The sequence below is a fragment of the Amycolatopsis sp. NPDC045836 genome, assembly GCF_056431745.1.
The window spans coordinates 110,923-226,265 of record NZ_JBWKKF010000006.1 but is presented as its reverse complement, the minus strand read 5'-3'; the positions used below and the strand labels follow the sequence as shown (position 1 = coordinate 226,265).

The window sequence follows — 115,343 nt, the reverse complement described above, 5'->3', positions numbered from 1 at the left end:
GCGTCCACCAGTTCCTCGAGCCGCTTGCCCCGCGCCCGCCACGACACCCCGGTCGCCGCGTACTCCGAGCGCATCCAGCCGATGCCGAGGCCGACGTCCAGCCGTCCCCGGCTGACCAGGTCGAGCGAGGTCAGCGTCCGCGCCAGCAGGACCGGCGAGTGCAGCGTGCCGATCAGCGCGCTGCTGCCCAGCCGGACCCGCGAGGTCGCGGTCGCCGCCACGGTCAGGGCGACCAGCGGGTCGAAGTACCTGGTGAACTCGGGCGGGTACGGCCGGTCCGGGGTGCCGCTCGGGTAGCGGTCGCTCGGTTCGAGCGGGGTCAGCACCCGGTCGCCGACCCACAGGGAGTCGTAGCCGACCTCCTCCGCGTGGGCGGCGAAGGTGGCGATGCCCACCGGATCGGCGAGGCCGCCGTAGTGCGGCAGGCCGATCCCGAGACGCATCAGCGCGCCTCGGCGAGCAGTCGCGCCACCCGGCTGATGCCCTCGACCAGGTCGTCCTTGGCCAGCGCGTACGAGAACCGGAAGTAACCCGGCGTGCCGAACGCCTCACCGGGGACCGCGGCGACCTCCGCCTCGCGCAGCAGCAGGTCCGCCAGCTGCACCGTGTCGGCCGGCCGCTCGCCGCGGATCTCCTTGCCGAGCAGCGACTTCACCGACGGGTACGCGTAGAACGCGCCCTCCGGCGTCGGGCAGTCGACACCGGGGATGTCCGACAGCATCGCCACGATCGTCCGGCGCCGCTCGTCGAAGGACTCCCGCATCCGCGCCACCGCGTCCAGCGGCCCGGCCACCGCGGCCAGCGCCGCCCGCTGCGAAACGTTGGCCACGTTCCCGCACAGGTGCGACTGGTAGCTCGACGCCGCCTTGATCACGTCCGCCGGTCCGACGATCCAGCCGACCCGCCAGCCGGTCATCGAGTAGGTCTTCGCCACCCCGTTCAGCACCAGCGTGCGGTCGGCCATCTCCGGCACCACCACCGGCAGGGACTCCGCCTTCGCGCCGTCGTAGACCAGGTGCTCGTAGATCTCGTCGGAGACCACCCAGATGCCGTGCTCCAGCGCCCAGCGGCCGATCGCCTCCACCTGCTCCCGCGGGTACACCGCTCCGGTCGGGTTCGACGGCGAGTTGAACAGCAGCACCTTCGTCCGCGGCGTCCGCGCGGCCTCCAACTGCTCCACGCCGACCAGGTAGCCGGTCGATTCGTCCGCGGTGACCTGCACCGGAACACCACCGGCCAGGGTGATCGACTCGGGGTAGGTGGTCCAGTACGGCGCGGGCAGCAGCACCTCGTCGCCGGGGTCGAGCAGGGTGGCGAACGCCGAGTAGACCGCCTGCTTGCCGCCGTTGGTCACCAGCGTCTGCGACGGCTCGACCCGCAGCCCGGAGTCGCGCAGCGTCTTCGCCGCGATCGCCTCCCGCAGCTCGGGCAGGCCCGCCGCCGCGGTGTACCCGTGGTTCGCGCGGTCCCGCACGGCCGCGGCCGCCGCCTCGACCACGTAGTCCGGCGTGGGGAAGTCGGGCTGACCCGCGCCGAAGCCGATGACCGGCCTGCCCTCGGCCTTGAGCGCCTTGGCCTTGGCGTCCACGGCGAGCGTGGCGGACGGGTTGATGCCGGCGATCCTGGCCGAAACGCGGCCGCTGGTGGTCATGGGGCCAGTTTTCCACGAGAGGTGCCCTTCGCCACAAGTTGGTCCGGCCCCGCGACAGGGGTAGCTTGCACATGCCGGTGAGGCGTGCCGTAGACTTCCGAACTTGGAACGCCCGACACTCGTCCCCGCAGGGATGCGGGGAGGGTCGAATGCGTCCAGGAGCGGCGGTTGCGCTCAAAGGGGTGTAGCTCAATTGGCAGAGCAGCGGTCTCCAAAACCGCAGGTTGCAGGTTCAAGTCCTGTCACCCCTGCGTATCAGTCGGTGAAGCGGAGGAGTGGTTCGTGAGCGAGGACGGCGAGAAGGACCAGGAGAAGGAGCCGAAGCGCCCTTCTCGTCCGGTCACCGCCGCGGCTCGGCGTGAGCGTCGCGCCTCCGCCCGGCCAGCCGGCAAGGCAGGTGCGGCCAAGTCCGAAGAGGACGGGGACAAGACCCGCCCGGTCGCCAAGGCGTCCGACGCCAAGGCCAAGCCGACCCCGAAGCGTGATCGCAAGGAGAAGCAGACCTCTCCGATCAAGCGGTTGACCCGCTTCATCCGCGAGGTGTGGTCCGAGCTGCGGAAGGTCATCTGGCCGACCCGCAAGCAGATGGTCACCTACACCGCGGTGGTGCTGGTCTTCCTGGCCTTCATGGTGGCCCTGGTCTTCGGCCTGGACCTCGTGTTCCACGAGGCCATCGGTGTCGTATTCGGCAACTGAGCGCGCCGGCGGCCGCCGCTGAACCCAGCGGTGCCACGGCTACGCCCCGAGTACGACACGTGATCAACTGAGAGGACGGAACGTGACCTCCGACAACGGCACAGGCAGCGGTCAGGAGCTGACCGACCTTTCCGACGCCCAGGTGTTCGAGGCCGTCGACAACGACGACGAGCGCACCGAGCCGGTTGAGGCGGACAGCTCCGACGAGCCGGCCGAAGACGCGGCGGCCACGGAACCGGCTGACGAACCCGAAGCGGCCGAAGCCGACGAGGACGAGGACCCGGTCGCCAAGCTGCGTGCCGAGCTGAAGGCCGCGCCCGGCGAGTGGTACGTCGTGCACTCGTACGCGGGTTACGAGAACAAGGTCAAGACCAATCTCGAGACCCGTACCCAGACGCTGGACGTCGAGGAGTTCATCTTCCAGATCGAGGTGCCGACCGAAGAGGTCACCGAGATCAAGAACGGCCAGCGCAAGCAGGTGCAGCGCAAGGTGCTGCCCGGCTACATCCTGGTCCGGATGGAGCTGAACGACGCTTCCTGGAGCGCCGTGCGCAACACCCCCGGGGTCACCGGTTTTGTCGGGGCCACCTCGCGCCCGTCGCCGCTGACCATCGACGAGGTGCTGAAGTTCCTCGCCCCGCAGGTCGAGAAGGCCGCCCCGGCGAAGGCCAAGGGCGAGACCGCGGCGGTGGAGGCCCCGCTCGGCGGCGGTACCGTGGAGGTGGACTTCGAGGTCGGCGAGTCGGTCACCGTGATGGACGGCCCGTTCGCCACCCTGCCCGCCACGATCAGCGAAGTGAACGCCGACGGGCAGAAGCTGAAGGTCCTGGTGTCGATCTTCGGCCGGGAGACGCCGGTCGAGCTGTCGTTCAACCAGGTCTCCAAGATCTGACGGCTCGGCACCGAGCCGGCAGTCCCCGCGTACTGGCAGGTGTGCGGGGGACTTGATAGTGAGAAGGACACGAAGCAATGCCACCCAAGAAGAAGAAGCTTGCAGCGATCATCAAGCTGCAGATCTCGGCGGGGGCCGCGAACCCGGCTCCGCCGGTCGGCCCCGCGCTGGGTCAGCACGGCGTCAACATCATGGAGTTCTGCAAGGCCTACAACGCGGCGACTGAGTCCCAGCGCGGCAACGTGGTGCCGGTCGAGATCTCCGTGTACGAGGACCGGTCGTTCGACTTCAAGCTGAAGACGCCGCCGGCCGCGAAGCTGCTGCTGAAGGCCGCGGGCGTGGAGAAGGGCTCGGGCGAGCCGCACAAGACCAAGGTTGCCAAGGTCACCTGGGACCAGGTCCGTGAGATCGCCGAGACCAAGAAGAGCGACCTCAACGCCAACGACATCGACCAGGCCGCGAAGATCATCGCCGGCACCGCCCGCTCCATGGGCATCACGGTCGAAGGCTGACCTCAGCTGCTCCCGCGAAATCGCGCTGGTGTCTGGAAGACAGCAGCTCCCAGCGATTTCGCCGTCCCGCCGGAGGCGGGACAAAAAGCACCGTGGGAGAGCCAGGCGCTGGCTCCGACCACAACTGATCCACTGAAACGCTAGTTAAGGACAGAAGCATGACCAAGCGCAGCAAGGCTTATCGCCAGGCCGCCGAGCTGGTCGACCGCGAGCGGCTGTACGCCCCGCTCGAGGCCGCGAAGCTCGCCAAGGAGACGTCCAAGACCAAGATGGACGCCACCGTCGAGGTCGCCATGCGCCTCGGCGTGGACCCCCGCAAGGCCGACCAGATGGTCCGCGGCACCGTGAACCTGCCGCACGGCACCGGTAAGACCGCCCGCGTCATCGTCTTCGCCACCGGCGACAAGGCCGCCGAGGCCGAAGCCGCCGGCGCGGACGCGGTCGGCACCGACGAACTGATCGAGCGCATCCAGGGTGGCTGGCTCGACTTCGACGCCGCGATCGCGACGCCGGACCAGATGGCGAAGGTCGGGCGCATCGCCCGGATCCTCGGCCCGCGTGGCCTGATGCCGAACCCGAAGACCGGCACGGTGACCCCCGCGGTCGCCAAGGCCGTCGCCGACATCAAGGGCGGGAAGATCAACTTCCGCGTCGACAAGCAGGCCAACCTGCACCTGGTGATCGGCAAGGCTTCGTTCGACACCGACAAGCTGGTGGAGAACTACGCCGCCGCGCTGGACGAGATCCTGCGCGCCAAGCCGTCGTCGGCGAAGGGCCGCTACCTGAAGAAGGTCACCTTCACCACGACCATGGGCCCGGGCATCCCGGTGGACCCGGCTCGCACCCGCAACCTCCTCGCCGAGGACGCGAACGCCTGAGCCAGGCCGAAGGCAACAAGAAGGGGCGGTCCCGCGGGACCGCCCCTTCTTCGCGTTCACAGGGTGGCGAGCTCGGCCTCCAGCTGGTCGGCCAGCTTGTTCATGATCTTCGCGTAACTGGCGTAGCTGAGCGGGGCGACGGCGTCCCATTCGACGAAGCGGTCGTTCGCGGCGGCGGGCATCGCGGCGAACACCGGGTTCGCCTTGAGCTGCGCCGGTGGGATGGAAGCCGGGCGGGTGTCCCACATCAGGATGTCGCCCTGGTACTTGTCGGCGCGCTCCCAGGACAGGATTTCGAAGTAACCGCCGCCGTTGGTGTCCGGCGCGTCCGGCGTCCTGATCGGCAGGCCGAGGCCCTCGGTGTAGTAGGCGAGGTCGGGGTTGCGGCCCGGCACCACGACGAAGTACTGGTCGGGCAGGCCACCGATGGCCAGGATGCTGCGGTTCTCCGCCTTCATCCGCGTGCCGATGTCCCGGACCCGCTGGGCGGCCGCCTGGAACGCCTGCTCGTCGGCCTTGACCCGCTCGGAGTCCACGTCACCGCCGAGGCTGCGGGCGAGGTCCTTGTAGCGGGAGATGGTCTTCGGCAGGTCGGCGCCGGACTGCACGATGCCGGCGGTCGGGGTGACCTCCAGCGCGCGCTTCTCCTGGTCCTCCTTCAGGTGCCAGAGGCCGGGGAACTCCGCGTACTTGCCGCTGACCAGCAGTTCCGGCTTCAGCGATGCGAGGCGTTCGAGGTTCAGCTCACCGTAGGCCGGGCCGGTCACGTCGGTGACCTCGGACGGCACCAGGCTGCCCGCTTCCGGCTCGACCGTGCCGTCGGCGCGGACCAGCGGGCCGAAGGTGCCGGTCACCTCCACCCCGAAGTCCTTCAGCGCGGCGGCCGAGGACACCTGGGCGACCACCCGCTGGGGCGTGGCCGCGGCGGTCACCGTGGTGCCGCGGTCGTCGGTGAAGGACCAGCCGCCGGACGCGGGCGCGGCGCCCGGCTCCGCCGAACCGCAGGCCGTCAGGGAAACGAGCGCGACGGCCACCGCCACGAGCGTCTTTCTGCGCACTTCGCACAACCTCCGTAGTTAGGTGAAGCAACCCTAACCACGACGGCTGTCCGATCCGGACGGTTGTGACGAGCGTCAGTTCGACGGCGGCGCGCTCGGCCGGCCCCCGGGGCACGGGTCCGGGCCGGGTTCGTGGCCGGTGATCAGCCACTGCTCGCCCTTGACCGGCGCACCCGAGGCGTCGACCTTCTGCCGTTCGACGGTGAACACGCCCAGCGCGCGCCCGCCGCCCTTGATCTCGTAGTCGCAGGAATCGATCACCAGCACGTCGCCGGGCAGTTCGCCGGACCGGTTGAACGGGATCGACTGCGCGTACTGGGTCTTGTTGGTGACCTCGGTGCTGAGCTGGTTGACCGCCTGCGCGCAGTCGGCGAAACCGAGGTCGGCGGCGAACTTGGCCTGCGCGGGCTTGGCCAGGTTGCCGCAGGCCAGGTCGGGCCGGTTCTGCGCGATCTGCTGGTAGACCAGCTGGACCGCGCGGTACGGGTTGGGCTGGAGCAGTTCGGTGGCGCTGTAGGTGCCGCGACCGGCCTCGGGGGCGGGCAGCTCCTCGTCCCCGCCGGGGAAGAAGTGGTGGTACGCCCAAGTGGCGGCCAGGGCGAGCAGCACGAGCAGGATGACCCAGCCGAGCACCTTCTTGCCGAGCCACACCAGCCAGCGCGGGGCCCGGCGCCGGGGCGGCTCGGGTGGCGGGGGTGCCCACTGCGGCTGGCTGGGCTGGGGCAGCGGGGGCGGCTGCTGGGCCAGCTCACCGCCCTGCTTGCTCTCCTGGTACTTCAGGAACTCCTGGAACTGCTGGAACTGGTGGAACTGACGCAGCTGCTCCGGGTCGACCGGCGGTGGCGGGGCGGGCTCCGCCCGGCGGGCAGGTTCGACCTCGGCCCCTGGCTGCTCTTCTCCGCGCTGGTCCGCCACGTGCTCATGATGCCCGTCTTCCGCGGGCAAAAGCAGGGTGGGTGCGGAACGCCCCGGCCGGGGACGTATAGTTGTCGGCGGTTCTACCGAAGACCGCTGGTCTTCCCCGGGTGCGAGTCCGGGGAACGAAGGTCCCCCAGGTTTGGCGGGCGGCCCGCGCAGGAGGAACGAGGCTCGACCACGTCGTGGTCGTTCGACGCCCCGCGCCTGTCTGCGCCGGGGCGTTTTGTCGTTCACGGGAGTCCTCCACGGCGGTCACCAGCCAAGAGAGGAGGCGACCCATGGCGAAGCCCGACAAGGTGACGGCCGTCGCCGAGATCGCGGACCGGTTCCGCACCAGCTCGGCCACCGTCGTTACCGAGTACACCGGCCTCTCCGTCGCCCAGCTGTCGCAGCTGCGTGTCGCTCTCGGCTCCAGTGCCAAGTACCGCGTCGCGAAGAACACCCTCGTCCAGCGCGCTGCGCAGGAAGCCGGTGTCCAGGGTCTGGATGACCTCTTCGTCGGCCCGACCGCGATCGCCTTCGTCGAAGGTGAAGCGGTCGACGCCGCGAAGGCGCTCCGTGACTTCGCGAAGGACAACAGCGCCCTTGTCATCAAGGGCGGCTACATGGACGGCAAGCCCCTCAGCGTCGCCGAGATCAACCGCCTGGCGGATCTCGAAAGCCGTGAGGTGCTGCTGGCCAAGGCCGCCGGCGCGTTCAAGGCCAAGTTGTCCCAGGCCGCCGCGCTGTTCCAGGCGCCGGCTTCCCAGGTCGCCCGGCTCGCCGCCGCGCTCGAAGAGAAGCGCAAGGGCGAAGAGGGCGGCGCGGGCGAAGCACCTGCCGAAAGCTGAAACAACCCCCCTGAACTCTAGAGTTCACATCCAGAGAGGAACGCCATCATGGCGAAGCTGAGCACCGAAGAACTGCTCGACGCCTTCAAGGAGCTGACGCTGCTTGAGCTGTCCGAGTTCGTGAAGCAGTTCGAGGAGACCTTCGACGTCACCGCGGCCGCCCCGGCCGCCGTGGTCGCCGCCGCCCCGGGTGCCGCGGCTCCGGCCGCCGCCGAGGAGCAGGACGAGTTCGACGTCGTGCTCGAGTCCGCCGGTGACAAGAAGATCCAGGTCATCAAGGTGGTCCGCGAGGTCGTCTCCGGCCTGGGCCTGAAGGAGGCCAAGGAGCTGGTCGAGGGCGCGCCCAAGGCCATCCTGGAGAAGGTCGACAAGGACGCCGCCGAGGCCGCCAAGGAGAAGCTCGAGGGTGCCGGCGCCAAGGTCTCCCTCAAGTGACCCAGCGCTGACCCGCGCGCAAAGGGGCGAGCACCGCGAAGGTGCTCGCCCCTTTCTGCGCTCTGCTGCGGAATGCGCCCGGATGGGCTACGGTGCCGCTACCGCGCCCGATCCGCGCCGGAAAACTCGTGAGTAACCTGTGCCCGCCCGGCTCGTTGCTCAACCAGGGTGGGTACGAGAGCCGACGATGAAGACTGCTCCTGGAGGTGCGATGGGTGCCGAGGTGGTCGTCGAGGGTCTGACGAAGTCCTTCGGGAGGCAGGCCATCTGGCGGGACGTGACGCTGACCCTGCCGCCGGGTGAGGTCTCCGTGCTGCTGGGCCCGTCCGGCACCGGGAAGTCGGTGTTCCTGAAGTCGATGATCGGCCTGCTCAAGCCCGAGCGCGGCAGTTGCACGATCAACGGCGTGGACATCGTCCGCTGCTCGGAGTCGAAGCTGTACGAAACGCGCAAGCTGTTCGGGGTGCTGTTCCAGGACGGCGCGCTCTTCGGCTCGATGAACCTCTACGACAACGTCGCGTTCCCGCTCCGCGAGCACACGAAGAAGTCGGAAACCGAGGTCAAGCGGATCGTACTGGAAAAGCTCGACATGACCGGGCTGGCCGGTGCGGAGAAGAAGCTCCCCGGCGAGATCTCCGGCGGGATGCGCAAGCGCGCCGGGCTGGCCCGCGCGCTGGTGCTGGACCCGGAGATCATCCTGGTCGACGAGCCGGACTCCGGCCTGGACCCGGTGCGCACCACCTACATCAGCCAGCTGTTCATCGACGTGAACACGCAGATCGACGCCACCTTCCTGATCGTCACGCACAACATCAACCTGGCGCGCACGGTGCCGGACAACATCGGCATGCTCTTCCGCAAGGAACTGGTCATGTTCGGCCCGCGCGAGGTGCTGCTGACCAGTGAGGAACCGGTGGTCAAGCAGTTCCTGAACGGCCGGATGGACGGCCCGATCGGGATGAGCGAGGAGAAGGACTCCGCCACGCTGGCCGCGGAGAAGGCCATGTTCGAGGCCGGCCACCACGCCGGTGGGGTGGAGGACGTGCACGGGGTGCCGCCGCAGATGCAGCCCACCCCCGGCCTGCCGGAGCGCCAGGGCGCCCGCCGCCGCCAGGACCGCGTGATGCGCAACCTGCACACGCTGCCGGAGGCCGCGCAGGAGAAGGTCATCGAATCGCTCTCGCCGGAGGAGCAGCGGCACTACGGCGTGCAACCGCACCGGCTGGTCGGTGCCAGACCGCAGCCGCGGTATGCGGGGCAGCCGCCGAACCAGCACAGCGGCCAGCTCCCGGCGGACCAGATCGCCAGCGTGCCGCGCAGCGGGTGGCGCGATCCACGTGATCCCGGGCAGGGCGGTACATGAGTTCGGCCACCACCGCCAAGATCCCCGGGATCGGCATGCTCCGCGAGACCGGGAAGCTCTTCGCGCTCGGCCTCGACGTCATCCGCGGGATCTTCCAGCGCCCGTTCCAGGTGCGCGAGTTCATCCAGCAGTCCTGGTTCATCGCCAGCGTCACCATCCTGCCGACGGCGCTGGTCGCCATTCCGTTCGGCGCGCTGGTCGCGCTGCAGCTCGGCTCGCTGATCACCCAGCTCGGCGCGCAGTCGTTCATCGGCGCGGCGAGCGTGCTGGCGATCATCCAGCAGGCCGCGCCGATCGTCACCGCGCTGCTGGTGGCCGGGGCGGGCGGGTCGGCGATCTGCGCCGACATCGGCGCCCGCACCATCCGCGAGGAGATCGACGCGATGGAGGTGCTCGGCGTCTCCGCGGTGCAGCGGCTGATCGTGCCGCGCGTGCTCGCCTCGATGCTGGTCGCGGTGCTGCTGAACGGCGTGGTCAGCGTGATCGGCGTGCTCGGCGGGTACTTCTTCAACGTGGTGCTGCAGGGCGGTACCCCCGGCGCCTACCTGGCCAGCTTCTCCGCCCTGGCGCAGCTGCCCGACCTGTGGATCAGCGAGCTGAAGGCGTTGATCTTCGGCTTCATCGCCGGGGTGGTGGCCGCCTACCGCGGGCTGAACCCGCCGCCGGGCCCCAAGGGCGTCGGTGACGCGGTGAACCAGGCCGTGGTGATCACCTTCCTGCTGCTGTTCTTCGTCAACTTCATCCTCACCCTGCTCTACCTGCAGGTCGTTCCGGCGAAGGGGAGCTAGAGATGGCCATTCGCCACGCCTTCGGCCAGGGCGCGCGCCGGGTGGTGAACGCCCCGCTCGGGCTGCTCGACCAGCTCGGCGACCAACTGTCGTTCTACCTCCGGGCGCTGGCCTGGATCCCGCAGTCGCTGCGCAAGTACATGCGCGAGACGATGCGGCTGCTCGCCGAGGTCAGCTTCGGCTCCGGGGCGCTGGCGGTGATCGGCGGCACGGTCGGCGTGATGGTCGGCCTGACCGTGTTCACCGGGGTCGTGGTCGGCCTGCAGGGCTTCGCCGCGCTGGACCAGATCGGCACCGCCGCCTTCGCCGGGTTCGCCTCGGCCTACATCAACACCCGCGAGATCGCGCCGCTGGTCGCCGGGCTGGCGCTGTCGGCGACGGTCGGCGCCGGGTTCACCGCCCAGCTGGGCGCGATGCGGATCTCCGAGGAGATCGACGCGCTGGAAGTGATGGGCGTGCCGAGCCTGCCGTACCTGGTCACCACCCGGATCATCGCCGGGTTCATCGCGGTGATCCCGCTGTACATCATCGGCCTGCTGATGTCCTACCTCGGCTCGCGAATAGTCACGGTGTACTTCTACGGGCAGTCGGCGGGCACCTACGACCACTACTTCAACCTGTTCCTGCCACCCGAAGACGTGTTCATCTCCTTCGTCAAGGTGCTCATCTTCGCGGTGATCATCATCCTGTCGCACTGCTACTACGGCTACCGCGCCAGCGGCGGCCCGGCCGGCGTCGGCGTCGCGGTCGGCCGCGCGGTGCGGACCACGATCGTCACCGTGGCGATCGTCAACTTCTTCATCGGGTTCGCCATCTGGGGGACCACCACGACGGTGAGGATCGCCGGATGAGCACCCTTCGCAAGCGGCTGCTCGGGCTCGCGTTCATCGTGGTGATGATCGGCGGGGTCACCCTGAGCATCGCCATGTACAACAAGGCGTTCAGCAGTTTCGTGCACGTCCGGCTGCAGGCCGACAAGGTGGGCAACCAGCTGGCCAGGCAGTCCGACGTCAAGGTGCGCGGGCTGATCGTCGGCGTGGTGGCCGACATCGTGCCCACCCGCGACGGCTCGGAGCTGACCCTGGAGCTGACGCCCGAGTCGGCGCAGCTGATCCCGGCGAACGTCTCCGCGCGCTTCCTGCCGAAGACGTTGTTCGGCGAGCGGTTCGTCTCGCTGGAGATCCCGGAGAACCCGGCGCCGGACAGGATCGCCGACGGTGCCGTGATCCCGCAGGACCGCAGTTCCAGCGCGGTCGAGCTGTCGCAGGCGTTCGAGCACCTGCTGCCGGTGCTGCAGGCGGTCCAGCCGCAGAAGCTGTCGAGCACGCTCTCGGCGATCTCCACCGCGTTGCAGGGCCGGGGTGAACCGCTCGGCGAAACGCTGACCGAACTCGGCCAGTACGTCGGCGACCTCAACCCGCACCTGCCCGAACTCCAGCGCAACCTGGAGGAACTGGCGGAGTTCTCGGACAACTTCGCCGACAGCGCGCCGGACCTGGTGCAGGCGCTGGACAACCTGACCACCACCACGCGCACGGTCGCCGAGCAGAAGCAGAACCTCGACCTGCTGTACGCGAACCTGACCAACGCCTCGGTGGACCTCGGCTCCTTCCTCTCGGCGAACAAGTCGAACCTGATCTCGCTCGCCGAAACCGCCCGGCCCACCGCGGAACTGCTGGCGAAGTACGCGCCGGAGTACCCGTGCGTGATCGGGCAGATGGCCGGCGTGCTGCCCCGGATCGACGAGGCGCTCGGCAAGGGCAGCGGCCGCCCCGGCCTGCACGCCACCATCGAGATCACGGTGAACCGCGGGCCGTACAAGCCGGGCCAGGACGAGCCGGAGTTCAACGACAAGCGCGGGCCGCGGTGCTACGACATGAACCAGTTCCCGCAGCCGTTCCCGCAGCACCCGCCGGAGGGCCCGATCGACGACGGGAGCACGCACCCGCCCGCCGCCCGGTCGCAGAACGACGGCCTGCTGCCGCCGGCCAACGCGGCGAACGCGGTCGGCCTCGGCGGGGGCGCGGCCGGTGGCGACCTCGCCTACAGCCCGGCCGAGCAGCGCTTCCTCAGCGAACTGGTGGGCATGCAGACCGGCGTGGCCGCCGAGCAGGTGCCGGATTGGAGCGGATTGCTGGTGGGACCGCTGTACCGCGGAGCGGAGGTGACGATCAAGTGAAGGTCACCGGACCGCTGGTCAAGCTGAGCATCTTCATCGTGGTCACCGTGTTGTTCACCGCCGTGCTCGGCATCAGCATCGCCAACCTGAACCTGACCGGCACGGCCACCTACACCGCGCGGTTCACCGACGCGACCCTGCTGCTGCCCAACGACGACGTGCGCATCGCCGGTGTCCGCGTCGGCCAGGTGTCCGACGTGCGGATCGTGGACCGGCGCCAGGCCGAGGTGGAGTTCGAGGTGGACGCCGGGCGCAAGCTGCCGGCCGGGGTCACCGCGACGATCAAGTTCCGCAACCTGGTCGGCCAGCGGTACATCGCGCTCGGCCAGGGCACCGGTGCCCCCGGCGACACGCTGCCCGAGGGCGGCACCATCCCGCTGGAGCGCACGAAACCCGCGCTGGACCTGACCGAGTTGTTCAACGGGTTCAAGCCGCTGTTCCGCGCGCTGAACCCCGAAGACGTGAACAAGCTGTCCTACCAGGTGATCCAGGTGCTGCAGGGCGAAGGCGGCACGGTGGAGAGCCTGCTCGCCCACACCGCCTCGCTGACCAGCACGATCGCCGAGAAGGACCAGGTGATCGGCGAGGTGATCACCAATCTGAACGGCGTGCTGGACACGATCAACCAGCGCACCCCGCAGCTGTCCGAGCTGATCGCCACGCTGCAGCGGCTGGTCTCCGGGCTGGCCGAGGACCGCGAGCCGATCGGCGACGCGATCGAATCGCTGGGCGGGCTGGCCGAGACCACCTCCGGCCTGCTCAACGAGGCCCGCGAGCCGCTGAAGAACGACATCGCCGCGCTGGGCGCGCTGACCGAGAACCTGAACGAGAACGAGCCGCTGGTGGAGCACTTCATCCAGTTCCTGCCGCACAAGGTGGCCACGCTGAGCCGGACCGCCGACTACGGCTCCTGGTTCAACTTCTTCCTCTGCGAGGCGCAGGGCAGCGTGGCGCTGCCGCCGCTGATCAGCCAGCCGATCAACGTGCCGATCGCGCCGGTCAACCGGGAGCGGTGCGGCGCATGAAGAGCTTCCAGCAACGCAATCCCGTTCCCATCGCACTGGCCGGCATCGCGGTGATCCTGCTCGGCGTGCTCGCCGCGCTGAACTCCGAGGACCTGCCGGTGATCGGCGGCGGCACCAGCTACACCGCCGAGTTCGGCGAGGCCGCCGGGCTGGTGCCCGACGACGAGGTCCGGATCGCCGGGGTCAAGGTCGGCGCGGTCTCCGACATCGAGCTGGCCGGGGACAGGGTCCGGGTCTCGTTCAAGGTCAAGGACGCCTGGCTCGGCGACAAGACCAGCGCGGCGATCAAGCTGAAGACCCTGCTCGGGCAGAAGTACCTGGCCCTCGACCCGGTCGGCGACCAGGTGCTCGACCCGGACGTGGCCATCCCGCGTGAGCGCACCGCCTCGCCGTACGACGTGCTCGACGCCTTCCGCGGGCTGTCCAACACCGTCGACGAGATCGACACCACCCAGCTGGCCAAGAGCTTCGACGTGCTGTCGGACACCTTCTCCGACACCCCGGACGACGTGAAGGGCGCGCTGTCGGGGCTGTCCGAGCTGTCCGACACCATCGCCAAGCGCGACGACCAGCTCGCCCAGCTGCTGAACAACACCAAGCAGGTCAGCCAGACCCTGGTCGACCGCGACGCCGAGGTGACCAAGCTGATCGCCGACGGCAACAGGCTGCTCGAAGAGGTCGGCAAGCGCAAGGAAGCGATCAGCAAGCTGCTCGAAGGCACCAGAACGCTGTCGGCCGAGCTGCGCGGGCTGATCGAGGACAACGACGCGCAGCTGGACCCGGTGTTCACCCAGCTCGACCAGCTCACCTCGATGCTGCAGCGCAACCAGGACTCCCTGGAGGCGGGCCTGCGCGAGTTCGCGCCGTTCATCCGGGTGTTCACCAACACCATCGGCAACGGCCGCTGGTTCGACAACTACATCTGCGGCCTGCTGCTGCCGTCCGTCGGCCCGATCAACGAAGACGGGTGCAACGCGAAATGACCGATACCCGGTTCGGACTGAACGTCGCCCGCTGGCTGAGCGCGGCGTGCGTGCTGGCGCTGGTGGTGGCGGGCGGCCTGTGGTGGACGCTGAAGGACCCGGGCCGCAAGCACCTGACCGCCTGGTTCCCCACCGCGATCGGCCTCTACGAGGGCAACAGCGTGCGGATGCTCGGCGTGCAGATGGGCACCGTGGAGGAGGTCGAGCCGCAGGGCGACCGGGTGCGGGTGACCATGGAGTACGACCGCGCGGTCGCCGTGCCCGCCGACGCGCAGGCGGTGATCGTGGCGCCGTCGCTGGTCAGCGACCGGTACGTGCAGCTGACCCCGGCGCACACCGGCGGCCCGGTGATCGAGGAGGGCGCCACCATCCCGCTCGAGCGCACCGCGGTGCCGCTGGAGGTGGACGACCTCTACGCCAGCCTGAGCCGGGTCAGCCAGTCGCTCGGGCCGAACGGGGTGAACAAGGACGGCTCGCTGTCGAACCTGCTGACCACGCTGGCCGACAACTTCGACGGCAACGGCCAGGCCCTGCACGACACGATCACCCGGCTCGGCCAGGCGTCGGGCACGCTGGCGGGCAACAAGGACGACCTGTTCGCCACCGTGCGCAACCTCGGTGACTTCTCCACCACGCTGGCCGACAGCGACGGCCAGATCCGCGACTTCGAGCGGCAGCTCGCCGACGTCACCGGCTTCCTCTCCGACGAGCGCGGCAACCTGGCCGAGACGGTCCGGCAGCTGGGCCCGACGCTGGAGCAGGTGCAGGCGTTCGTGGCGAAGAACCGCGACAAGCTCAAGTCCAACGTGGACAAGCTGGCCAGCATCACCAGGACGCTGGTGGACCAGCGCGGTTCGCTGGCCGAGATCCTGGACGTGGCGCCGGTGGGGCTGGGCAACCTGGTCAACACCTACAACGCCTCGTCCGGCACGCTGGACGCCAGGGCCAACCTGAACGAGCTGACCCAGCCGCCGGTGCTGATGGTGTGCAACCTGCTCAAGCAGACGCCGGACCAGCTGGACCTGCTCGGCGACCTGTGCAAGGGCCTGCAGCCGGTGCTCGACGGCGCCCTGCCGCTGCCTTCGGTGGCGCAGGTGGTGGCCGCGGCGAAGAAGGGCGAGGCACCGCCGCTGCCCCTGCCGCTGGTCGACGTGATGTCGGGAGGTGCCCGGTGAAGCGCAGCGCTCTCGCGGCACTGGGTGCCGTCGCCGCGATGACCCTGTCCGGTTGCGGGTTCACCGGCATCTACGACATCCCGCTGCCGGGCGGGGCCGACCTCGGCGACCACCCGTACACGGTGAAGGTGCAGTTCCGCGACGTGCTCGACCTGATCCCGCAGGCCGGGGTGAAGCTCAACGAGGTGCCGGTCGGCCGCGTGGAGGACATCGCGCTGTCGCCGGACGGCTGGACCGCCGAGGTCAGCCTGCTGGTCAACGGCGACGTCGAGCTGCCGTCGAACGCGCTGGCGAACCTGCGCCAGTCGAGCCTGCTCGGCGAGAAGTACGTCGAGCTGAGCCCGCCCGCCGAAGGGCGGGCGCAGGAGCGGCTGGCCGACGGCATGCTCATCCCGATCGAGCGGACCAACCGCAACGTCGAGGTGGAGGAGGTGCTCGGCGCGCTGTCCATGCTGCTCAACGGCGGTGGGGTGGAGCAGCTCAACACCATCACCAAGGAGCTGAACGCGGCCACCGAGGGCCGCGCGCCGGACCTGAAGAACCTGCTGAACAACGCCAACGACCTGGTCACCAGCCTGGACGAGCAGTCGTCGAACATCACCAGGGCGCTCGACGGGCTCGACCGGCTGACCTCCACCCTGAACGGCCAGCGCGACCAGATCGCCGGCGCGCTGGACAACCTCGGGCCGGGGCTGAAGACGCTGGAGTCGCAGCGCGGGCAGCTGGTCACCATGCTGCAGGCGCTCAACGACCTGTCCGCGGTGGCCACCGACACGGTCAACAAGAGCCAGGACGACCTGGTGGCCAACCTCAAGGCGCTGCAGCCGACGCTGCAGAAGCTCGGCGAGGCAGGCAACGACCTGCCGAAGGCGCTGGAGCTGCTGCTGACCTTCCCGTTCAGCGACGCCGCGGTCGACGGGGTGAAGGGCGACTACTTCAACCTCTACGCCAAGATCGACCTGAACCTCAACGAGATCCTGGCCAACCTGGGCCGGAGCAGGCAGAACCCGCTGCAGGACATCCTGCCGGAGGACCTCGGGCTGACCGGCGGGCGGCAGGGCGTCGATCCGAACGCACCGCCGCTGCTGCCGCTGCCGACCTCCACCCCGATCACCGGTGCCCAGCCCGGCGCGCCGACCGGCGGGCAGGCCCAGCCACCGCGGTCGAGCGGCATCGGCGGCATCTTCGACGTGCTCTCCGGAGGTGCCGGCTGATGTTGGTGCGCAAGACGAAACTGCAGCTGGTCGCCTTCGCGGTGATCGCGGTGCTGTCCATCGTGTACGCGTTGTTCCGGTTCACCGACGTGGGCAAGGTGTTCGGCCAGGGCGGCTACACCGTGCACCTGCAGCTCGACGCCAGCGGCGGCATCTTCACCAACGCCGAGGTCACCTACCGCGGGTACAACATCGGCCGGGTCGGCGAGCTGTCGCTGACCGAGCGCGGGTTGCAGGCCGACCTGAACATCGAGCCGGACATGCCGCCGATCCCGGCCGACCTGCAGGCGCTGGTGATCAACCGGTCCGCGGTCGGGGAGCAGTTCGTCGACCTGCGGCCGAAGCACGAGGACGGGCCGTTCCTGGAGCCGGGTTCGGTGATCCCGGCCGATCGCGCGGTCACCCCGGTGCCCACCGACCAGGTGCTCGGCGACCTGGACGGCCTGGCCGCCTCGGTGCCCACCGACGCGCTGCGCACCGTGGTCGACGAGTCCTACGACGCCTTCCGCGGCACCGGCGACGACCTCCAGGTGCTGATGGACACCGCCCGCGACTTCACCAGGGCCGCGCAGGAGAACCTGCCGGAGACGGTCAACCTGCTGGAGCAGGGCGGCAAGGTGCTGGAGACGCAGAACGACCTGTCCGGTTCGTTCGCCGCGTTCAGCGGTGACCTGAACCGGCTGTCGGAGACGCTGAAGAACTCCGACGGGGACCTGCGCCGGCTGATCGGGGTCACCCCGCAGGTGGCGCTGCAGATCGACGAGGTGGTGCGGGAGAGCGGGCCGGGGCTCGGCGCGGTGGTGGCGAACCTGCTCACCACGTCGAACCTGCTGGTCACCCGATTGGATGGACTCGAGCAGGGGCTGGTCACCTATCCGCTGCTCTCGGTCGGCGCGCAGACGGTGGCGCCGGACGACGGCACCGCGCACCTCGGCCTGGCGCTGAACCTGTTCGACCCGCCGTCGTGCACCAAGGGCTACCGCGACGTGGGCGAGTTCCGCACCGGCAACCGGCCGGAGGACCTCACCCCGCGGCGGGCGAAGACCGATGCGTACTGTGCGGAACCCAAGGGCAGCCCGATCAACGTGCGGGGCTCGCAGAACGCGCCGTACAACGGGGTGCCGGTGGTGCCGAGCGACGAGGAGCTGAAGGCCAACGCCAACCGCTCCGAGGAGGAGCTGGCCGCGCTGCGCGGGGTGCCGGGCATCGCCGGCAGCCCCGGGCTGAGCCTGACCAGCATCCCCTCGCTGTTCGGCCTGCCCGGCTGAGCCCGACGTCTGGAGAGCTATGGATTCGGAGCAGGACACCCAGGACACCGGGGTCGTGACGGAACCGGCGCCGCGTGATCGCACGCGCCCGCTGCTGCTGGGCGCGGCCGCACTGGCCACCGCGGCCTTCCTCGCCGCGGCCATCTTCGGCGTCCAGTGGTGGGTCTCGGCCACCGGGGACGACGCCGAACTGGCGCAGGCGCGCGACGAGGTCCTGGTCGCGGGCACGGCGGCGGTGAAGGCGTTCACCGAGTTCGACTACAACAACCTCGACCAGTACTTCCAGAAGCAGCAGGAGCTGTCCACCGGCCCGATCCAGGAGCAGGCCCGCAACTCCGAGGGCACCTTCCGCGAGGCGATCACGCAGGCCAAGACGGTGGTGGTGACCACCGTGCAGGACATCGCGGTGGAGGAGCTGAACGAGCACGAGGGCAAGGCGACCTGCCTGGTGGCGCTGTCCACGGACGTGACGAAGGGCACCGAAAAGGGTGTCAAGTCGCTGCGCGTGGAGATCGAGATGACCAGGGTCGGCGAGGAGTGGAAGCTGTCGAGCATCGGCAACGTTCCCGTCGTCGGCGCTGGACAGCAGTGAGGAGCTTCTTCTGATGGCCAACCGTCGCCAGCCGCCCCGCCCCGGCAGCACCCCGGTGCGGCGGCCCAAGGTGGCCGGCATCCGCAGGCCCGGCGCGGAGTCCGAGACCCGGTCGCTGAACCGGCCCAGCCCGCGGCCCCGGTCGGCCGAGGAGCCGGAGGAGGTGGCCGCCACCACGCCGGAGGCGGCCGAACCCGCCGCTGAGCCGGAGGTGACCGCACCGGCCGGCACCGCGGCCGCTGAGCCGGTCGAGGACGCGCCCGCCGAGCCGGTCGAGGACGTGGCAGCGGCCCCGGTGAAGCCGAGGCCGAGCCCGCGGCCCAAGGCGCGGGACACCGGTGTGCCCAAGCCGTCCTCGGAAGCCGAAGCCGAAGCAGCCGCCGAGCCGTCGACGGCGTCCACCGGGGCCGTTCAGGAGCCCCGCAAGCGGCCGAACCGGTCGGTGGTGCTGCTCCCGGCGCTGCTGGTGGCGGCGCTGGTGTTCGCCGGGCTCGCCGTGTGGTTCAAGATCGAAGAGAGCGAGGTGTCCGCGGCCACGGACAACACCGCGCTGCTCGACGTGGCGAAGACCGCGCAGGTCAAGCAGGCCGTGACCAGTGCGGCCGAGGCGCTGTTCTCCTACGACTTCAACGACATCGCGAAGACCGAGAACGCGGCCAACGACCTGCTGGTCAACGACGAGGTGCGGCAGAAGTACAACGGCTTCATGGGCGAGGTGAAGCGGCTCGCGCCGGAGCAGAAGATGGTGGTGACGATGAAGGTCACCCGGAGCGCGGTGGTGCTCATCGACGGTGATCGGGCCAAGGTGATGGTCTCCGCCGACCAGACCTCCACGCGCACCGCCCAGAACCAGACCTCGGCGGGCGGCGCCCAGATGTGGTTCACCACCGAGCTGCGCGACGGCGAGTGGAAGATCACCGACCTCAACACCTACTCGGGTGGCCAGCCCGCCCAGCCCACCAGTCCGGCCCCGGCCCCGGCGCCGCCGGGCTGACCACCCGGACAGGTGGTTCGGCTCACACCTTCGTGGCGCCTTGACGCGGGTGGTCTTCGGAACACCACCCGCCACACCCGCCCCACCCCCCGGCGCCGCCGCACGCCGATCGGCTTCTGCGGGCAAAAGCCGGTCGAGGCGGGTCGAAGCCGGTTAAAGCCCTGGTGGGAGGGCGCGAACCGGACCCGGTACCCTTGTGACTCTGTGCACAAGGGCGCTGCACGCTCCGCCATCCGGCGGAAAAACCGGCCTTGAACCTGCGGTTTGGCGACCGGGCGGGAGTGGCATCTTGACTCGCGGTCTCCGGCGGGTCACGCTTACTCCCAACGGCCCGCCTCGTGCGGGAGGGCAGGGCCGAGACACCGGGCGACCGGGGTCGTGGAAGGCATGCGGATGAGGCTGGGCCCCCGTCGGGGCGTGCCCCCTCGACAAGCGCGGCCTTCGGGGCTAGACTGCTTCTTTGCGCTGCCCTCTTTCAGGCTGCCCGAAGCAGGCAGCTAGGATGGTCGGCACCACCGCACCCTTGACAGCTCGTGTTACGCCCTGCTAGCGCGTCTGTCAGCCGCTCATTGTCCCTGGAAGGACGCATCTTGGCAGTCTCTCCCGCGAACCAGGCCACTGCTGCGACCACCTCGGCTGTATCTGCTTCGGAGTCTTCAGAGCTGGCGACCATCCCCGGCGCCCCCAAGCGGGTGTCGTTCGCGAAGATTCGCGAGCCGCTGAGCACTCCGAACCTGCTGGACGTGCAGATCCGGTCATTCGAATGGTTCACCGGCGACGAGGCGTGGTTCGAACGCCGCGTCGAGGAAGGCGAAGAGAACCCGGTCGGCGGTCTGGAGGAGGTCCTCAACGAGATCTCCCCGATCGAAGACTTCTCCGGCTCCATGTCCCTCTCCTTCTCCGACCCGCGCTTCGACGAGGTCAAGGCCTCGGTCGAGGAGTGCAAGGACAAGGACATGACGTACGCGGCGCCGCTGTTCGTCACCGCCGAGTTCGTCAACAACAACACCGGCGAAATCAAGAGCCAGACGGTCTTCATGGGTGACTTCCCGGTGATGACCGACAAGGGCACCTTCGTCATCAACGGCACCGAGCGTGTCGTGGTGTCCCAGCTGGTCCGCTCGCCCGGCGTCTACTTCGACTCCAGCGTCGACAAGGCCACCGACAAGGACGTCTTCAGCACCCGCATCATCCCGAGCCGCGGCGCGTGGCTCGAGTTCGACGTGGACAAGCGCGACACCGTCGGCGTCCGCATCGACCGCAAGCGCCGCCAGCCGGTCACCGTGCTGCTGAAGGCGCTCGGCTGGACCACCGAGGCGATCCGCGAGCGCTTCTCCTTCTCCGAGACGCTGATGGCGACGCTCGAGAAGGACCACACCGCCGGCACCGACGAGGCGCTGCTCGACATCTACCGCAAGCTGCGCCCGGGCGAGCCCCCCACCAAGGAGAGCGCGCAGACCCTGCTGGAGAACCTGTTCTTCAAGGACAAGCGCTACGACCTGGCCAAGGTCGGCCGGTACAAGGTCAACAAGAAGCTGGGCCTGACCACCCCGTACGACACCGGGACGCTGACCGAAGAGGACATCGTCTCCACCATCGAGTACCTGGTGCGGCTGCACGCCGGCGAGGACAAGATGACCGTCGGCGACCAGACCATCCCGGTCGAGACCGACGACATCGACCACTTCGGCAACCGCCGCCTGCGCACCGTCGGCGAGCTGATCCAGAACCAGATCCGGGTCGGCCTGTCCCGGATGGAGCGCGTCGTCCGCGAGCGGATGACCACCCAGGACGTCGAGGCGATCACCCCGCAGACCCTGATCAACATCCGCCCGGTGGTGGCGGCGATCAAGGAGTTCTTCGGCACCTCGCAGCTCTCGCAGTTCATGGACCAGAACAACCCGCTGTCCGGGCTGACCCACAAGCGCCGCCTGTCGGCGCTCGGCCCCGGCGGTCTGTCCCGTGAGCGCGCCGGCATGGAGGTCCGCGACGTCCACCCGTCGCACTACGGCCGCATGTGCCCGATCGAGACCCCGGAAGGCCCGAACATCGGCCTGATCGGCTCGCTGTGCTCCTACGCGCGGGTCAACCCGTTCGGCTTCATCGAGACCCCGTACCGCAAGGTGGTCGAGGGCCGGGTCACCGACCAGGTCGACTACCTCACCGCGGACGAGGAGGACCGGTTCGTCAAGGCGCAGGCCAACGCCGCCATCGACACCGACGGCCACTTCGTCGAGGACCGCGTCCTGGTCCGGAAGAAGGGCGGCGAGGTCGAGCTGATCGACCCGATGGACGTGGACTACATGGACGTCTCGCCGCGCCAGATGGTGTCGGTCGCGACGGCGATGATCCCGTTCCTCGAGCACGACGACGCCAACCGCGCGCTGATGGGCGCGAACATGCAGCGCCAGGCGGTGCCCCTGCTGCGCAACTCGGCGCCGCTGGTCGGCACCGGGGTGGAGCTGCGTGCCGCGGTCGACGCCGGTGACGTGCTGGTCGCCGAGCAGGCGGGCGTGGTCGAGGAGCTCTCCGCCGACCTGATCACGATCATGCACGACGACGGCACGCGGAAGAGCTACGGACTGTACAAGTTCCGCCGCTCCAACCACGGCACCTGCTTCAACCACCGCCCGATCGTCAACGAGGGCGACCGGGTCGAGCAGGGCCAGGTCATCGCCGACGGCCCGTCCACCGAGAACGGTGAGATGGCGCTCGGCAAGAACCTGCTGGTCGCGGTCATGCCGTGGGAGGGCCACAACTACGAGGACGCGATCATCCTGTCGCAGCGCCTCGTGCAGGACGACGTGCTCACCTCGATCCACATCGAAGAGCACGAGATCGACGCCCGCGACACCAAGCTCGGCGCCGAGGAGATCACCAGGGACATCCCGAACGTCTCCGAGGAGGTCCTGGCCGACCTCGACGAGCGCGGCATCATCCGGATCGGTGCCGAGGTCCGCGACGGCGACATCCTGGTCGGCAAGGTCACGCCCAAGGGTGAGACCGAGCTGACCCCGGAGGAGCGCCTGCTCCGCGCGATCTTCGGCGAGAAGGCCCGCGAGGTGCGCGACACCTCGCTGAAGGTGCCGCACGGCGAGACCGGCAAGGTCATCGGCATCCGGGTGTTCTCCCGCGAGGACGACGACGAGCTGCCCCCCGGCGTCAACGAGCTGGTCCGCGTCTACGTGGCCCAGAAGCGCAAGATCCAGGACGGCGACAAGCTCGCCGGGCGGCACGGCAACAAGGGTGTCATCGGCAAGATCCTGCCGGTCGAGGACATGCCGTTCATGGAGGACGGCACCCCGGTCGACGTGGTGCTGAACACCCACGGTGTGCCGCGACGGATGAACATCGGCCAGATCCTCGAGCTGCACCTGGGCTGGCTGGCCTCGCAGGGCTGGAAGGTCGAGGGCAACCCCGACTGGGCGAAGAACCTGCCCGAGGAACTGCACGACGTGGACCCGGGCACCAACACCGCCACCCCGGTGTTCGACGGCGCCAAGGAGGAGGAGCTGACGGGTCTGCTGTCGGCCACCAAGCCCAACCGCGACGGCGAGCGCATGGTCCGCCCGGACGGCAAGGCGGTGCTGCTCGACGGCCGCTCCGGTGAGCCGTTCCCGTACCCGGTCTCGGTCGGCTACATGTACATCCTGAAGCTGCACCACCTGGTCGACGACAAGATCCACGCCCGCTCCACCGGCCCGTACTCGATGATCACCCAGCAGCCGCTGGGCGGTAAGGCGCAGTTCGGTGGCCAGCGCTTCGGTGAGATGGAGTGCTGGGCGATGCAGGCCTACGGCGCGGCCTACACGCTGCAGGAGCTGCTGACGATCAAGTCGGACGACGTGATCGGCCGGGTGAAGGTGTACGAAGCCATCGTCAAGGGCGAGAACATCCCGGAGCCGGGCATCCCGGAGTCGTTCAAGGTGCTGTTGAAGGAGCTGCAGTCGCTCTGCCTCAACGTGGAGGTCCTGTCCTCCGACGGTGCGGCGATCGAGATGCGCGACTCCGACGACGAGGACCTCGAGCGCGCCGCGGCGAACCTCGGCATCAACCTGTCCCGCAACGAGTCGCCCTCGGTGGACGACGTCGTTCAATGACCGCGCGCCCGGCTCCGGCGCTCACCTCCCGCGAGCGCCGGAGCCGGGTAGCCACCCCCTCTAGCCGAATCAACCCCAAGGGGATGCAACGACGTGCTGGACGTCAACTTCTTCGATGAGCTCCGGATCGGCCTCGCCACCGCTGACGACATCCGCCAGTGGTCCTTCGGTGAGGTGAAGAAGCCGGAGACCATCAACTACCGCACGCTCAAGCCGGAGAAGGACGGGCTCTTCTGCGAGAAGATCTTCGGGCCGACCCGCGACTGGGAGTGCTACTGCGGCAAGTACAAGCGGGTCCGCTTCAAGGGCATCATCTGTGAGCGCTGCGGCGTCGAGGTGACCCGCGCCAAGGTGCGGCGTGAGCGGATGGGCCACATCGAGCTGGCCGCCCCGGTCACCCACATCTGGTACTTCAAGGGCGTGCCCTCGCGGCTGGGTTACCTGCTCGACCTGGCCCCGAAGGACCTCGAGAAGATCATCTACTTCGCGGCCTACGTGATCACCGGGGTGAACACCGAGCTGCGGCACAACGACCTGCCGACGCTGGAGAACGAGATCGGCGTCGAGCGCAAGAACCTCGAGCTCAAGCGCGACGCCGACATCGAGGCCCGGGCGCAGAAGCTGGAAGCCGACCTGGCCGAGCTGGAGGCCGAGGGCGCCAAGTCCGACGTCCGCCGCAAGGTCAAGGAGGGCGGCGAGCGCGAGATGCGCCAGCTCCGCGACCGCGCCGGTCGTGAGCTGGACCGCCTCGAAGAGGTCTGGACCACCTTCACCAAGCTCGAGCCGCGGCAGCTGATCGCGGACGAGCTGCTCTACCGCGAGCTGATCGACCGCTACGGCGAGTACTTCACCGGTGGCATGGGCGCGGAGGCCATCCAGAAGCTGGCCGCCGAGTTCGACGTGGCCGCCGAGGCGGAGAACCTGCGCGACACCATCCGCAACGGCAAGGGGCAGAAGAAGCTCCGCGCGCTCAAGCGGCTCAAGGTGGTGGCGGCCTTCCAGGTCACCGGCAACGACCCGCGCGGCATGGTGCTCGACGCCGTGCCGGTGATCCCGCCGGACCTGCGCCCGATGGTGCAGCTCGACGGTGGCCGGTTCGCCACCTCGGACCTGAACGACCTGTACCGCCGCGTGATCAACCGGAACAACCGGCTCAAGCGGCTGATCGACCTCGGCGCGCCCGAGATCATCGTGAACAACGAGAAGCGGATGCTGCAGGAGGCCGTCGACGCGCTGTTCGACAACGGCCGCCGCGGCCGTCCGGTCACCGGGCCGGGCAACCGCCCGCTGAAGTCGCTGTCCGACCTGCTCAAGGGCAAGCAGGGCCGGTTCCGCCAGAACCTGCTCGGCAAGCGCGTCGACTACTCCGGCCGTTCGGTGATCATCGTCGGGCCGCAGCTCAAGCTGCACCAGTGCGGTCTGCCGAAGGACATGGCGCTGGAGCTGTTCAAGCCGTTCGTGATGAAGCGGCTGGTCGACCTGAACCACGCGCAGAACATCAAGTCCGCCAAGCGGATGGTGGAGCGGTCGCGCCCGCAGGTGTGGGACGTGCTCGAAGAGGTCATCACCGGCCACCCGGTGATGCTGAACCGCGCACCGACCCTGCACCGCCTCGGCATCCAGGCCTTCGAGCCGCAGCTGGTCGAGGGCAAGGCCATCCAGCTGCACCCGCTGGTCTGCGAGGCGTTCAACGCGGACTTCGACGGTGACCAGATGGCGGTGCACCTGCCGCTGTCGGCCGAGGCGCAGGCCGAGGCCCGCATCCTGATGCTGTCGGCGAACAACATCCTCTCCCCGGCGTCGGGTCGCCCGCTGGCGATGCCGCGTCTGGACATGGTGACCGGGCTGTTCCACCTGACCCGGCTCACCGAGGACGCCCAGGGCGCCGGGCAGGCGTTCTCCTCGCCGGCCGAGGCCATCATGGCCTTCGACCGCAAGGCGATCAGCCTGCACGCGCCGATCAAGATCCGGGTCAAGGACCGCCAGCCCGCCAAGGCCGACGAGGCGCGCCTGGCCGAGAACGGCTGGGAGCCCGGCAAGCCGTGGCTGGCCGAGACCACCCTGGGCCGCGTGCTGTTCAACGAGCTGCTGCCGGCGGACTACCCGTTCGTGAACGAGCCGATGCCGAAGAAGCGGCAGGCGGCGATCGTGAACGACCTCGCCGAGCGGTACTCGATGACCCAGGTCGCGCAGACCCTGGACCGCCTCAAGGACGCCGGTTTCTACTGGGCCACCCGGTCCGGGGTCACCGTCGCCATCTCCGACGTGCTGGTGCCCGAGGAGAAGAAGGGCATCCTCGAGGAGTACGAGGGCAAGGCCGACCAGGTCGAGAAGCGCTACCAGCGCGGTCAGCTCTCGCACGCCGAGCGCAACAACGAGCTGGTGAAGGTGTGGACCCAGGCGACCGAGGACGTCGCCAAGGTGATGGAGGCGCACTTCCCCGACGACAACCCGATCTCGATGATCGTGAAGTCCGGGGCGGCGGGCAACATGACCCAGGTCCGGTCGCTGGCCGGGATGCGTGGTCTGGTGTCGAACCCGAAGGGTGAGTACATCCCGCGCCCGATCAAGGCGAACTTCCGCGAGGGCCTGTCGGTGGCGGAGTACTTCATCGCCACGCACGGTGCCCGGAAGGGTCTGGCCGACACCGCGCTGCGGACCGCCGACTCGGGTTACCTGACCCGTCGTCTGGTGGACGTGTCGCAGGACGTCATCGTCCGCGAGATCGACTGCGGCACCACCCGCGGTATCAACATGGTCATCGGCGAGGACGTCGGCGGCGGCAAGGTGCTGCGCGACCAGCACGTGGAGACCAGCGTCTACGCCAGGACCCTGGCGGCCGACGCGGCCGACGCGAACGGCAACGTGGTGCTCAACGCCGGTGACGACCTCGGCGACCCGGCCATCGAGAAGCTGATCTCCAGCGGCATCTCGAAGGTCAAGGTCCGCAGCGTGCTGACCTGCGAGTCGGCCGTCGGCATCTGCGCCACCTGCTACGGCCGCTCGATGGCCACCGGTCAGCTGGTGGACGTCGGCGAAGCGGTCGGCATCGTGGCGGCGCAGTCCATCGGTGAGCCGGGTACCCAGCTGACCATGCGTACCTTCCACCAGGGTGGCGTCGCCGGTGACGACATCACCACCGGTCTGCCGCGTGTGCAGGAGCTGTTCGAGGCCCGCGTGCCGAAGGGCAAGGCGCCGATCGCCGACGTCGACGGCCGCGTGCGGATCGAGGAGAGCGAGCGGTTCTGGAAGATCACCCTGATCCCGGACGACGGGTCGGAGGAGATCGTGTTCGACAAGCTGTCCAAGCGGCAGCGGCTGGCGAACACCCCGAACGGCCCGCTGGGCGACGGCGACCACGTCAAGGTCGGCCAGCAGCTGCTCGAGGGCACCCCGGACCCGCACGAGGTGCTGCGCGTGATGGGTCCCCGCGAGGCGCAGATGCACCTGGTGGACGAGGTCCAGAAGGTGTACCGGGCGCAGGGTGTGTCGATCCACGACAAGCACATCGAGGTCATCGTGCGGCAGATGCTCCGCCGCGTGACGATCATCGACTCCGGTGCCACGGACTTCCTGCCGGGCGAGCTGCCCGAGCGGACCAAGTTCGAGGCGACGAACCGCGCCGCGGTCGCCGAGGGCGGCGAGCCCGCTTCGGGCCGCCCGGTGCTGATGGGGATCACGAAGGCCTCGCTGACCACGGACTCGTGGCTGTCGGCGGCGTCGTTCCAGGAGACCACCCGCGTGCTGACCGACGCGGCCATCAACGGCCGTTCGGACAAGCTCGTGGGCCTCAAGGAGAACGTGATCATCGGTAAGCTGATCCCGGCCGGTACCGGCATCAACAAGTACCGGAACATCCAGGTCCAGCCGACCGAGGAGGCACGGGTCGCCGCCTACGCGATCCCGTCCTACGACGACGGCTACTACACCCCGGACGTCTTCGGCACCGGCACCGGTGCCGCCGTCCCCCTGGACGACTACGACTTCGGTCGCGACTTCCGGTAAGCACCACCACGCACAAAAGAGAGCCCCCGCCCCCACCAGGGAGCGGGGGCTCTCCGCTTTCGAGCCCGCACAATGCGGCCAAAACCCAAGCCGGGCACCAAAGCAAGGGACCCACCCACACCCCCCGCCCCACCCCGATCCACAGCCGTAGTCACCCTGAAAAAGCGGGGTGGCCCCGCCCGAAGCCCGAACCCCGATCAAGAGCCACCCCGCTGCCGCCGAGCCACGATCACCGCACGAACCACCGCCATGACCACCACCCCACCCGGCAACAGCACCCAAGCCCACACACTGCTCACCCCACCGATGAGCAACACCGCGATCACCAGCACCAACCCGCACAGGTCGATCGCCACTTGCGCCCCCGGCGTCTTCGCCAGTTTCGTCCCCATCAGTACGTGGAAGGTGTTCACGAGCGCGGCTCCCAGCGGAAGAAGCGGCCGATGACCGCGGCGAACAGGACAGCCCACAGCAGGGTCGAACCCAGACCCGTGGTGATCGGGACGACCCCGGTGCCGAACCCCGACCAGCCCTCGGCGAGCAGGTTCGACGGCCCGAGCAGCGGCATCAGCACCCCGGCGGTGGCCACGCCCCCGCTCGACTGGGCGCCCACCATGAACAACCCGGCCAGCGCCCCGACCAGCACCGGGAACGACGTGACGTGCGTGGCTTCGACGCTCTTGCTCAGCGCCGCCGTCGCCATGCCGGCGGCGACGGTCAGCAGCACCCCGGCCGCCATGCCCAGCAGCACCAGCCACGGGTGCTCCGGCAGCGGTGCGCCCAGGACCAGGCAGAACCCGAAGTAGAGCAGCGCCTGGACCACGCCCATCACCACCACCGGCGTGGTGATCGCGCCGATCACCCCGGCGTCGGTCAGCTCGGTGGTCCGCAACCGCTTGAGCACCAGCGACTGCCGCCGCGCGGTGTAGATGGTCATGCTGGTCATGAACACCGACAGCAGCATCAGCATGGTGAACCGGCCGCCCAGCAGCGAGCCCCAGTCCGCCGGTGGCGCGTCCCGCACGGTCAGCCAGGTCATCACGCACAAGCCGACCGGCATCACCGTCGCCGAAACCAGGGTGACCTTCCGCCGGAACAGCAACCGGATCTCGAACCACCCGTGCCGCATCACCATGGTCATCGGTTCGCTCCCACCGTCAGGAAGATCTCGGTCAGGGACGCCTGCGTGGCCGAGAGCCGGTCGAGCTGCACCCCGTACCGGCGCGCCCAGTCCAGCAACAGCCCCAGGTCCTGCTGGAGCGAACCGGTTTCCACCACCAGCCACGCCCCACGCTCGTCCAAAGTGGAATCAAGTGCCCCGTCGAACGACGGCAGCGGGTGGTCCAGCGCCGAGGCGGGCACCAGCGCGGTGATCCGCGACGGGTGCGCGGCGAGCACCTCGGTCAGCGTGCCCGCCACCGAGATCCGCCCCTGGTGCATGATCGCCACCCGGTCGGCCAGCGCCTCGGCTTCTTCGAGGTAGTGCGTGGTGAGCAGGATCGTGCTGCCGTCGTCGCGCATCCGCTCGACGGTCTTCCACAGCCGCTGCCGCGATTCGGGGTCCAGTCCGGTGGTCGGCTCGTCGAGCACCACCAGTTCCGGCTGCCCCCAGGTGGCCAGCGCGAAGTCCAGCCGCCGCTTCTCCCCGCCGGAGAGCTGCTCCACGCGGGTGTCGCGGCGGTGCGCCAGCTCCACCCGGTCCAGGAGTTCGTCGACGTCGTCGGTGCGGCTGCTCAGCGAACCCCACAACCGCAGCGTTTCCGCGGTGGACAGTTCCTCGATCAGCCCGGCCTGCTGCAGCATCACGCCCATCCGCGGCTTCAACCGCGATCTGGCGCGGGCCGGGTCGTGGCCGAACACCCGGATGCTGCCGGACTCCGGTCGCCGGAAGCCCTCGATCAGTTCGAGCGTGGTCGTCTTGCCGGCGCCGTTGGTGCCGAGCAGGGCGAAGATCTCGCCGCCGCGCACGGTGAAGTCCACGCCGTCCACCGCGGTGAAGGTGTCGTAGGAGTACTTCAGCTCGGAAATCTCGATCGCGTTCATGACACCGAACCATGCCGTCGCGGCACACCCGAACCCAGTCGCCGCTGTCACCGGCCGCGGTGACGGTCGTACGCGCGCCACGTGACACCTGTCATCGGTGGTTACTGTGAGCCGGTGCGCGGAATCAGGAAACGGGCCGGGGACCAGAGTGCCCTCGAATCGCTGCGCCGCTACACCCGGTACAACCTGCTCTTCACGGTGGTTTCGGTGTGCGCGCTGCTGGTGCTCGCCGAGGTGGGCGACCGGGGGGACCCGGTGCGCTTCGTGGTGCTGGCGGGTGGGTTGCTGCTGGTCGTGCTCAGCCACTGGCGCTGGACCCTGCGCTCGGTCGACGCGCCGATCGGCCGGATGCCGTGGTGGCAGGCCGGGCTGATCACGCTGGTCTCGGCCGCGGTGGTGGTGGCCGGGTTCGCCACCGACGGCAACGGCGTGGTGTGGGCGCTGCTCCCCGGTCTGTTCGGGCACGACCTGCTGCTCGGCCGGTTCAGCGCGGTGGGCTGGCGGTTCGTCTTGGGCTTCGGCACGCTGATGGCCTGCGCCGCCGCCGGTGGTGCCCTGCTGGCCGGTGAGAGCCCCGCGCCGCTGCAGCTGGCGTGGGTTTTCGTGATCACCTTGCTGATGATCAGCGCCGAGGTGCTCCTGGTCCGCCAGTGGACGCTGGCGCTGGAACTGGAGAAGGCCCGGCTCGACGCGGGGGAACTGGCCACCACCAAGGAACGGCTGCGGCTGGCCGAGGACCTGCACGACATCCTCGGGCACGCGCTCGAAGTCGTCTCGCTCAAGAGCGAACTGGCCAGCAGGCTCAGCGAGGTCGACCCGGAGCGGTCCCGCGCCGAACTCAACGAGGTGCAGCGGCTGGCCAGGGGAGCGGTGCACGACGTGCGGGCGCTGGTGCAGGGCAGGCGGTCGACCGAGCTGGCGATCGAGATGTCCGGGGCACGCGGGTTGCTCGAATCGGCGGGCATCCGGTGGGAGTTCACCGGGGATCCGGCGCGGTTGAGCGAGCAGGCGAGCGAGCTGCTGGGGCGGGTCCTGCGCGAGGCGGTGACCAACCTGCTCCGGCACGCCGACGCCAGCGTGTGCGCGGTCCGGCTGGAGATCCGCGGGGGCCAGGCGACGCTGCACGTGCGCAACGACGGGGTGGCCCCGATGCGGCCCGGCGACGGCGGTGGCTCGGGCCTGCGCGGGCTGAACCGGCGCATCACCGAGGCCGGTGGCACGTTCACCGCCGAGGCCAGGGACAACGCGTTCGAAGTGCGGGCGGAGGTACCCCGATGATCCGCGTCGTGCTCGCCGACGACGAGCAGCTGACCAGGCAGGCCATCGAAGCGCTGCTGAACCTGGAGCCGGACCTGGCCGTGGTGGCCGGGGTGCCCGACGGGGCGGCGGCGCTGGCCGCGGTCGCCGAGCACCGGCCCGACGTGCTGGTGGTGGACCACGAGATGCCGGTGCTCGACGGCCTGGCGGTGCTGGAGCGGCTCGCCACCGCGCACCCCGCCGTCCGCTCGGTGATGCTCACCCGGCACGCCCGCCCCGGCGTGCTGCGGCAGGCGCTTTCCTCCGGGGCCAAGGGTTTCCTGGCGAAGACGGCGCCGGCGTCCCTGCTCGCCGACGTGATCCGCCGGGTCCACTCCGGACTGCGCTACGTCGACCCGGAGTTCGCCGCCGACGCGATCGCCGAGGTCGACTGCCCGCTGACCGAACGCGAACTGGACGTGCTGCGCCTGGTCGACGAAACCAGCACCGCCACCGAGATCGCGCGGGCGATGCACCTGTCGGCGGGCACCGTGCGCAACTACACCTCGTCCGCGATGGCGAAGCTGGGGGCGCGCAGCCGCGGGCAGGCCGCCAGGATCGCCCGCGACCACGGCTGGATCTAGGGCCGGTACACCGACTTCCGCGAAACCGGGAAGTCGAAGTAGGTGTCCGGGTAGGGCTCGTCGTTGAGGGTGAAGTGCCACCACTCCTCGACCAGGTTGCGGAACCCGGCCTCCGCCATGGTCTGCACCAGCAGGTCGCGGCGCGCCCGCGCCTGGCCGGTGATCAGCGGGTTCGCCGTGTGCGAGAGCGTGTCGAAGCAGTCGAACCCGGTGCCCATGTCCACCGAGTTGTCCGGGAAGCGCTGGCCCGCCGGTGCGGTGCACGGTCGCAGCGGCTCACCCGGCACGTACGGGCGCTGCGGTCGCGGCGGCAGCGCCACCACGGTCAGGTCGACCGTGCTCCCCCGGCTGTGCCCCGACTTCTCGGCGATGTAGCCGTCGGCGAACAGCCGGTCCTTGGCCACGTTGGGGTAGAACTCCGGCTTCATCTTCTCGTCTTCGAGGTCCTTCGCCCAGCGCACGAAGTGGTCGACCGCGCGCTGCGGGCGGAAGCAGTCGTAGACCTTGAGCGTGTAACCGCGGCTGAGCAGCTTCCACTGCACGCGGCGCAGCGCTTCGGCGGCGGGCCGGGTGAGGATGCACAGCGGTTCGCGGTAACCGTCGACCGGGGTGCCGACGAAGTTGTGCGGGCCGTGGTAGCGGATGTCGTGCTGGATGGTCGGCGCGAAGTCCCGCAGCACGACGAACGGGCGGGCCGCGGCCTGGGCCGGTGCGGCGAGGACGGTGCCGGACACCAGCACGGCCGCGGCGGCGGTGAACACCTTGCGGAGGATCGACATCCGACCTTCGTAACAGCGGAGTTCCCGGGATTGTATAACGAATGAGTAACGGCGGGTGCGGCGCCCTCGGACGGTGGTCACCGCGGGTGAGCGGTTGGCGAACGGAGTAGTCCGGACTCTGGGAAAAATACGCCCATTCGGCTCAGCGGAAGGGCTGAAGAGGCGGTCACGCTGAGCTGAACAGTGGGAAATGCACTGCGCCGGGTGGCGTCCCACCCCGTGATCACGCGATTGACACCCCCGGGGGGTGCCGCGAACATTCCGGGCATGTCCATTCGAGTCGCATTGGTCGGGCGTCTGCACGTCGACCTGCGCCAGCAAGCCAGCGCGCTCTGTCCGGCTTCCTGATTCCCTTTCCTGCTTTCCGCTGACCCGCGCGCGCCTTTCCCGCGGGTGGTTTTTCGAATGCACCATTCGAAAAGATAGGGGTTGATCCATGCTGTCCAATTCGCCCCGGTGGCGAAAACTCGTGATCGGCGCACTGGCGGGCGTGCTCGCCGTCGGCGCCGTCACCTACCAGGGGTCGAGCACCGAGGCCTACGCCGGCGTGCAGACCGTCACCGATAGCAGAACCGCGTCCGACGGCAAGCAGTACTGGGTGAAGAACCACCTGGTCGGCGGGCAGAAAGCGGCACGCGCCGAAGGCGAGCAGCGCAAGAAGTGGCTGCTGGTCTGGGCGGGCGACGAGAACATCGCCGACACCCTGGTCAAGGACCTGAAGAACCTGCCCGGCTCGCTCACCGGCGGTCTCGGCAAGGTGACCAACGCCCTGCCGGGCCCGGATTTCCTGGCCGTGATCGACGCGACCGAGGGCTCGGACACCTACGGCAAGGTGGTCAACACCGCCACCGTCGGGCCGCTGGTGGAAAACGAGCCGCACCACATGCAATACGTGTGGCACAAGGGCGACACCGTTTACGCGGGTGCGTTGTTCGCCGCGGCGACCTACGCCTTCGACGTCAGCGCGTTGCCGGAACTGAAGCTCAAGGGCATCAGCCTGCCGACGAACACGCTCGGCGGTTCGGTGCCGGACGCGTACTGGACGCTGGAGGACGGCACCGCGTACGGGACCTACATGGGCGGTCCCGTGGTGCCCGGTCCGTACGCCTACGCCAACGGGCAGGTCGCGTTCGGCAACGGGTTCGCCGGCAGCCCCGGCGCGCTGGTCCGGTTCGACCAGACCGGCAAGGTGCTGTCGCAGACCTCGGCGGCCACGCCGCAGGGGGACAACGCCAAGCTGTGCGCCAACCTGCCGCAGCTCGGCAAGCCGACCTGTGCCAACCCGCACGGCATCCAGGCCCGCGAGGACCTGAACACGCTGGTCACCAGCGACTACGCGGAACCGCGCAACATCATCCTCGACCCGGTGAAGCAGCCGTCGCCGTACCTGCGGCGGCCGACCGTGCGGACCTGGGACATCACCGAGCGGGACAACCCGAAGCTGAAGGCGGTGTCCTACCTGCAGGACGGTCCGCGCGCCGATCCGGCGGACCCGCTGCACGCCGAAAGCCGCGCGGTGATGGAAACGACGGTGACCAACCTGCCGGGGCACAAGGGCGCGTTCGCGCAGACCATGCAGGGCGGCGCGGTGCACTACACCCCGGACATCACCGCCGCGGAACCGAAGTGGGTCGAGGTGTTCGACGACGGCGCCGCCAACAAGGCGATCCACGCCGGCAACGACGCCAACGGCGGCGGCTCGAACGGCGGCTGGATCCAGACCAGCCCGGACGACAAGTACCTCTACCGCGCGATCTCCGGGCGGGGCAAGGGCGCGCTGGGGCCGAACGACCCCGGTACCACCGGCGGGGTCTACGTGCTCGACATCCAGAAGCTGCTGGCCGCCGGAACCGACTTCAAGTGCCGGATCGACACGCTGGCCGAGGCGCAGAACGGCGGCGCCGAAAGCGACTGCCCGACCGTGGCCGGAGCCGTGCCGATCAACCCGGGGCAGCCCGCCGCGGGCCCGCACTGGGGTGCCTACGACAACTTCGCCCTCGGCGAGGACGGCTTCTACCACGAAACCCGATCGCCGTCGCGGATCGCGGTGTCGAACTACTTCGTCGCCCGGTCCGGTTTGGACGGTGACCACAAGGTGAACATGCTGCACCTCGGCCCGGACGGCAAGGTCAGCCTGGACACGGACTTCAAGGACGAGTTCTCCGGTCAGGTCGGCATCAACTTCAACCGGAAGGACTGGCCGCACGGCCCGTTCGGCAACGCCAAACCGCACTCGGAGCTGTTCGTGGTCGCCGACGCGGACGTGAAGTAGGCAACCGTGGACCACTCGCACATCGGGGCCACCGGTTCGGCCGGGGCCGACACCGCCGCCCTGCTGCTCCGGCTGGTGCTGCTGCTCGGCACGGCCTTCGTCGCCGGAACCGGGCTGCTGCGCCCGCTGGCCGACCGGATCCCCCGCCGGGTGGGGGTGTTCACCTGGGCGCTGGCTGCCGTTTCCGCCGCACTGGCGGTGGTTTCGGTGCCGGTGCTGGGGGTCGACGTGGTCGGTGCCGCGGTGCACGTGGTCCTGGTTCTCGCGGTGCCGTCGGCACTGGGCCGCCCCGGTCCGGTCCGCTGGCTGTCGGCGGCGCTCGTCCTGTTGCTGGTGCTGGAAACCGCCGTCGGCCGGCCGGGGTGGAATTCGCCGTCGACACCGTCTACGTGGCTGCCGCGGCCGCGTGGTTCGGGGTCGCGGTGCTCACCGTGGCCGTTCCGGCGGAGCAGTTGCGCACGGATTCGCTGCGGCCGGGACCTTTGTCGCTCGCGCTCGGCGGGCTGCTGGTGCTCGCCGGTGGGGTGCGGCTGGCCACCTCCGGCATCGGGTTCGACCGGCGGGTGCACGAAAGCGCGTTCGGGATCGCCCTGCTGGTGGTGGCCGGAGTCCCGGTGCTGGTGACCGGGCTGGCGGTGGTGCTGCGCCCCGGCCGGGTCCACCGCTTCGGCACGGTGGGCGTCGTCGTGGGTTTTGTCGCCTTCGGTGCGCTGGCGGCGATCCCGCGGCCCGCGGAACTGCCGGTGCCCGGGGTGCCGGTGCTCGGGGAGGTGGCGCTGGCCGGGCAGCGGGTGCCGGTGCTGATCAGCCCGCACCGGCCGGGGCGCAACCTGGTGCACTTCCCGGGCAGCGCGGGCGACCAGCTCGACGTCGGGGTGCCCGGCGGTTCGCTGGTCCGGGCCACGCCCCGGGCCGGGGCCGAGGGCACCTGGGCGGAGGTCGACCTGCCTGCTGGGCGCGGTGAGCTGCTGGTGCGCACCGGTTCGGCGGAGACCTCGGTGGACGTGGACGCCGGTGACCAGCCGGGCCCGCTCACCGCGGCCGGCGCCGACGGTCCCGAATGCGCCAGTGCCGCACTCGGCGGCCTGGTCAACGGGCGCCGGGACGTGCTGGGCTCCTGCCCGGCCGATGCACTGTCCACATCGGACGCCGACGCGTTGCGCAAGCTGGTCGTCTTCCTGGGTTCCCGCGGTGCCGGGGGGATCACGCTGAAGGACGACGAGTCCCCGCGCGGCGTGGCGGCGGCCGGGGTGGTCCGGGAGGCGGCGGCCGCGGCGCGCCTGCGGGTCGATGCCGAGCCGCGCCCGGAGAACGCACTGGTGGCGGTGTCGGGCTGGGCCGAGGCCCACCGGGCGCTGACCACCGCCGGCGCGTTGCAGGCGGAGAGCCCGACCTACGCGCACGGGCTGTACCTGGCTCCGTGGCTGCTGAACACCCCGCTGGTGACCTCGGTGACCACCACCTCGGTGCCGCTGCGGTTCGACCCGCGGGAGCAGTTGCCGGTGAGTTACGCCGTCGCCGTCGGCAACGCCTTCGGCGGCGAAAGCCCGACCCCGGCCGGGTTCCGCGCCTGGCTGGGCACGCAGTCCGTCGAGGGTGAGGTGCAGATCTACGCCGCCGCCCAGGTGACGGTGATGCCGATGGGGCCCGGTGAGGTGCACGCGCCGGGCATGCCGATGACCGAAGAGCTGGCCGGGCAGTGGGTGCCGAAGGCGACCGTGGTCCCGGTGAGCCTGCCGTTGCTCGCCTGAGCGCGGTGCTTCTTTTGGGAGGAACGATGAGGAAGTTGATGGGACGGGTGCTGGTCACGGGTGCCGCCGTGGCGGCGTTCTCCGGTGCCGCGGGCGGGGTGGCCTCAGCCGCGGACGGGGTGAGCCCGACCGCCGGGAGCACCCCGATCTGGGTGCTGCCGGGTGTCGACCTCGGCCCGGTGCTCGACCCGGCGATCGGGGTGCCCGGGGCGCTGGCGCCGGTGTTCGACCTGCTGAAGCTGATCGGTGCCTGAAATTTCGATGGAAAGGTAGGAAGAGTCGTGAAGAAGACCCTCGCCCGCGGGGTGGCCGCGGTGGTGCTGTCCGGTATCGCCTTGGTCGGTGTGTCCGCTCCCGCCCTGGCCGATCCGGTGATCGTCGATGAGCCGGACACCAGCGACCTGCACAACATCTGGACCTTCGCACCCCTGGGTATCCCCGTGCTCGGCCTGGTGCAGTCGGTGGTGAAGGCGCCGAACGGCATCATCCCCAACTGACCCTCTTGCAGTGATCACCGCTCCAAACCAAGAGCAGTGCTCTCCAATCCTGAGAGAGCACTGCTCTTGAATTGAAGCGCCGCTCTAATTCGAGAGCGTCCGCTCTTGCTGTGGCACCCCGCTAAGCCCATGCGGATCGGCCTGCTCTCAATCGAGAACGGCCCTGCCAGCCAATGGCACTGCTTCCAATGGCACCGCTCCCAATGGTGCTGCCAGCCAGCCAATGGCACTGCTGGCCCAGCGGCACTGCTGGTCAACGGCACTTGCTGGTCAACGGCACTGCTGGCCCAACGGCACTTGCTGGTCAATGGCACTGCTGGTCAATGGCACTGCTGGTCAATGGTGCAGCCAGCTGAATGGCACTGCCAGTCCGCTGGCACTGTCGGCCCAATGATCCCGCCGAGCGCGGCTGCCGCCCCGTCCCCGAGATCGCAACCGGCGAGGTCGCGTCGGCCGGGATGCCCGTGGCGAGGGCGGCGCTTCCAAGGCAGGGCGCGCCTGTCGTTCAACCTGGTGACTGGCGATTCCTGGTGGTGCAGTGCTCTCTTTTTAGAGCAGTGCTCTCGTCTGGAGCGTGGTCAGGCTCGGTAGCCGATGTGGCCACGTGGCTAGGGATCCGATGTCGGGGTGGCGCCCCTGAACAGGGCATCTCTGGCTTGCTCTGGCAACTGGTGTCACTGGTAGTCCGGGGTGCTCACGTTCCAGTGCAGTGCTCCCACGTGGAACATCTGCTTCCCGACGCGGCCACCGGCGACGTCACACTGGTCAGGTGCTCTGTTTCGAGAGCACTGCTCTCGTAGTAGAGCAGGTGTCTCCCCGGACGTAAGTAAAAGATCAAGCCCTGGCTCGCCGGATGGCGCCGACGACGGCAGCCACAAGGGGCAAGCCGAACAACGCCGCGCCCAGCAGGAAGCTCTGCACAGCGCTGCCGAACGTGGGGAACGGCCCGTACCACTGACTGGTCAGAACCGGCAGCACCTGCGTCTCCCCGCCCGAAAGCACCCGCCCGTCCGCCCCGAAGAAGTAAGCCAGCGAGTTCACAAAAGCGACCACCCCGACCACCAGCAGCGTCGCCACCAGCGGCAGGAACCCCAGCACCAGCAGCACCAGCAGCACCCGCTCACCCGCCCCCGGCCGAATCGCGGCCGAAGCGTCCGGCGCCGGGCCGCTCGGCTGCCGCAGCGGGGGCATGCGCCGGGCCAACTCGACCAGGACGTCCGCGTAACGCAGCACATCCGCATCCAGCTCACCCGGCGATTCACTGCTCAGCACCCCGTCGGCGAGCACGAGCGGCGTCCGCAGTTTCTTGTCCAGCAGCCAGTTCAGCGTCTCCATCGGCAACGCCGACCGCGCGAACTCCTCATCCTCGGCATAGACCTGGTAGCTCTGGTCGAACTCGGCCACACCGGTGATCAGCGGCTGCCCCTCACCCGCCACCGCGTGCCCCTTCGGCACGATCGACAGGCGCGGCGTCTGCTCGGTCGCCAGCTGCACCACCCGGTACGGCTGGCTGTTGCGCACCGCGTCGTCGCCCTGCATCCGGCGCGTGCTGATGGTGTGCCGGAAGGCGAACAACCGCTGCCCCCGGAATTCGAACTCGGCGGCTTCCTCGAACTTCTCCGGCAGCGCACCGAAACTGGGCTGGTCCTCCGCACCCGGGGTGAACCGGCGCGCGGACCGGCCGTGCAGCACGCGCTCGAACTCCCGCCGCCGGCGTGCCTTCACCGCCCGGCCGTACAACGCCGCGGAAACCATGCCGACCACCAGGCCGCCACCGATGCCCGCCGCGAACTGCGTGCTCGAGATGAGAACGTCCGCCATCGTCTCAGATGTCCAACTTGTCGCTGGTCTCCTCGTAGCTCTGCTCGTCGCCGAGCGCCCCGGCGTCACTGGCCTTCTTACCCGATTTGGCCTTGCTCACGCCATTGGCGAACAGGTCGTTGACGATCGCCCCCGGCTTGACGCCCTCGCCGGAGCTGTCGCCGAAGTTGTCCGGGTTGATGCCGACGGTGGCCTTCGGGATCTCCTTCAACCCCGCGATCCCGGCCTCCTTGAGCCCGGTCAGCACGGACTTGCCCAGCGTTTCGCCGTAACCGGCGCCGTCGCCGAGCCCGATCTTCGACACCCGGTCGAAGGCGGCCTTGTTGTCCTTGAGCGATTTGAGGAAACCGTAGTCCTTGGCCTTGACCAGGCTGTCCTTGAGCTTCGCCCAGAACTCCTTGATCTTGTCCAGGAGTTTGCGCAGCATTTGCACGATCTTGTTGCCCTTGGACACGCTCTGCGCGCCCTTGGCGGCGGTGCCCGCGCTCGCGGCGGCGGTGGAAGCACCCGCGGTGGGCACCGCGGCGGCCAGCGCCGGGATCCAGATGGTGATCAGCCAGGTCACCAGCTCGGTGATGATGGCCATGATGACCTGCTTGACGATGGTCATCAGCATGCTCGACAGCTGCAGGATCTCGCTGATGTTGCCGGAGTTCGCGGCGATCCCCTCGATGCCGCTGGCGAACTCGCCCAGCCGCTTCTTCGCGCTTTCGCTGGCTTCCCCGGTCCACTCGGCCAGCGTCTCGTCGGCGTTGCGCACCAGGTCCTGGCTCATCCGGACCATGCTCTCGCCGATGGCCTTGAAGTTGCCCGCGCCCTGCGCCAGCCCCTCCGGGTCCCCGCTGACCAGCTCGATCGCGTCCTCCAGCGGCTGGAACACGTTGACCAGGAAGCTCAGCCCCTGCCCGACCAGCCAGCCGATCGGATCGGTGGCGATCTCCTGCGCGGTGCTGCCGATGGACTGGACGAAGCTGGTGGTGTCGGTGATCACCGTGCCCGCGGCGAGCGCGATGTCACCGGCGTCCTTGCTCTGGAAGGCGCCCTTGACGTCCTTGACCAGCGTGTAACCCGTGCTGATCGGGGCGGGCGTCGCCGCCATGGCCTGGTTGAAGTTGTTCTCACCGGTCTTGATGCTGAGTTTCTTGTCGTACTGACCGGTCGTGGTGGTCTCAGCCATTGCCGCCCCCGGTCGCCGAACCGCCGGTGTTCAGGTCGTTCAGCAGGTCGCTGAAGCCCTTGGCGAAGTCCTGGTCGGTCGACTGGTACGCCACCGAGGCGCGCTCGAACTTCGTCGACAGCGAGAGCACGCCCTCGTTGAGCTGCTGCACCAGGTCGTTCAGCTCGGCCAGCATGGTGGAGTAGTTGTCCTTGGTCATCAGCCCGACCAGTCCCCACGACTTGTCGCTCACGTCGGAGGCGGTGACCATGCCCTTCAGCTCGTTGCCCCAGCCCTCGTACTTGGTCAGGTCGGCGCTGAACTCCTTCAGGCGCTCGTGCTTGGCGTTGAAGCCACTTCCGTCCGGCATCAGCGGTCGTCCTCCTCGAACAGGTTCTTCAGGAACGCGTCGCCCCGGGAACCGCCCCCGGACGGGGGCGGAGCCGGGCGCTGCGGCTCGTCGGTGGAGCTGAGGAACGTCTGGTCCGAGAAGTCCTCTTGGTCGTCGCGGCGTTCCCGAGCCGGAGCGGTCTCTTCCGCCAGCTTGGACCGCAACGCCTCCGGTGTGGTTCCGAAGAGTTCCGCCTGGGTTTCCAGCACGCGTTCGGTGGCGTGCAGGTCCCCGCCCATGTGCGCGTCGACGATGCCCGCCTGCTGCCGCGCGGATTCGGCGACGGCTTCGGTGAGCGTCTGCATCAGCAGTGCGGAAAGGGCCTGCGGGCGCTGGCGCATGGCTTCGTCGGTGAGCCGGATGTCCTTGACCGAACCGCCTGGCCCGGCGACCACGGTCACCGACCGGTCCGGCGAGGTGGCGGTGGCCTCCAGCGCCGCGATTTCCGCCTGCATCTGCCCGATCCCGGCCAGGCGTTCGTCCACGTTCTTCAATCCGGCCTGGAACTGTTCGAACTGCGCGACGAGTTGCTCGAATTCGGCGGACACGCTGGCTCCCAACTGCTGTTTCCCCTCGAACGCGGCTGATTGTCGTACAAATGGAGCAGTGCTGCCCAGCGATCGCCGGAAATGCGTCCGGAGGTTCTAGGCTGCTGCAGTGAGCAGCGGATCCACCAAGGGACAGCCGATGATCGAGACCCGTCATCAGACCGAACTGCTGGCCTTGCTGCGGGACGAGGGCCCGATGTCCCGGGTGGAACTGGGGGAGCGGCTGGAGCTGCCGCGGGCGCGGGTGGCCGCCGAGGTGTCCCGGCTGGGGGAGCTGGGGCTGGTCGAGGTCGCCGGTCCGTCCGCGAGCCGCGGCGGGCGGCGGTCGACGTTGCTGCGGCTGGCCGGAGACCTGCGGATCCTCGGGGTGGACGTCGGCGCGACTTCGGTCGGCGTCGCGGTCACCGATGCGGGTTGCGAGGTGCTCGGCCACACCGTCGAGGACTGCGACATCCGGCAGGGCCCGCACGCGGTGCTCGCGCGCGTGGTCGAACTGGCGGAGAAGGTGCGCAACGAAGCACCCGGGCGGCTGCTCGCGGCCGGCATCGGCCTGCCGGGACCGGTGGCCTTCGCCGAGGGCATGCCGGTGGCGCCGCCGATCATGCCCGGCTGGGACCGGTTCGCCGTGCGGGACCACCTCGGCGGCCTGCTGCACTGCCCGGTCGCGGTGGACAACGACGTGAACGCGATGGCGCTGGGCGAACGGCACTCCGGGGTGGCGCGCTCGCTGGACGACCTGATCTTCGTCAAGGTCGGCACCGGCATCGGCTGCGGCATCGTGCTCGGCGGCAAGGTCTACCGCGGGGTCGCGGGCACCGCGGGGGACATCGGGCACATCCGGCTCGACGACTACGGGCCGACCTGCGCCTGCGGTGAGGTCGGCTGCCTGGAGGCGTACTTCGGCGGCTCGGCGCTCGCGCGGGACGCGCTGACGCTGGCGCGCAGCGGGCGGTCGGCGTTCCTGGCCGGGGTGCTCGCCGAGAACGGCGAGGTGACCGCGCACGACGTGGGCCGCGCGGCGGCCTCGGGCGACTTCGGCGCGGTCAACCTGATCCGCGACGGCGGGCGGCGGCTCGGGCAGGTGGTGGCGTCGCTGGTCAGCTTCATCAACCCGGGCATGGTGGTGATCGGCGGCGGGGTGGCGCAGTTGGGGCACCAGTTGCTGGCGGAGGTGCGGAGCGCGGTCTACCGGCGCTCGCTGCCGCTGGCCACCGGCAACCTGCCGATCGTGCTGTCGGAACTGGGCGACACGGCCGGCGTCATCGGCGCGGCGTGGTCGGCGGCGGACCGCGCCTTCACCCTCTCCTCCTGACCCCACCCCCGACCTGCGGATCCTGCTTTTGCCCGCAAAAGCAGGCGGGCGGGGTTTGTCACGCTTGGTGATTGATTGTGCGCGCGGCGTTCACGGTGGGTTAGTTTCCTGCTTCTTCCCGCAGAAGTGGGAAACGGCAGCAGCGTGCAGTCTTTTGGATGCTGTGAGCGAAAGTTGGTATGCGACCGGATGGTCTAATCGGGTGGATTGACAAAAGATGGCGCACGATTCACCTTGACGAGTGAACTTCGCCACCTTACTTTCGCTGGCGACACTACAAAGTGAGGGCAAGGTGGCCATGGGCGTGAGCGTGCAGGCTGAGCAGATCAGCCAGCGCACGGCGAACCTCGCCGGCCTCCTGCGTGCCCTCCGGCGCGGACCGCGGTCGCGGTCCCAGCTGGCCGCCCAATCCGGTCTCTACAAGGCCACCGTCTCCAGCCTGGTCACCGAACTCGGCGACCGCGGCCTGGTCCGGCCCGCCGGGCTGCGCAACGGCGGCCACGGCAGGCCGAGCCAGCTGGTCCAGCTCCGCGGCGAAGCCGCCTACGGACTCGCCCTGCGGGTGGAGGCCGACGGCTTCTCCGCGATGACCATGGACCTGGCCGGGGTGCCGCTGGCCACCCGCGCGAGCACCGCCGACGTCGCCCAGCTCGGGCTCGAGCGCGGCATGGACGAACTCGCCGCGCTCGCCGAAGCCGTCTGCGCCGACCTCGACGGCCAGCCGATCGGCATCACCGTCTCGGTTCCCGGCCTGGTCGACACCGACTCCCAGGTGCTCCGCTTCGCCCCGGTGCTGCGCTGGCGCGACGCCGGGCTCGCCGACCTCATCGCCGCCCGCCTCGGTGTCGACCTCGCCGGGGTCCTCGTCGAGAACGAGGCCAACCTCGGCGCGTACGCCGAAGTGCTCGAAGGCCCCGGCGTCCGGGAGCTGTGCTACCTCAGCGGCGGCACCGGCGTCGGCGGCGGACTGGTCTCCGGCGGGGTGCTGCTCCGCGGCGCCCGGGGTTTCGCGGGCGAAATCGGGCACCTCACCATCGACCCGCTCGGCGACGCCTGCCCCTGCGGCCGCAACGGCTGCCTGGAGACCAAGGCCGGCTTCCCCGCGCTGGTGCGCGCCGCCGCCACCGCGCCCGACGTGCTGCACGACCCCTCGCTCGGCATCGACGCGCGCGTGACCAAGCTCCGCGACCGGATCCGCGGCGGCGACCGCCGGGCCGCGGCCGCCGTGCACGACCTCGGCGCCGCGTTGTCCACCGCGCTGGCCACCGTGGTCGACCTGGTCGACCCGGAGGTGCTGGTGCTCGGCGGGTACTTCGCCGGACTGGCCGAGTGGCTGGTCGAGCCGATCCGCATCGCGCTCGGCTCACGCACCCACGGCCCCGGCACCCGCTGCCGCGTGGTCGCCTCCGCGCTCGGCACCTCGGCCGCCCTGCTCGGCGCGGCCCACCTGGCCACCGAACGCCTGTTCACCGATCCCACCCTCGCCCCGCTAGCTACGGAGGCCAGCTCATGAACGACTCCCCGCTGCTCGAGGTGCGCGGCGTGGTCAAGGTTTTCCCCGGCGTCCGCGCACTGGACGGCGTCGACCTGGAGGTGGTGCCCGGTGAGGTGCACTGCCTGCTCGGTCAGAACGGGGCGGGCAAGTCCACGCTGATCAAGGTGCTCGCCGCCGCGCACCACCCCGACGAGGGCGAGGTCCGCTGGCGCGGGGAGGCGGTGTCGCCCGCCAACCCGTCGGCCGCGCTGCGCCTCGGCATCGCCACCATGTACCAGGAACTCGACCTGGTGCCGGGGCTTTCGGTGGCGGAGAACATCTTCCTCGGCCACGAGCGCCGCCGCTTCGGCTTCACCAAGGTCGCCGAGCAGCGCGCCGAGGCGCAGCGGCTGATGACCCGCCTCGGCCACCCCGAGATCCACCCCGGCACCGAGGTCGGCAAGCTCTCGGCCGCCGCCCAGCAGCTGGTCTCGATGGCCCGGGCGCTCGCGCACGACGCCCGCCTGCTGGTGATGGACGAGCCGACCGCCGCGCTCGCCGGGGACGAGGTGGACAACCTCTTCCGGATCGTCGAGGAACTCACCGCCGACGGCGTCGCCATCGTCTACATCTCCCACCGCCTCGAAGAACTCCGGCGCATCGGCCACCGCGTGACCGTGCTGAAGGACGGCCGGACCGTGGCGCAGAACCTCGACGCCCGCGACACCCCGACCTCGGAACTGGTCGCCCTGATGGCGGGCCGCCGCGTCGAGACGGTGTTCGGGCCGACCCGCGAACCGCGTCCCGAGGGCACCCCCGAGGTGCTGCGCGTCGAAGGACTCGCCCGGCGCGGCGAATTCGAGCAGATCAGCTTCTCCGTGCACGCCGGCGAAGTGCTCGGCATCGCCGGCCTCGTCGGCGCCGGGCGCAGCGAACTGCTGGAGACCATCGCCGGAGCGCGCAAGGCCGACTCCGGCACCGTCCAGGTCGACGGCAAGGGCGTGCGGAACGGCAGCGTGCACGCCGCGGTCCGGGCGGGCATCGGCCTGGCCCCGGAGGAACGCAAGAGCCAGGGCCTGCTGCTCGACCTGCCGGTGGCGCACAACGTGACCCTGGCCAGCCTGTCCCGCTACGCCAAGCTCGGCTTCACCGACCGCGCCCGCGAACTCCGCGACTCCGGCGACACGCTGAAGCGACTGGACCTGCGGCCCGCCGACCCGCGGCGCATCGTGCGCACGCTGTCCGGCGGCAACCAGCAGAAGGCGGTGCTCGCGCGCTGGCTGGTGCGCGGCTGCCGGGTGCTGCTGCTCGACGAACCAACCCGTGGCGTGGACGTCGGCGCACGCGCCGAGCTGTACCGCCTCATCACCGAACTGGCCGAGACCGGCGTGGCGATCGTGCTGGTCTCGAGCGAGATCCCGGAGGTACTCGGTCTCGCCGACCGGGTCCTCGTCCTCCGTGAAGGCCGGGTGCTGGCCGACCGGCAGGCGAACGAGCTCACCGAGGCCGGGGTGCTCGACCTGATCCTCGAGGGGAGTGCGGCATGACCGAACAGACCGAATCGCGGCCGATCAACACGGAGCCGGACCCGCCACCGGCCCCACCGGCGGCCAAGGCGAAGAACGGCTCCGGGTTCCCACTGGACTTCCGGCTGCTCGGCCTCACCGCCGTGCTGGTGGTGCTGTGCCTGGTCGGCTACTTCACCCGGCCCGAGGTGTTCTTCACCGAAGGCAACATCTCCACCATCCTGCGGCTGGCCGCGGCGATCGGCGTGGTCAGCGTCGGCATGACCTTCGTCATCATCAGCGGCGGCATCGACCTGTCCGTCGGCTCGATCGTGGCGCTGTCCAGCGTCTGGCTGACCACGCTGGCCACCCAGTCCTACGGCCCGTTCGTGATGGTGCTCTGCGGCCTGGCGGTCGGGCTCGGCTGCGGGCTGATCAACGGGGTGCTGGTCTCCTACGGGAAGGTCGTGCCGTTCATCGCCACCCTGGCGATGTACGCCTCGGCCCGCGGGCTCGCCGAGCGGCTCAGCGGCCGCAAGACCCAGGTGGTCGGCGAAACCGCGTTCCTCGACTTCTTCCGCGGCGACCTGCTCGGCATCCCGGTGCTGATCTGGATGTTCGCGCTGGTGTTCGGCGTGGGCTGGGTGGTGCTCAACCGCACCACCTTCGGCCGCCGCACCTACGCCGTCGGCGGCAACGCCGAGGCCGCGCGGCTGGCGGGCATCAACGTCAAGCGGCACACCGCGCTGGTCTACGCCGTGGCCGGGCTGTGCTGCGGGGTCGCGGCGCTGATGGTGGTCGCGCGGACCACCGCCGGTGCCTCCACCAACGGCATGTTCTGGGAACTGGACGCGATCGCCGCGGTGGTCATCGGCGGCACGCTGCTCACCGGCGGCAAGGGCTCGCTGATCGGCACCCTGGTCGGCGTCCTGATCTTCACCGTGCTGTCCAACATCTTCACGCTCAACAACCTCGACACCGACATCCAGAACATCGCCAAGGGCGTGATCATCGTGCTGGCCGTGCTGCTGCGATTCCGCGGTCGCGGGGAACGAAGCACCACCTAAGAAACAACTGGAGGAGCAATGACGCAGTCCTTCCTGGCCCGCCGCGGGTTCCTGCTCGGGGCAGGCGCGGTCGGTGCCGGTGTGGTGCTGGCAGGCTGTACCTCGAACGAGCAGCCCCAGGCGCAGAACGGCACGCAGCCGGTGGCGCAGGGCGCCGGGGACAACGCCCAGCCCGGCAAGATGGTCACCGTCGGGTTCTCCGCGCCCGCCGCCGACCACGGCTGGATGGCCGCGATGACCATCAACGCCCGCGCGCAGGCGGAGAAGTTCTCCGACGTCACGTTCAAGCCCACCGAAGGCACGAACGACGTCAACCAGCAGATCGCCCAGGTGGAAACCCTGATCAACGCCAAGGTGGACGTGCTGGTCATCCTGCCGTTCGACGGCAAGGCGCTGACCGGGGTCGGCCAGCAGGCGATGGACGCGGGCATCCCGGTGATCAACGTGGACCGGGTGTTCGACACCCCCCTCGCCTTCCGCACCTGGATCGGCGGCGACAACTACCGCATGGGGGTCAACGCGGGCAACTACATCGCCCAGCAGATGAAGGCCAAGGGCATCACCGCACCGGTGATCGGCGAGGTGGCGGGCATCGACTCGCTGCCGCTGACCCAGGAACGCAGCCAGGGCTTCAAGGACGCGCTGACCCGCGCCGGGTTCGCCGTGGGGCCGCGGGTTTCCGCGCAGTTCACCCCGGAGTCCGGTGAGTCGCAGACCTCGAACCTGCTGCAGTCGGCCGCCAAGCTGGACGCGCTGTGGAACCACGACGACGACCAGGGCGTCGGTGTGCTCGCAGCGATCGAGAACGCCAACCGCAGCGAGTTCATCATGGTCGGCGGCGCCGGCTCGAAGAACATGATGAACCACATCAAGTCCGACGCGAACCCGGTCAAGGCGACGGTGCTCTACAGCCCGTCGATGGCCTCCTCGGCGATCGCGCTGGCTCGGCTGCTCGGGCAGGCGAAGGGGGTCGGCGACCTGGCCGAGCACGAGATCCCCTCGGAGATCACCACCTATTCGGCCGTGGTCACCAAGGAGAACGTCGACCAGTACATGGACGTCGGCTTCGACTCCTGACCACGGGATCGGTTGTCACAGCGCGAAGAACGGGGAAAACAGCAATGAGTTCGGCAGGCGGGGAGCGCATCGGGGTCGGCTTGGTCGGGCACGCGTTCATGGGTGCGGTGCATTCGCACGCGTGGCGCAACGTGCACCGGATCTTCGACACCCCACTGACCCCGGTGCTCGCCGCCTTGGGCGGACGGGACGAAGCGAAGACGAAGGCCGCCGCGGCGAAGTACGGCTTCGCCGCGGTGGAAACGGACTGGCGCGCGCTGGTCGCCCGTGACGACGTCGGCCTGGTCGACGTGTGCACCCCCGGCGACTCGCACGCGGCGATCGCGATCGCCGCGCTCGAAGCCGGGAAGCACGTGCTGTGCGAGAAACCGCTCGCCAACACCGTCGAAGAAGCCGAGCAGATGGCCGCCGCGGCTCGGGCGGCGGCCACCCGCGGGGTCCGCTCGATGGTGGCCTTCAACTACCGCCGGGTGCCCGCGCTCGCGCACGCCCGCAAGCTCGTCGGCGACGGCGCGCTGGGCGAGATCCGGCACGTGCGCGCGACCTACCTGCAGGACTGGCTTTCCGACGCGCAGGCGCCGATGACCTGGCGGCTGCGCAAGGACAAGGCCGGTTCCGGGGCGCTCGGCGATCTCGGCGCGCACATCGTGGACGCGGCGCAGTTCGTCACCGGCGAACTGATCACCGGCGTGTCCGCGCTGACCAACACCTTCGTCAAGCAGCGCCCGGACGGCGACGGCTCGACCGGTGAGGTGACCGTGGACGACACCGCCTTGTTCCTCGCGCGCCTGTCCGGCGGTGCGGTCGCCAGCTTCGAAGCCACCCGGTACGCCCTCGGCCGCAAGAACGCGATGCGCCTGGAGATCAACGGCACCAAGGCCAGCATGGCGTTCGACTTCGAGGCGATGAACGAACTGTGGTGGCACGACGGGTCCACCCCGGACACCGAGGCCGGGTTCCGCCGGATCCTGGTCACCGAACCGGGCCACCGCTACCTCGATGGCTGGTGGCCGCCCGGCCACGGCCTCGGCTACGACCACACCTTCACCCACGAGGTGGCGGACTTCCTGACCGCCATCGGCGAGGGCACCGACCCCGCCCCCAGTTTCGAAGACGGCCTGTGCGTCCAGCAGGTCCTGCACGCGGTCGAGACCAGCGCCGCCGACGAGGCGCGCTGGACTCCGGTGGCCGGCACCACCGTCCGCACCGCCACGGCCGGGGGGAGGTGAGCCAAGCCCCTTTTCGTTCGGTCTCCCGCTCGTACCCGCCGCCACAAGGAAGTGTGTGTATTCGTCATGCGCGGATTGAGAAAGCTCCGATCGGAAAGTCCACCGGAATCGAGCCGGACCGCCATCCGGCTCGGCGTGCTGGCCATTTCGGCGATCACCGCGTTCAGCGGTGGTTCCTTCGCCGCCGCGGCCCAGCCCGACGAGGTGGGTGCCCAGCACGAGGAAACCAGCGTACTGGTCTTCTCCAAGACCGCCGGCTTCCGGCACGATTCGATCCCCGCCGGGATCGCCGCCATCCAGCAGCTCGGCACCGACAACCACTTCTCCGTCGAAGCCACCGAAGACGCCGGTGCCTTCACCGACACCAACCTCGCCCGTTTCGACGCCGTCATCTGGTTGTCCACCACCGGTGACGTGCTCAACGCCGAGCAGCAGGGCGCCTTCGAGCGCTACATCAAGGCGGGCGGCGGCTACGCCGGCGTGCACGCCGCTTCCGACACCGAATACGACTGGCCGTTCTACGGCGACCTGGTCGGGGCGTACTTCAACTCGCACCCGCAGATCCAGCAGGCCACGGTCAACGTCGAGGACCGCCAGCACCCGTCCACCTCGGGGCTGCCGTACCAGTGGCCGCGGACCGACGAGTGGTACAACTACCGCGAAAACCCGCGCCAGGACGTGCACGTGCTCGCCTCGCTCGACGAGAAGAGCTACAACCCCGGCAACGGCGCCATGGGCGACCACCCGATCGCCTGGTGCCACACCAACTCCGGTGGCCGCAGCTGGTACACCGGCGGCGGGCACACCATCGAGTCCTACAGCGAGCCGGAGTTCCTCGACCACCTCAAGGGCGGCATCCTCTACGCCGCCGGCGCGGTCGAGGGCGACTGCTCCACCGGGGACCCGGGCACCGGCGAGCCGGGTGACGCCGACTTCGACCAGATCACCCTGGCCAAGGGCGAGGAGAAGACCGGCGAGCCGATCGCGCTGGCCGTGCTGCCCAACCGCGACGTGCTGCACACCTCGCGCGACGGCCGCGTCTGGTACACCACCGCGGGCGCGACCACCTCGCTGGCCGCGCAGGTCCCCGTCTACAACCACGACGAGGACGGCCTGCAGGGCGTGGCGATCGACCCCGACTTCGCCACCAACCGCTGGGTGTACCTCTACTACGCGCCCGTGCTGAACACCCCGGCCGGTGACGCGCCGGAGAACGGCACGGCCGCCGACTTCGAGCCGTTCAAGGGCTACAACCAGCTGTCGCGGTTCAAGCTGAGCGAGGACAACACGCTCGACCTGGGCAGCGAGCAGCAGATCCTGCAGGTCCCGGCCGAACGCGGCATCTGCTGCCACGCCGGTGGCGAGATCGACTTCGACGCCGCGGGCAACCTGCTGCTGTCCACCGGCGACGACTCGAACCCGTTCGCCTCGGACGGCTACACCCCGATCGACGAGCGCGAGACGCGCAACCCGGTCTTCGACGCGCAGCGGACCTCCGGCAACACCAACGACCTGCGGGGCAAGCTCCTGCGGATCAAGGTCGGGGAAGACGGCGGGTACACCGTGCCGGAGGGCAACCTGTTCGCGCCCGGCACGGAGAAGACCAGGCCCGAGATCTACGCCATGGGCTTCCGCAACCCGTTCCGCTTCGCCGTGGACAAGGAAACCGGCTGGATCCACCTCGGTGACTACGGCCCGGACGCCGGTGCGGCCAACCCCGCCCGCGGTCCCGGCGGCACCGTGGAGTTCAACCTGGTCAAGGGGCCGGGCAACTTCGGCTGGCCGTACTGCGTCGGTGACAACCAGCCGTTCGTCGACTACGACTTCGCCACCTCGCAGTCGGGTCAGCCGTTCGACTGCGCGGCGCCGAAGAACAACAGCCCGCACAACACCGGCCTGGTCGACCTGCCCCCGGTGCAGCCGGCCTGGATCCCCTACGACGGCGGTTCGGTGCCCGAGTTCGGCACCGGCGGCGAGTCGCCGATGGGCGGCCCGACCTACCGGTTCGACCCGGCGCTCGACTCCCCGACGAAGTTCCCCGAGTACTACGACGGCAAGAACTTCCTCTACGAGTGGGACCGCGGCTGGATCAAGGAGATCACCGTCGGCGCCAACGGCGAACGCGGTGAGATCAAGCCGTTCTTCGACTCGATGGAACTGGTCCGGCCGATGAACATCGAGTTCGGCCCGGACGGCTCGCTGTACGTGCTGGACTACGGCACCGGCTACTTCGGCGGTTCCGCCGAGTCGGCGGTCTACCGGATCGACTACACCAAGGGCAACCGCACCCCCGAGGTGAAGGTGAGCGCGGACCGGACCTCCGGGCCCGCGCCGCTCACGGTGAACTTCGACCCGGCGGGCACCACCGACCCGGACGGCGGCGAGCTGACCTACGCCTGGGACTTCGACGGGGACGGCACCACCGACTCCACCGAAGCGGGCCCGGTCTCGCACACCTACAGCACCGCGGGGCAGTACACCGCCAAGCTGTCGGTGACCGACTCCACCGGGCTGACCGGCGCGGCCAGCGTGGTGGTCACCGCGGGCAACACCGCGCCGGTGGTCACCCTGGACGCACCGGTCGACGGCGGTTTCTTCGGCTTCGGCGACAAGGTGCCGTTCAAGGTCACCGTCACCGACCCGGAGGACGGGGCGGTCGACTGCTCGAAGGTCAAGGTCGAGTACATCCTCGGCCACGACAACCACGGGCACCCGCTGAGCCAGGCCCAGGGCTGTGAAGGGGTCATCGAGACCCCGGCCGACGAGGGCCACGGGCTCGACGCCGACATCTTCGGCGTGATCAACGCCAGCTACACCGACGGCGGTTCGGCCGGGGTGCCGCCGCTCACCGGTTCGGCGGAGAACGTGCTGCAGCCCAAGCTGAAGCAGGCCGAGTTCTTCACCGAGACCAACGGCACCCAGGTGGTCGCGGCCGCGGGCGCCAGCGGTGGCAAGCGGGTCGGCTACATCGACGCGGGCGACTGGATCCAGTTCACCCCGGTGAACCTGACCGGCGTCACCGGCATCGGCTACCGGGTCAGCTCCGGGGGCGCGGGCGGCACCATCGAGCTGCGCTCGGGTGCGGCCGACGGCCCGCTGGTGCAGACCGTGCAGGTGCCCAACACCGGTGGCTTCGACACCTACGTCGACCTGCCGCCGGCACCGATCACCGACCCGGGTGGCACCAAACCGCTGTTCCTGGTGTTCAGCGGGACCGGCACCGGTGGCCTGTTCGACGTGGACGCGATCAACGTCCAGGGGCCCGGGGTGGCCGAGCCGGTGGTCACCGCCTGCGAGCCGACCACGCCGGAAGCCGGGTACACCACCCTGCTCGACGGCACCGAGGCGAGCATGGCGAACTGGAAGATGGCCGGCCCCGGCTCCTTCGAGCTGCAGGCCGACTGCAGCTGGAAGACCGTCGGCGGCATGGGGCTGCTCTGGCACGAGGAGGAGTTCAACGCCTACAGCCTCAAGCTGGACTGGAAGCTGGCCGGTGACGACAACTCCGGTGTCTTCGTCGGCTTCCCCGACCCCGGCAACGACCCGTGGGTCGCGGTCAACCAGGGCCAGGAGATCCAGATCGACGCCACCGACGCCCCCGACCGCACCACCGGTGCGATCTACGGGTTCAAGGGCGCCGACATCGCCAAGCGGGACGCGGCGCTCAAGCCGCCGGGCGAGTGGAACTCCTACGAGCTGGTGCTGACCGGCCAGACGATCAAGGTCGTGCTGAACGGTGTGGTGATCAACGAGTACACCGAGACCGACCCGGCCCGTGACCTCTCGCAGGGCTTCATCGGCCTGCAGAACCACGGCGGCGAGGACGACGTCTTCTTCCGGAACGTGCAGATCAAGGAACTGGACGTCACCGCGCCGACGGTGGCCATCGGCGGGGCGGCGCAGGGCGGGGTCTACGGCGACGCCGCCGACCTGGTGCTGGAGCTGGACGCGCAGGACGAGGGCGGGGTCACCGAGGTGACCGCGACCCTGGACGGCGCGCCGGTGCGCGACGGTGAGCTGGTCGCGCTGTACCGCCTGCCGCTGGGCTTCCACGACCTGGTGGTGTCCGCTGTGGACGCCGCGGGGAACCGGACCACGCAGAAGGTGCAGTTCGTCACCATCACCTCGGGCCGGGACGTGCAGCAGCTGCTCGACCGGTTCCGGGCGACCAGCAGGCTGTCGCTCAACGCCTACAACGAGCTGGGCAAGCAGCTCAAGAAGGCCAGGCAGGCCGAGGCGAAGAGCAACGACACCAAGGCCATCGCCGAGTACAAGAAGTTCGCCGAGCTGGCGGGCAACCCGGCGCTGGTGAAGGACGCCGAGGTGCGGGGCGTTTTGGTTAGGGACGGTAACGAGTTGGCCCAGCGAATCGAATGGTCTATCGCGATCGCGCCTTCGGGTGGTTCCATCCGAAAGGTTTGACCACTCAGGGCTGACCCTGATCAGGCTGGTGTGGGTGGCGATCACGATCGGTCGTCACCCACACCGGGCCGCCGTTTTCACGTGGAGAGGTGTTCTGTGATGTCCGAGCGAGCTATGCGCACCGGCCTGTGGCTGGTGGGGGCCAGGGGATCGGTAGCGACCACGGCTGCGGTCGGGTTGCTGGCGCTGCGGGCCGGTGTCGCCGGACCGACCGGGTGCGTCAGCGAGCTGCCCGCGTTCGCCCCGGTGCCGCTGCCCGCCTGGGACGACCTCGTGCTCGGGGGCCACGACATCGTGCACACCCCGCTGGAGAAGCGGGCCGAGCAGCTGGCCGACGCCGGCGTGTTCAGCCACGCCGTGCTCTCCGCCGTCCGCCCCGGCCTGACCGCCGTCGACGCCGAAATCCGCGACGGCTACCACCCCGCCACCCACACCGGCCCGCAGGCTTCTGCGGGGAAAAGACTGTCCGAAGACATTCGATCGTTCGCGACCAGGCACAACCTGGACCGCGTGGTCGTGGTGAACGTGTCCTCGACCGAGGCGCCGACCCCCGAACTGCCCGAGCACACCGACCTCGCCCGGCTCGAAGCCGCGCTCGAGGACCCGGCCCGGGCGGTCCTGCCGCCCAGCTCGCTGATGGCCTACGCCGCCCTGCGCGCCGGCAGCCCCTACGTCGAGTTCACGCCTTCTGCGGGCATAAGCCTGCCCGCCCTCCGGCAGCTGGCCGCTGACCTGGGACTCCCGTACGCCGGCAGCGACGGCAAGACCGGCGAGACGCTGCTGCGGACCGTGCTCGCCCCGATGTTCACCGCGCGTGCGCTGCGCGTCCGCTCCTGGTCGGGCACCAACCTGCTCGGCGGCGGCGACGGCGAGACCCTCGGCGACCCGACCAAGGTGAACAGCAAGCTGGAGTCGAAGGCCCGCGGCCTGGCCGCGCTGCTCGGCGAGCAGGTCACCGCGCCGCTGCACATCGACAACGTGCCCGACCTGGGCGAGACCAAGACCGCGTGGGACAACGTGTCGTTCGAGGGCTTCCTCGGCGCGCGGATGAGCCTGCAGTTCACCTGGACGGGTTACGACTCGGCGCTGGCCGCCCCGCTCGTGCTCGACCTGGCCCGGTTCACCGCGGCCGCGCACGCCGCCGGGCAGTCGGGTGCGCTGTCCGGGCTGGCCTTCTTCTTCAAGGACCCGCTCGGCGGCGACGAGCACCGCTTCGCCGAGCAGACCCGCCTCCTCCAGGACTGGGCGGCCACCCTGTGAGCCGCCTGCGCACCGTCGCCGAACTGGTCCGCGCCCCCGCCGCCCTCACCGTCCTCGGCGACACGGTGGCCGGAGCTTCTGCGGGCAAAAGCCGGTTGCGGGGTCGGAGGTTGTTGCTGCCCTTGGCCTCTGCCTCGTTCTACTGGGCGGGGATGGCGCTGAACGACTGGGCGGACCGCGACCTCGACGCCGTCGAGCGACCCGAGCGCCCCATCCCGTCCGGCCGCATCTCCGCGGACGAGGCACTGGCCACCGGCGGCGCGCTGACGCTGGCCGGGCTGGGCCTCGCCGCGCTCGGCGGCGGCAAGCAGGCGCTCAAGGTCGCCGTGCCGCTGGCCGCCGCGGTCTGGGCCTACGACACCGTGCTCAAACCCACCCCAGCGGGCCCGCTGGGCATGGCCGTGTGCCGTGCCCTCGACGTGCTGCTCGGCGCCGGCGGCAACACCCGCGCCGCCGCCCCGGCCGCCGCGGCCATCGGCGTGCACACGCTCGGCGTCACCGCGCTGTCCACCGGTGAGGTCCACGGCACCTCGCCGAACACCGCGAAAGCGGCGTTGGTCACCAGCAGCGCGGCCACCGCGCTCGCGGTCAGCGGGGCCGCGCACACCGGCTGGCACCGGCTCGCCTCGCTCACCGCGGGCTCCGGGTACGCCGGGTTCGTCGGCCGCGCGCAGGCCGCCGCGGTCACCGACCCGTCGGCGAAAAGTGTGCGCAACGCCACCAAAACCGGCATCCACGGCATGGTCCCGCTGCAGGCCGCCATCGCCGCGCGCGGCTCGATCATGGGGGCCGCGCTGGTCGCCACGGCCCTGCCGATCGCGCGCAAGCTGTCGCGGAAGGTGAGCCCCACATGACCTTCTCCCTCGGCTACGGCACCAACGGCTTCGCCAACCACCGGCTGCACGACGCGCTGGCCGTGATCGCCGACCTCGGCTACACCGGCGTCGCGCTCACGCTGGACCACGACCACCTCAACCCGTACGCCGACGACCTGCCCAAGCAGATCGAGCGCGTCGCGGCCCGGCTGTCCTCGCTCGGGCTGACCAAGGTGGTCATCGAGACCGGCGCGCGGTACCTGCTCGACCCGTGGCGCAAGCACCACCCGACGCTGCTCTCGGAGGACTCGGCGCCCCGGCTCGGTTTCCTGGAGAAGGCCATGCGGATCGCCGCCGAGCTGAACGCCGACTGCGTCTCCTTCTGGTCAGGCGTCAAACCAAATGAGCTCGACGACCAGAAAGCCCAGTCCCGCCTGCGAGAGGGCATCGCGAACCTGCTTCTGCCCGCAGAAGCTTTGGGCGTGCGGTTGGGGATGGAGCCGGAGCCCGGGCACTTCGTGCAGCACCTGGAGCAGGTGCTGGAGCTGCGCAAACAGCTCGGCGACCACGAGCTGTTCGGGGTGACGCTCGACGTCGGCCACTGCGTGGCGGTCGAGCCGGTCGACGCCGCCGAGTGCGTGCGCCGGGCCGGGCCGCTGCTGTTCAACGTCCAGCTCGACGACATGCTCCCGAAGGTCCACGAGCACCTCGAGTTCGGCGACGGCCAGCTCGACCTGCCCGCGACGCTCGCCGCGCTCACCGAGATCGGCTACACCGGTCTCGCCGCGGTCGAGCTGCCCCGGCACAGCCACGCCGCCCCCGACGTCGCCGCGCGTGCCTTCCGCGCGCTGACCGAGGCGATGCCCGCGAAAGCCGAGCACCCCTGGGTCGCCGACGCGCTCGCCAAGATCCGCGAGAAGCCCGCCGCGATCGGCACGCTGTTCCCGGCCGCCGGTCGCGGGGTCGGCCGCGCCCCGGTCGCCCCGGACACCGATCCGCAGGGCCTCATCCACGGCACCCTCGACGACCAGGCCAGGGAACGCCTGGTCAGCGAGCTGCACCTGCTTTTGCCCGCAGAAGCCATCGCGGGTGAGTTGTCCGAGTTGTACCGGTATGGCGACGACGCCGAACGCCGTGGTGTGCTCCGCGGCCTCAACGCCATCGACACCACCGATGACAACGTCGTCGCCGCCGGTCGCCAGCTGGTCGCCGACGCCCTGCGCGCCAACGACACCCGGCTGGTCGCCGCCGCGATGGGCGCGTTCGCCGGACACCACCTCGACGCCCATTCGTGGCGCCACGGGGTGCTGAAGTGCCTGTTCACCGGGGTTCCCCTGGCGGCGGTCGCGGAACTGGACCGCCGGGTCGACGATGAGCTGCGCCGCATGGTCTCCGACTACGCGGCGGAGCGGAGCGCGGCGGGCCGCGAAGTGCCGTCCGACGCGCTCGCCATCTTGGAAAGGGGAGAGCACTGATGCGGATCTTCGACCCGCACATCCACATGACCTCGCGCACCACCGACGACTACGAGGCGATGTACGCCGCCGGGGTGCGCGCACTGGTCGAACCGGCGTTCTGGCTCGGCCAGCCGCGCACCAGCGTCGGCTCGTTCACCGACTACTTCGACTCGCTGATCGGCTGGGAACGGTTCCGCGCCGCGCAGTTCGGCATCCGCCACCACTGCACCATCGCGCTGAACCCCAAGGAGGCCAACGACCCCCGCTGCCGCGAGGTGCTCGACGTGCTGCCGCGCTACCTGGCCAAGGACGGCGTGGTCGCGGTCGGCGAGGTCGGCTACGACTCGATGACCCCGGAAGAGGACGACGTGTTCGCCCGCCAGCTCGAGCTGGCCAAGGAGCACGAGCTGCCGGTGATGGTGCACACCCCGCACCGCGACAAGCTCGAAGGCACCAAGCGCACCCTCGACGTGGTCCGCGAGTCCGGCATCCCGATGGAGCACGTGCTGGTCGACCACCTCAACGAGGTCACCGTGGGCATCGTGGCCGAGTCCGGCGCTTGGATGGGCTTCTCCATCTACCCCGACACCAAGATGGACGAGCACCGGATGGTGGCGATCCTGCGGGAGTACGGCCTGGAACGCAAGATCGTCAACTCGGCCGCCGACTGGGGCCGCTCGGACCCGCTGAAGACGCTCAAGACCGGCCAGGCGATGCTCGCCGACGGTTACGACGAGTCCCACGTGGACACCGTGCTGTGGCAGAACCCGGTGGACTTCTACGCCCAGAGCGGCAGGCTGACCCTCGACCCGCTGCCCGGCTTCACCGGCGAGGCGAGCGAGTTCCAGGGCAACTCCGTGCTCCGGGGTGGCCGCAAGTGATCTCCTACTGCACCAACGTGCACCCCGCCGAGGACCTCGGCGGGATCCTGGCCCAGCTGGACCGGTACGCCGTACCCGTCCGGGAGCAGTACGGAGGGGACCGGCTCGGCGTCGGCCTGTGGCTGGCCGCGCCGGTCGCGCGCGGCCTCGCCGAGGACCCCGCCGCACTGGCGAAGTTCCGCGGCGAGCTGGACGCGCGCGGCCTCGGTGTCTGCACGCTCAACGCCTTCCCGTACGGCGGCTTCCACGACGAGGTGGTCAAGCAGGCCGTCTACCACCCGAAGTGGACCGAACCCGCGCGCCTGCGGTACACGCTCGACTGCGTCACCGTCCTCGGCGAACTGCTCGCCGAGGACGCCGCCTACGGCAGCATCTCCACCCTGCCGCTGGCCTGGCGCGAGCCGTGGACCCCGGTGGACGACGCCGCGGCCACCAGCGCGCTCGGCGAGCTGACCGAGGTGCTGGAGCGGGGTGAACGCCCGATCCGGCTGGCCGTCGAACCCGAACCGGGCTGCGTCCTGGACACCGTCGCCGACGCGCTCGGCTGGCTGTCCGGCCGCGTCGACCCCGCCCACATCGGGCTCTGCCTGGACACCTGCCACCTCGCGGTCTCGTTCGCCGACCCGGCGGACACCCTGCGGCAGATCGCCGAAGCCGGGCTCGACGTGGTGAAGGTGCAGGCATCGGCCGCGCTGCACGTCGCCGACCCGGCCGCGGACGACGCGAAAGCCGCACTGGCCGCCTTCGCCGAACCGCGTTACCTGCACCAGGTCCGCGAACTCGCCGAAGACGGCACCGTGCTGGCCGCCGACGACCTGCCGCAGGCGTCGGCCGAACTGCCCGCGCACGGACCGTGGCGCGTCCACTTCCACATGCCGTTGCACGCCGCCCCGCCGGCCCCGCTGACCAGCACCACCGACGTGCTGACCGCGGTGTTCGCCGAACTGGCCGGCGAGCCGCACGTCGAGGTCGAGACCTACACCTGGAGCGTGCTCCCGGGTGGCGGGGACGACCTCGCCGGTGGCATCGCCGCCGAACTGCGCTGGGCCCGCGACACTCGAAAGGCTGTTTCATGAAACCCCTCGTGGTGCTCGACGTCGTCGGGCTCACCCCCAAGGCGCTGCGGCACATGCCGAAGCTGTCCGCGCTGGCCACCACCGGCTGGCAGGCCGAACTGGGCACGGTGCTGCCCGCGGTCACCTGCAGCGCCCAGTCCACCTTCCTCACCGGCCTGACCCCGGCCCAGCACGGCATCGTCGGCAACGGCTGGTACTTCCGCGACCTCGGCGAAATCCACCTCTGGCGCCAGCACAACCGCCTGGTCCAGGGCGAAAAGCTGTGGGAGACCGCGCGGGCCGCGCACCCCGGCTACACCTCGGCCAACGTGTGCTGGTGGTACGCGATGGGCATGACCACCGACGTCACGGTGACGCCACGGCCGATCTACCACGCCGACGGCCGCAAGTCGCCGGACGCCTACGTCCGCCCGGTCGAGCTGCACGACCAGCTGACCGGCGAACTCGGCGAGTTCCCGCTGTTCCAGTACTGGGGCCCGACGGCGTCGCTGACCTCGAGCAACTGGGTCATCGGCGCCACCCGCAAGCTTCTGCGGGAAAAAGCACCGGACCTGCTCCTGGCCTACGTGCCGCACCTGGACTACGACCACCAGCGCTTCGGCCCCGACCACCCGCAGGCCGCCGTCGCCGCCCGTGAACTGGACAACGCGCTCGCCCCGCTGCTCGACGACGCCCGCAACCGCGGCGCCACCGTCGTCGCGCTCAGCGAGTACGGCATCACCAACGTCAGCCGCCCGGTCGACATCAACCGCGCACTCCGCCGCGAGGGCCTGCTCGAGGTCTACACGCAGGCGGGCATGGAGTACCTCGACCCGTGGACCTCGCGGGCGTTCGCCGTCGCCGACCACCAGGTCGCGCACGTCTACGTCCAGGACCCGGCCGACCTCGAGCGCGTGCGGTCCGTCGTCGCCGGGCTGACCGGCGTGGACGAGGTGCTCGACCGCGAGGCGCAGGCCCGCTACGGCCTCGACCACGAGCGGGCGGGCGAACTGGTCGCGGTGGCCGACCCCGACTCCTGGTTCACCTACTACTACTGGCTCGACGACCACCGCGCCCCGGACTTCGCCCGCGGCGTGGAGATCCACCGCAAGCCGGGTTACGACCCGGCCGAGCTGTTCTTCGACCCGGCCGACCGGCTGGCCAAGGCCAAGGCGGGGTTGAACCTGGCGAAGAAGTTCGCCGGGCTGCGGTACGCGATGAACGTGGTGCCGACCGATCCGCGCTGGGTGCGCGGCTCGCACGGCAGGCTGCCCGACTCCGCCGAGGACGGCCCGGTGCTGCTCTGCTCCGAGCCCGGCTTCGAACCGGCCGGGAAGCTGTCCGCCACCGACGTGCACCCGCTGCTGCTGTCGCTGCAAGGACTCAAATAAGAAGGAGTAGCTCGCCATGAGTCGTCCGATCACGCTGTTCACCGGTCAGTGGGCGGACCTGCCGTTCACCGAGGTCTGCAAGCTCGCCGCCGAGTGGGGTTACGACGGGCTGGAGATCGCGTGCTCGGGCGACCACTTCGAGGTCGACCGCGCGCTGGCCGAAGAGGACTACGTGCCGCAGCGGCTGGAACTGCTGGAGCAGCACGGCCTCAAGGTCTGGACCATCTCGAACCACCTGGTCGGCCAGGCCGTCTGCGACGACCCGATCGACGAGCGGCACCAGGCCATCGTGCCCAGCCGGATCTGGGGCGACGGCGAGCCGGAGGGCGTGCGGCAGCGCGCGGCCGCCGAACTGGCCGACACCGCCCGTGCCGCGGCGAAGCTCGGCGTGGACACCGTCGTCGGCTTCACCGGCTCGAAGATCTGGAAGTACGTGGCGATGTTCCCGCCGGTCTCGCAGGCCGTGATCGACGACGGCTACGAGGACTTCGCGAACCGCTGGAACCCGATCCTCGACGTGTTCGACGAGGTCGGCGTCCGGTTCGCGCACGAGGTGCACCCCTCGGAGATCGCCTACGACTTCTGGACCACGAAGCGGGCGCTGGAAGCGGTGGGCAACCGCCCGGCCTTCGGGCTGAACTGGGACCCCTCGCACTTCGTCTGGCAGGACCTCGACCCGGTCGGCTTCATCCTCGACTTCGCCGACCGGATCTACCACGTGGACTGCAAGGACACCCGGAAGCGGTTCGACGGGCGGAACGGGCGGCTCGGCTCGCACCTGGCCTGGGCGGACCCGCGGCGCGGCTGGGACTTCGTCTCCACCGGGCACGGCGACGTGCCCTGGGAGGACTGCTTCCGCGCGCTGAACTCGATCGGCTACTCCGGGCCGATCTCGGTGGAGTGGGAGGACGCCGGCATGGACCGGCTGCGCGGGGCGGCCGAGGCCGTGACCTTCCTGCGCGGCCTGCTGTTCGACAAGCCCGCGGCGGCGTTCGACGCCGCGTTCAGCAACCAGAAGTGAGGGTCATCTGATGGTCGACAGAAACCTTTCCCGCCGTTCCATGCTGCGCGGTGCGGCCGGTGCCGCGGTGGCGGGCGGCGCGCTGCTGGCCCTGCCCGGCGTCGCTTCCGCGGGCCACGGCCACGGTCACGGCAAGGGCAGCATCCCGCTGCACCGCATCAGCGTGCAGCTCTACACCCTGCGGTCACTGCTGGAGAACGACCTCGAGGGCACCCTGTCGGCGCTGTCCGACATCGGTTACCGCAACGTGGAGATGGCCGGGACCTACGGCCGCAGCGCCACGGAGTTCCGCAAGATCCTGGACAAGCACCGCCTGCGCGCCACCTCCAGCCACATCGGCATCGACGGCGACGTGGACAAGCTGATCGTGGACGCCAAGATCCTCGGGCACCGCTACTCGGCCGTGCCGTGGGCGAAGTACGAGACGGCCGCCGAGTGGGAGGCGTTCGCCGGGCGGCTGGACAAGGCGGCCAAGGCGTTCGCCAAGGCGGGCATCCAGTTCGGCTACCACAACCACGACCACGAGTTCGCCCTGGTCGAGGGCAAGCGGCCGTTCGACATCCTGGCCAAGGGCACGAACCGGCACTACTGCCACTTCGAGGTGGACCTGTACTGGGCCGTGGTGGCCGGGGTGGACCCGGTGAAGCTGTTCTGGGACCAGCGCGGGCGCGTGCTGCAGTACCACGTCAAGGACCGCGGCGCGGACGGCGGCTGGGCCGACGTGGGCACCGGCGACATCGACTTCCGCAGGATCTTCGACGGCACCCCGGGCATCCGGGAGTACATCGTGGAACACGACAATCCGGCCGATCCGCTCAAAACCGCTCAGGTCGGCTTCGAATACCTCCGGAAAGTCCGGTTCTGACGGCCACCGGTTCCAGGTGTGTCAGAACGGTGTGAACGGCGGGCGTAGCGTGACGCGGGTTGCAGCAGGCGACACGAGGAGGGCGCTGTGAACACCGAGCAGAACGAGTGGACCGAACCGGTGCCGGAACCCACCGGCCGCCGGGCGGCCCCGGAGGGTGCCCCGCGGCACCCGCTGATCGACCTGAGCCGGGACCCGAACCCCGGCAGGCCCGATCACGCCAAACCGGAGGACTGAAGTCCACCCCGGACGTGGGGGGGGGGGGGGGGGGGGGGGGGGGGGGGGGGGGGGGGGGGGCGGGGGGGGGAGGGGGGGGGGGGGGAGGGGGGAGGGGGGGGGGGGGGGGGGGGGGGGGGGGGGGGGGGGGGGGGGGGGGGGTAGAAGGGGTGGTCTTCCCTGTGTGAGCGGTGGGGGGGGGGGGAGGAAAAGAACGGGGGGGGGGGGCGGGGGGGGGGCGTTCAACGGGGGGGAACCCCCCCACGCCTGCGGTTACTTCGCGGCGACCCTGGCGGGTTCGCCGGGGTCACCCGGTTCGGCGGTCCGCGCGTCCGTGGACAGCGAGTCGACCAGCCGGTCGCGGTCCGGCGTGCGCTGCGAGAACACCAGCCCGAGCACCAGGAACAGCACCAGCGAGGTGAGCAGCGGATAGGCCACCAGCGCCTCCTTCGGCACCTTCACCCCGTTCTGCTGCGAGATGTACAGGCTCGCCCAGACCACCAGCCCGCCCAGCGTGCTGGACAGCGCGGCCACCGGCCCCATCCGCCGGAACCACGGCAGCAGGCCCAGCATCAGCGGCACCGCGATCGGGCCCATCGTCGCGGCCACCAGGTCGACCACCACCTTGAGCACCCCGCCGTTGGTGTCCAGTGACAACGCGATCGCCATGCTCAGCCCGATGAACAGGAACGTGGTGACCCGCGCGAGTTTCAGCTGCGCGTCCTGGCTCAGCCGGTTCGCGCCCCGCCACAACCGGGGCAGCATGTCCCTGGTGATCACCGCCGAGATCACGTTGGCGTCCGAGGACACCATCGCCATGGTGTGCGAGAAGAAACCGGCCAGCACCAGCCCGACCATGCCCACCGGCAGCATGATCTTGCCCAGTTCGACGTAGGCGTCGTTGGCCACCGCCAGGTCCGGCACGATCAGCGGCGCGGCCCACATCGGGAAGAACAGCACCAGCGGCCAGACCAGCCACAGGAAGCTGGAGAGCATGGCCGACTTGCGTGCCGCCGCCCCGTCCGGCGCGGCCATGTAGCGCTGCGCCAGGTTCCACATGCCGCCGTTGTACTCCAGCGTCTTGATCACGAACAGCGCCATGAAGAAGGTGGAGGTGTACTCGCCGTTGAGCGGCCGGCTCCGGTCGGCGGGCAGCTGGTCCCAGATCTCCCACATGAACTGGATGCCGCCGAAGTGCGCGGCCACCGCCACGAACATCACGATGCCGGCCGCGGCCTGGATGATGAACTGGCCGAAGTCGGTGAGCGCGTCGGCCCACAGCCCGCCCATCACCGAGTAGATCATCGTGACCACGCCGACCAGCAGGATGCCGACCTCGATCGGCACCCCGGCGAACCCGCGCAGTAGGATGGCCACCGCCGACCACTTGGCGGCGATGTCGACCACCTTGAGCACCGCGCCGGACCAGGCCATCACCTGCTGGGTCGGCACGTTGTAGCGCCGCGCCAGGTACTCCAGCGGCGAGGCGACGCCGTGCTTGGCGCGCAGCCGGTTCCACCTCGCGGCGAACAACCAGCTGCCGATGCCGACGCCGACGCCGATGGTCAGCGCCCACCAGACGTAGACGGTCAGGCCCAGCCGGTACGCCTCACCGGCGAAGGCCACGAACATGACCGCGCTGTAGCCCGACATGTGGTGCGAGATCCCGGACAGCCACCACGGCATCCGGCCGCCGGCGGTGAAGAAGTCGACCACGTTCTGGATGCGGTTCTTCGACCACAGGCCGATCGCCACCATCACGAAGAAGTAAGCGCCGACCACTATCCAGTCCAGCGTCTCCATCGCACCTCCCTGAGTTTCACCCGCGCGAGTTGTGTGACGTACGTCTTACGAGTGGATTTCGGTCGTTGGAAGTCTCGGCTGGGAAGTGAATCACACTTGTGACTTACTTTCACATACGTGAACAGTTTCAAGGCGACCGAAAGCCCAGGTGGGGGAAGCGCAGGCGGAATTCACCCGATCGGCGGCAGCCCGATCAGGGGTGGGAGCCGGACCTAGAAAACCCAGAACGCCTAGGGCCTGTCCTCAAAGCTGGTGCAGTGATCTGCTTTGATCTTCGGTCGTGGTGCGTAGGCATGAGCTGACTGATGAGCAGTGGCAGGTCATCGAGCCGTTGCTGCCCGTTTCGGGTGCGAAGGGGCGTCCGCGGGTGGATGACCGTCGGGTGATCAACGGGATGCTGTTCAAGGCCAAGACCGGGGTGGCCTGGCGTGACTTGCCGGAACGGTATGGACCGTGGAAGACGGTCTACAACCGTTTCTGGCGCTGGTCACGCACCGGCACCCTCTCCGCGCTGGTGGCGAAGGTCCGGGTGATCGCCGAGGCGATCGACGAACTCGACCGCGAGGTGTCGGTCGATTCCAGCATCGTGCGGGCGCATCAGCACGCCGCCGGCGCCCGCCGCACGACCGCGTCCTGCACAGGGGGAAGCGCACTCGTGCGGCGGGCAGAGCGAGCCAGGTGATCATGCCATCGGCCGGTCCCGCGGCGGACCCACGACCAAGATCCACCTGGCCTGCGACGGCCATGGGCGGCCTCTGTCGGTGGTCTTGACCGGCGGCAACGTCAACGACTGCACCATGTTCACCCAGGTCATGGCAGGCATCGAGTTCCGCAGGCCAGGTCCCGGCCGTCCGCCGACCCGGCCGAGCCGGGTCCTGGCGGACAAGGGCTACTCCAGCCGAGCCATCCGTTCCTACCTACGCCGACGGCACATCCCGGCGACCATCCCCGAACGCCGGGACCAGCAAGCCAACCGGCTGCTCCGCGGCCGGGCCGGTGGCCGCCCACCGGCCTTCGACCGGGTCGCCTACCGGCGCCGCAACATCGTCGAACGCTGCTTCAACCGCCTCAAACAGTTCCGCGCCATCGCCACCCGCTTCGACAAGACCGCCACCTCCTACCGGAGCATGATCGACCTAGCCACCCTGCTCCTCTGGCTTTGAGGACAGGCCCTAGAAGGCCTAGAAGGCCTAGAAGGTCTAGAAGGTCTAGAAGGCCATTGCCTGGGCGCGGCGCTTGACCTCGGTGCCGTGGCTGGTGCGCAGCGCGTTGATCGGCGTGGCGCCGGGCAGCGTGTCGTCCTCGGCGAACAGCCAGCGGAGCATCTCGGTGCGGCCGAAACCGGCGTCCGCGAGCACGGTGATGGTGCCGCCGAGACCCTTGACGATGGCGTTGCCGATCAGGAAGTCGGCCGGGACGACCAGGTCGCCGTCGCGGCGGACGGCGATGAGCTGACCGTCGCGGAGCAGTTGCCGGACCTTGTTGGCCGACTGCCCGAGCGCGGTGGCCACTTCCCCGAGCGGAAGCACGGCCACGTCGGCGTCGAGGACGTCATCGGCGACTGGAATCGCACTCACACCGACACTGTGCCACAACCCGCGCCCCGGCACCGAAGGCGTAACGAAACTTCAACGAGCTCAACCATCACCCGGCAGGGCACGTCCCAAGGAGCATGGTCCCAGCCGTACGATCGTCAACCGTGACACGCACGGAAGCCAGCCTGGTCGGCGCCCTGCTCGACCGGCGGTACCGGGTCGACCGGCTGCTCGCCCGCGGTGGCATGTCCTCGGTGTACCGCGGCGTGGACACCCGGCTCGACCGCCCGGTCGCGATCAAGGTGATGGATCCGCGGTTCGCCGACGACCGGTCCTTCGTCGACCGCTTCGAGCGCGAAGCCCGGTCCGCGGCCAAGCTGCACCACCAGCACGTGGTCGCCGTGCACGACCAGGGCCTGGACACCTCGGGCGACACCGGCCGCGCCTTCCTGGTGATGGAGCTGGTCGACGGGGGCACGCTGCGCGAGGTGCTCACCGAGCGGGGCCCGCTGGACATCGCGCTGGCGCTGTCGGTGGCCGAGCCGGTGCTCTCGGCGCTCGCCGCCGCCCACCGCGCCGGACTGGTGCACCGCGACGTCAAACCGGAGAACGTGCTCATCGGCCGCGGCGGACAGCTCGGCGCCGGGGTGGTCAAGGTGGGTGACTTCGGCCTGGTCCGGGCGGTCGCCAGCGCGGGGACCACCAGCTCCAGCGTCATCCTCGGCACCGTCGCCTACCTCTCCCCCGAGCAGGTCACGCTCGGCGCGGCCAGCGTCCGCGGCGACGTCTACTCCGCCGGGATCCTGCTCTACGAAATGCTCACCGGCCGGACGCCGTACACCGGCGACACCGCGATCTCGGTGGCGTACCGGCACGTGAACGACGACGTGCCCGCGCCGAGCCGGCTGCGCCCCGGCATCCCGCCCGCGCTCGACCAGCTGGTGCTGCGGGCCACCCGCCGCGACCCCGAGGCCCGGCCCGCCGACGCGGGTGCCTTCCTCGACGAACTGCTCCGCGTGCGGGCCGAGCTCGGCATCCAGCCGGTACCGGTGCCGGTGCCGCCGCCCCCGGACGTCGACCGCGAATCCGACGTGGAGAAGACCACCCCGCACCTGGCGGCGATCGCCGCGGCGCCGACCGCCCCGGCGGTGCCCGCCGTGCAGCCGGCGGCCGGGCCGCGGGCCACCAAGATGTACGACCGGCCGATGCCGCCGCCCATGGCGGCCCCGCCGCCGCGGCCTCCGGTGCCGCAGCCACCGCCGTCGCCACCGGCGGGTGTGCCGGCGACGAGCTACGAGGAGCCGCCGCCACCGCGGTCCCGCAAGCGGTTGTACGTCCTGCTGGCGGTGGTCGTGGTGCTGCTCGGCGGCACGATCGGCGCGGCCTCCTGGTGGTACTCCGGCGGCCGGTACGCCGAGGTGCCGAAGCTGGCGGGCATGTCGCAGGCCGAAGCCGGGGACGCGTTGCGGGCCGCGCAGCTGAACCCGGCCTACACCAAGGAACTGCACAACACCGTGCCGGCGGGCACGGTGATCCGGACCGATCCCGAAGCCGGTGCCGAGGTGCTGCTCGACGAGCAGGTGTCGGTGGTCGTCTCCGAAGGCCAGCCGGTGGTGCCCGACATCAAGCCGGGCGCGGACCCGGCCACCGCCGAGCAGGCCATCCGGCTGGTCAAGCTGGAACCGAAGCTGGACGCCAAGCTCGACGACTACAGCCCGACCGTGCCCAAGGGCGCGGTGGTCAAGGTGGACCCCGCTCCGGGCAGCCGGGCCAACCTCGGCGACCCGGTGTCGATCGGGTTGTCCAAGGGCCCGCCGCCGCTGCCGGTGCCGGACGTGACCGGCCGGAGCAAGGAGGAGGCGTTCAAGGCGCTGACCGACGCCGGGTTCCAGCCGTTCGAGGCCGGGCAGGAGTTCGTGCAGAACGTGCCGGCCGGCCGGGTGACCAGGACCAGCCCGGCCGGGGGCACCACGGTGACCGGCGGGGACAAGCGCGTCGGCGTGTTCGTCTCCAACGCGGTGCAGGTGCCCGACGTGGTCGGCCGCTCGCCCAAGGACGCGGCGAAGATCCTGCGCGAGGCCGGGCTCGACCCGGACTTCAAGCGCGGCAAGGAGGACGAGAAGCACGACTTCAACCTGGTGGTGGAGACCAATCCGCCGGCGGGCACACCGGTCGGCAAGGGCACCAAGGTGCAGTGCCGGACGTTCTTGTGATCGGCAGTCGCGGCCGGGTCACCGGCACCATCGGACCCGGCCTGATCGGCGAGGTGCTGCTCAGCGTCCGCGGTGGCACGGAAGCGTTCTACGCCTACCCGGCCGACGGTCAGGAACGATTCGAAAACGGTACGCAGGTTCTGGTGGTGGATTTCGAAGCACCGCGTACGGTCTACGTCCAGCGCTGGCAGCCACTGGTCTGACCGGCGAACACCACTCTGGGGGGAGACTGACGTGGATCCGCTGATCCTCGCCGGCGTCGTCGTCGGCGCCATCATCGTGCTGTTCATCCTGCTCCGCATGCTCTACAAGGTCGCGGAGCCCAACGAGGCCCTGATCATCTCCGGCTGGGGCGTGCGCGTGCAGCGCTCCGAGACCGCGGACAGCCTCGGGTTCAAGATCATCACCGGCAAGGGTGTGCTGGTGATCCCCGGTTTCCAGACCGCCAGGCGGCTCTCGCTGGACACCAGGGGTGCCAACCTGCAGGTCTCCTGCGTGACCAAGCAGGGCCTGCCGGTGACCGTGCGCGCGGTGGTGATCTACAAGGTCGGCGACGACTTCGCCTCGATCGCCAACGCCGCCCGCCGATTCCTCGACCAGCAGGACGGCATGAACAACACCATCCACGAGCTGTTCTCCGGCCACCTGCGCTCGATCGTGGGCGGGCTGACCATCGAGGAGATGATCCACAACCGGGACGCGCTCACCGGGGAGATCCGCAGCTCGTCGGCGAACGAGATGATCAAGCTCGGGCTGGTCGTCGACTCGCTGCAGATCCAGGAGATCGACGACGAGTCGGGCTACATCCTGAACCTGGGCAAGCCGCACGCCGCCGCGGTGGCCGCGTCGGCGCGCATCGCCGAGGCGCAGCGCGACCAGGAGGCCACCGAGGCCGAGCAGGTCGCCGCCGCGCAGAAGGCGGGCGCGATCCGGGAGAGCGAGATCAAGCAGGCCGGGTTCCAGGCCGAAGTGGACCAGGCGCGGGCGAAGGCCGGGCAGTCCGGGCCGCTGGCCGAGGCGACGGCCCGCCAGGAGGTCGTGGTCCAGGAGACCAGGGCGGCGGAGCTGGAAGCCGCGCTGGCCGAGCAGAAGCTCCAGTCGCAGGTGCGCAAGCCCGCCGACGCGCGGGCGTACGACACCCGCACCTCCGCCGACGCCGAGCGCGACGCGGCGATCGCCAAGGCGCAGGCCGAGGCGAAGGAGACCGAGCTGCGGGCCGCGGCCGACGCGACCAAGGTGAAGACCGCCGCCGAGGCCGAAGCGCAGGCCACCAAGGCCCGCGGTGAAGCCAGTGCGGCCGCCACCAAGGCCACCGGTGACGCGCAGGCGCACGCCGCGAAGGCGCAGGGCCTGGCCGAAGCGGAGGCCGCCAGGGCGAAGGGGCTCGCCGAAGCCGAGGCGGCCAAGGCGAAGGGCCTGGCCGAGGCGGACGCGATCAAGGCGCGGGCCGCGGCGCTGGCGGAGAACCAGGAGGCCGTGGTGGCGCAGCAGCTGGCCGAGCGATGGCCGGAGATCGTCGAAGCCGGGGCCAAGGCGTTCGGCAGCGTGGACAACATGGTGGTGCTCAACGGCGCCGACGGGGTGTCCGAGATGTTCGCCAAGGCGCTTTCGCTCGGCGGCACCGGCCTCGGCCTGGCCCGCCAGCTGATGGAGGCGATGGGCCAGGCGAGCAAGCCCGAGCCGGAGACCAACGGCAGCGTCGTGCCGACGACGACCGACCTGCGGTGAACCGGCGCTGAACCGCTCGACCCCGGGGCACGTGTTCCCGGGAGACCGATGAGTTCGCCGTCCCGTTCCGGTCGGTACCGGTGACGGGACGGCGATCGGCAGGGCGGAGGAAGGTCGTGGAAACGATGACGGAGACGGTGCGCACCGGGGTGGACGGTGACTTCCTGAGCCAGGCCGACCCGTACCGGCGCGAGCTGATGGCCCACTGCTACCGGATGCTCGGTTCGGTGCACGACGCCGAGGACCTGGTGCAGGAGACCTACCTCCGGGCCTGGCGGGCCTACGACCGGTTCGAGGGCCGGTCGTCGCTGCGCACCTGGCTCTACCGCATCGCCACCAGCGCCTGCCTGACCGCGCTGGAGAGCCGCGGCAGGCGCCCGATGCCCACCGGCCTCGGCGCGCCGGGCTGCGAGCCGGAGGACGACCTGCAGGAGCGGCACGAGGTGCCGTGGCTGGAACCGGTGCCCGACGCGCTCACCGGGGCCGACGGCGCCGACCCGGCCGCCATCGTCACCTCCCGCGAGAGCATCCGGCTGGCCCTGGTCGCCGCGTTGCAGCACCTGCCCCCGCGTCAGCGGGCGGTGCTGATCCTGCGTGACGTGCTGAAGTGGCGGGCGGCCGAGGTCGCCGAACTGCTGGGCGTCTCCACCGCCGCGGTGAACAGCGTGCTGCAGCGCGCCCGCGCGCAGCTGGAGAAGGTGGCGCCGACCGAGAACCAGGTGACCGAGCCGCCCGAGGCCGAGCAGCGCGCCCTGCTCGACCGCTACGTCACCGCCTTCGAGGCCAAGGACATCCCGGCGATCATCGAACTGTTCACCAGGGACGCGGTCTGGGAGATGCCGCCGTTCGCCGGCTGGTACCTCGGCCCCGGCCGGATCGCCCGGCACCTGGCCGGCCGGTGCCCCTGCCGCCCCGGGCACACCCGGCTGGTGGCCACCTCGGCCAACGGGCAGCCCGCCTACGGCACCTACCTGCGTGACGCCGGCGGCGAGCGGTTCCGCGCGTTCAACCTGCAGGTGCTCACCCTCGGCGCGGACGGGATCAGCCACGTGGCGAACTTCGTCGACGCGAGCCTGTTCGCCGTGTTCGGCCTGCCGGAGACGCTGCCGGCGGACTACCCCGCCGCCACCGCCTGAGCCAGGGGGCCGGGCCGTGATGCCGACGCCACCCCGAGCGCTCACCGGCGGGACCGCCCTGCTGGAACGGGCGATCAGCTACACGCTGGGCTGCCTCCGGCTGGTCACCGACGGGGCGATGACGCAGCCGACCCCGTGTCGCGACTGGGATCTGCGCGCCCTGCTGGCGCACCTGGACGACGCGCTCACCGCGCTGGCCGAAGCCGCCGAGTCCGGCCGCGTCGGGCTCGCCCCGGCGGCACCGGGTGGCCCGGCGATCGCCGGGCCGGGTGATCCGGCGGCGGCCGTGCGGGCGCGGGCGGGTGCCCTGCTCGGGGCCTGGGCCGGACCGCCGCGGCCGGATCCGGTGTCGGTGGCCGGGGCGCCGGTGACCGCGGGCGTCATCGCCGGGGCCGGGGCGCTGGAGGTGGCGGTGCACGGCTGGGACGTGGCCAGGGCCTGCGGGCACGACCGTCCACTCCCACCGGCACTGGCCGGGGAAATGCTCGAGCTTTCCGCGCTGTTCGTCACCGGCGCCGACCGCCCGGCGCGATTCGCCGCACCGGTCGAAGTGGATCCGGCGGCCCCGGCCGGGGACCGCCTGCTCGCCTTTCTCGGCCGCAGAGCCTGATCACACCCGCGCGGTCTGGTCAGCCGAGATTAGTTACCTGGCAACGGTTTCATCGCGTTTAGGGCAAAAGGTGGCTGCTTTCGACCGGGCAACGGCGGGAAACTACACGCCGAGGTGGAAACGGAAGATCCAATTTCCTCCTTTCGAGTGAAGGAAGGGATGCGTTAGCCGCGGGGAAACACCCCGACCATTCACCTGACACGTGGTGCTGGTGCACTGGCAGTTCGGAAACCCACCGCCATCCCGGGAGGTCTGATCGATGCTCGGCGACCAGCTCAGCGGACTCGACGTGGCTTTTCTCTGCCTGGAGGGCGAAGGCACCCCGATGCACCTGGGGGCGGTGGTCACCTTCGAGCCGCCGGATCCGGTGGACACCGGGCGCCTGGCGCTGTTGCTGGCCGCACGCGCGACGCGCATTCCCAAGCTGCGCAAGCACATTCGCGCCACGCTGCTGCCGCCGGGCGGTGCGGCGTGGGCCGAGGACCCCGGTTTCGACCCGGCGCGGCACATCCACGTGCACCACGTCTCCTCGTTGTACGAACCGGAACCGCTCGCCGCCTTCGCCGGGCTGTGGATGGCCGAACCGCTCGACATGGACCGTCCCTTGTGGGAGCTGTGCCTGGTGGACGGCCTGCCCGGCGGCCGGTTCGCCGTGCTGCTCAAGCTGCACCACGCGCTCGCCGACGGCGAAGGCGCGTTCGCCATCGGCTCCGGCCTGCTCGACGAACTGCCCGGCGTCCGCGCGTTCCGCGCCGCCAGCGCCCAGCCCGCCGAACCCCGGTCCGCACGCGGCCTGCTGGAACTGCTCAAGGACGGTGTCTCGTCGGCGTTCGCCCAGGCCGCGGAAGGCGCGTCGATCGCGTCGTCGGTGCTGCGGGCCGCGCGGCCGTACCCGGTCTCGCCGATCTCGGCGCCGAACGCGGACGAACGCCGCATCGGTTTCGTCCGGCTGGACCTCGCCGACCTCCGGCGGGTGCGCCGGGCACACGGCGGCACCACGAACGACGTGGTGCTGGCCATCGTCGCCGGGGCGCTGCGCGACTGGCTGATCAACCGCGCCAGGCGGGCGGACGGGCGCACCCTGCGGGCGCTGATCCCGGTGAGCGTGCGCGCCCGGCAGCCCGGCAGCACCGACGGCAACCAGCTCTCGGGGCACCTGTGCGACCTGCCGATCGGCCTGGACGACCCGGTGGCGCGGCTGCGCGCGGTGCGCCGGTCGATGGACCACGCCAAGGCCAAGGGCACCACCACCGGCCCCGGTGCCTTCCCGCTCCTGGCCAACCGGCTGCCCGCGCCGGTGCACCGGCTGGCCACCAGGGCGGCCGGGCGGGCGGCGCCGCTGCTGTTCGACACGGTGGTGACCAACGTGCCGGTGCCGGGCCTGCCGCTGACCCTGGACGGCGCGCCGCTGCGGGAGCTCTACCCGGTGGTGCCGCTGCCGCCGAACCAGGCGCTGGGCATCGCGGTGTCGCTCTACCGCGATTCGGTGCACATCGGCCTGCAGGCCAACGGCGAAGCCGTCGCCGACCTGGGCGCCCTGCGAGACGCCTTCGCCAAGTCCACCGCGAAACTGGTCAGCACGTGCCCGTGATCCGGCCCCGCCTCCGGCGGGACGGCGAGATCGCTTTTGAGCCGCTGACTGGAGCGGACTCTGGCCACGGCCTTGGGGTCGAGTCCAGAGCCCGCTCCAGTCACCGGCGCGACCTCACGGGTGACTTCACGACCGCAGCATCTCCGCGACCAGGAAGGCCAGTTCCAGTGACTGCTGCGTGTTCAGCCGCGGGTCGCAGGCGGTTTCGTAGCGGCCCGCCAGGTCCACGTCCGAGATCTCCTGCGCGCCGCCGAGGCATTCGGTGACGTCCTCACCGGTCAGCTCGATGTGGATGCCGCCGGGGTAGCTGCCGAGCTTGCGGTGCACCTCGAAGAAGCCCTGCACCTCGTCCACGATCCGGTCGAAGTGCCGCGTCTTGTACCCGGTGGAGGACTCGTGGGTGTTGCCGTGCATCGGGTCGCACTGCCAGATGACCTTGTGCCCGGACGCCTCGACCTTCTCCACGATGCCGGGCAGCACCTCGCGCACCTTGCCGTTGCCCATGCGGGCGATCAGCGTGAGCCTGCCCGGCTCGTTGCGCGGGTCGAGCCGGCGCACGTACTCCACCGCCTGCTCCGGCGTGGTGGTCGGGCCGATCTTCAACCCGATCGGGTTGTGCAGCAGCTCGGCGAAGGCGATGTGCGCGCCGTCCAGCTGCCGCGTGCGCTCGCCGATCCACAGGAAGTGCGAGGACAGGTTGTACAGCTTGGGGTTGTCCGCGTCGGCCTTGTCCAGCCGCAGCAGCGCGCGCTCGTAGTCCAGCAGCAGCGCCTCGTGGCTGGCGAAGATCTCGGTGGTGTGCAGCGAGGTGTCGGTGACCCCGCAGGCCGACATGAACCGCAGGCCGCGGTCGATCTCGTTGGCCAGCGCCTCGTACCGCTCACCGGCGGGCGAGGTGCGCACGAAGTCGCGGTTCCAGTCGTGCAGCTGCCCCAGGTCGGCCATGCCCGCCGCGGTCAGCGCGCGCACCAGGTTCATCGCCGCGCCCGCGTTGGCGTAGGCGCGGATCATCCGGCCGGGGTCGGGCACCCGCAGCTCCGGCTTGGCCACCAGCGAGTTGACGATGTCACCCCGGTAGACCGGCAGGCCGAGCGAGTCGGTGGAGGCCGAGCGCGGCTTGGCGTACTGACCGGCGATCCGGCCCACCTTGACCACCGGCAGGCTGGCGCCGTAGGTGAGCACCACGGCCATCTGCAGCAGCGTGCGCAGGTTGGCGCGGATGTGCGGTTCGGTGTTGGACTCGAAGGTCTCCGCGCAGTCGCCGCCCTGGAGCAGGAACGCCTCGCCGTTGGCGACCATGGCCAGGCGCTGGTGCAGCCGGTCGATCTCGGCGGGCACGGTGATCGGCGGCACGCTTTCCAGCACGCCGCGCACCCGGCCGGTGAGCGCGGGGTCCGGCCAGTCGGGCTGCTGCGCCGCGGGGCGGGACAGCGCCTGGTCGAGGCGGTCCCGCAACTCCGGCGGCAGCGGGGGGAGTTCAGGGAGCGTGTCTACGGGAACGTCCACTGTCCAGTTCACGGGTCAAGAATATGCGGTGACACCCGTCTCCCGGACGGCGGGACGGAATTCCCATGCATTGAACACCCAGGGTCGGTTCGTCCTTCACCCGGCGGTCATGCGGCCTGCGCATCGTTGTAGAGCGCCTGCGCCTCCGCGCCGAAGTACGGGCCGAACATGCACCCGGGCAGGAACACGTAGCCGAAGCTGTTCACCGACGCCTGCACCCCGCGCCCGGTCGCCTCGTCGAACCGCAGGAACCACGGTCCCCCGCTGGACCCACCGGTCATGCCGCAGCTCATCCCGTGGTCCCGGGTGAGCAGGAAGTCGGTGAACGTGCTGCCGCTGCAGTGGATCAGCGTGGTGCCGTCGTACGGGTCCGCGGCGGGGTACCCGAAGGTGTACACGTTCTGGTTGCGCGGCTGGTTGAACGCGATGCCCTGGGAGCCGACCACGTCGGTCAGCGACTGCCCGCCGACCTGCGCCACCACCGCGGCACCGACGTCGTAGTCGATGTCCTCACCGGCTTCCCACTGCGGGGTGGTCAGCGTTTCGGTGGCCGGCCATTCGCCGAAGGGCGCGTTCCCGTCGTCGTAGGCGGGGACGAAGATCCGGTTGGTGTGGAAGGCGCCCTGGTACTTCACGCAGTGCCCGGCGGTGATCACCGTGCTCCTGTTGGCGCTGGTCACCGCGTTCCCGCTGCACGAGGCGTGCCGGCCGCCCATGGTGAAGAACACCCGGCCGGCGGTGTGCACCACGTCCCCGCCGCCGGTCCACGGCGCGCCGGTGGTGGGGAAGGCGGCCGGGATGAGCTCGGGGGCGCCCGCGCGCACCTCGCCCGCGACCGGTGGCGGGGCGGTGAGCAGCCGTTCGACCGGCACCGCCGCCCGCATCTTCTCCGGCGTCCAGTAGTCGGTGGCGTCCTGCGCCGCCTGTCCGGTGGCCGGCGCGGTCAGCAGCGCGCCGATGGCCAGGCCGATCGCGGTCAGCACCGATGCTCGCTTCATCGGAATCAATTGACGGTAATCAGCCGACTACGCTCCGGCAATAGACCATTCGCCGGGTGCCGACGAAAGTGGTGGGCCGAATGCCGGAATCGGCGGCCGAATGGCGCACCGATTCCGGCGGGGTGGCTCAGCAGCCGCCGCAGTTGTAGTACGTGACGTCCCAGTGGTTCGATTCGAGGTAGTAGATGTTGCCCGAGCCGGCCTTCCACTTGTTGCCGCCGATGGAGCTGAAGTTGCCCTTGATGTAGTTGGTCAGGCAGCTGCTCAGCGAGAAGTCGAGCTTGTAGCCGTTCCAGTGGCTGTAGGTGCCGCTGGCGTGCCCGGTCTCGGTGCCGCCGGTGACGTTCAGCGCGCAGCCCGAAGCCGACTTCAGCGTCTGGGCGCCCTGGATGGTGGCCAGGTTGACCTGGTCGAACGAGGTGCAGTTCGGCCGGTTGCGGTCACTGCAGCCACCGCTGGACGACCAGGTGATGTTCGACGAGCTGAGCCGCGAGGTGGCCTGCGAATGGGTCAGCTTGGTGACCAGCGCCCCCAGGTCGGGCACCGCACCCGCGGCGGGCTGGTCGAAGACCGGGTCAGCAACAGCGGCGGTGGCGTCGGCCGAGGCCAGGCCGGTGCCCGCCAGCAGGCCGAGGGACGCGACCGCTCCCGCCACGAGCGATCTCATCAGGAATTTGCGCATTGCTCCTCCAGTGCAGGGTTTCGATTTGTTGCCGCAGGGTCGAACCGCACGGGAGCGTAATAATCCCTGACGGGAAGGTACAGGCCGAAGGTGGAAATTTTCTCAGAACGACTAGAACTCGGCTTCGGTGAGCAAATCGGCGAAAGCCGCGGAAACCGGGTCCGGGGTGCCGCGGGTGTAGACGGTCAACTCCCGGCGGACCGGCGGATCGGGACGGCGCACCCCGGCCAAACCCCCGGGCAGCAGGTTCGCCGGGACCAGCGCCGGGCCCAGTCCGGCGGCGGCGAGCAGGGGCGCCGCCGCGGTCTGGGCGGCACGGATCGCCGCACGCGGCCGGAAACCCGCCGCCGCGCAGGCCTGGTCGAGCACCTCGGCGAGCCCGTTCTCCGGCGCGTAGTGCACCCAGCCGCGCTCGGTGAAGTCGGCGAGGCGCACCGGTTCCCCCGTGGCCGCCGGGTCATCGGTGACGAGCACGAACTCCTCCTCCCCCAGTGAGCGCACCGGGCCGTCCCAGCCGTCCGGTCGCGGGCCGACCGCCAGATCGGCCTGCCCGCCCAGCATCGCCTCGCGCAGTTCGCCGGTGTGCCGGTGCTCGAACAGCGTGATCGCCACGCCGGGGTGCCGGCGGCTCCACTCCCGCAGCACCGGCGGCAGCACCCCGAGGCTGACCGAGTACACCGTGGCCACGCGCAGGTCCGCCGCCTCCAGCCCACCCGCCTGCCTGGCTGCGCAGACGGCCCGTTCGGCGTCGGCCAGCGCGGCCTTGGCGTGCGGCAGCATGGCGCGGCCCATCGCGGTCAGCCGGACCGGCTGCCGTTCCAGCAGTGCGCCGCCCGCATCCCGTTCCAGCGCGCGGATCTGGTGCGACAACGCGGGCTGGGTCACGTGCAGCCGGGCCGCGGCGCGGGTGAACGAGCCCTCGTCGACCACGGCGACCAGGTACTCGAAGCGGCGCAGCGTGCTCATGAATGGATCTTATCGAGCTGATGAGAAACGAGACTTGGACTTATGTTCCATGCTCGTCGAACATCGGAGGCATGAGCAACAAGGTCGCCCTGGTCGTGGGCGCACACGGAGTCATCGGCAGCAACCTGGTGGAGCACCTCACCGCCCTGGGCGACTGGACGGTCATCGGCCTGTCCCGGCGCGGTGGTGCCCCGTCGCCGAAGGTGCGGCACGTGGCCGTCGACCTGCTCGACGCCGCCGACTGCCGCGAGAAGCTCGGCGGGCTGACCGAGGTGACGCACGTGTTCTACGCCGCCTACCAGGACCGCCCGACCTGGGCCGAGCTCGTGCCGCCTAACCTGGCGATGCTGGTCAACGTGGTCGACGCGATCGAGCCGGTCGCCCCCGGCCTGCGGCACGTCAGCCTGATGCAGGGGTACAAGGTCTACGGGGCGCACCTCGGCCCGTTCAAGACACCCGCCCGCGAGGACGACGCCGGGCACATGCCGCCGGAGTTCAACGTGGACCAGCAGGAGTTCCTGGACCGGCGGCAGCGGGGGAAGTCCTGGACCTGGTCGGCGATCCGCCCGGCCGTGGTCGGCGGCACCGCGCTGGGGAACCCGATGAACCTGGTCGTGTCGATCGCGGTCTACGCGACCGTGTCCAAGGAACTGGGGTTGCCGCTGCGCTTCCCCGGGAAGCCCGGCGCCTACGACAAACTGCTCGAAATGACCGACGCCGGACTGCTCGCCCGCGCCACCGTCTGGGCGGCCACCGACGAACGCTGCGCGAACCAGGCGTTCAACATCAACAACGGGGACCTGTTCCGGTGGAACGACCTCTGGCCGAAGATCGCGCGGTACTTCGGGATGGAGGCCGCTCCCCCGCTGCCGATGTCGCTGGAGGTGGTGATGGCGGACAAGGAGCCGTTGTGGGAGCGGATCGTCGCCGAGCACGGGCTGGCAGCGACGCCGTACCAGGAGGTTTCGGCGTGGCCGTTCGTGGATTTCGTGCTGTCCTGGGACTACGACATGTTCGCTGACGGTTCGAAGGCTCGGCGGTTCGGGTTCGGTGAATTCGTTGACACTGAAGAGATGTTGTGGCGGTTGTTCGACGAGCTGCGGGAGCGGCGGATCATTCCGTGAGGCTCACTCGTACCAGTCCCACAGGTTGATGTGCGCGCCGGTCTCCCCGTCGACCCGGCACCAGCCCTGCACCACCTGCGCGGCGTTGCCGCAGTCGGCCCAGCCCTGCGGGTTCAGCGGATAGGTGGCGACCACGTAGGGGAAGGCTGCGGGTTCGGCCGCAGCGGCCGGGGCCACGAGCCCGCCGAACGCGGCACCGCCGAGCAGTGCGGCCGCGGCGATCCTCCGGAAGACCATCGATTCCTCCTCGGGTGAACGGACAACACCGGGACTCTAACTCCTGGGCCGGTGTCCCGGTGTGCCTTTCACGAGCGGGCGAAATCGATCGGACCCGACTACCGGCGAACGCTGTGTCGTTTGCCGGAGCCACCCCGGTTTTTCAGTGTGACTACGGCGAAGACCCCGATGTCAAGGCGGGAAAGATGCCTTGACATCGGGGTCTTCGCCGTGTTCTTGGCTGTGGACCGGGATGGGGCGGGGGGTGTGGGTGAGCCCCGCCTTGTGTGCCCGGGTTCGCTTTTGCTTGCTTTGCCCGCCGGTGTTCCCCTGGGTTTCTTAGACCACTGCCAGTGGCAGGGCGGTGGGGTGCACGGGGGCCGGTAGGTCTGAGGCGCCGGTCAGGTAGGCGTCCACGGCGTTCGCCACCGAGCGGCCTTCGGCGATGGCCCACACCACCAGTGAGGCGCCGCGGTGGGCGTCGCCGCAGACGAAGACGCCGGGGGCGGAGGTCTGCCAGTCGGCGCCGCAGGAGAGGGTGCCGCGCTTGGTCAGGGAGAGGCCGAGGCCGTCGAGCAGGGCCATGTGCTCCACGCCTTCGAAACCGATCGCCAGCAGCACCAGGTCGGCGGGCAGTTCCTGCACCTCGTCGCTGGTCGGCACCACCTGTCGCCTGCCGGTTTCCGGGTCCTTGGTGACCTTCACCTGCTGCAGCTCGATCGCCCGCACGTTGCCGTCGTCGTCGCCGACGAAGCGCTTCACCGCGACGGCGAACTTCCGCTCCCCCGCCTCCTCGTGCGCCGGGTAGGTGCGCAGGATGTAGGGCCAGGACGGCCACGGCGACCGCTCGTCGTCCCTTGTGGACGGTGGTTGCGGGTACTGGTCCAGCTGGGTCACCGAAAGCGCGCCCTGCCGGGTCGCGGTGCCGTAGCAGTCGGCGCCGGTGTCACCGCCGCCGATGATCACCACGTGCTTGCCGCGCGCGTCGATCTCCGGTGGGCCGTCGCCCTCGACGTACCGGTTGGCGGGCACCAGGTGCTCCATCGCCAGGTGCACCCCGCCCAGCTCGCGGCCCGGCGTTTCCCGGTCGTCGCGGCCACGCAGCGCGCCGACGGCGAGCACCACCGCGTCGAAGCGCTCGTTCAGCTCCGCCACGGTCAGGTCCACGCCGACCTCGCAGCCGGTGACGAACTTCGTGCCCTCCTTGCGGAGCTGCGCGAGCCGCCGGTCCAGCACCTTCTTCTCCATCTTGAACTCGGGGATGCCGTACCGCAGCAGCCCGCCGAGCCGGTCGTCCCGCTCGAACACGGTGACCTCGTGCCCGGCCCGCGTCAGCTGCTGCGCGGCGGCGAGCCCGGCCGGGCCGGAACCGACCACGGCCACCCGCTGCCCCGAGGACACCGCGGACACCTGCGGCTGCACGTAACCGGCTTCCCAGGACTGGTCGGCGATGGTCTGCTCGACCCGCTTGATCGTCACCGGGCCACCGGAGAACGGCGAGATCGAGAGCACGCAACCGGCTTCGCAGGGCGCCGGGCACAGCTTGCCGGTGAACTCGGGGAAGTTGTTGGTGGCGTGCAGGCGATCGCTGGCCGCCGCCCAGTCACCGCGGCGCACCAGGTCGTTCCACTCCGGGATCAGGTTGCCCAGCGGGCAGCCCGCGGTCCCGGAGTGGCAGAACGGGATGCCGCAGTCCATGCAGCGCGTGGCCTGGGTGCGCACCTGCTCGTTGCGCTCGGCCGGGGTGATCGCTTCGTAGACCTCGGCCCAGTCGCCCAGCCGTTCGTCGACCGGGCGCTTCTTCGCCTCGGCCCGCTCGTACTTCAGAAAACCGTTCGGGTCAGCCACGAGCTGCCTCCCTGTCTTGCGGGACACCCGCACCCGGTCGGCACCCGTGGTGCGCTTCGCGATTGTCAGCCACGAGCTGCCTCCATGATGGCCTCGTCAACGTCGCGGCCGGCGGCCTTCGCCGCCTTCGCCGCGTCCAGCACCCGCTTGTAGTCCCGTGGCATCACCTTGGTGAACGCGGCCGAGCGGCGGGTCCAGTCGCCCAGCAGGGACGCGGCCACCACCGACCGGGTCAGGTCGTGGTGCCGCTGCACGATCTGCTTGAGCCAGGCCAGGTCCTCCCCGGCCGGTGCGCTCAGCTCCACCATCGCCTCGTTGACCTGACCGCGGTCGAGGTCGAGCACGTAGGCCACCCCGCCGGACATGCCGGCCGCCAGGTTCCGCCCGGTCGGGCCGAGCACCACCGCGCGGCCGCCGGTCATGTACTCGAAGGCGTGGTCACCGACGCCCTCCGAAACCACCAGCGCCCCGGAGTTCCGCACGCAGAACCGCTCACCGACCTGCCCGCGCAGGAAGATCTCCCCGCTGGTGGCGCCGTAGCCGATGGTGTTGCCGGCGATCACCTGCCGCTCGGCGGCGAAGGTGGCCGACGGATCGGGGCGCACCACGATCCGCCCGCCGGACAGGCCCTTGCCCACGTAGTCGTTCGCGTCGCCGACCATGTCGAGCGTGATGCCCGCGGGCAGGAAGGCGCCGAGCGACTGCCCGGCCGAACCGGTCAGCGTCACGTGGATGGTGTCGTCCGGCAGGCCCTGGCCGCCGTAGCGCCGGGTGATCTCCGAGCCGAGCAGCGTACCGACGGTCCGGTTCACGTTGCGCACCGGCAGCTCGATGTTGACCTGGTGCGCGTCCTCCAGCGCCGCCTCGGCGAGCTGGATCAGCGTGCGGTCCAGTGCGTACTGCAGCCCGTGGTCCTGCTCCCGCACCTTGCGCTTGGCACCGCCGTACGGGGTGTGCGACGGCATTTCGAACACCGGTCCGAGGTCGAGCCCCTGTGCCTTCCAGTGCTCCAGCGCCTCGTCGGTGTCCAGCACGTCGGTCCGCCCGATCGCTTCGTCCAGCGTGCGGAAGCCCAGCTCCGCCAGGATCTCCCGCACCTCCTGGGCGACGAACCGGAAGTAGTTCACCACGTGCTCGGCCTGGCCGGTGTAGCGCTTGCGCAGGTCGGGGTTCTGCGTGGCCACACCCACCGGGCAGGTGTCGAGGTGGCACACGCGCATCATCACGCAGCCGGCCACGATCAGCGGCGCGGTGGCGAAACCGTACTCCTCGGCACCGAGCAGCGCCGCGACCACGACGTCCCGGCCGGTCTTCATGGCGCCGTCCACCTGCACGGTGATCCGGTCGCGCAAACCGTTGAGCAGCAACGTCTGCTGGGTCTCGGCGAGACCGATCTCCCACGGCGTGCCCGCGTGCTTGAGCGAGTTCATCGGCGAGGCACCGGTGCCGCCGTCGTGCCCGGAGATCAGCACCACGTCGGCGTGCGCCTTCGACACCCCGGCCGCGACCGTGCCGACCCCCAGCGAACTGACCAGCTTCACGTGGATGCGGGCCTGCTCGTTGGCGTTCTTCAGGTCGTGGATCAGCTGCGCCAGGTCCTCGATGGAGTAGATGTCGTGGTGCGGCGGCGGCGAGATCAGCCCGACGCCCGGCGTGGAGTGCCGGGTGCGCGCGATCCACGGGTACACCTTGTTCGGCGGCAGCTGCCCGCCCTCACCCGGCTTCGCGCCCTGCGCCATCTTGATCTGGATGTCGTCGGCGTTGACCAGGTACTCGCTGGTCACGCCGAACCGTCCACTCGCGACCTGCTTGATCGCGCTGCGGCGTTCCGGGTCGTAGAGCCGTTCCGGGTCCTCGCCGCCCTCACCGGTGTTGGACCGGCCGCCGATCCGGTTCATCGCGATGGCCAGCGTCTGGTGCGCCTCCATCGAGATCGAGCCGTAGGACATGGCACCGGTGTTGAACCGCTTGCAGATCGACTCGACCGACTCGACCTCGTCGATCGGCACCGGCTGCCGGTCCCCCGGCTGGAAGGCGAACATGCCGCGCAGCGCACCGCCCTCGCGGTTGAGCCGCTCGACCTCGGCGGTGTACTTGCGGTACACCTCCTCGCGCCCGGTCTTGCTGGCGTGCTGGAGCAGGAACACCGTTTCCGGGGTGAACAGGTGCAGCTCGCCCTCGCGGCGGTAGGCGTACTCGCCACCGGTGTCCAGGCGGCGGTGCACCCGGTCGGTCGGGTTGTCCGGGTAGGCGCGGCGGTGGCGCATGGCCACCTCCTCGGCCAGCACGTCCAGGCCGACCCCGCCGAGCTTCGAGCTGGTGCCGGTGAAGTACTCGTCGAGCAGGTCCTGCGCCAGGCCGAAGGACTCGAAGACCTGGGCCGCGGTGTAGGCGCCCACGGTGGAGATGCCCATCTTGGACATGATCTTCAGCACGCCCTTGACCAGCGCCTGCACGTAGTTGCGGATGGCCTTGGCCGGTTCGATGCCGGTGATCGCGCCCTGGCCGATCAGGTCCTCGATGGTCTCGAAGGCCAGGTACGGGTTGACCGCCGCGGCACCGTAGCCGAGCAGCAGCGCGACGTGGTGCACCTCGCGCGCGTCCCCGCTCTCCACCACCAGCGCCACACGCAGGCGTTCCTTGGTGCGCACCAGGTGGTGGTGCACCGCGGAGACCAGCAGCAGCGACGGGATCGGCGCCATCCGGTGGTCGGAGTCGCGGTCGGAGAGCACCAGCGTGCGGGCCCCGGCGGCGATCGCCTCGGAGGCCTCGCGGCGCACCCGCTCCACCGCCTCGGCCAGCGCCGCCGCCCCGCCGTCCACTTCGTACAGTCCGGACAGGACGGTGCAGGCGAAGCCGGGCAGGTCGCCGTCGTCGTTGATGTGGATGAGCTTGGCCAGCTCGTCGTTGTCGATCACCGGGTACGGCAGCTGCACGTGCCGGCAGGAGGCCGGGCCGGGTTCGAGCAGGTTCTGCTCCGGGCCCATGATCCGCGCCATCGAGGTGACCAGTTCCTCGCGGATGGCGTCCAGCGGCGGATTGGTCACCTGCGCGAAGTTCTGCTTGAAGTAGTCGTAGAGCAGCCGCGACCGCTTCGACAGCACCGCGGGCGGGGTGTCGGTGCCCATCGAGCCGATCGGCTCGGCGCCGTTGAGCCCCATCGGGGTGAGCAGGATCTTCAGCTCCTCCTCGGTGTAGCCGAAGGAGAGCTGGCGCCGCTGCACCGAGTCGTGGCTCTGCACGATGTGGTCGCGGTCGGGCAGGTCGGCGATCTGCAGCAGGCCGGCGTGCAGCCAGTCCTCGTACGGCAGCTGCTCGGCCAGCGCGGTCTTGACCTCGCGGTCGTCGACGATCCGGCCGGCCCCGGTGTCCACCAGGAACATCCGGCCCGGCTTCAGCCTGCCCTTGGCCACCACCTGGTCCGGCGGCACGTCCAGCACCCCGGCCTCGCTGGCCAGCACGACCCGGTCGTCGGCGGTGCGCCACCAGCGCGCCGGGCGCAGGCCGTTGCGGTCGAGCACCGCGCCGACCAGGGTGCCGTCGGTGAAGGTGACGCAGGCGGGGCCGTCCCACGGCTCCATCAGGCTGGCGTGGAACTGGTAGAAGGCCCGGCGCCGGGCGTCCATCGTGGTGTGGTTCTCCCACGCCTCCGGGATCATCATCAGCACCGCGTGCGGCAGGCTGCGCCCGCCCAGGTGCAGCAGCTCCAGCACCTCGTCGAAGGAGGCGGAGTCCGAGGCGTCCGGCGAGCAGATCGGGTACAGCCTGGTCAGGTCACCGGGCAGCAGGTCCGACTCCAGCAGCGCCTCCCTGGCGCGCATGCGGTTGCGGTTGCCGCGGATGGTGTTGATCTCGCCGTTGTGCGCGACGAACCGGAACGGGTGCGCCAGCGGCCACGACGGGAAGGTGTTGGTGGAGAACCGGCTGTGCACCACGGCGATCGCGCTGGCCAGCCGCTCGTCGGTGAGGTCGCCGAAGAACGCGGGCAGCTGCTCGGTGGTGAGCATTCCCTTGTAGACCAGCGTGCGCGAGGACAGCGACGGGAAGTAGGTGCCGCAGCCGGCCACCTCGGTCTCGTGCTCGGCGCGCTTGCGCAGGCAGAAGGCCAGCCGGTCGAGTTCGACCCCGCTGGGCAGGTGCCCGTCGGCGGCGGGCTTGCCCGCCACCAGCAGCATGGCGAAGTGCGGCATCACCGACCGCGCGGTGGGGCCGACCTCGGCGGTGTCCGGGGTCACCGGCACCTCGCGCCAGCCGAGCACCACCAGGCTCTCCTCGTCGGCGATGCGCTCGACCAGTTCGACCGCCTTGGCCCGGCGGTCCTCTTCGACCGGCAGGAAGGCGATGCCCGCGGCGTAGGCGTGCCCGTGCTCACCCGGTTCCGGCAGCTCGAAGTCCACTTCGGCCCGGAGCAGCTCGTCGGGGAGCTGCAGCAGGATGCCCGCGCCGTCCCCGCTGGTCGGCTCGGCGCCGGCGGCACCGCGGTGCTCCAGGTTGGCCAGTGCGGTCAGGCCGTCGGTGACGATGCCGTGCGAGCGGCGGCCGCGGACGTCGGCCACCATGGCGACCCCGCAGGAATCCTGCTCGGTGGTGGGGTCGTACAGACCACTGGGACCGGGATTGGCGGAGAAGATCATCAAGGGACCTCCCTCGTCGTTTCGTGCTCAGTTCGGGAAAAACCCCTGGTTGTCGCTGCGCACGGGACGACGATGGCCCGTTCGTTGACGCGACCTTAACATCCCGGAAACCCCTGGGCACCCGTCGAAGGCGTGTTTCCGGTCATTCGACCGTAACGATCCGGGAGGCCAGAACGACATCGTTCCTGATGGGATGCGGTTACTTCGGCCCGCTAACTACAGTCCGGCGCAGGGCACCCATCTTAGCCCGCGCGGGCGCCCGGACCAGGTCCGAACGCCCGCGTTTTTTGTCACCTACGCCCTGACCTGGGCGTTCAGTCCTTCTTGTCCGGCTTCTCGGCCGGTTGTTCGTCCACCCGGTCGGCCTCGGTGGCGCCGTTGCCGTTCGGCACGACGGCGTTCTCGCCGTCCAATCCGCCGTCCAGTTCCTCGTCCGGCTGGTCGCCGTCCTTGCCCTTGAGCTCCTCCGGCGCTTCCCGCTCGCCCCGGCTCTTCGCGGCGACGAAGTAGACCAGCGCGCCGGCGAACACCAGGATCGAAACCCAGACGTTGACCCGGACCCCGAACACCAGGGTGGCGGCGTCGGTCCGCATCAGCTCGATCCAGGTCCGGCCGAGGGTGTAACCGGCCACGTAGAGCGCGAACGCGCGGCCGTGGCCCAGGCGCAGCTTCTTGTCCGCCCAGATGACCAGCAGCGCGACCCCGAGGTTCCACAGCAGTTCGTAGAGGAAGGTCGGGTGCACGGTGTCGATCGGGATGTTGTTCAGCGCGACGCCGTTGAGCGTGTCCTCGATGCGCGGGTCGTCGGGGCTGACCCTGGAGTAGATCTCCAGCGCCCACGGCAGGTCGGTGTGCCCGCCGTAGAGCTCCTGGTTGAAGTAGTTGCCGAGGCGGCCGACGCCCTGCGCGATCACGATGCCCGGCGCGACGGCGTCCGCCACGGCGGGCAGCGGGATGCCCTTGCGGCGGCAGCCGATCCACGCGCCGACGCCGCCGAGCGCGATGGCCCCCCAGATGCCGAGGCCGCCGTTGACGATGTTCAGCGCCTGGATCGGGTCCTTGCCCTCACCGAAGTACCGGTGCCAGTCGGTGATCACGTGGTAGAGCCGCCCGCCGACCAGGCCGAACGGCACCGCGTACACCGCGATGTCGAGGATCGTGCCCTTGGCGCCGCCGCGTGCGACCCACCGGCGTTCGCCCAGCCAGATGGCCGCGACGATGCCGGCGATGATGCACAGCGCATAGGCGCGGATCGGGATGGGCCCGATGTGCCACACCCCGCGATCGGGGCTGGGGATACTGGCCAGGAACGACGCCGCGGCGGTATTCACCGGGCCACCGTAGCCAACTCAGCTCCCGGCGTCTGCCCTGCCCCCGATGAGCACCGCGATTCCGTCGAGGATGCGCGCCAGGCCGAACTCGAAGGCGTGCTCCGGGCTGTAGGACGCGTGGTGCGCGGCACCGGCCGCGGCCCCGACCCTGGCAGCCACCGGGAAGCGGCTGTAGTCGATCACCTGGTCGAGCAGCGGCGCGTTCCGGGTCCACCACTCCTCCTCGGTGAGCCCGGAGGCGCGTTCCACCTCGGTGATCTCCGCCCGGCCGCGCGCGGACACCTGCGCGTGGCCGATCAGCAGCGTGAGCACCGAGTCCATCTCGATCTCGGTGAGCCCGATGCCCTCCAGCGCGCGGAGTTCGTACTCGTACTTCTCGATCACCCTGGGGCCGAGCACGGACCGGTGCGACGCCCGCAGCAGCCACGGGTGCCGCCGGTAGAGCCCCAGGTTCTCCCGCGCGATCAGCTCCAGCTTGGCCCGCCAGCCGCCGTCCACCCGGTCCGGGCGCGCGGTCTCGTCCTGCACCAGGTCGACCATCACGTCCATCAGCTCGGCCTTGCCGGGCACGTAGGTGTAGAGCGACATGGTGCCGACGCCGAGCTTCTCGGCCACCTTGCGCATGGACAGCGAATCGAAGCCGTCGGCGTCGGCCAGCTCGATGGCGGCCCGCGCGATGCGGTCCACGCCCAGTTCGGGCTTGCCCTTGCGGCTGGCCACTTCGCGGGTGCGCCACAGCAGCGCCAAGCTGCGGGCGGGGTCGGGGGTGGTGTCGGTCGCCATGATGCGGGCCATCCTAGACAAGGTCGTAACGTATGATGTACGGTACATCATACCGATCAATTGGAGGTTCGCTTGCCCACTGCCAAGGTCACGCCCCCGCGCTGGCTCAAGCCGATGAACCGGGTGTTCGTCGGGCTCCAGCGGACCGGGTTCAAGCTCGGCGGGATGCACCTGCTGACCGTGCCCGGCCGCAAGACCGGGAAGCCCCGCACCACACCCATCTCCCTGATGGAGCACGAAGGCGAGCGGTACGTCGTCGGCGGTTTCCCCGGGGCCGACTGGGTGCGCAACGCCAGCGCCGCCGGTGCGGGCACCCTGTCGTGCGGCCGCAGGCACGAGGCCGTGCGGCTGGTCGAGCTGCCCGCCGAGCAGGCCCGCCCGGTGCTGCGGGCGTTCCCGGCGAAGGTGCCGTCCGGGGTGTCGATGATGACCAGCGCGGGCATCGTCGGCTCCGATTCGCCGGACGAGTTCGAGGCGCTCGCCGGGCGCTGCGCGGTGTTCCGGATCGACTCAGCCTAAGCCGGGTTCCGGCGGGTGCACCGCGTGCGCCGGCAGCCGGGCGGCCAGCCCGTTCAGGCCGAACACCGCCAGCACCGCGCAGACCGCGACCACCAGCCACGGCAGCCAGATGGCCACCGCGAACAGGGCCACCACGGCCGGGGCGAGCACCTGCGCCGCGGTGAAGGCGTACTGGAAGGCGGCGAGGTAGCGGCCCCGGGCGGCACGCGGGGCCGCCGCCTCGGCCAGTGCGTTGGCCCGCGGGCCGAAGACCAGGTTCGCGGTGGCGATGACCAGCGTGACGGCGAGCAGGTACCCCGGCTGCGCGGGCGGGGGCACCAGCACCGCGCCGAGGCAGCCCAGCCACCACACGGCGTAGAGCAGGGAGCCGAAGCGCATCGCGTCGATCCGGCTGAGGCGGTGGGTCAGCCGCAGCGCCAGCGTGCCGCCGACGCTGGTGCACAGGGTGAGCAGCGCGGTGATCGCGCCGGGCAGCCACGACGGCCCGCGCAACTGCTCCAGCACGAACACCGGGACACCGATCAGGAAGACGTCCAGCGACAGGCCGAACAGGCCGCTGATCAGGATGAGCGCGACGTACGGCCGGTCGCGCAGCGGTCCCGCGGTCAGCCGTGGCGAAACCGGCCGGAACGGGGCGGACGGCCCGCGCAGGCAGAGCGCCAGCACCAGCGCGGCGAGCAGGTAGGTCAGCGCGTTCGTGCCGATGGCCAGCCGGAAACCGGTGGTGCCGAACCCGGTCAGCAGCACCGCCGCGACCAGCCCGCCCGCCCCGAACGAAGCCGCGCGGACCATGCCGGCCACCGCGAACGGCCGGTCCTTCGGCCCGTCCCCGGCGACGTCGGCGACCAGTGCGTGGAGCGCGCAGTAGAACAGCTGCTGCCCCGCCGCCACGAGCACCGCGGCCACCACCACCGTGCCAACCGACCCGGCGAGCAGGTAGGTGAACACCCCCGCGGCCTGCACGAGCTGCGCGGTGATCACCACCACCCTGGCACCGGCGCGGTCGACCAGCCGCCCGGCCAGCGGCGGCACCAGCAGCCCGGCCACCGTGCCCAGCGGGACCACGGTGCCGGCCAGCGCCAGCGGCAGGCCGACCACCCTGGTGAGGTAGACCAGGGTCAGCGGCAGGAAGAGCCCGGTGCCGAAGTTGTCGACCGCCAGCGCCACCAGCAACGCGGCCCGGGCCCGCTTCACCGCACGGACCGGCTCATGTGCCCTCCACGCGGCGAATTGTGCCCAGCTACCACCGGGTCACCAAGCCCGCTTCGCCCGGCCGGCGCAGCGAGATCACCCACCGAGCCGCACCTGGACGGGGAACGGCTGCCGCAGCTCGAGCACGCCCGCCTCACGCTTGGCGGCCGGGTGGTGATCGCCGTCGCGCCACTCGTGCAGCACCGCTTCACCCCCGTCCACGACGAGGTGGAACGGGATCCGGGCCGGGGCGTGGAGCTCGCCGACCAGGAGCACCTGATCGGCCCGCAGGTACAGCCCCTCGGCACCGGGGGCGTCACTGATCACCAGATCGGGGTTGAGCACGCGGCCGCCACCGAACGCCGGTCCTCCAGCCGTGGCCCGGGGCTCGCCGACAGCGCCCCGCCGCCGGTTCGATGCGCTGCCCGGACATGGCACCTCCCGCTGCTGAACACCACCTCCCCATTGTGGCATATGCCACTGGTGACCTTGCTGACCACCGGTCCCCGCGTGGGCGAACGCGCGAGCCGGGACTACGGCCGGGCTGGGCGGACGAACAGGGCGGCGACCAGCGCGAGCAGGGTGAGGGCACCGAACGCGACAGCGGTGCCGGGATATCCGGCGAGGCCGAGACCCAGCCCGCCGACCGCGGCGCCGGTGAAGGTCCCCAGGCTCATCCCGGCCGCGTTCACGCCGAGGGCCGAGCCCCGCAGCGGGCCGCAGCGGCGGACGAGCAGGGTGATCACGCAGGCGGCGACGGTGGCGTGGGCGGCGCCGAGCAGCGCGGTCAGCAGCAGGGCCACCACCAGGTGGGTGGCGAAGTAGAACCCGGCCACCGCCCCCAGCGCCACCAGCAGGCTCGCGGTCAGCACGCGCTCCGGCCGGATCCACGGGTGCGCCGCGCTGGTGTACCGGCCCGCCAGCAGGTTGCCGACGAAAAAAGCCGCGCCGCTGAGCGTCCAGACCAGGGCGAACAGTTCCGGGTCCAGCTGGAACCGCGAGTCGTAGAACGCCGCCAGGTAGGACAGGTAGCCCATGAACGCCGCCGTCCGCAGCGACGCCACCAGCAGCAGCGGCACCGCACCCGGTACCCCCGCCAGCGCCCGGAACGAAGCCAGGTAACCCAGCCGCGGTACCTCCTCCGCGGCCGGCACCGGCGTCGGGCGCTGCCGGAAGAAGACCGCCGACAGGGCCACCGAGATGACCGCCACCGCCAGCAGGTTCCCGCGCCAACCCCACAGCAGCGCGGGCAGGGCCACCAGCGGGGCGGCCAGCATCGCGGTCAGCGACTGGGTGGCGGTGACCAGGGTGGCCGCCCGGCCCGCCGCCGCGCCCGAGCCGAACCGGTCGGCCGCGGCCGCGGCCAGCGCCGGGTTCAGCACCGAGGTCGCCGCGCCGACCAGCAGGCAGAAGGCGGCCATGGCGAGGAACTGACCGGCCGCGCCGAGCACCGCCGACAGGCCGAGCAGCACCAGCCCGCCACCGGCGGTGTACTGCTTCGGCACCCGGTCCAGCAGCGGCGCCACCGCCGCGCCGACGCCCAGCGCCGCCAGGCCGCCGAGGCCGCGCAGCCCGCCCATGGCGGCCACGCTGGTCCCGGCGTCGGCCGAGATCGGCACCAGGAAGGTGCTGAACACGGTGAACGGCAGCAGGCTCACCGCCGAGGCCAGCAACACCGGCCCCAGCACCCTGGCCATGCGCAGGTCGCTGGGCACCGGCTCCACCACCGGCTTCACGGTTTCCGCACTCACTGATCGCACTCTTTCCACTGTTCCGCCCCAGCGGGGCCCAATTTAACCGGCACGCCCGAACGACGTGCGATAGCGGTACACCGTGCTCGGTTCCGCGCTGAATTGCGAGAACGGGAACGGCTCCGCCGAAACGGCGGTGACCCCGTGGCCGAGGAAGGCCCGTGCCACCGCGCTGCCCGTCTGCGCGTAGACCACCAGTGGCAGACCGCCCTCTCGGCAGTGCGCCAGCAACCGGTCGAAGCTGCCGTTGCCCAGCGTCATCCCGGTCGCCACCACGGCGTCGGCCGCGGCGAGCACCTCGTCCATCTCGCGGCTGACCGGTTGCCCCCACTGGGTGGTGCGCAGGTTCAGGTCGCACGGCAGGCATTCGCCACCGCGTTCGGTGATCGCCGCGACCAGCGGGTTCACCACGCCGATCAACGCGACGCGGGCACCCGGCCGGATGTCGAGCAGTCCGGCGATGGCGTCGTCGCGGGCCCGCGCCCGGACCTCCGGGGTGCCGATCGGCAGCACCACCGGCTCGGCACCGGCTTCGCGGTGCGGCCGCGCGTCGGCCAGGTAGGCGTCGAGCGCGGCGATCCGCACCGGCAACCGGTCGTCGCTGAGCAAAGTGGACAGTGGTTCCCCGGACGCGGTGGCGCAGAAATCGGCGGCCAGTTCCCCTTCTTCGAACGAGCAGGCCCCGAACGCGCTGCCGACCCGCAGCAGCAGGTAGTGGTTGCGGTAGGTGACCCCGCCCCCGGCCAGCCGGGTGGTGTGGTGCAACCAGAACGCGCTCGTCACGGCGCGGTCACCGGGCGGTGGCCCCAGTTCCCCGGCCAGCACGGCTTCGGTCAGCGCGGCGACACTCTCCATTTTCGCCTTCCCTTTCACGGCAGGTCGGCCAGCATTTCCTGGCGGTAGGGCAGTTCGGCCAGCGGTCGCCGCCCGGCGGGCTGGAAGCAGAACAGCAGGGTGCGGCGGTCGCGGTCGCTGCGGTTGGGCAGCGAGCGGTGCACCAGCGTGCTGGGGAACACCAGTGCCGAGCCGGCCCGCAGCTCGATCGTGCGCTCCCGGCCGGCGTCCACTTCGGCCGCGTCCAGCAGCAGACCGGTCGGCTCGGCCCGGTCGCGTGGCACCGGGCCGTCGCGGTGGCTGCCGGGGACCACGCCGAGCGCGCCGTTGCCCGCGCCGGCGTCGTCGAGGTAGATCAACGCGGTGGCGATGTCCGCCGCGTCCTTGCCCGCGCAGCAGTACCAGAAGGTGAAGTCCTGGTGCCAGGCGAACTCCGAGCCGACCCCGGCCCGCTTGAAGTTCAGTTTGGACACGAAGGGGCCGATCTCCCGCGCCCCCAGCAGTTCCGCCACCGGCTCGACGAGCCGCGCATCCGTCCACAGCGCCTCGAACTCCGGGTGCAGGTGCGCGACCGGCGAAAGGCTGCGGACGGCCCGCGCGCCGGGTTCCCAGTGCACGGTCGTGCCGTCGACGCGTTCGAGCCGGTGACCGTCCGGCCAGACCTCCACCGAGGTCTGACCGGACGCCGCCTTCGCCAGCACGTCCCGGTGCACGGCTTCGGCGGCTTCCCCCAGCCGCGCCAGGTGCGCGCCGTCGAACAGTCCGGGGAGGACCCGGTACCCGGGATCGTTCACGCCACGCCCAGCACGTCGTGGGTGCGGGCGCACGCGGGCCGCCGCGCCCAGTCCATCGCCGACCACGGGCAGGCCAGTTCGCTGAGCACCCCGACCTCACGCGGGCGCATGCGGTCGAGGTCGAACGCCTCGCGATGCCTGCTGTAGGCCGATTCGGCGTACCGGTGCCCGGTGTCCGCGGCCAGGAACACGTGCCGCCGCCCGGGTGCCCGCTCGCGCTCCCAGTGCGCCGCCAGGTACGCCGCGCCCGCCGACAACCCGGCGAACACCCCGCTGGAGCGCAGCAGGTCGACCGCGGCGGACATCGCGTATTCGAAGGAGATCCAGTGAATCCGGTCGTACAGCTCGTGCCGCACGTTCTCGAACTCGATCGAGCTGCCGATGCCCGCGATGATCATCTCCGGATCGGCCACGTGCTCGGCGCCGAAGGTGACGCTGCCGAACGGCTGCACCCCGATCAGCGTCACGTCCCGGCCGAGTTCGGTGAGGTACGAGGCGATGGCACCGGTGGACGCCCCGGTGCCGACCCCGCCGGACAGGCTGAGCGGCCCCGGCGGCACCGCCCGGTCGAGCTGTTCGGCCACCTCGCGGTAACCCAGGTAGTGGATCTCGTCGTGGTACTGCCGCATCCAGTGGTACGACGGGTTCTCCCGCAGGATTTCGGTGATCCGCCGCACCCGCAGGCTCTGGTCGAGCTTGAGGCTGCGCGAGGGCTGCACCTGTTCCAGGGTCGCGCCGAGGATCTCCAGCTGCACCTTGAGCGTGGCGTCGATGGTGGTGGACCCGACGATGTGGCAGTGCAGGCCGTACCGGTTGCAGGCCAGCGCCAGCGCGTGCGCGTAGATGCCGCTGGAGCTGTCGATCAGGGTGTCCCCCGGCCGCACGGCGCCGGTGTCGAGCAGCCGCCGCACCGCCCCGAGGGCCGAGTAGATCTTCATCGTCTCGAAGCGCACGCAGACCAGGTCGTCGCGGACCCGGACCAGGTCGGGCTCCTTGACCGCCTCGGCGAAGTGGTCGTGCATCAAGCCGCTTCTCCCTTGGCACGCAGGCAGAACAGGTAGGTCTGCACGTCGTCGTCCGGCCAGGTCCGGCGTTCGCGCACCTCGGGCACGAAGCCGCTTCCGATGGCGTGCGCGATGATCCCGCGCAGGTCCGCCGTGTTGGACACGATGAGGTGGATCTCGCCGCCCGGGGCCAGCAGGTCCCCGGCGAGCACCTGGTCGAAGAACCGCGCGGTGATCTCCGCGCCGACGCAGACGTTGCGCACCACGTCCGGGTCCTCGCTGGTCTGCCACGCGACCGCGGGCGGGTTGAAGGTGATCACGTCGGCCTGCGCCTTCTCCGGGAACGCGCTGAACAGGTCGGAGACCAGGGCGTGCAGCGGCGGGGTGTCCCCGACGAACCGGCGGTAGTGCGCTTCGGTCGCGGCCACGCTGGCCGGGTGCACGTCGAGCGCGTAGATCCGGGCGGCGCCAGCGATCCCGGCGACCACCGCTTCCACGCCCAGCCCGGACCCCATGGCCACGTACGTCCGGTCCGCCACTGGGATCCGCCCGTCGAAGATGCGGTCGTGGATCATCCGGCTGGTCTCGCCCGGCCGGAAGACGCCGGGTGGCAGCTCGAACTCCCAGTCCCGGTAGGTGTGCGAGCGGACCGTGTGCAGGTCGTTCCTCGGCGGGTTCACCTCGAGGATCTCGGCCGTGGACAACGTGGGCGGCAGACTCGCGTGCAGCGCCCAGGATTCTTCGCTCATACCGATTCCTTCCTGTCGAGCACCGGGGCGGGGCGGGGCCGCCCCAGTCCGGTGGCCACCCCGTCGGCGAGGACCAGCACCTCGCTGGTCACCGCGGCGATGAGGCCGAGGTCGTGGCTGATCCACAGCAGGGCGGTGCCCCGCTCCTCGTTGAGGCGCGCGAGCAGGGTGGTCACCTTCCGCGCGGTCGCGGGGTCCAGTGCGGTGGTGATCTCGTCGCACACCAGCACGTCCGGCTCGGCGAGCAGGGCCCGCACGAGCGCGGCCCGCTGCAGTTCGCCGCCGGAAAGGCCGTCCGGGTGCCGGGCCGCGGTTTCCCCGGTCACCCCCAGCTCGGCCAGCAGCCGCACGGCTTCGTCGCGGGCGGCGGCGGTGTCCAGGCCCCGCAGGCGGACCGCCGTGCGGGCCACCTGGTCGAGCACCGGGCGGCGGTCGTCGAACGAGCCGCGGACCTCCTGCCAGACGTACTGCACGCGCCGCCGCAGCTCGGGACCGCGTTTGCGGAGCACCGGCAGCGGGCGCCCGTCCAGCAGCAGGTCACCGGTGCGGCGCTCGTGCAGTCCGGCGATGCACCGGGCGAGCGTGGTCTTCCCGCTGCCCGACGGCCCGACCACGCCGATCCGGCCACCCGGCGGCAGCGCGAGGTCGATGCCGTGCAGGATCGGCTGCCGTCCACGCGGGCGCAGGGACGCCGACAGCCCGCGCAGTTCCAGCAGGGCCTCCCCCGGACCGGGCTGGGCCCAGTCGCTCGTCGGCGGGGTCGCCTCGCCCAGCACCTCGTCCGGGGTCCCGGCGCCGGCGACCCGGCCGTGGTCGAGCAGCACCACGTGGTCCGCCAGCGCCCGCACCAGGTCCTGCTGGTGGCTCAGCAGCAGGATGGCGGGGCCGGTCGCGGCGAGTTCGGCCAGTTCACCGGCCAGCCGCTGCCGGGTGGCCGGGTCGAGCCCGGTGCTCGGCTCGTCGAGCACCAGCACCCGCGGGCCGCACACCAGCGCCTGCGCGAGCGCGACGCGCTGCCGCTGCCCGCCGGAGAACTGGTGCGGGAACCGGCGCAGCAGCTTGCGGTCCCCTGGCAGCTGCGCCGCCCGCAGCGCCTCGGCCACCACGTCCTCCGTGGGCTCGTTGGGCCGGTGCAACCGGGCCAGCTCACGCAGGGTGGTCCCGATCCGCCGAGCCGGGTTGAGCACGCTGCCCGGGTGCTGCGGCAGGTAGGAGACCACGCCCCCGCGCAGCCCGCGCGGCAGTTCGCCGTCGAGCACCGAGGCCCCGGCGACGGTCACCGAACCGGTCAACCGCACGCCCGGCGCGGCCTCGCCGAGCAACGACAGCGCCGCCGTGGTCTTCCCGCTGCCCGACGGCCCGGCCAGCGCGGTCACCTGGCCCGGCCACAACCGGAAACCGACGTCCCGCAACAACACCGCGTCCCCGGCCCGGGCGGTCAGACCGGCCACTTCGACCAGTGCGCTCATCCCGCGACCACCTCCCGGCGACGCCCGAGCAGGCGGTCCGCCAGCAGGTTGAGCCCGAGGGTGAAGGCGACGATCAGCAATGCGGGCGCCAGCACCGACCAGGGTTGCAGCAGCAGGCCCTCCCGGTTCCGCGACACGGTGACCGCCCAGTCCGGCGAAGTCGGGTTCAGCCCGAGGCCGAGGAAGTTCGCCGAGGCCACGATGAACACCGCGAGCGTGATGCGGGTGCCGATGTCGGCCAGCACCGGCGGCAGGGCGGCCCGCGCGATGAAGCCGAACTGGATGCGCGCCCACGACTCGCCCTGCACGCGCAACGCCTCCACGGCCGGTCCGCTGGCCGCGTCCAGCGCCGCCGCACGCACCAGCCGGGCCACCGTCGGCACGTTCACCGCCCCCACCACCAGCGCGATCGCCAGCGGGTCCCCGCGCCAGCCGACCGCGACCACGCTGATCACCAGCAGCGACGGCAACGGCAGCAGCACGTCCAGCGGCCGGATCAGCGCCTCGTCCAGCACCCGGCGCCGGGTGGACGCGGCCACCAGGCCGATCGTCCCGCCCACCAGGTAGGCGAAGACCACGGCGAGCAACGCGACACCGAGCGTGGTGCGACCGCCGACGAGCAGCGTGCCCAGCACGTCCCGCCCGAGCCCGTCGGTGCCGAGCAGGCCGCCGTCGCCGTACGGCAGCCCCGGCGGGCGCGTGACGGCACCCGCCAGCAGCGGGCCGAACAGGGCGATCAGCACCGGGACCGCCAGCAGCACCACGGAGATCCCGGTCAGCAGGCGGTTCACCGCAGCACCTCCGTCCGCGGCACCAGCCGGTTGCAGACCAGGTCGGCGCCGAGGTTCACCAGCAGCGCGGCGACCGCCAGCACCAGCGTCAGCCCCTGCACCACCGGCACATCGCGGGACTCGACGCCGTCGATCAACGCGGTGGCGAAGCCGGGGATGGCGAAGATCGCCTCCACCACCAGCACCCCGCCGAGCAGGTTGTCGCCGACGCGGGCCAGCTCCTGCACGCCGGGTACCGCCGCGTTCGGCAGCACGTGCCGCAGCAGCAGGGATTTCCGCGGCACGCCGAGCCGTCGCGCCTGCACCGCGTAACCGGCGTGCAGCGAGGTGATCGTGCCCGCCCGGACCTGCCGCGACAGCGTGCAGACGGTGCGCAGGAACAACACCAGCACCGGCAGCACCAGCAGTTCGGGAGCGGCCAGCAGGTCGTCGCCGGCGGCGCCGACCCAGGTGGCCGGCAGCCAGCCGAGTTGCAGCGACAGCACCGAGATCAGCAGCAGCGCCAGCACGAAGTCCGGGATCGCGGTGAGCACCAGGGTGACCGAGCTGATCGACCGGTCCAGCCTGCCGCCCTCGAACACCCCGGCGAGCACGCCGAGCAGGGCGGCCAGCGGCACCACCACGGCCAGCGTGACCACGGCGAGCACCAGCGTGGCCCCCACCGAGCCGCCGATGATCTCGGTGACCGGCTGCCGGTTCACCAGCGAGTGGCCCAGGTCGCCGGTGAGCACGCCGCCGGCCCAGTCGAGGAAGCGCTCCACGGCGGATCGGTCCAGCCCCAGTTCGGCGCGCAGCGCGGCGACCTGCTCGGGGGTCGCGCTTTCGTCGAACCGCACGTCGGCGGCGTCCCCCGGCAGCAACGCGGTCAACGAGAAGACCAGCACCGAGAGCACCACCAGTTGCACCACGGCCAGGCCCAGCCGTTGTCCGGCGTATCCGCGCACCGGCTCAGCCCAGCCACACCCGGTCGAACCGGGCCCAGTCCACCGTGTTCGGCGGCACGGGCCGGACCCCGTGCACGTTCGCGGCCACCGCGTTGATCCAGTCGGGGTGGCCCCAGGCCAGCAGGCCGCCGCGGGCGTGCAGGTCGCGCTGCAGCTCGTGGTAGAGCCGGGTCCGCTCACTTTCGTCCACAGTGGACTGCGCGGTGGCGAAGGCGGCGTCGAACTCGGGGCGCTTCCACGCGGTGGCGTTGAACGGGGAGGTGGAGAGCAGGCGCGAGTTGATGTAGTCCGGGATCGGGGCGGCTCCGGCCCGGTGGCTGCCGAGCACCCCGGTGGTCAGCTGGTCCTTGAAGTAGGTCTCCGCGGCCCCGGTGACCACCTCCACCCGGATTCCGGCTTCACCGGCCTGTTCGGCGAAAAGCGTTGCGGCGTCGACAAAACCGGCGGAGACGGTGGAGGTGAAGAACTGGATGGTCTGGTTCAGCACCCCGGCCCTGGTCAGCAGCGAGCGCGCTTCGGCGACATCGCGCGGGCGCTGCGGCAGGGTGTCGTTGTAGTAGCGGTAACCCTTGCCGAACAGGTCGTTGCCGGGCGTGCCGCGACCGCCGAGCACCACCTCGACCAGCCGCGGCCGGTCGGCCAGCAGCTTGAACGCCAGCGCCACGTCGGGGTTGTCGAACGGCGGCCGATCGGTTTTCAGCACGAACGCCTGCGTGGTGCACCCCGGTGCGGCGACGATCTTCACCGTGCGACCGGCTTCGGCCGTCCGGGCGAAGGTCGGTGACATCTCGTGCGCGTACTCGGCCTGCCCGCCCTGCAGCGCGTTCGCCCTGGCGTCCGCGTCGGCCGAGAGGATGTGCAGTTCGTCCAGGTGGGGGGCGCCTTCCCAGTGTTCGTCGAAGCGCTGGGCGACCATCGACCGGCCGGGGTCGAACGAGGTGAACCGGAACGGCCCGGTACCCACCGGTTTCGCCGGATCGGCGTAACCGGCCCGCACGATCGCCGCACCGGTGGTGGCCAGCAGCGCGGGCAGCTCCGCCGACGGGGTGCGCACCGCCAGTTCCACCGTGCGCGGATCGGCCACCCGGCTGCGGCCGAGGTCGATCGCCGAGAGCGACTGCCTGGCCAGCCGGTCCCCGGCCGCCGGGTCCAGGATCCTGGCCAGGCTGAACAGCACGTCCTCGCCGGTCAGCGGCTGCCCGTCGTGGAAGCTCGCCCGCCGGAGGGTGAACCGCCACAGCGTGGCGTCCGCATTGGACTCCCAGCGCTCGGCCAGCCGGGGGACCGGGGCCAGGTCGTCGCCGAGTTCGGTGAGCTTGTCGAAGATCGCCTTGTGCCGCGCCTGGTCGATGAACAGGTTCTGCGCGTGCGGGTCGAGGGTCTCCTTGGTGCCACCACCGGTGAACACCGCCCGCAACCGCCCGCCCCGTTCGGGCTCCCCCGCCACCTGCTCGCCGCTGCCGCCCCCGCAGCCACCGAGCGCCAGTGCCGCCCCCGCCGAAAACCCGAGAAAACCCCGCCGCGTCAGGGCGATCGGCATGACGGCTCCTCCATTTCCCGCGGCGGGCGCCGCGCCTTGGAAAGAATCGTCGGCGAGAAAGCTGAGCGAAGAAAACCCGCCGAACGAATTAACGCGCGCACCGATCAGGTGAGATCACCCCCAACTGCGGTGATCCTGACAGATAATGGAAATCATTGTCAAGTGCGCAGGCTCTTATATGCACGTCCGCGCACATGGCAAAAAAGGGGCGTGCGTGCTATGGGTTGATCGGCAACCGATAGCGGGCACGACCCTTTTGGGAGCCGCTGATCGCCTTTTTTGGGGCGTGATCAGCGTCGATTCACGAGCACGCGGGCGCATCAGCCGCCGCAAGAACCGAGGATAAGCCGGTAAGTGGTTGAGCTGGATCTCTGGTACTGGTGTCCGGTGGTCGGGCGTGGTGAGTTGACGGACGAGGCGTGGGCGGTGATCGAGCCGTTGCTGCCGCCGCAGCAAAGCGGTGGCGGAATCACCGCCAGGTGGGCAACGCGATCCTGTGGAAGCTGCGCCCCGGCGCCTGGGACAGGATCCTCGACCGGGTGATCGTCAAAAGACGACGCCGTCGGCGACCTCGAATGGATCATCTCGGTCGACGCGAGCGTGGTTCAGGCGCACCAGCATGCCGCGGGCGCCCGGAAAAAAGGGGCCGTCGATGGTCGCGGCCTGCCGATGCGGTTCCTGCTCACCCCAGGCCAGCTCCTAGGCGGGAGTGGGCGCTTTCCGGACGCCGGCGGCCAGTTCGCCGGAGAGTTCGCGGACCGCGTCCATGCCCTCGCCCGCGGCGGCGACCAGTGCGGAACCGACGATCACCGCGTCGGCGAACCCGGCCACTTCGGCGGCCTGCGCACCCGAGCGCACGCCGAGGCCGACGCCGATCGGCAGGTCCGTGTGCGCCCTGGCCCGCTCGACCAGCTTCCCCGCGGCGGAATCCACGGTTTCACGCACGCCGGTGACGCCCATCAACGCGGTGGCGTAGACGAAACCGGTGCTGGCCTGCACCGTGCGGTGCACGCGCTCCTCGGTGGACGAGGGCGCGATCAGGAAGATGCGGTCCAGCCCGTGTGCCTCGGAGGCGGCGAACCAGTCGTCCGCCTCGTCGGGGATCAGGTCGGGGGTGATCAGGCCCAGCCCGCCCGCCGCGGCCAGGTCACGGGCGAACGCGTCCACCCCGTAGCGGTGCACCGGGTTCCAGTAGGTCATCACCACGGCCCTGCCGCCCCTGGCGGAGACCGACTCGACCACCTCGAACAGGTTCTTCAGCCGGAAGCCACCGGCCAGCGCGGCGTCCGCGGCGGCCTGGATGGTCGGGCCGTCCATCACCGGGTCGGAGTAGGGCACGCCCACCTCGACCAGGTCGGCACCACCGTCGATGACCGCCGAGAGCAGATCCTTCGACCCGTCCACGGTGGGGTAACCCGCGGGCAGGTAGCCGATCAGCGCCGCCCGGTTCTCCGCCTTGGTGCGGCGGAAGACCTCGTCCAGCTCGCTCACGACAGCTCCTCCTCGGGCACCAGGCCGAAGAACTTCGCCGCGGTGTCCATGTCCTTGTCACCGCGACCGGAGAGGTTGACCACGATCAGCCCCTCCTCGCCCAGCTCCCGGCCCAGCTCGATCGCCCCGGCCAGGGCGTGCGCGGACTCCACGGCCGGGATGATGCCCTCGGTCCGCGACAGCAGCCGCATCGCCTCCATGGCCTCGGCGTCGGTCACCGCGCGGTACTCGGCCCGTCCGGTGTCCTTGAGCCAAGCGTGCTCCGGGCCGACGCCGGGGTAGTCCAGGCCCGCCGAGATCGAGTACGCCTCGGTGGTCTGGCCGTCCTCGTCCTGCAGCAGGTAGGACAGCGCGCCGTGCAGCATGCCGGGGCTGCCCTGGGTCAGCGTGGCCCCGTGCTCCCCGCTGTCCAGGCCCTTGCCCGCCGGCTCCAGGCCGACCAGCCGGACCCCCGGGTCGTCGATGAAGCCGTGGAAGATGCCGATGGCGTTCGAGCCGCCGCCGACGCACGCCGCCACCGCGTCCGGCAGGCGGCCGGCCAGGTCCAGCACCTGGCGGCGGGCCTCCTCACCGATGATCTTGTGGAAGTTGCGCACCATCAGCGGGAACGGGTGCCCGCCGGCGGCCGTGCCGAGCAGGTAGTGCGTGGTGTCGACGTTGGCCACCCAGTCGCGCAGCGCCTCGTTGATGGCGTCCTTCAGCGTGCGCGAGCCGGTCTTGACCGGGATCACCTCGGCGCCGAGCAGCTTCATCCTGGCCACGTTCAGCGCCTGGCGCTGGGTGTCCACCTCGCCCATGTAGACCACGCAGTCGAGGTCCAGCAGCGCGCAGGCGGTGGCCGTGGCCACCCCGTGCTGACCGGCCCCGGTCTCCGCGATCACCCGCTTCTTGCCCATGCGCCGGGTGAGCAGCGCCTGGCCCAGCACGTTGTTGATCTTGTGCGAACCGGTGTGGTTGAGGTCCTCGCGCTTGAGGAAGATCCGCGCCCCGCCGGCGTGCCCGGCGAACCGCGGCGCCTCGGTGAGCAGCGACGGGCGGCCGGCGTAGTCCCGCAGCAGGCGGGCGAACTCGCCGGTGAACTCCGGGTCGAGCCGGGCCTTGTCGTACTCGGCGGACAGCTCGTCCATCGCCGCGATCAGCGCCTCCGGCATGAACCGGCCGCCGTACGGGCCGAAGTGGCCCCTGGCGTCCGGGTCGTGCCCGGTCCGCTCGTGCTGCCGGGTTTCCGGTTCTTCGCTCATCGGCTCGGCCTCGGGCACGCCGGGTGCGAACCGGCGGTGACCAGCTTCACCAGCGCCGCCTTCGGGTCGTCGGAGGCCACCAGGCCCTCGCCGACCAGCACCGCGTCGGCGCCCTGGCCCGCGTACGACATCAGGTCGCCGGGACCGCGCACGCCGGATTCGGCGACCTTGTAGACGTCCATCGGCAGGCCCGGCGCGAGCCTGCTGAACACGTCGCGGTCCACCTCGAGGGTGTGCAGGTTGCGCGCGTTCACGCCGATCACCGACGCACCGGCTTCCAGCGCGCGGTCGGCCTCCTCGGCGTTGTGGATCTCCACCAGCGCCGTCATGCCCAGCGACTCGACCCGGTCCAGCAGCGCCACCAGTGCGTTCTGCTCCAGCGCGGCCACGATCAGCAGCACCATGTCGGCGCCGTGCAGGCGCGCCTCGTGCACCTGGTACGGGCTGACCACGAAGTCCTTGCGCAGGATCGGGACGTCCACCGCGGCGCGCACCGCGTCGAGGTCGGCGAGCGAGCCGCCGAAGCGGCGCTGCTCGGTCAGCACGCTGATCACCCGCGCCCCGGCCTCGGCGTAGTCCTTGGCCAGCGCCGCGGGGTCCGCGATCGAGGCCAGTTCGCCCTTGGACGGGCTGCGCCGCTTCACCTCGGCGATCACGCCGATGCCCGATTCCCGCAGGGCGGCCATCACGTCGCGCGGCGGCGCGACCTTGGCGGCCCGGCGCTTCAGCTCCTCGAAGGGGAGCTCCGCCTCGCGGGTGGCGAGGTCGGCGCGGACGCCTTCGACGATGTCTTCGAGAACAGTCACCGGACGGCCCCGCCCACCGGTTCGTGCACCGCTGTCTTGGGTAGACCAAGCCTCGCAAGCTCGCTCACAAAAACCTTCCCCTTCCCGCCGGAAAGATGCTAACCCGCGCGGTTCGACCGGCCGGTCCCGGGTCCATCGTGGTTTTGTCAACCCTCATCGACCGGTCGTGGGATCCCGGCCGTCGGACAGCGCGTCCCAGAGCTCTGTATCGGCGTCGCGGGCGGGGCGTTTCCCGCCCGGCGCGGAGTACTTGGCACCCAGTCGCGGCAGCCGTCCCGCCTCGCGCACGCCCAGCCCGCCACCGGCCAGCACCAGCAGCCCGCCGAGCACGGCGAGGCCCCAGCCGGTCAAGCGCATGCCACCGGTCAGGTTCAGCAGCACCACCAGGCAGGCGGCCAGCCCGGTGGCGGCCAGCACCAGCGCCACCACCCGCCGGGCCCAGCCCGCGGTGGCCACCAGCCCGGCCACCCCGGCGGCCACCAGCACCGCCAGCGGCACCAGCGCGGGCAGGTGGTCGGCCCCGGTGACCACCTGGGGCGGCACCCCCGGCAGGTCCGAACGCGGCCGTTCGGCCCAGGTCAGCATCGAGGCGCCCCACAGCGCCAGCGCGCCGAGCAGGAGCAGTCCCACGATCGTCCACAACGGACGCCTGTGTGCCGGGTCAGACACCAGCGGGGTCACCAGCTTCCTCGATCGCCCCGGCCGGGGCCAGGGTCTGCGCGGCGGCCACCGCCGAGAGCACGGTCCGGGCCTTGTTCAGCGACTCGTTGTCCTCGTAGCCGGGGTCCGAGTCCGCCACCACGCCACCACCGGCCTGCACGTACGCCACCCCGTCGCGCACCAGCGCGGTGCGGATGGCGATGGCGGTGTCGGCGTCCCCGGCGAAGTCCAGGTAACCGACCACCCCCCCGTACAACGCCCGGCGGGTGGGTTCCAATTCCTCGATCAGCTCCATCGCCCTGACCTTGGGCGCCCCGGACAGCGTGCCCGCCGGGAAGCAGGCGGTCACCGCGTCGAAGGCGGTCTTGCCCTCGGCCAGCTCACCGGTGACGGTGGAGACGATGTGCATCACGTGGCTGTAGCGCTCGATGGTGAAGAAGTCGACCACGCGCACGGTGCCCGCCTTGCACACCTTGCCGAGGTCGTTGCGGCCGAGGTCGACCAGCATCAGGTGCTCGGCCCGCTCCTTCTCGTCGGCCAGCAGGTCCTTGGCCAGCTGCGCGTCCTCCTCCGGGTCGGCGCCGCGCCAGCGGGTGCCCGCGATCGGGTGCGTGGTGGCCCGGCCGTCGCGCACGGTCACCAGCGATTCCGGGCTGGAGCCGACGATGTCGAAGCCCTCCATCCGCAGCAGGTACATGTACGGACTGGGGTTGGAGGTGCGCAGCACGCGGTAGATGTCGAGCGCGTCGGCGCCGGTCTCGATCTCGAACCGCTGCGAGGGCACCACCTGGAACGCCTCGCCCGCCTTGATCGCCTCGACCGCCTTCCGCACCGCCTCGTGGAACTCGGCTTCGCTGCGGCGGCGGGTGAACTCCGGGGCCGGGCGGTCGAACACCGCGTTGGTGGCCGGGGCGTGCACGGCCAGCTGGTCGGTCATCCGCTGCAGCCGGGCCAGCGCGTCGTCGTAGGCGGCGTCCACCCGTTCCGGCGAGTCGTCCCAGTTCACCGCGTTCGCGATCAGCGTGACCGTGCCCTCGTGGTGGTCGAGCGCGGCGAGGTCGGTGGCCAGCAGCATGGTCAGCTCGGGGATCTTCAGGTCGTCCTCGGCCAGTTCCGGCAGCCTCTCCAGCCAGCGGACGGCGTCGTAGCCGATGTAGCCGACCAGGCCGCCGGTCAGCGGGGGCAGGCCGGGCAGCGGCTCGGTGTGCAGCGCCTCGAGGGTGGCCCGCAGCACGGCCAGCGGGTCGCCCTCGGACGGCAGGCCGACCGGCGGCGTGCCGGTCCACACCGCTTCGCCGTCGCGCACGGTCAGCGCGGCCGGGCTGTTCACCCCGACGAACGACCAGCGGGACCAGGAGGCGCCGTTCTCCGCCGACTCGAACAGGAAGGTGCCCGGCCGGTCGGCGGCGAGCTTGCGGTAGACCCCGACCGGGGTCTCGCCGTCGGCGAGCAGGCGGCGGACCACCGGGATGACCCGGCGCGACTCGGCGAGCGCGCGGAACTCCTCCCGGGTGGGGCTGACCGTGCCGAGGCCGGTGGCGGCCGCGGGCGGAGCGGTGACGGTGCGGGTGCTGACCATGGGCCTCATTGTGCCGTCGCGGCCCGCCGAGCGCGTGTACCCCCGGGAGTACTATTCATTGAGCGTTGAACTACTGTCCGGTGGAAGGGCATGATGGTGGCATGACCACCCCGAAGCAGTCGACCGCCAAGCGCCGAGGCCGCCGTCCGGCGGGCGAGGACACCCGTGCGGCGATGCTCACCGCGGCCCGCGAGGTCTTCGGTGAGCTGGGTTACGAGCGGGCGACCGTGCGGGCCATCGCCCAGCGCGCCGGGGTGGACGCGGCCATGGTCAACCACTGGTTCGGCGGCAAGCAGGGCCTGTTCGCCAAGGCCGTGCTCCAGCTGCCGTTCGACCCGGTCCAGCTGTTCGCCAAGGTCTTCGAGGACGGCCCGGTGGAGGAGCTGGGCGCACGCATCGTGCGGACCTTCCTCCGGCAGTGGGACGAGAGCGGCGGCGGCACGTTCGCCGCGCTGGTCCGGAGCGTGGCGGGCCACGAGCAGGTCGCCGCCGCGTTGCGGCACCTGTTCCTGGAGAACATCTTCGCCAAGCTGGCCGACCGGGTCAGCACCGACCGGTTGCAGTTCCGGGCGTCGCTGTGCGCCTCGCAGGTGGTCGGCATGGGCCTGGTCCGGTACGTGGCGAAGTTCGAGCCGCTGGCCTCGGCGGGCCACGAGGAGATCGTCGCGGCGGTCGCCCCGACGCTGCAGCGGTACCTGACCGGCGAACTGGACTAGAGGAGCCGGCGTTCGCCGGTGTCGAAGCAGCTGCGGGTGCCGGTGTGGCAGGCCGGGCCCTCCTGGACCACCCGCACCAGCAGGGTGTCGGCGTCGCAGTCGTGCCGGACCTCCTGGACGTGCTGCACGTGCCCGGAGGTCTCGCCCTTGACCCACAGCCGCCCGCGGCTGCGCGAGAAGTAGGTGCCCCGGCGGGTGGTCAGCGTCAGCGCCAGCGCCTCGGCGTTCATCCAGGCCACCATCAGCACGTCGCCGCTCTCGTGGTCGACCACCACCGCGCAGGCGAGCCCGTCGGCGTTGAACGCGACCCGGCCGACGGCTTCGGTGACTTCGGCGGTGTTCACGCCTTCACACTCCCCACGTGCCGCAGCACCGGGCGGCTGCTGAGCAGCACCCCGGCGTAGATGTAGCCCGCCGCGGCGAGCCCGAAGAAGATCCGCAGCCACCACAGCGTGCCCGCCAGCATGCCGAACGCGTGCTGCAGCGCCATGATCGCGATCACCGCGTACCCGATGTACCGCGAGAACCGGGACAACCGCGGGAACCGGCCGGGCACGGCGAGCCCGCCCGCCACGATCGCGCCGAGCAGCAGGGCGGTCACCGGCACGAACAGCACCCGCACCGTCGAACCGGGCGCGGACAGCAGCACCAGCGAGATCAGCACGTGCACCACGGCGATGCCGAGCAGCAGCCCGGTGATCACCTTGACCTCGAGCGGGGCCGTCCAGCGGTTCACCGGACCACCACCTCACCCGCGCGCAGGGCGGTCTTCACCGCACCGATGGTCAACTGTCCGAAGTGGAACACGCTGGCGGCGAGCACCGCGTCCGCCCCGTGCCGGACCGCGGGCAGGAAGTGCTCCAGCGCCCCGGCCCCGCCGCTGGCGATCACCGGCACCCGGACCTGGGCGCGCACCAGCGAGATCAGCTCCAGGTCGAACCCGGCCTTGGTGCCGTCGGCGTCCATCGAGTTCAGCAGGATCTCCCCGACCCCGAGTTCCTCACCCCTGGCCGCCCACTCCACCGCGTCGATCCCGGTGCCCCGGCGACCGCCGTGCGTGGTCACCTCGAAGCCGGAGGCCGTGTCCGGCGTGCGGCGGGCGTCGACCGAGAGCACCACGCACTGCGAGCCGAACCGGCGGGACGCCTCGTGCAGGAACTCGGGCCGCGCGATGGCCGCGGTGTTGATGCTCACCTTGTCCGCGCCGGAGCGCAGCAGCTTGTTCACGTCGTCGTTGGTGCGCACGCCACCGCCGACGGTGAGCGGGATGAACACCTGCTCGGCGGTCCGGCGGACCACGTCGAAGGTGGTCTCGCGGTCACCGGAGGAGGCGGTCACGTCGAGGAAGGTCAGTTCGTCCGCGCCCTCGGCGTCGTACCGGCGCGCCAGTTCGACCGGATCCCCGGCGTCACGCAGATCCGCGAAGTTGACGCCCTTGACCACCCGCCCCGCGTCCACGTCGAGACACGGGATCACCCTCACCGCTACGGACATGCCGCCCAGGGTACGGGGCCCGCTCCGGCGTTCACCCGACGGCAACCTCGCGGGCCTACCGTCCCGCAGTGCGCATCACACCGCTCGTCCTCATCGTCCCCCTCCTGCTCTCCGCCACCCCGGCGCAGGCGGCCCCGGTGCCCCGCCCGGTGCTGCAGACCAGGGCCTTCGTCGACGACCCCGCCGCCACCCCGGCCAACGCCGACGCCGACGACCCGGCGATCTGGGTCGACCGCGCGAACCCGGCGCGCAGCATCGTGCTCGGCACGCTGAAGGAAGGCGGGCTCGCGGCCTTCGACCTGCGCGGGCGTGAACTGCTGACCGTGCCGGCCCCGGCCCCGCCCACCCCGGGCGCCGCACCCGGCCGGTTCAACAACGTCGACGTGGTCGGCGACCTGGCCGTCGTCAGCGACCGCGGGCGCGACCGGATCCGCGTCTACCGGATCGCCGACCAGCGGCTCACCGACGTGACCGATCCCGCCGCACCGCCGGCCTTCTCCACCAACGAGTCCGAAGTAGACGGACAACGCACGGCGTACGGCCTGGCCGCGGCGGAGGTCGGCGGCAGGCGGGTGCTGGCGGTGAGCAGGCGGCACGAGACCCGCATCGCCCTGCTGGAGCTGGCCGACCTGCCCGGCGGCCGGATCGGCACCACGCCGCTGACCACAGTGGACCTCCCGGCGAGCTTCCCGCTGCCGGACGGCACCACCTGGACGCCCTGCGCCGAGCCGGGTGAGCGCCCGCAGGTCGAGGGCATGGTGCTGGACGCCGCGCACCGCGTGCTCTACGCCGCCCAGGAGGACGTCGGGATCTGGCGGATCCCGCTCGGTGGCGCACCGGAACTCGTCGACCGGGTGCGCTCGTTCGGTGCCCCCGCGCGCTACGACGAGGAGACCGAGGAGTGCGTGCCCGACGGCCCGGATCCCGGCTTCGGCGGCACCCGGCTGACCGCCGACGCCGAGGGCCTGACCATCGCCGAAGGCCCGCACGGCACCGGCCAGTTGTACGCCTCCAGCCAGGGCGACTCGCGGTTTGTCGGCTACGACCGCACCGGCGGCAACAAGGCGCTGTTCGACTTCACCGTCGGCGCGACCGCGCGCACCGACTCCGTCGAGCACTCCGACGGCGCCGCGATCACCACCACCCCGCTGGGCCCGGACTTCCCGCGTGGCCTGCTCGTGGTCCACGACGGTGAGCGCCGCCCGGAACGGGGCGGGCCGACCACGGGATTCGTCTACCTGCGGCGGTAGGGCGGGTACGGTGACCACCATGGCAACCGAGCTGGAACGGCTGGCCGCAGAGAAGTACGTGGTGGTCACCACGTTCCGCAAGAACGGCACCCCGGTGCCGACCCCGGTGTGGATCGCCCGCGAAGGCGGCGAACTGGTGCTGTGGAGCGAGCGGCAGGCGGGCAAGGTCAAGCGGCTGCGCAACGACCCGAGGGTGGCCGTGCAGGCCAGCGACTTCGGCGGCAAGAAGACCCACGGCGACAAGGTTTCCGGCCGGGCCCGGCTGCTCGACGACGCCGAGACCGAGCGCGTGCGCAGCGCGATCGCCCGTGCGTACGGGATCGTGGGTCAGGTCACCATGTTCTTCAGCCGGCTGCGCGGACGGCAGCGCACCATCGGCATCGCCATCACGCTCGACGGGTGAGGTTTCAGGAACGGACCGCGGCCAGCGCGTCCGGCAGGGTGAACGCCCCGGCGTAGAGCGCCTTGCCGACGATCGCGCCCTCGACGCCGTCCCGCTCCAGCGTGGCCAGCGCCCGCAGGTCGTCCAGACTGGACACCCCGCCGGAAGCGATCACGGCGGCGTCGGTGCGGGCGGTGACCTCGCGCAGCAGTTCGAGGTTCGGCCCCTGCAGCGTGCCGTCCTTGCTCACGTCGGTGACCACGTAGCGCTGGGCGCCGTCGCGGTCGAGGCGCTCCAGCACCTCCCAGAAGTCGCCGCCGTCCTTGGTCCAGCCGCGGGCGGCGAGCCGGTGCCCGGCCTCGGTGATCCGCACGTCCAGGCCGATCGCCACGCGGTCGCCGTGGGTGGCCACCACCTTGGCCGTCCACTCCGGATCCTCCAGCGCCGCGGTGCCGAGGTTGACCCGGCGGCAACCGGTGGCCAGCGCCGCTTCCAGCGACTCGTCGTCGCGGATGCCGCCGGACAGTTCCACCTGGACGTCCAGCTCGCCGACCACGCGGGCGAGCAGTTCGCGGTTGGAGCCCTTGCCGAAGGCGGCGTCGAGGTCGACCAGGTGCACCCACTGCGCCCCGTCCCGCTGCCAGGCCAGCGCGGCCTCCAGCGGGTCGCCGTAGGAGGTTTCGGTACCGGCCTCGCCCTGGACCAGGCGCACGGCCTGGCCATCGGCGACGTCAACGGCGGGAAGCAGCTGGAAGGTCACGCGGGCAACTATAGAACCGCGTCCGCGACCGGGTTCAGAGGGTGCGGAGCCAGTTCTCCAGCAGCGTGGCCCCGGCGTCCCCGGACTTCTCCGGGTGGAACTGGGTGGCCGAGAGGGCCCCGTTCTCCACCGCGGCGACGAAGTCCTCGCCGTGGTGGGCCCAGGTGACCAGCGGCTGCTGCCCGGCGAGGCCGGAGTCCAGCTCCCAGCGGCGCGCGGCGTAGGAGTGCACGAAGTAGAAGCGCGTGTCCGCGTCCAGCCCGGCGAACAACCGCGATTCCGCGGGGGCGCGCACGGTGTTCCAGCCCATGTGCGGCAGCACCGGGGCGTGCAGCCGGTCGACCGCGCCGGGCCACTCGCCGGCGCCCTCGGTCTCCTCGCCGTGCTCGACCCCGCGTTCGAACAGGATCTGCATGCCGACGCAGATGCCGAGCACCGGGCGGCCACCGGCGAGGCGCTTGCCGATGATCCGCTCGCCATGGACCTCGCGCAGCCCCGCCATGCACGCGGAGAAGGCACCGACGCCGGGCACCACCAGGCCGTCGGCGGCGAGGGCCGCTTCGGCGTCGGCGGTCACTTCGACTTCGGCTCCGACGCGCCGCACGGCGCGTTCGGCGGACCGGAGGTTGCCCGAACCGTAGTCCAGGATCACGACACGAGGCACGCTCCCAGGCTAACCCCTCACCCCGGCGGCGCGGCCGATGGGCCACAGGACCAGCGCGAACCCGGCCAGCACGCCGAACGCGCCGACCGGGGTCAGCCCGGCGAGCAGCGCGCCGACCAGCACCGCGCCCGCGCCCTGCCCGGCGTCGAAGGCGAGGTTCCAGACCACCCCGGCCGGCCCCGGCGGCACCCGGGCGAACATCACCACCAGCGCGTCGTTCTGCACCACGCCGAACCCGGCGCCGAAGACCGCCCCACCGGCGATCGCCGCGGTCAGCGCCCACGCGCCGCCGATCGGCCCGGTCACCGCGAACACCGCCAGGCCCAGCCCGGACACCGCGGTGGCCGCGCCGAGCATCCGCCCGGAGCCGGCCAGCCGGTGCGCGAACAGCCCCGCCGACCACCGGCCGAGCAGGGCGGCCCCGGTCACCACGAACAACGTCGCCGAGACCACCGCCGCGGGACCGTTCAGCACGAGCGCCACGAAGGTGGCCATCGCCCCGAAGCCGACCGCGCCGCCGAACATCACCAGCCCCGGCCGCCAGGTCCGCGCGGTGACCTGCGGCCAGCGCACCGGCGGACCGCTGTGACCGGGCAGCAACCGGGGCAGCAGCAGCACCGGCAGCACCCCCGCCGGCGGCAGCACCGCGGCCAGCCAGAACACCGGGGCGAACCCCCAGGTCCCGGCCGCCCAGGTGCCGGTGGCCAGCCCGAGCAGCTGCGGCAACCCGGTGGCCAGGCCGTACCAGCCGGACCCGCGCGCCGCCGACGACGGGGGCAGCAGCTCGCCGATGAGCGCGCTGCCGCAGACCGAGACCAGCCCGAAGCCGAGCCCCCGCACCAGGCAGACGCCGAGGATGCCCGGCCAGTCCGCGGTCAGCAACAGCAGCGGTGCCGGGACGCCGAGCAGCAGCCCGCCCACCGCGGTCACCAGCCGGTAGCCGAACCGGGCGGCCAGCGCCGGCACCGCGCACTGGGCGGCGACCGTGGCGCCCATGAACACCCCGGTCGCCGCGCCCGCGGCGAACTCACCCGATCCCCGGTGCACCACCCACAGCGGCACCACCGGGAGCAGCAGGGCGTACCCGGTGAACAGCAGCGTGGTGCTCAGCAGCACCAGGCGGAAATCGCGGTGGCGGAGCGGACTCAGAGAGTTTCCCGCGACCGCGTGTCCGCGAGCTGTTCGGCCGCGTCGGCCTCGGCCAGGTCCGCGGCCGCCAGTTCCTCGGCGGCGGGGGCGGAGCCGGGCTGACCGCCGTGCAGCAGCCGGGCCACCTCACCGCGCAGCGAGACGAACTCCTTCGACTCGCGCGTGGTGATCTGGTCGCGTTCGCCGGGCAGGCCCACTTCGAGGTCGGCGACGATGCGCGCGGGCGACTTCGACAGCACCAGCACGCGGTCGCTGAGGTAGACGCTCTCGTCGATGTCGTGGGTGACCAGCAGCACCGTGCTGCCGCGTTCGCGCTGCACCCGCCGCAGCAGGTCCTCCAGCTCGAACCGGGTCTGCGCGTCCACCGAGGCGAACGGCTCGTCCATCAGCAGCAGCGCCGGCTCCGAGGCCAGCGCCCTGGCGATGGACACGCGCTGCTGCATGCCGCCGGACAGCTGCGACGGGAACTTGCCGCCGACGTCGGGCAGGTTGACCGAGGCCAGCGCCTCGTCGGCCCGCCGGTGCCGCTCGGCCTTGCTCAGCCCGCGCCAGCGCAGCGGGAACTCCACGTTCGCGCGCACCGACAGCCACGGGAACAGCGAGCGGCTGTAGTCCTGGAACACCACGGCCAGGTCGTCCGGCACGCCGTCGATCAGGTCGCCGTGCAGCCGGACCTCGCCCGCCGACGGCTTGATCAGCCCGGCCACGCAGCGCAGCAGGGTGGACTTGCCGCAGCCGGACGGGCCGACGATGCAGGCCAGCTCCCCCGCCGAAACGGTGAAGCGCAGGTCGTCGACGACGGTGTGGGGCCGGTCCCCGCCCCCGTATCGGTGGGTGAGGCCGGAGACGTCGAGCATGGTGGGCACAGGACTCATCCTCCGATAGTGGCTTGCTGGGCCCGGGACGGCTGCCAGCGCAGCACCCGGCGTTCCACGGCGAGCAGGGCGGTGTTGAACCCGTAGCCGAGGATGCCGAGCAGGACGATCCACGCCCACATCCCGGCGAAGTCGAAGATCTGACGCGAGGAGTTCAGCGCGTAACCGATGCCGTCGAAGGCCCCGATCAGCTCCGAGACCACCATCAGGATCATCGAGATGGACAGGCTCAGCCGCAGCCCGGCGAAGATCTTCGGCGAGGCCGCGGGCAGCACCACCAGCAGCAGCCAGTAGCGCCGCGGGCTGCGGAACGACCGCGCGGTGTCCACCTTGACCGCGTCCACCGAGCGGACCCCGTCCACCGTGTTCAGCAGGATCGGGAACAGCGCGCCGAAGATGATGGTGGCCAGCTGCATGCCCGGCCCGATGCCGAAGAGCACCAGGAACACCGGGGCCAGCGTGGGCGGCGGGATGGACCGGCCGAAGGAGAACAGCGGACCGGCGTAGTCCATGCCGGTGCGGGTGCGGCCCAGCGCCACGCCGAGGCCGACGCCGAGCACCACGGCGATCAGCCAGCCGCCGAGCATGCGGCCGACGCTGGGCAGGATGTGGTCGAAGAAGTTCTCGCTGAACCACAGCTGCCCCGCCGAGGCGATGATCTCCGTGGGCGGCGGGAAGAAGCGGTCCTGGGCCAGCCTGGTGACCAGCTCCCAGAGCACCACCAGGCCGATGAACAGCAGCCAGTTGCGCAGGAAGCCGGACACCCCGGCCCTGGTCCGGCCGCGCAGGCCCGGCCGGGCCGGGCGCTCGGGCAGGGTCGCGGTCACCTGGCCACCTCCGTGCGGACCTCGCTCCAGGCGAACAGGCGGCGCCCGGTCCGCTCGAGGCCCTCGTTGATCAGGTACCCGATGATGCCCGCCACCACGGTGCCGGCCAGCACCAGGTCGCGGCGGCCACCGCCCTCGCTGGCTTCGAGCACGAAGTTGCCGATGCCGCGGCTGGCCCCGGCGACGAACTCGGTGCTGACGATGACGATCAGCGCGATCGCCGCGGACATCCGGATGCCGGTGAAGACGAACGGCGCCGCGTGCGGCAGCGCCACCGAGGTGAGCATGCGCGACTTCGAGGTGCCGAAGGAGCGCGCGGTCTCGGTGAGCACCGGGTCGATCTCCGCCATCGCGTAGACGGTGTTGAACAGGATCGGCCACACCGAGGCGTACACCGCGAGGCTGATCTTGGCCTCCGGGCCGCCGCCGACGATCAGGATCACCAGCGGGATCAGCGCCACCGGCGGGATCGGGCGGAGGAACTCCACGATCGCGCGGGTGGCCACCTGCAGCGGCGGGATGCTGCCGAGCAGCAGTCCGGCCGGGATCGCCACCACCACCGCGATGCCGAGCGCGATCAGCCAGGCGAGCATGGTCGCGATCACGTCGCGCAGGAAGGACACGTCGCCGAGCAGGCCGGCGAGACTGTACAGGACGACCGATGGCGGCGGGATGAACTCCCGCCGCACCAGTCCGGTCTGGACGGCTCCCTCCCAGAGCAGGAAGAAGCCGGCCAGACCGATCAGGTTCCGCAGCAGACGAGGCACGTGGACGGATCAGTCCTGCGGCTGCTTGGCGATCATGCTCGCCGCGTCGACCTTCTGCGTGATGATGCCGAACTCCAGCATCAGGTCGGGCACCCGCTGCAGCCGCGCCGGGTCCAGTTTGGACTCGAACTTGGTCAGCGAGGCCAGCGCCGCGGTGTCGGCGTCGATCTTGGCGAACTCGACCAGCAGCGGCTCGACGACCTTGCGGTCGGCCTCGGCCTCCTTGGTGGCCCTGGCCATCGCCCGCTGGAAGGCCTCCACGGTCTTCGGGTTCTCGTTGACGAACTTCGCGGTGGCGCCGTAGGCCGAGATCGGGAAGTCCTGCGTCGGGCCGGAGGAGGCGTCGACCACCGGCACGGTGCCCACGCTCTTGCTGGCCTGGGTGATGAACGGCTCGACCAGGAAGCCCGCGTCCACGTCCTTGCGGGCGATCGCGCCGGCGATCTCCGGGAACGGCAGGGTCACCCAGGTGACCTTGCTGAAGTCGACGTTGTTCGCCTTCATCACCGACTTGGTCAGGGTGTCGGAGACACCCTTCTCGCCGTTGATGGCGATCTTCTTGCCCGCCAGGTCCTGCACGTTCTTCACCGGCGACTCGGGCACGGTGAGGATCATCATCGTGTTCGGCTTGCCGGAGGAGGACTCGGCGACGAACTTGATGTCCGCGCTGCCGGTGGCGTTGGCCATCACGAACGGGATGTCACCGCCGTAGCTGATGTCGACGTCGCCGGCGATCAGCTTGGTCAGCCCGGCCTGCCCGCTGGGCGAGTTGACCGTCTCGACCTCCAGGCCCTCTTCCTTGAAGTAACCCTTCTTGTTCGCGAGGTGGAAGGGCGCGACGTCGATCAGCGGCATCACCGACACCTTGATCTTCGCCTTCTCCACCTGCGCGTTGCCCTCGGCGCTCTCGGTGCCCCCGTCGCCGCCGAGCAGCCCGCAGCCGCTGGTCGAGGCGAGCAGGACGAGGCTGCTGAACAGCACGCCCACGCGGGTGAGGCGGCGGTTCGGCCGCCGGAAACTGTTGCCAGTACGTAGCAAGGCCAACTCCTGGTGTGCAGAGTAGGTACGCCTGGGGTGCGACCAGGCGAATAACGCGAACCGCGGCCCGCCCCGAGACCGTGATGTGTTCGCACGGGACACTGTAAGAGATCACTCGATGTCGTCACAATCGGTGCCGGTATCACCACCTGCACGCGGGCTGGCTCACCTGACCAGGCGACGGATCTCCCGCATAGGGGATACTCAGACGAGTCGCCCGAATACGGCATGACATAGTTGTCCTCGCCGAGGACGCCCCCGGAAGGGTTACATCTTCGCAGCGTATTCGCTACCTTCTGCATCGCAGTGCAGCAGTGCCAGCCACTGTCGACCGGTGTCGGCCACTGCTGGTCACGCCGACCCCCGAATCACGTGAGGAGCGAGCGACCGGATGGCCGTGCGGACGGAAGTCCACCCGCAGCCTTTCCACGGGGCGCCGCGGAACGCGGGACCACGGGTGCCGCGGCCGGGAGACGCGGAAGACGCGAAAGACGCGAAAGACGCGAAAGACAATGTCCGTTCGAGCTGGACTCCGCGAAGCGAGCTGCTGGCTCAAGTACAAGGGATGTGCTCGTAGTGCGGGTCCAAGACCCTGGGGCCTCAGACGGCCGGGGAAACATCAGTGGCGGGTCGGTGCCGGGAGAGCGGGCCCCGCTGCCCGATCCGGTGGAACCGACCACGGCGGACGCCCTCGACACCACACCGGTGGAGCGCGGCAGGCCCAGCCGGTGGTCGCTGCGCAACTGGCGGCTGCGGAGCAAGCTGGCCGCGGTGATGATCGTGCCCACCGCCACCGCGCTCGCCCTCGGTGGCCTGCTGGCCGCCCAGGAACTGGGGCGCGCCAACGAGTACCAGCAGACGGTGGACCAGCTCGACCTGGCCGCGAAGAGCGCCACCGTGGTGCACGAGCTGCAGAACGAGCGCACGCTGGCGGTGGCGAAGATCGCCTCGGACCGCGCCCCGGACGAGGGCGCGCTGGACGCGCAGATCATCAAGACCGACCGCGCCATCAGCGACCTGCAGTCCTTCGCCGGCACGCTGGAGAGCGACGTGGTCGCCGAGGGCAGCCAGATGCGGCGCACGCTGGACCGGATCGGCGCGCTGGGCCCGCTGCGCGTCGCGGTGCGGAACACCGCCTACGCCGACCTGTCGGCGTTGTCGGCCTACACCTCGCTGATGGACCAGCTGATCCAGGGCGGCCGCGAGGTCAACACCGGGATCACCGACCGTGACCTGCTCCGCCGCGGCACCACCGCGCAGGCGCTGAGCGAGGCCAAGGAGTACGTCTCCCGCGAGAACGCCGCGCTGCAGATCGCCGGCCGCCGCGACGGCTTCCCGGCCGAGCTGCTCAGCCAGACCCGTGCCTACCAGGCCAGTGCCCGCGCGGCGCTGGACACCTTCCGGGCGAACGCCGACCCCGACCAGGTGCAGCTCTACAACGACAACGTCTCCGGCGCCGAGGTCGACGACCGCGAGCGCATCAAGGCCTCCGCCTTCGTCTTCGCCGACGCCCGCAGCAGGCCGGCCATCGACGTCAACGCGCTGACCAACGACGGCGCCTTCGTCGTCGACCGGATGAACAAGGTGGAGGGTCAGCTGCTCAGCGACCTCCG

General features: G+C 70.7%; 103 protein-coding genes and 1 tRNA gene (2 of these 104 only partly in view). 55 read left to right on the top strand and 49 right to left on the bottom strand.

Annotated features, from left to right (window positions below):
* A protein-coding gene (locus AC07EG_RS13155) for a TIGR03619 family F420-dependent LLM class oxidoreductase (RefSeq protein ID WP_478253298.1) crosses the window boundary here: on the bottom strand, positions 1 to 443 show its 5' portion. Its footprint begins 445 nt before the window's first position; only the first 443 of its 888 coding nucleotides appear in the window; the start codon lies at positions 441 to 443; its stop codon lies beyond the left edge, outside the window.
* Positions 443 to 1,651 carry a pyridoxal phosphate-dependent aminotransferase gene (locus AC07EG_RS13150; RefSeq protein ID WP_478253297.1) on the bottom strand — a complete coding sequence of 403 codons (1,209 nt, stop codon included), beginning with the start codon at positions 1,649 to 1,651 and terminating at the stop codon, positions 443 to 445. Before AC07EG_RS13150 ends, AC07EG_RS13155 begins: the two co-directional genes overlap by 1 nt.
* A 178-nt stretch (positions 1,652 to 1,829) precedes the next feature.
* Between AC07EG_RS13150 and AC07EG_RS13145 the strand changes: the two genes are divergently transcribed.
* From AC07EG_RS13145 to rplA, 5 genes are all read left to right on the top strand, one after another.
* Positions 1,830 to 1,902 (top strand) — tRNA-Trp (locus AC07EG_RS13145).
* A gap of 31 nt (positions 1,903 to 1,933) precedes the next feature.
* Positions 1,934 to 2,347, top strand: a complete 414-nt coding sequence (gene secE, locus AC07EG_RS13140) for a preprotein translocase subunit SecE (RefSeq protein ID WP_478253296.1) — start codon at positions 1,934 to 1,936, stop codon at positions 2,345 to 2,347.
* An 82-nt stretch (positions 2,348 to 2,429) separates the two neighbouring features.
* Positions 2,430 to 3,239, top strand: coding sequence for a transcription termination/antitermination protein NusG (nusG, locus tag AC07EG_RS13135; protein ID WP_478253295.1), 810 nt, complete (start codon positions 2,430 to 2,432; stop codon positions 3,237 to 3,239).
* Between the two features lie 77 nt (positions 3,240 to 3,316).
* Positions 3,317 to 3,751, top strand: coding sequence for a 50S ribosomal protein L11 (gene rplK, locus AC07EG_RS13130; protein WP_113695832.1), 435 nt, complete (start codon positions 3,317 to 3,319; stop codon positions 3,749 to 3,751).
* A gap of 158 nt (positions 3,752 to 3,909) precedes the next feature.
* Positions 3,910 to 4,629, top strand: a complete 720-nt coding sequence (gene rplA, locus AC07EG_RS13125) for a 50S ribosomal protein L1 (protein ID WP_478253294.1) — start codon at positions 3,910 to 3,912, stop codon at positions 4,627 to 4,629.
* A 56-nt stretch (positions 4,630 to 4,685) separates the two neighbouring features.
* On the opposite strand, the gene AC07EG_RS13120 is transcribed toward rplA, so the two are convergent.
* Both AC07EG_RS13120 and AC07EG_RS13115 read right to left on the bottom strand, forming a co-directional pair.
* A complete protein-coding gene (locus AC07EG_RS13120) occupies positions 4,686 to 5,687 on the bottom strand; it encodes an ABC transporter substrate-binding protein (protein ID WP_478253293.1) in 1,002 nt (333 codons plus the stop codon).
* A gap of 75 nt (positions 5,688 to 5,762) precedes the next feature.
* Positions 5,763 to 6,602 (bottom strand): hypothetical protein, encoded by an 840-nt coding sequence (locus AC07EG_RS13115; protein WP_478253292.1) that lies wholly within the window; start codon positions 6,600 to 6,602, stop codon positions 5,763 to 5,765.
* A gap of 281 nt (positions 6,603 to 6,883) precedes the next feature.
* Between AC07EG_RS13115 and rplJ the strand changes: the two genes are divergently transcribed.
* The 15 genes from rplJ (at position 6,884) to AC07EG_RS13040 (ending at position 27,556) form a co-directional block, all read left to right on the top strand.
* Positions 6,884 to 7,435: a 50S ribosomal protein L10 gene (gene rplJ, locus AC07EG_RS13110; protein ID WP_478253291.1), complete on the top strand. Its 552-nt coding sequence runs from the start codon at positions 6,884 to 6,886 to the stop codon at positions 7,433 to 7,435.
* A 48-nt stretch (positions 7,436 to 7,483) separates the two neighbouring features.
* Positions 7,484 to 7,870, top strand: coding sequence for a 50S ribosomal protein L7/L12 (gene rplL, locus AC07EG_RS13105; protein WP_478253290.1), 387 nt, complete (start codon positions 7,484 to 7,486; stop codon positions 7,868 to 7,870).
* Between the two features lie 211 nt (positions 7,871 to 8,081).
* Positions 8,082 to 9,233, top strand: coding sequence for an ABC transporter ATP-binding protein (locus AC07EG_RS13100; RefSeq protein WP_478253289.1), 1,152 nt, complete (start codon positions 8,082 to 8,084; stop codon positions 9,231 to 9,233).
* Positions 9,230 to 10,021: an MlaE family ABC transporter permease gene (locus tag AC07EG_RS13095; RefSeq protein ID WP_478253288.1), complete on the top strand. Its 792-nt coding sequence runs from the start codon at positions 9,230 to 9,232 to the stop codon at positions 10,019 to 10,021. The genes AC07EG_RS13100 and AC07EG_RS13095 overlap by 4 nt, the downstream gene beginning before the upstream one ends.
* A gap of 2 nt (positions 10,022 to 10,023) precedes the next feature.
* Positions 10,024 to 10,872 (top strand): MlaE family ABC transporter permease, encoded by an 849-nt coding sequence (locus AC07EG_RS13090; protein ID WP_478253287.1) that lies wholly within the window; start codon positions 10,024 to 10,026, stop codon positions 10,870 to 10,872.
* Positions 10,869 to 12,200, top strand: a complete 1,332-nt coding sequence (locus AC07EG_RS13085; protein ID WP_478253286.1) for an MCE family protein — start codon at positions 10,869 to 10,871, stop codon at positions 12,198 to 12,200. The genes AC07EG_RS13090 and AC07EG_RS13085 overlap by 4 nt, the downstream gene beginning before the upstream one ends.
* Complete coding sequence (locus AC07EG_RS13080; RefSeq protein WP_478253285.1) at positions 12,197 to 13,225, top strand: MCE family protein; 1,029 nt, start codon at positions 12,197 to 12,199, stop codon at positions 13,223 to 13,225. The genes AC07EG_RS13085 and AC07EG_RS13080 overlap by 4 nt, the downstream gene beginning before the upstream one ends.
* Positions 13,222 to 14,208: an MCE family protein gene (locus AC07EG_RS13075; protein ID WP_478253284.1), complete on the top strand. Its 987-nt coding sequence runs from the start codon at positions 13,222 to 13,224 to the stop codon at positions 14,206 to 14,208. The genes AC07EG_RS13080 and AC07EG_RS13075 overlap by 4 nt, the downstream gene beginning before the upstream one ends.
* A complete protein-coding gene (locus AC07EG_RS13070; protein ID WP_478253283.1) occupies positions 14,205 to 15,383 on the top strand; it encodes an MCE family protein in 1,179 nt (392 codons plus the stop codon). Before AC07EG_RS13075 ends, AC07EG_RS13070 begins: the two co-directional genes overlap by 4 nt.
* Positions 15,380 to 16,597 carry an MCE family protein gene (locus AC07EG_RS13065; RefSeq protein ID WP_478253282.1) on the top strand — a complete coding sequence of 406 codons (1,218 nt, stop codon included), beginning with the start codon at positions 15,380 to 15,382 and terminating at the stop codon, positions 16,595 to 16,597. Before AC07EG_RS13070 ends, AC07EG_RS13065 begins: the two co-directional genes overlap by 4 nt.
* The gene (locus AC07EG_RS13060) at positions 16,597 to 17,865 is read left to right on the top strand and encodes an MCE family protein (protein WP_478253281.1); all 1,269 of its coding nucleotides are present in this window, start codon (positions 16,597 to 16,599) and stop codon (positions 17,863 to 17,865) included. The genes AC07EG_RS13065 and AC07EG_RS13060 overlap by 1 nt, the downstream gene beginning before the upstream one ends.
* Before the next feature lie 19 nt (positions 17,866 to 17,884).
* The gene (locus AC07EG_RS13055) at positions 17,885 to 18,457 is read left to right on the top strand and encodes a hypothetical protein (RefSeq protein WP_478253280.1); all 573 of its coding nucleotides are present in this window, start codon (positions 17,885 to 17,887) and stop codon (positions 18,455 to 18,457) included.
* A gap of 13 nt (positions 18,458 to 18,470) precedes the next feature.
* Positions 18,471 to 19,451 carry a hypothetical protein gene (locus AC07EG_RS13050; protein ID WP_478253279.1) on the top strand — a complete coding sequence of 327 codons (981 nt, stop codon included), beginning with the start codon at positions 18,471 to 18,473 and terminating at the stop codon, positions 19,449 to 19,451.
* Between the two features lie 590 nt (positions 19,452 to 20,041).
* Positions 20,042 to 23,551: a DNA-directed RNA polymerase subunit beta gene (gene rpoB / locus AC07EG_RS13045; RefSeq protein WP_478253278.1), complete on the top strand. Its 3,510-nt coding sequence runs from the start codon at positions 20,042 to 20,044 to the stop codon at positions 23,549 to 23,551.
* Positions 23,552 to 23,644: 93 nt separating this feature from the next.
* Positions 23,645 to 27,556: a DNA-directed RNA polymerase subunit beta' gene (locus AC07EG_RS13040; RefSeq protein WP_478253277.1), complete on the top strand. Its 3,912-nt coding sequence runs from the start codon at positions 23,645 to 23,647 to the stop codon at positions 27,554 to 27,556.
* Between the two features lie 197 nt (positions 27,557 to 27,753).
* On the opposite strand, the gene AC07EG_RS13035 is transcribed toward AC07EG_RS13040, so the two are convergent.
* Genes AC07EG_RS13035 through AC07EG_RS13025 form a run of 3 tightly spaced genes read right to left on the bottom strand, consistent with a single transcriptional unit; the run spans position 27,754 to position 29,599 of the window.
* Positions 27,754 to 27,969: a hypothetical protein gene (locus AC07EG_RS13035; RefSeq protein WP_478253276.1), complete on the bottom strand. Its 216-nt coding sequence runs from the start codon at positions 27,967 to 27,969 to the stop codon at positions 27,754 to 27,756.
* Positions 27,966 to 28,697, bottom strand: coding sequence for an ABC transporter permease (locus AC07EG_RS13030; protein ID WP_478253275.1), 732 nt, complete (start codon positions 28,695 to 28,697; stop codon positions 27,966 to 27,968). Before AC07EG_RS13030 ends, AC07EG_RS13035 begins: the two co-directional genes overlap by 4 nt.
* The gene (locus AC07EG_RS13025; RefSeq protein WP_478253274.1) at positions 28,694 to 29,599 is read right to left on the bottom strand and encodes an ABC transporter ATP-binding protein; all 906 of its coding nucleotides are present in this window, start codon (positions 29,597 to 29,599) and stop codon (positions 28,694 to 28,696) included. The genes AC07EG_RS13030 and AC07EG_RS13025 overlap by 4 nt, the downstream gene beginning before the upstream one ends.
* Positions 29,600 to 29,713: 114 nt before the next feature.
* On the opposite strand from AC07EG_RS13025, the gene AC07EG_RS13020 reads away from it, so the two are divergent.
* Both AC07EG_RS13020 and AC07EG_RS13015 read left to right on the top strand, forming a co-directional pair.
* Entirely contained in the window at positions 29,714 to 30,877 is a 1,164-nt protein-coding gene (locus AC07EG_RS13020) for a sensor histidine kinase (RefSeq protein ID WP_478253273.1), read from the top strand.
* Positions 30,874 to 31,479, top strand: coding sequence for a response regulator transcription factor (locus AC07EG_RS13015; RefSeq protein ID WP_478253272.1), 606 nt, complete (start codon positions 30,874 to 30,876; stop codon positions 31,477 to 31,479). The genes AC07EG_RS13020 and AC07EG_RS13015 overlap by 4 nt, the downstream gene beginning before the upstream one ends.
* Here AC07EG_RS13015 and AC07EG_RS13010 read toward each other — a convergent pair.
* Positions 31,476 to 32,258 (bottom strand): M15 family metallopeptidase, encoded by a 783-nt coding sequence (locus AC07EG_RS13010; RefSeq protein WP_478253271.1) that lies wholly within the window; start codon positions 32,256 to 32,258, stop codon positions 31,476 to 31,478. The genes AC07EG_RS13015 and AC07EG_RS13010 overlap by 4 nt on opposite strands.
* Before the next feature lie 436 nt (positions 32,259 to 32,694).
* On the opposite strand from AC07EG_RS13010, the gene AC07EG_RS13005 reads away from it, so the two are divergent.
* The 4 genes from AC07EG_RS13005 (at position 32,695) to AC07EG_RS12990 (ending at position 36,778) form a co-directional block, all read left to right on the top strand.
* Positions 32,695 to 34,530, top strand: coding sequence for a hypothetical protein (locus AC07EG_RS13005; RefSeq protein ID WP_478253270.1), 1,836 nt, complete (start codon positions 32,695 to 32,697; stop codon positions 34,528 to 34,530).
* A gap of 362 nt (positions 34,531 to 34,892) precedes the next feature.
* Complete coding sequence (locus AC07EG_RS13000; RefSeq protein WP_478253269.1) at positions 34,893 to 36,281, top strand: hypothetical protein; 1,389 nt, start codon at positions 34,893 to 34,895, stop codon at positions 36,279 to 36,281.
* 26 nt (positions 36,282 to 36,307) lie between these two features.
* Positions 36,308 to 36,535 carry a hypothetical protein gene (locus AC07EG_RS12995; RefSeq protein ID WP_478253268.1) on the top strand — a complete coding sequence of 76 codons (228 nt, stop codon included), beginning with the start codon at positions 36,308 to 36,310 and terminating at the stop codon, positions 36,533 to 36,535.
* Between the two features lie 27 nt (positions 36,536 to 36,562).
* Positions 36,563 to 36,778 (top strand): hypothetical protein, encoded by a 216-nt coding sequence (locus AC07EG_RS12990; RefSeq protein WP_478253267.1) that lies wholly within the window; start codon positions 36,563 to 36,565, stop codon positions 36,776 to 36,778.
* 834 nt (positions 36,779 to 37,612) lie between these two features.
* On the opposite strand, the gene AC07EG_RS12985 is transcribed toward AC07EG_RS12990, so the two are convergent.
* The 4 genes from AC07EG_RS12985 to AC07EG_RS12970 are packed head-to-tail and all read right to left on the bottom strand — an operon-like array spanning position 37,613 to position 40,694.
* Positions 37,613 to 38,599, bottom strand: a complete 987-nt coding sequence (locus AC07EG_RS12985) for a hypothetical protein (protein WP_478253266.1) — start codon at positions 38,597 to 38,599, stop codon at positions 37,613 to 37,615.
* Between the two features lie 4 nt (positions 38,600 to 38,603).
* Positions 38,604 to 39,776 carry a WXG100 family type VII secretion target gene (locus AC07EG_RS12980; RefSeq protein WP_478253265.1) on the bottom strand — a complete coding sequence of 391 codons (1,173 nt, stop codon included), beginning with the start codon at positions 39,774 to 39,776 and terminating at the stop codon, positions 38,604 to 38,606.
* The gene (locus AC07EG_RS12975; protein ID WP_478253264.1) at positions 39,769 to 40,125 is read right to left on the bottom strand and encodes an ESX-1 secretion-associated protein; all 357 of its coding nucleotides are present in this window, start codon (positions 40,123 to 40,125) and stop codon (positions 39,769 to 39,771) included. The genes AC07EG_RS12980 and AC07EG_RS12975 overlap by 8 nt, the downstream gene beginning before the upstream one ends.
* A complete protein-coding gene (locus AC07EG_RS12970) occupies positions 40,125 to 40,694 on the bottom strand; it encodes a YbaB/EbfC family nucleoid-associated protein (protein ID WP_478253263.1) in 570 nt (189 codons plus the stop codon). Before AC07EG_RS12970 ends, AC07EG_RS12975 begins: the two co-directional genes overlap by 1 nt.
* Before the next feature lie 139 nt (positions 40,695 to 40,833).
* Between AC07EG_RS12970 and AC07EG_RS12965 the strand changes: the two genes are divergently transcribed.
* The 16 genes from AC07EG_RS12965 (at position 40,834) to AC07EG_RS12890 (ending at position 61,762) form a co-directional block, all read left to right on the top strand.
* The gene (locus tag AC07EG_RS12965) at positions 40,834 to 42,006 is read left to right on the top strand and encodes an ROK family transcriptional regulator (protein ID WP_478253520.1); all 1,173 of its coding nucleotides are present in this window, start codon (positions 40,834 to 40,836) and stop codon (positions 42,004 to 42,006) included.
* A gap of 298 nt (positions 42,007 to 42,304) precedes the next feature.
* Positions 42,305 to 43,519: an ROK family protein gene (locus AC07EG_RS12960; RefSeq protein ID WP_478253262.1), complete on the top strand. Its 1,215-nt coding sequence runs from the start codon at positions 42,305 to 42,307 to the stop codon at positions 43,517 to 43,519.
* Entirely contained in the window at positions 43,516 to 45,027 is a 1,512-nt protein-coding gene (locus AC07EG_RS12955) for a sugar ABC transporter ATP-binding protein (RefSeq protein ID WP_478253261.1), read from the top strand. The genes AC07EG_RS12960 and AC07EG_RS12955 overlap by 4 nt, the downstream gene beginning before the upstream one ends.
* Positions 45,024 to 46,052 (top strand): ABC transporter permease, encoded by a 1,029-nt coding sequence (locus tag AC07EG_RS12950; RefSeq protein WP_478253260.1) that lies wholly within the window; start codon positions 45,024 to 45,026, stop codon positions 46,050 to 46,052. Before AC07EG_RS12955 ends, AC07EG_RS12950 begins: the two co-directional genes overlap by 4 nt.
* 18 nt (positions 46,053 to 46,070) lie before the next feature.
* Entirely contained in the window at positions 46,071 to 47,129 is a 1,059-nt protein-coding gene (locus tag AC07EG_RS12945; protein ID WP_478253259.1) for a substrate-binding domain-containing protein, read from the top strand.
* A 44-nt stretch (positions 47,130 to 47,173) separates the two neighbouring features.
* Positions 47,174 to 48,358, top strand: coding sequence for a Gfo/Idh/MocA family protein (locus tag AC07EG_RS12940; RefSeq protein WP_478253258.1), 1,185 nt, complete (start codon positions 47,174 to 47,176; stop codon positions 48,356 to 48,358).
* A gap of 66 nt (positions 48,359 to 48,424) precedes the next feature.
* Positions 48,425 to 52,780 (top strand): ThuA domain-containing protein, encoded by a 4,356-nt coding sequence (locus AC07EG_RS12935; RefSeq protein WP_478253257.1) that lies wholly within the window; start codon positions 48,425 to 48,427, stop codon positions 52,778 to 52,780.
* Positions 52,781 to 52,879: 99 nt separating this feature from the next.
* Complete coding sequence (locus AC07EG_RS12930) at positions 52,880 to 54,040, top strand: inositol-3-phosphate synthase (protein ID WP_478253256.1); 1,161 nt, start codon at positions 52,880 to 52,882, stop codon at positions 54,038 to 54,040.
* A 5-nt stretch (positions 54,041 to 54,045) separates the two neighbouring features.
* Positions 54,046 to 54,894, top strand: coding sequence for an SCO3242 family prenyltransferase (locus tag AC07EG_RS12925; RefSeq protein WP_478253519.1), 849 nt, complete (start codon positions 54,046 to 54,048; stop codon positions 54,892 to 54,894).
* The gene (locus tag AC07EG_RS12920; RefSeq protein ID WP_478253255.1) at positions 54,891 to 56,330 is read left to right on the top strand and encodes an EboA domain-containing protein; all 1,440 of its coding nucleotides are present in this window, start codon (positions 54,891 to 54,893) and stop codon (positions 56,328 to 56,330) included. The genes AC07EG_RS12925 and AC07EG_RS12920 overlap by 4 nt, the downstream gene beginning before the upstream one ends.
* The gene (locus AC07EG_RS12915) at positions 56,330 to 57,193 is read left to right on the top strand and encodes a TatD family hydrolase (protein WP_478253254.1); all 864 of its coding nucleotides are present in this window, start codon (positions 56,330 to 56,332) and stop codon (positions 57,191 to 57,193) included. The genes AC07EG_RS12920 and AC07EG_RS12915 overlap by 1 nt, the downstream gene beginning before the upstream one ends.
* On the top strand, positions 57,190 to 58,269 hold the full coding sequence (gene eboE / locus AC07EG_RS12910; RefSeq protein ID WP_478253253.1) for a metabolite traffic protein EboE: 1,080 nt from the start codon (positions 57,190 to 57,192) through the stop codon (positions 58,267 to 58,269). Before AC07EG_RS12915 ends, eboE begins: the two co-directional genes overlap by 4 nt.
* The gene (locus AC07EG_RS12905; RefSeq protein ID WP_478253252.1) at positions 58,266 to 59,639 is read left to right on the top strand and encodes an alkaline phosphatase family protein; all 1,374 of its coding nucleotides are present in this window, start codon (positions 58,266 to 58,268) and stop codon (positions 59,637 to 59,639) included. Before eboE ends, AC07EG_RS12905 begins: the two co-directional genes overlap by 4 nt.
* A gap of 16 nt (positions 59,640 to 59,655) precedes the next feature.
* On the top strand, positions 59,656 to 60,660 hold the full coding sequence (locus AC07EG_RS12900) for a sugar phosphate isomerase/epimerase family protein (protein WP_478253251.1): 1,005 nt from the start codon (positions 59,656 to 59,658) through the stop codon (positions 60,658 to 60,660).
* 10 nt (positions 60,661 to 60,670) lie between these two features.
* A complete protein-coding gene (locus AC07EG_RS12895; protein WP_478253250.1) occupies positions 60,671 to 61,525 on the top strand; it encodes a sugar phosphate isomerase/epimerase family protein in 855 nt (284 codons plus the stop codon).
* Positions 61,526 to 61,612: 87 nt separating this feature from the next.
* Positions 61,613 to 61,762 (top strand): hypothetical protein, encoded by a 150-nt coding sequence (locus AC07EG_RS12890; protein ID WP_478253249.1) that lies wholly within the window; start codon positions 61,613 to 61,615, stop codon positions 61,760 to 61,762.
* A gap of 252 nt (positions 61,763 to 62,014) precedes the next feature.
* Here the strand turns inward: AC07EG_RS12890 and AC07EG_RS12885 are convergent, their stop codons facing one another.
* Positions 62,015 to 63,544: a sodium:solute symporter family protein gene (locus tag AC07EG_RS12885; RefSeq protein ID WP_478253248.1), complete on the bottom strand. Its 1,530-nt coding sequence runs from the start codon at positions 63,542 to 63,544 to the stop codon at positions 62,015 to 62,017.
* A gap of 283 nt (positions 63,545 to 63,827) precedes the next feature.
* On the opposite strand from AC07EG_RS12885, the gene AC07EG_RS12880 reads away from it, so the two are divergent.
* A protein-coding gene (locus AC07EG_RS12880; RefSeq protein ID WP_478253247.1) for an IS5 family transposase occupies positions 63,828 to 64,707 on the top strand; the annotation gives its coding sequence in 2 pieces (ribosomal slippage) (positions 63,828 to 64,168 and positions 64,167 to 64,707; 882 coding nt in all).
* A 45-nt stretch (positions 64,708 to 64,752) separates the two neighbouring features.
* On the opposite strand, the gene AC07EG_RS12875 is transcribed toward AC07EG_RS12880, so the two are convergent.
* Entirely contained in the window at positions 64,753 to 65,121 is a 369-nt protein-coding gene (locus AC07EG_RS12875) for an Rv2175c family DNA-binding protein (protein WP_478253246.1), read from the bottom strand.
* A 122-nt stretch (positions 65,122 to 65,243) separates the two neighbouring features.
* Between AC07EG_RS12875 and AC07EG_RS12870 the strand changes: the two genes are divergently transcribed.
* From AC07EG_RS12870 to AC07EG_RS12845, 6 genes are all read left to right on the top strand, one after another.
* Positions 65,244 to 67,292, top strand: coding sequence for a Stk1 family PASTA domain-containing Ser/Thr kinase (locus tag AC07EG_RS12870; RefSeq protein ID WP_478253245.1), 2,049 nt, complete (start codon positions 65,244 to 65,246; stop codon positions 67,290 to 67,292).
* The gene (locus tag AC07EG_RS12865) at positions 67,274 to 67,495 is read left to right on the top strand and encodes a hypothetical protein (RefSeq protein WP_478253244.1); all 222 of its coding nucleotides are present in this window, start codon (positions 67,274 to 67,276) and stop codon (positions 67,493 to 67,495) included. The genes AC07EG_RS12870 and AC07EG_RS12865 overlap by 19 nt, the downstream gene beginning before the upstream one ends.
* Before the next feature lie 31 nt (positions 67,496 to 67,526).
* A complete protein-coding gene (locus AC07EG_RS12860; RefSeq protein WP_478253243.1) occupies positions 67,527 to 69,020 on the top strand; it encodes an SPFH domain-containing protein in 1,494 nt (497 codons plus the stop codon).
* A gap of 125 nt (positions 69,021 to 69,145) precedes the next feature.
* On the top strand, positions 69,146 to 70,156 hold the full coding sequence (locus AC07EG_RS12855; RefSeq protein WP_478253242.1) for a sigma-70 family RNA polymerase sigma factor: 1,011 nt from the start codon (positions 69,146 to 69,148) through the stop codon (positions 70,154 to 70,156).
* Between the two features lie 19 nt (positions 70,157 to 70,175).
* Entirely contained in the window at positions 70,176 to 70,766 is a 591-nt protein-coding gene (locus AC07EG_RS12850; protein ID WP_478253241.1) for a TIGR03086 family metal-binding protein, read from the top strand.
* 259 nt (positions 70,767 to 71,025) lie between these two features.
* The gene (locus tag AC07EG_RS12845) at positions 71,026 to 72,357 is read left to right on the top strand and encodes a wax ester/triacylglycerol synthase family O-acyltransferase (protein WP_478253240.1); all 1,332 of its coding nucleotides are present in this window, start codon (positions 71,026 to 71,028) and stop codon (positions 72,355 to 72,357) included.
* 126 nt (positions 72,358 to 72,483) lie between these two features.
* Here the strand turns inward: AC07EG_RS12845 and AC07EG_RS12840 are convergent, their stop codons facing one another.
* The 4 genes from AC07EG_RS12840 to AC07EG_RS12825 all read right to left on the bottom strand — a co-directional run bounded on the left by AC07EG_RS12840 (position 72,484) and on the right by AC07EG_RS12825 (position 76,509).
* A complete protein-coding gene (locus AC07EG_RS12840; RefSeq protein WP_478253239.1) occupies positions 72,484 to 73,875 on the bottom strand; it encodes a class II 3-deoxy-7-phosphoheptulonate synthase in 1,392 nt (463 codons plus the stop codon).
* A 95-nt stretch (positions 73,876 to 73,970) separates the two neighbouring features.
* Complete coding sequence (locus AC07EG_RS12835) at positions 73,971 to 74,861, bottom strand: trypsin-like serine peptidase (RefSeq protein WP_478253238.1); 891 nt, start codon at positions 74,859 to 74,861, stop codon at positions 73,971 to 73,973.
* Between the two features lie 127 nt (positions 74,862 to 74,988).
* Complete coding sequence (locus AC07EG_RS12830) at positions 74,989 to 75,543, bottom strand: hypothetical protein (RefSeq protein ID WP_478253237.1); 555 nt, start codon at positions 75,541 to 75,543, stop codon at positions 74,989 to 74,991.
* A 111-nt stretch (positions 75,544 to 75,654) separates the two neighbouring features.
* Positions 75,655 to 76,509 (bottom strand): LysR family transcriptional regulator, encoded by an 855-nt coding sequence (locus tag AC07EG_RS12825; protein ID WP_478253236.1) that lies wholly within the window; start codon positions 76,507 to 76,509, stop codon positions 75,655 to 75,657.
* A gap of 71 nt (positions 76,510 to 76,580) precedes the next feature.
* Between AC07EG_RS12825 and AC07EG_RS12820 the strand changes: the two genes are divergently transcribed.
* Positions 76,581 to 77,633, top strand: a complete 1,053-nt coding sequence (locus tag AC07EG_RS12820; RefSeq protein WP_478253235.1) for an SDR family oxidoreductase — start codon at positions 76,581 to 76,583, stop codon at positions 77,631 to 77,633.
* A 3-nt stretch (positions 77,634 to 77,636) separates the two neighbouring features.
* Here AC07EG_RS12820 and AC07EG_RS12815 read toward each other — a convergent pair whose 3' ends face one another.
* The 5 genes from AC07EG_RS12815 to AC07EG_RS12795 form a co-directional block, all read right to left on the bottom strand.
* Complete coding sequence (locus AC07EG_RS12815; protein WP_478253234.1) at positions 77,637 to 77,870, bottom strand: hypothetical protein; 234 nt, start codon at positions 77,868 to 77,870, stop codon at positions 77,637 to 77,639.
* A 318-nt stretch (positions 77,871 to 78,188) separates the two neighbouring features.
* A complete protein-coding gene (locus AC07EG_RS12810) occupies positions 78,189 to 79,697 on the bottom strand; it encodes a glutamate synthase subunit beta (RefSeq protein WP_478253233.1) in 1,509 nt (502 codons plus the stop codon).
* 65 nt (positions 79,698 to 79,762) lie between these two features.
* The gene (gene gltB / locus AC07EG_RS12805) at positions 79,763 to 84,331 is read right to left on the bottom strand and encodes a glutamate synthase large subunit (protein WP_478253518.1); all 4,569 of its coding nucleotides are present in this window, start codon (positions 84,329 to 84,331) and stop codon (positions 79,763 to 79,765) included.
* 314 nt (positions 84,332 to 84,645) lie between these two features.
* Positions 84,646 to 85,662, bottom strand: coding sequence for a prolipoprotein diacylglyceryl transferase (gene lgt / locus AC07EG_RS12800; protein ID WP_478253232.1), 1,017 nt, complete (start codon positions 85,660 to 85,662; stop codon positions 84,646 to 84,648).
* A gap of 18 nt (positions 85,663 to 85,680) precedes the next feature.
* Entirely contained in the window at positions 85,681 to 86,457 is a 777-nt protein-coding gene (locus AC07EG_RS12795; protein ID WP_478253517.1) for a TetR/AcrR family transcriptional regulator, read from the bottom strand.
* A 60-nt stretch (positions 86,458 to 86,517) separates the two neighbouring features.
* Between AC07EG_RS12795 and AC07EG_RS12790 the strand changes: the two genes are divergently transcribed.
* Positions 86,518 to 86,964: a nitroreductase family deazaflavin-dependent oxidoreductase gene (locus tag AC07EG_RS12790; protein ID WP_478253231.1), complete on the top strand. Its 447-nt coding sequence runs from the start codon at positions 86,518 to 86,520 to the stop codon at positions 86,962 to 86,964.
* Here AC07EG_RS12790 and AC07EG_RS12785 read toward each other — a convergent pair.
* The 16 genes from AC07EG_RS12785 to AC07EG_RS12710 form a co-directional block, all read right to left on the bottom strand.
* Positions 86,956 to 88,158, bottom strand: coding sequence for an MFS transporter (locus tag AC07EG_RS12785; protein ID WP_478253230.1), 1,203 nt, complete (start codon positions 88,156 to 88,158; stop codon positions 86,956 to 86,958). The two genes, AC07EG_RS12790 and AC07EG_RS12785, sit on opposite strands and share 9 nt — an antisense overlap.
* A gap of 93 nt (positions 88,159 to 88,251) precedes the next feature.
* Positions 88,252 to 88,500 (bottom strand): hypothetical protein, encoded by a 249-nt coding sequence (locus AC07EG_RS12780; protein WP_478253229.1) that lies wholly within the window; start codon positions 88,498 to 88,500, stop codon positions 88,252 to 88,254.
* A 188-nt stretch (positions 88,501 to 88,688) separates the two neighbouring features.
* On the bottom strand, positions 88,689 to 89,906 hold the full coding sequence (locus tag AC07EG_RS12775) for an MFS transporter (RefSeq protein ID WP_478253228.1): 1,218 nt from the start codon (positions 89,904 to 89,906) through the stop codon (positions 88,689 to 88,691).
* Positions 89,907 to 89,948: 42 nt separating this feature from the next.
* Positions 89,949 to 90,761 carry a Rossmann-like domain-containing protein gene (locus AC07EG_RS12770; RefSeq protein ID WP_478253227.1) on the bottom strand — a complete coding sequence of 271 codons (813 nt, stop codon included), beginning with the start codon at positions 90,759 to 90,761 and terminating at the stop codon, positions 89,949 to 89,951.
* Positions 90,762 to 90,775: 14 nt separating this feature from the next.
* Positions 90,776 to 91,534 (bottom strand): phytanoyl-CoA dioxygenase family protein, encoded by a 759-nt coding sequence (locus tag AC07EG_RS12765; RefSeq protein ID WP_478253226.1) that lies wholly within the window; start codon positions 91,532 to 91,534, stop codon positions 90,776 to 90,778.
* Positions 91,531 to 92,556, bottom strand: a complete 1,026-nt coding sequence (locus AC07EG_RS12760; RefSeq protein WP_478253225.1) for a pyridoxal-phosphate dependent enzyme — start codon at positions 92,554 to 92,556, stop codon at positions 91,531 to 91,533. The genes AC07EG_RS12765 and AC07EG_RS12760 overlap by 4 nt, the downstream gene beginning before the upstream one ends.
* Positions 92,556 to 93,287, bottom strand: coding sequence for a class I SAM-dependent methyltransferase (locus AC07EG_RS12755; RefSeq protein WP_478253224.1), 732 nt, complete (start codon positions 93,285 to 93,287; stop codon positions 92,556 to 92,558). The genes AC07EG_RS12760 and AC07EG_RS12755 overlap by 1 nt, the downstream gene beginning before the upstream one ends.
* Positions 93,284 to 94,756, bottom strand: coding sequence for an ABC transporter ATP-binding protein (locus AC07EG_RS12750; protein ID WP_478253223.1), 1,473 nt, complete (start codon positions 94,754 to 94,756; stop codon positions 93,284 to 93,286). The genes AC07EG_RS12755 and AC07EG_RS12750 overlap by 4 nt, the downstream gene beginning before the upstream one ends.
* Positions 94,753 to 95,547: an ABC transporter permease gene (locus tag AC07EG_RS12745; RefSeq protein WP_478253222.1), complete on the bottom strand. Its 795-nt coding sequence runs from the start codon at positions 95,545 to 95,547 to the stop codon at positions 94,753 to 94,755. The genes AC07EG_RS12750 and AC07EG_RS12745 overlap by 4 nt, the downstream gene beginning before the upstream one ends.
* Positions 95,544 to 96,491 (bottom strand): ABC transporter permease, encoded by a 948-nt coding sequence (locus tag AC07EG_RS12740; protein WP_478253221.1) that lies wholly within the window; start codon positions 96,489 to 96,491, stop codon positions 95,544 to 95,546. Before AC07EG_RS12740 ends, AC07EG_RS12745 begins: the two co-directional genes overlap by 4 nt.
* A 4-nt stretch (positions 96,492 to 96,495) precedes the next feature.
* Positions 96,496 to 98,031, bottom strand: a complete 1,536-nt coding sequence (locus tag AC07EG_RS12735) for an ABC transporter substrate-binding protein (protein ID WP_478253220.1) — start codon at positions 98,029 to 98,031, stop codon at positions 96,496 to 96,498.
* 699 nt (positions 98,032 to 98,730) lie between these two features.
* Entirely contained in the window at positions 98,731 to 99,522 is a 792-nt protein-coding gene (gene trpA, locus AC07EG_RS12730) for a tryptophan synthase subunit alpha (RefSeq protein ID WP_478253219.1), read from the bottom strand.
* On the bottom strand, positions 99,519 to 100,781 hold the full coding sequence (gene trpB / locus AC07EG_RS12725; RefSeq protein WP_478253218.1) for a tryptophan synthase subunit beta: 1,263 nt from the start codon (positions 100,779 to 100,781) through the stop codon (positions 99,519 to 99,521). Before trpB ends, trpA begins: the two co-directional genes overlap by 4 nt.
* Positions 100,760 to 101,569 carry an indole-3-glycerol phosphate synthase TrpC gene (gene trpC / locus AC07EG_RS12720; protein WP_478253217.1) on the bottom strand — a complete coding sequence of 270 codons (810 nt, stop codon included), beginning with the start codon at positions 101,567 to 101,569 and terminating at the stop codon, positions 100,760 to 100,762. The genes trpB and trpC overlap by 22 nt, the downstream gene beginning before the upstream one ends.
* 153 nt (positions 101,570 to 101,722) lie before the next feature.
* Complete coding sequence (locus AC07EG_RS12715) at positions 101,723 to 102,199, bottom strand: Trp biosynthesis-associated membrane protein (protein WP_478253216.1); 477 nt, start codon at positions 102,197 to 102,199, stop codon at positions 101,723 to 101,725.
* A gap of 31 nt (positions 102,200 to 102,230) precedes the next feature.
* A complete protein-coding gene (locus tag AC07EG_RS12710; protein ID WP_478253215.1) occupies positions 102,231 to 103,808 on the bottom strand; it encodes an anthranilate synthase component I in 1,578 nt (525 codons plus the stop codon).
* A gap of 101 nt (positions 103,809 to 103,909) precedes the next feature.
* Here AC07EG_RS12710 and AC07EG_RS12705 point away from each other — a divergent pair, with 101 nt between their 5' ends.
* Positions 103,910 to 104,524: a TetR/AcrR family transcriptional regulator gene (locus AC07EG_RS12705; protein WP_478253214.1), complete on the top strand. Its 615-nt coding sequence runs from the start codon at positions 103,910 to 103,912 to the stop codon at positions 104,522 to 104,524.
* Here AC07EG_RS12705 and hisI read toward each other — a convergent pair.
* The 3 genes from hisI to hisF are packed head-to-tail and all read right to left on the bottom strand — an operon-like array spanning position 104,521 to position 106,018.
* Positions 104,521 to 104,868 (bottom strand): phosphoribosyl-AMP cyclohydrolase, encoded by a 348-nt coding sequence (gene hisI / locus AC07EG_RS12700; protein ID WP_478253212.1) that lies wholly within the window; start codon positions 104,866 to 104,868, stop codon positions 104,521 to 104,523. The two genes, AC07EG_RS12705 and hisI, sit on opposite strands and share 4 nt — an antisense overlap.
* Complete coding sequence (locus tag AC07EG_RS12695) at positions 104,865 to 105,260, bottom strand: hypothetical protein (protein WP_478253211.1); 396 nt, start codon at positions 105,258 to 105,260, stop codon at positions 104,865 to 104,867. Before AC07EG_RS12695 ends, hisI begins: the two co-directional genes overlap by 4 nt.
* The gene (gene hisF / locus AC07EG_RS12690) at positions 105,257 to 106,018 is read right to left on the bottom strand and encodes an imidazole glycerol phosphate synthase subunit HisF (RefSeq protein WP_478253210.1); all 762 of its coding nucleotides are present in this window, start codon (positions 106,016 to 106,018) and stop codon (positions 105,257 to 105,259) included. The genes AC07EG_RS12695 and hisF overlap by 4 nt, the downstream gene beginning before the upstream one ends.
* 68 nt (positions 106,019 to 106,086) lie before the next feature.
* Here hisF and AC07EG_RS12685 point away from each other — a divergent pair, with 68 nt between their 5' ends.
* Both AC07EG_RS12685 and AC07EG_RS12680 read left to right on the top strand, forming a co-directional pair.
* A complete protein-coding gene (locus tag AC07EG_RS12685; RefSeq protein WP_478253209.1) occupies positions 106,087 to 107,268 on the top strand; it encodes a phytase in 1,182 nt (393 codons plus the stop codon).
* 19 nt (positions 107,269 to 107,287) lie between these two features.
* Positions 107,288 to 107,671, top strand: coding sequence for a PPOX class F420-dependent oxidoreductase (locus AC07EG_RS12680; RefSeq protein WP_478253208.1), 384 nt, complete (start codon positions 107,288 to 107,290; stop codon positions 107,669 to 107,671).
* A gap of 4 nt (positions 107,672 to 107,675) precedes the next feature.
* Here the strand turns inward: AC07EG_RS12680 and priA are convergent, their stop codons facing one another.
* From priA to AC07EG_RS12645, 7 genes are read right to left on the bottom strand one after another with little or no spacing between them, the layout of a single operon-like run.
* Complete coding sequence (gene priA / locus AC07EG_RS12675) at positions 107,676 to 108,410, bottom strand: bifunctional 1-(5-phosphoribosyl)-5-((5-phosphoribosylamino)methylideneamino)imidazole-4-carboxamide isomerase/phosphoribosylanthranilate isomerase PriA (protein WP_478253207.1); 735 nt, start codon at positions 108,408 to 108,410, stop codon at positions 107,676 to 107,678.
* A gap of 34 nt (positions 108,411 to 108,444) precedes the next feature.
* Complete coding sequence (gene hisH / locus AC07EG_RS12670; protein WP_478253206.1) at positions 108,445 to 109,074, bottom strand: imidazole glycerol phosphate synthase subunit HisH; 630 nt, start codon at positions 109,072 to 109,074, stop codon at positions 108,445 to 108,447.
* A gap of 9 nt (positions 109,075 to 109,083) precedes the next feature.
* Positions 109,084 to 110,190, bottom strand: a complete 1,107-nt coding sequence (locus AC07EG_RS12665) for an MFS transporter (protein ID WP_478253205.1) — start codon at positions 110,188 to 110,190, stop codon at positions 109,084 to 109,086.
* 29 nt (positions 110,191 to 110,219) lie between these two features.
* Positions 110,220 to 111,089 (bottom strand): ABC transporter ATP-binding protein, encoded by an 870-nt coding sequence (locus AC07EG_RS12660; protein WP_478253516.1) that lies wholly within the window; start codon positions 111,087 to 111,089, stop codon positions 110,220 to 110,222.
* 5 nt (positions 111,090 to 111,094) lie between these two features.
* On the bottom strand, positions 111,095 to 111,925 hold the full coding sequence (locus tag AC07EG_RS12655) for an ABC transporter permease (protein ID WP_478253204.1): 831 nt from the start codon (positions 111,923 to 111,925) through the stop codon (positions 111,095 to 111,097).
* Entirely contained in the window at positions 111,922 to 112,692 is a 771-nt protein-coding gene (locus AC07EG_RS12650) for an ABC transporter permease (RefSeq protein WP_478253203.1), read from the bottom strand. The genes AC07EG_RS12655 and AC07EG_RS12650 overlap by 4 nt, the downstream gene beginning before the upstream one ends.
* Positions 112,693 to 112,701: 9 nt before the next feature.
* Positions 112,702 to 113,679 carry an ABC transporter substrate-binding protein gene (locus tag AC07EG_RS12645; protein WP_478253202.1) on the bottom strand — a complete coding sequence of 326 codons (978 nt, stop codon included), beginning with the start codon at positions 113,677 to 113,679 and terminating at the stop codon, positions 112,702 to 112,704.
* An 825-nt stretch (positions 113,680 to 114,504) separates the two neighbouring features.
* Here AC07EG_RS12645 and AC07EG_RS12640 point away from each other — a divergent pair.
* Positions 114,505 to 115,343, top strand: partial view of a nitrate- and nitrite sensing domain-containing protein gene (locus tag AC07EG_RS12640; protein ID WP_478253515.1) — the 5' portion only. 2,140 nt of this gene lie beyond the right edge of the window; only the first 839 of its 2,979 coding nucleotides appear in the window; it begins with the start codon at positions 114,505 to 114,507; the stop codon falls past the right edge of the window.

Excerpts from the sequence above, each read along its gene's own strand:
- AC07EG_RS13150 (WP_478253297.1), bottom strand. The coding sequence starts at position 1,651 with ATGACCACCAGCGGCCGCGTTTCGGCCAGGATCGCCGGCATCAACCCG.
- rplK (WP_113695832.1), top strand. The coding sequence starts at position 3,317 with ATGCCACCCAAGAAGAAGAAGCTTGCAGCGATCATCAAGCTGCAGATC.
- rplA (WP_478253294.1), top strand. The coding sequence starts at position 3,910 with ATGACCAAGCGCAGCAAGGCTTATCGCCAGGCCGCCGAGCTGGTCGAC.
- rplJ (WP_478253291.1), top strand. The coding sequence starts at position 6,884 with ATGGCGAAGCCCGACAAGGTGACGGCCGTCGCCGAGATCGCGGACCGG.
- rplL (WP_478253290.1), top strand. The coding sequence starts at position 7,484 with ATGGCGAAGCTGAGCACCGAAGAACTGCTCGACGCCTTCAAGGAGCTG.
- AC07EG_RS13100 (WP_478253289.1), top strand. The coding sequence starts at position 8,082 with ATGGGTGCCGAGGTGGTCGTCGAGGGTCTGACGAAGTCCTTCGGGAGG.
- AC07EG_RS13095 (WP_478253288.1), top strand. The coding sequence starts at position 9,230 with ATGAGTTCGGCCACCACCGCCAAGATCCCCGGGATCGGCATGCTCCGC.
- AC07EG_RS13090 (WP_478253287.1), top strand. The coding sequence starts at position 10,024 with ATGGCCATTCGCCACGCCTTCGGCCAGGGCGCGCGCCGGGTGGTGAAC.
- AC07EG_RS13085 (WP_478253286.1), top strand. The coding sequence starts at position 10,869 with ATGAGCACCCTTCGCAAGCGGCTGCTCGGGCTCGCGTTCATCGTGGTG.
- AC07EG_RS13075 (WP_478253284.1), top strand. The coding sequence starts at position 13,222 with ATGAAGAGCTTCCAGCAACGCAATCCCGTTCCCATCGCACTGGCCGGC.
- AC07EG_RS13070 (WP_478253283.1), top strand. The coding sequence starts at position 14,205 with ATGACCGATACCCGGTTCGGACTGAACGTCGCCCGCTGGCTGAGCGCG.
- AC07EG_RS13060 (WP_478253281.1), top strand. The coding sequence starts at position 16,597 with ATGTTGGTGCGCAAGACGAAACTGCAGCTGGTCGCCTTCGCGGTGATC.
- AC07EG_RS13055 (WP_478253280.1), top strand. The coding sequence starts at position 17,885 with ATGGATTCGGAGCAGGACACCCAGGACACCGGGGTCGTGACGGAACCG.
- AC07EG_RS13050 (WP_478253279.1), top strand. The coding sequence starts at position 18,471 with ATGGCCAACCGTCGCCAGCCGCCCCGCCCCGGCAGCACCCCGGTGCGG.
- AC07EG_RS13030 (WP_478253275.1), bottom strand. The coding sequence starts at position 28,697 with ATGACCATGGTGATGCGGCACGGGTGGTTCGAGATCCGGTTGCTGTTC.
- AC07EG_RS13025 (WP_478253274.1), bottom strand. The coding sequence starts at position 29,599 with ATGAACGCGATCGAGATTTCCGAGCTGAAGTACTCCTACGACACCTTC.
- AC07EG_RS13015 (WP_478253272.1), top strand. The coding sequence starts at position 30,874 with ATGATCCGCGTCGTGCTCGCCGACGACGAGCAGCTGACCAGGCAGGCC.
- AC07EG_RS13010 (WP_478253271.1), bottom strand. The coding sequence starts at position 32,258 with ATGTCGATCCTCCGCAAGGTGTTCACCGCCGCCGCGGCCGTGCTGGTG.
- AC07EG_RS13005 (WP_478253270.1), top strand. The coding sequence starts at position 32,695 with ATGCTGTCCAATTCGCCCCGGTGGCGAAAACTCGTGATCGGCGCACTG.
- AC07EG_RS12995 (WP_478253268.1), top strand. The coding sequence starts at position 36,308 with ATGAGGAAGTTGATGGGACGGGTGCTGGTCACGGGTGCCGCCGTGGCG.
- AC07EG_RS12985 (WP_478253266.1), bottom strand. The coding sequence starts at position 38,599 with ATGGCGGACGTTCTCATCTCGAGCACGCAGTTCGCGGCGGGCATCGGT.
- AC07EG_RS12980 (WP_478253265.1), bottom strand. The coding sequence starts at position 39,776 with ATGGCTGAGACCACCACGACCGGTCAGTACGACAAGAAACTCAGCATC.
- AC07EG_RS12975 (WP_478253264.1), bottom strand. The coding sequence starts at position 40,125 with ATGCCGGACGGAAGTGGCTTCAACGCCAAGCACGAGCGCCTGAAGGAG.
- AC07EG_RS12965 (WP_478253520.1), top strand. The coding sequence starts at position 40,834 with ATGATCGAGACCCGTCATCAGACCGAACTGCTGGCCTTGCTGCGGGAC.
- AC07EG_RS12960 (WP_478253262.1), top strand. The coding sequence starts at position 42,305 with ATGGGCGTGAGCGTGCAGGCTGAGCAGATCAGCCAGCGCACGGCGAAC.
- AC07EG_RS12955 (WP_478253261.1), top strand. The coding sequence starts at position 43,516 with ATGAACGACTCCCCGCTGCTCGAGGTGCGCGGCGTGGTCAAGGTTTTC.
- AC07EG_RS12950 (WP_478253260.1), top strand. The coding sequence starts at position 45,024 with ATGACCGAACAGACCGAATCGCGGCCGATCAACACGGAGCCGGACCCG.
- AC07EG_RS12945 (WP_478253259.1), top strand. The coding sequence starts at position 46,071 with ATGACGCAGTCCTTCCTGGCCCGCCGCGGGTTCCTGCTCGGGGCAGGC.
- AC07EG_RS12940 (WP_478253258.1), top strand. The coding sequence starts at position 47,174 with ATGAGTTCGGCAGGCGGGGAGCGCATCGGGGTCGGCTTGGTCGGGCAC.
- AC07EG_RS12935 (WP_478253257.1), top strand. The coding sequence starts at position 48,425 with ATGCGCGGATTGAGAAAGCTCCGATCGGAAAGTCCACCGGAATCGAGC.
- AC07EG_RS12930 (WP_478253256.1), top strand. The coding sequence starts at position 52,880 with ATGTCCGAGCGAGCTATGCGCACCGGCCTGTGGCTGGTGGGGGCCAGG.
- AC07EG_RS12920 (WP_478253255.1), top strand. The coding sequence starts at position 54,891 with ATGACCTTCTCCCTCGGCTACGGCACCAACGGCTTCGCCAACCACCGG.
- AC07EG_RS12915 (WP_478253254.1), top strand. The coding sequence starts at position 56,330 with ATGCGGATCTTCGACCCGCACATCCACATGACCTCGCGCACCACCGAC.
- AC07EG_RS12905 (WP_478253252.1), top strand. The coding sequence starts at position 58,266 with ATGAAACCCCTCGTGGTGCTCGACGTCGTCGGGCTCACCCCCAAGGCG.
- AC07EG_RS12900 (WP_478253251.1), top strand. The coding sequence starts at position 59,656 with ATGAGTCGTCCGATCACGCTGTTCACCGGTCAGTGGGCGGACCTGCCG.
- AC07EG_RS12895 (WP_478253250.1), top strand. The coding sequence starts at position 60,671 with ATGGTCGACAGAAACCTTTCCCGCCGTTCCATGCTGCGCGGTGCGGCC.
- AC07EG_RS12885 (WP_478253248.1), bottom strand. The coding sequence starts at position 63,544 with ATGGAGACGCTGGACTGGATAGTGGTCGGCGCTTACTTCTTCGTGATG.
- AC07EG_RS12855 (WP_478253242.1), top strand. The coding sequence starts at position 69,146 with ATGACGGAGACGGTGCGCACCGGGGTGGACGGTGACTTCCTGAGCCAG.
- AC07EG_RS12850 (WP_478253241.1), top strand. The coding sequence starts at position 70,176 with ATGCCGACGCCACCCCGAGCGCTCACCGGCGGGACCGCCCTGCTGGAA.
- AC07EG_RS12845 (WP_478253240.1), top strand. The coding sequence starts at position 71,026 with ATGCTCGGCGACCAGCTCAGCGGACTCGACGTGGCTTTTCTCTGCCTG.
- AC07EG_RS12835 (WP_478253238.1), bottom strand. The coding sequence starts at position 74,861 with ATGAAGCGAGCATCGGTGCTGACCGCGATCGGCCTGGCCATCGGCGCG.
- AC07EG_RS12830 (WP_478253237.1), bottom strand. The coding sequence starts at position 75,543 with ATGCGCAAATTCCTGATGAGATCGCTCGTGGCGGGAGCGGTCGCGTCC.
- AC07EG_RS12825 (WP_478253236.1), bottom strand. The coding sequence starts at position 76,509 with ATGAGCACGCTGCGCCGCTTCGAGTACCTGGTCGCCGTGGTCGACGAG.
- AC07EG_RS12820 (WP_478253235.1), top strand. The coding sequence starts at position 76,581 with ATGAGCAACAAGGTCGCCCTGGTCGTGGGCGCACACGGAGTCATCGGC.
- AC07EG_RS12815 (WP_478253234.1), bottom strand. The coding sequence starts at position 77,870 with ATGGTCTTCCGGAGGATCGCCGCGGCCGCACTGCTCGGCGGTGCCGCG.
- gltB (WP_478253518.1), bottom strand. The coding sequence starts at position 84,331 with ATGATCTTCTCCGCCAATCCCGGTCCCAGTGGTCTGTACGACCCCACC.
- AC07EG_RS12795 (WP_478253517.1), bottom strand. The coding sequence starts at position 86,457 with ATGGCCCGCATCATGGCGACCGACACCACCCCCGACCCCGCCCGCAGC.
- AC07EG_RS12770 (WP_478253227.1), bottom strand. The coding sequence starts at position 90,761 with ATGGAGAGTGTCGCCGCGCTGACCGAAGCCGTGCTGGCCGGGGAACTG.
- AC07EG_RS12760 (WP_478253225.1), bottom strand. The coding sequence starts at position 92,556 with ATGCACGACCACTTCGCCGAGGCGGTCAAGGAGCCCGACCTGGTCCGG.
- AC07EG_RS12755 (WP_478253224.1), bottom strand. The coding sequence starts at position 93,287 with ATGAGCGAAGAATCCTGGGCGCTGCACGCGAGTCTGCCGCCCACGTTG.
- AC07EG_RS12750 (WP_478253223.1), bottom strand. The coding sequence starts at position 94,756 with ATGAGCGCACTGGTCGAAGTGGCCGGTCTGACCGCCCGGGCCGGGGAC.
- AC07EG_RS12735 (WP_478253220.1), bottom strand. The coding sequence starts at position 98,031 with ATGCCGATCGCCCTGACGCGGCGGGGTTTTCTCGGGTTTTCGGCGGGG.
- AC07EG_RS12710 (WP_478253215.1), bottom strand. The coding sequence starts at position 103,808 with ATGGTCAGCACCCGCACCGTCACCGCTCCGCCCGCGGCCGCCACCGGC.
- AC07EG_RS12705 (WP_478253214.1), top strand. The coding sequence starts at position 103,910 with ATGACCACCCCGAAGCAGTCGACCGCCAAGCGCCGAGGCCGCCGTCCG.
- hisF (WP_478253210.1), bottom strand. The coding sequence starts at position 106,018 with ATGTCCGTAGCGGTGAGGGTGATCCCGTGTCTCGACGTGGACGCGGGG.
- AC07EG_RS12680 (WP_478253208.1), top strand. The coding sequence starts at position 107,288 with ATGGCAACCGAGCTGGAACGGCTGGCCGCAGAGAAGTACGTGGTGGTC.